At 69.3% G+C, this 113295-nt stretch carries 115 protein-coding genes and 1 tRNA gene (1 of these 116 only partly in view); 58 read left to right on the forward strand and 58 right to left on the reverse strand.

Annotation, left to right across the window (positions count from 1 at the left end; translation table 11 throughout):
* Positions 1 to 158 precede the first annotated feature (158 nt).
* The 7 genes from H9651_RS06935 to H9651_RS15020 all read left to right on the forward strand — a co-directional run bounded on the left by H9651_RS06935 (position 159) and on the right by H9651_RS15020 (position 9519).
* Positions 159 to 662, forward strand: coding sequence for a DUF805 domain-containing protein (locus H9651_RS06935; protein WP_191718577.1), 504 nt, complete (start codon positions 159 to 161; stop codon positions 660 to 662).
* Positions 663 to 794: 132 nt separating this feature from the next.
* A complete protein-coding gene (locus H9651_RS06940) occupies positions 795 to 2096 on the forward strand; it encodes an ISL3 family transposase (RefSeq protein WP_191718578.1) in 1302 nt (433 codons plus the stop codon).
* Between the two features lie 80 nt (positions 2097 to 2176).
* A complete protein-coding gene (locus H9651_RS06945) occupies positions 2177 to 2503 on the forward strand; it encodes a hypothetical protein (protein WP_191718579.1) in 327 nt (108 codons plus the stop codon).
* A 268-nt stretch (positions 2504 to 2771) separates the two neighbouring features.
* On the forward strand, positions 2772 to 4250 hold the full coding sequence (locus H9651_RS06950; protein WP_191718580.1) for a DUF3375 family protein: 1479 nt from the start codon (positions 2772 to 2774) through the stop codon (positions 4248 to 4250).
* Positions 4234 to 4950 (forward strand): DUF4194 domain-containing protein, encoded by a 717-nt coding sequence (locus H9651_RS06955; protein ID WP_191718581.1) that lies wholly within the window; start codon positions 4234 to 4236, stop codon positions 4948 to 4950. The genes H9651_RS06950 and H9651_RS06955 overlap by 17 nt, the downstream gene beginning before the upstream one ends.
* Positions 4943 to 8344 (forward strand): ATP-binding protein, encoded by a 3402-nt coding sequence (locus H9651_RS06960; RefSeq protein WP_191718582.1) that lies wholly within the window; start codon positions 4943 to 4945, stop codon positions 8342 to 8344. Before H9651_RS06955 ends, H9651_RS06960 begins: the two co-directional genes overlap by 8 nt.
* Positions 8341 to 9519, forward strand: a complete 1179-nt coding sequence (locus H9651_RS15020) for a Wadjet anti-phage system protein JetD domain-containing protein (RefSeq protein ID WP_191718583.1) — start codon at positions 8341 to 8343, stop codon at positions 9517 to 9519. Before H9651_RS06960 ends, H9651_RS15020 begins: the two co-directional genes overlap by 4 nt.
* Before the next feature lie 108 nt (positions 9520 to 9627).
* Here the strand turns inward: H9651_RS15020 and H9651_RS06970 are convergent, their stop codons facing one another.
* Complete coding sequence (locus H9651_RS06970) at positions 9628 to 10380, reverse strand: hypothetical protein (protein ID WP_191718584.1); 753 nt, start codon at positions 10378 to 10380, stop codon at positions 9628 to 9630.
* Between the two features lie 186 nt (positions 10381 to 10566).
* On the opposite strand from H9651_RS06970, the gene H9651_RS06975 reads away from it, so the two are divergent.
* The 3 genes from H9651_RS06975 to H9651_RS06985 all read left to right on the forward strand — a co-directional run bounded on the left by H9651_RS06975 (position 10567) and on the right by H9651_RS06985 (position 14075).
* Entirely contained in the window at positions 10567 to 11595 is a 1029-nt protein-coding gene (locus tag H9651_RS06975) for a PIN domain-containing protein (protein WP_191718585.1), read from the forward strand.
* A gap of 145 nt (positions 11596 to 11740) precedes the next feature.
* A complete protein-coding gene (locus H9651_RS06980; protein WP_191718586.1) occupies positions 11741 to 13126 on the forward strand; it encodes a hypothetical protein in 1386 nt (461 codons plus the stop codon).
* Between the two features lie 211 nt (positions 13127 to 13337).
* Entirely contained in the window at positions 13338 to 14075 is a 738-nt protein-coding gene (locus H9651_RS06985) for a tyrosine-protein phosphatase (RefSeq protein WP_191718587.1), read from the forward strand.
* Positions 14076 to 14136: 61 nt separating this feature from the next.
* Here the strand turns inward: H9651_RS06985 and H9651_RS06990 are convergent, their stop codons facing one another.
* On the reverse strand, positions 14137 to 14913 hold the full coding sequence (locus tag H9651_RS06990) for a CPBP family intramembrane glutamic endopeptidase (protein ID WP_191718588.1): 777 nt from the start codon (positions 14911 to 14913) through the stop codon (positions 14137 to 14139).
* Between the two features lie 323 nt (positions 14914 to 15236).
* On the opposite strand from H9651_RS06990, the gene H9651_RS06995 reads away from it, so the two are divergent.
* Entirely contained in the window at positions 15237 to 15746 is a 510-nt protein-coding gene (locus H9651_RS06995) for a DUF1269 domain-containing protein (protein WP_191718589.1), read from the forward strand.
* A 143-nt stretch (positions 15747 to 15889) separates the two neighbouring features.
* On the opposite strand, the gene H9651_RS07000 is transcribed toward H9651_RS06995, so the two are convergent.
* The 6 genes from H9651_RS07000 to H9651_RS07025 form a co-directional block, all read right to left on the reverse strand.
* Complete coding sequence (locus H9651_RS07000) at positions 15890 to 17359, reverse strand: glycoside hydrolase family 1 protein (RefSeq protein WP_191718590.1); 1470 nt, start codon at positions 17357 to 17359, stop codon at positions 15890 to 15892.
* Positions 17356 to 19230: a beta-glucoside-specific PTS transporter subunit IIABC gene (locus tag H9651_RS07005; RefSeq protein ID WP_191718591.1), complete on the reverse strand. Its 1875-nt coding sequence runs from the start codon at positions 19228 to 19230 to the stop codon at positions 17356 to 17358. The genes H9651_RS07000 and H9651_RS07005 overlap by 4 nt, the downstream gene beginning before the upstream one ends.
* Positions 19231 to 19300: 70 nt before the next feature.
* Positions 19301 to 20125: a PRD domain-containing protein gene (locus tag H9651_RS07010; RefSeq protein WP_191718592.1), complete on the reverse strand. Its 825-nt coding sequence runs from the start codon at positions 20123 to 20125 to the stop codon at positions 19301 to 19303.
* Between the two features lie 185 nt (positions 20126 to 20310).
* Positions 20311 to 22146, reverse strand: a complete 1836-nt coding sequence (locus tag H9651_RS07015) for an alpha/beta hydrolase family protein (protein WP_191718593.1) — start codon at positions 22144 to 22146, stop codon at positions 20311 to 20313.
* A gap of 71 nt (positions 22147 to 22217) precedes the next feature.
* Positions 22218 to 23735 carry a glycerol kinase GlpK gene (gene glpK, locus H9651_RS07020; protein WP_191718594.1) on the reverse strand — a complete coding sequence of 506 codons (1518 nt, stop codon included), beginning with the start codon at positions 23733 to 23735 and terminating at the stop codon, positions 22218 to 22220.
* 53 nt (positions 23736 to 23788) lie between these two features.
* Positions 23789 to 25528: a glycerol-3-phosphate dehydrogenase/oxidase gene (locus H9651_RS07025; RefSeq protein ID WP_191718595.1), complete on the reverse strand. Its 1740-nt coding sequence runs from the start codon at positions 25526 to 25528 to the stop codon at positions 23789 to 23791.
* Positions 25529 to 25633: 105 nt separating this feature from the next.
* On the opposite strand from H9651_RS07025, the gene H9651_RS07030 reads away from it, so the two are divergent.
* The 4 genes from H9651_RS07030 to H9651_RS07045 all read left to right on the forward strand — a co-directional run bounded on the left by H9651_RS07030 (position 25634) and on the right by H9651_RS07045 (position 28002).
* The gene (locus H9651_RS07030; protein ID WP_191718596.1) at positions 25634 to 26623 is read left to right on the forward strand and encodes a sugar-binding transcriptional regulator; all 990 of its coding nucleotides are present in this window, start codon (positions 25634 to 25636) and stop codon (positions 26621 to 26623) included.
* 328 nt (positions 26624 to 26951) lie between these two features.
* Positions 26952 to 27272, forward strand: coding sequence for a hypothetical protein (locus tag H9651_RS07035; RefSeq protein WP_191718597.1), 321 nt, complete (start codon positions 26952 to 26954; stop codon positions 27270 to 27272).
* A 37-nt stretch (positions 27273 to 27309) separates the two neighbouring features.
* Positions 27310 to 27582, forward strand: a complete 273-nt coding sequence (locus tag H9651_RS07040) for a DUF1905 domain-containing protein (RefSeq protein WP_191718598.1) — start codon at positions 27310 to 27312, stop codon at positions 27580 to 27582.
* Positions 27583 to 27648: 66 nt separating this feature from the next.
* Positions 27649 to 28002 (forward strand): hypothetical protein, encoded by a 354-nt coding sequence (locus tag H9651_RS07045; RefSeq protein WP_191718599.1) that lies wholly within the window; start codon positions 27649 to 27651, stop codon positions 28000 to 28002.
* Here the strand turns inward: H9651_RS07045 and H9651_RS07050 are convergent.
* Both H9651_RS07050 and H9651_RS07055 read right to left on the reverse strand, forming a co-directional pair.
* Positions 27948 to 28796: an MBL fold metallo-hydrolase gene (locus H9651_RS07050; protein WP_191718600.1), complete on the reverse strand. Its 849-nt coding sequence runs from the start codon at positions 28794 to 28796 to the stop codon at positions 27948 to 27950. The two genes, H9651_RS07045 and H9651_RS07050, sit on opposite strands and share 55 nt — an antisense overlap.
* Positions 28797 to 28859: 63 nt before the next feature.
* Entirely contained in the window at positions 28860 to 29699 is an 840-nt protein-coding gene (locus tag H9651_RS07055; protein WP_191718601.1) for an EamA family transporter, read from the reverse strand.
* Between the two features lie 81 nt (positions 29700 to 29780).
* Here H9651_RS07055 and pdxR point away from each other — a divergent pair, with 81 nt between their 5' ends.
* From pdxR to H9651_RS07070, 3 genes are read left to right on the forward strand one after another with little or no spacing between them, the layout of a single operon-like run.
* On the forward strand, positions 29781 to 31313 hold the full coding sequence (gene pdxR, locus H9651_RS07060) for a MocR-like pyridoxine biosynthesis transcription factor PdxR (RefSeq protein ID WP_191718602.1): 1533 nt from the start codon (positions 29781 to 29783) through the stop codon (positions 31311 to 31313).
* A 37-nt stretch (positions 31314 to 31350) separates the two neighbouring features.
* A complete protein-coding gene (locus H9651_RS07065) occupies positions 31351 to 31974 on the forward strand; it encodes an SOUL family heme-binding protein (RefSeq protein ID WP_191718603.1) in 624 nt (207 codons plus the stop codon).
* 17 nt (positions 31975 to 31991) lie between these two features.
* Positions 31992 to 32864: a class II glutamine amidotransferase gene (locus tag H9651_RS07070; RefSeq protein ID WP_191718604.1), complete on the forward strand. Its 873-nt coding sequence runs from the start codon at positions 31992 to 31994 to the stop codon at positions 32862 to 32864.
* Positions 32865 to 32914: 50 nt separating this feature from the next.
* Here H9651_RS07070 and H9651_RS07075 read toward each other — a convergent pair whose 3' ends face one another.
* A complete protein-coding gene (locus tag H9651_RS07075; RefSeq protein WP_225216506.1) occupies positions 32915 to 33250 on the reverse strand; it encodes a TfoX/Sxy family protein in 336 nt (111 codons plus the stop codon).
* 299 nt (positions 33251 to 33549) lie between these two features.
* The gene (locus tag H9651_RS07080) at positions 33550 to 35268 is read right to left on the reverse strand and encodes a long-chain-fatty-acid--CoA ligase (protein ID WP_191718605.1); all 1719 of its coding nucleotides are present in this window, start codon (positions 35266 to 35268) and stop codon (positions 33550 to 33552) included.
* A 49-nt stretch (positions 35269 to 35317) separates the two neighbouring features.
* Between H9651_RS07080 and H9651_RS07085 the strand changes: the two genes are divergently transcribed.
* Positions 35318 to 36262 (forward strand): capsular polysaccharide synthesis protein, encoded by a 945-nt coding sequence (locus H9651_RS07085; RefSeq protein WP_191718606.1) that lies wholly within the window; start codon positions 35318 to 35320, stop codon positions 36260 to 36262.
* Positions 36263 to 36277: 15 nt separating this feature from the next.
* On the opposite strand, the gene H9651_RS07090 is transcribed toward H9651_RS07085, so the two are convergent.
* Entirely contained in the window at positions 36278 to 36853 is a 576-nt protein-coding gene (locus H9651_RS07090) for a TetR/AcrR family transcriptional regulator (protein WP_191718607.1), read from the reverse strand.
* An 82-nt stretch (positions 36854 to 36935) separates the two neighbouring features.
* On the opposite strand from H9651_RS07090, the gene H9651_RS07095 reads away from it, so the two are divergent.
* Complete coding sequence (locus H9651_RS07095; protein WP_191718608.1) at positions 36936 to 38321, forward strand: MFS transporter; 1386 nt, start codon at positions 36936 to 36938, stop codon at positions 38319 to 38321.
* Between the two features lie 59 nt (positions 38322 to 38380).
* On the opposite strand, the gene H9651_RS07100 is transcribed toward H9651_RS07095, so the two are convergent.
* Entirely contained in the window at positions 38381 to 39163 is a 783-nt protein-coding gene (locus H9651_RS07100; RefSeq protein WP_191718609.1) for an SDR family oxidoreductase, read from the reverse strand.
* Positions 39164 to 39290: 127 nt separating this feature from the next.
* Positions 39291 to 40310 (reverse strand): zinc-dependent alcohol dehydrogenase family protein, encoded by a 1020-nt coding sequence (locus H9651_RS07105; protein WP_191718610.1) that lies wholly within the window; start codon positions 40308 to 40310, stop codon positions 39291 to 39293.
* A gap of 222 nt (positions 40311 to 40532) precedes the next feature.
* On the opposite strand from H9651_RS07105, the gene H9651_RS07110 reads away from it, so the two are divergent.
* The 5 genes from H9651_RS07110 (at position 40533) to H9651_RS07130 (ending at position 44618) form a co-directional block, all read left to right on the forward strand.
* Entirely contained in the window at positions 40533 to 42050 is a 1518-nt protein-coding gene (locus tag H9651_RS07110) for an MATE family efflux transporter (RefSeq protein WP_191718611.1), read from the forward strand.
* 117 nt (positions 42051 to 42167) lie between these two features.
* A complete protein-coding gene (locus H9651_RS07115) occupies positions 42168 to 42620 on the forward strand; it encodes an iron chaperone (RefSeq protein ID WP_191718612.1) in 453 nt (150 codons plus the stop codon).
* Positions 42621 to 42642: 22 nt separating this feature from the next.
* Positions 42643 to 43545 (forward strand): VOC family protein, encoded by a 903-nt coding sequence (locus tag H9651_RS07120; RefSeq protein ID WP_191718613.1) that lies wholly within the window; start codon positions 42643 to 42645, stop codon positions 43543 to 43545.
* A 96-nt stretch (positions 43546 to 43641) separates the two neighbouring features.
* On the forward strand, positions 43642 to 44298 hold the full coding sequence (locus tag H9651_RS07125) for an acyl-CoA synthetase (RefSeq protein WP_191718614.1): 657 nt from the start codon (positions 43642 to 43644) through the stop codon (positions 44296 to 44298).
* A complete protein-coding gene (locus tag H9651_RS07130; RefSeq protein ID WP_191718615.1) occupies positions 44295 to 44618 on the forward strand; it encodes an amino acid transporter in 324 nt (107 codons plus the stop codon). The genes H9651_RS07125 and H9651_RS07130 overlap by 4 nt, the downstream gene beginning before the upstream one ends.
* A 15-nt stretch (positions 44619 to 44633) precedes the next feature.
* Here H9651_RS07130 and H9651_RS07135 read toward each other — a convergent pair whose 3' ends face one another.
* From H9651_RS07135 to H9651_RS07145, 3 genes are all read right to left on the reverse strand, one after another.
* The gene (locus H9651_RS07135) at positions 44634 to 44978 is read right to left on the reverse strand and encodes a DUF6804 family protein (protein ID WP_191718616.1); all 345 of its coding nucleotides are present in this window, start codon (positions 44976 to 44978) and stop codon (positions 44634 to 44636) included.
* 186 nt (positions 44979 to 45164) lie between these two features.
* Positions 45165 to 46580 carry an adenylosuccinate lyase gene (purB, locus tag H9651_RS07140; RefSeq protein WP_191718944.1) on the reverse strand — a complete coding sequence of 472 codons (1416 nt, stop codon included), beginning with the start codon at positions 46578 to 46580 and terminating at the stop codon, positions 45165 to 45167.
* Between the two features lie 5 nt (positions 46581 to 46585).
* Entirely contained in the window at positions 46586 to 47026 is a 441-nt protein-coding gene (locus tag H9651_RS07145; protein WP_225216534.1) for a low molecular weight protein-tyrosine-phosphatase, read from the reverse strand.
* 179 nt (positions 47027 to 47205) lie between these two features.
* Between H9651_RS07145 and H9651_RS07150 the strand changes: the two genes are divergently transcribed.
* Together H9651_RS07150 and H9651_RS07155 are read left to right on the forward strand one after the other, a co-directional pair.
* A complete protein-coding gene (locus H9651_RS07150; protein WP_191718618.1) occupies positions 47206 to 47478 on the forward strand; it encodes a hypothetical protein in 273 nt (90 codons plus the stop codon).
* Positions 47475 to 48806, forward strand: coding sequence for an alpha/beta hydrolase family protein (locus H9651_RS07155; protein ID WP_191718619.1), 1332 nt, complete (start codon positions 47475 to 47477; stop codon positions 48804 to 48806). The genes H9651_RS07150 and H9651_RS07155 overlap by 4 nt, the downstream gene beginning before the upstream one ends.
* Here H9651_RS07155 and H9651_RS07160 read toward each other — a convergent pair.
* On the reverse strand, positions 48778 to 49170 hold the full coding sequence (locus tag H9651_RS07160; protein WP_191718620.1) for a phage holin family protein: 393 nt from the start codon (positions 49168 to 49170) through the stop codon (positions 48778 to 48780). The genes H9651_RS07155 and H9651_RS07160 overlap by 29 nt on opposite strands.
* 86 nt (positions 49171 to 49256) lie before the next feature.
* On the opposite strand from H9651_RS07160, the gene H9651_RS07165 reads away from it, so the two are divergent.
* From H9651_RS07165 to H9651_RS07185, 5 genes are all read left to right on the forward strand, one after another.
* Positions 49257 to 50366, forward strand: coding sequence for a histidinol-phosphate transaminase (locus H9651_RS07165; protein WP_191718621.1), 1110 nt, complete (start codon positions 49257 to 49259; stop codon positions 50364 to 50366).
* 91 nt (positions 50367 to 50457) lie between these two features.
* Entirely contained in the window at positions 50458 to 51585 is a 1128-nt protein-coding gene (locus tag H9651_RS07170) for a thiamine pyrophosphate-dependent dehydrogenase E1 component subunit alpha (RefSeq protein ID WP_191718622.1), read from the forward strand.
* On the forward strand, positions 51582 to 52568 hold the full coding sequence (locus tag H9651_RS07175; protein ID WP_191718623.1) for an alpha-ketoacid dehydrogenase subunit beta: 987 nt from the start codon (positions 51582 to 51584) through the stop codon (positions 52566 to 52568). The genes H9651_RS07170 and H9651_RS07175 overlap by 4 nt, the downstream gene beginning before the upstream one ends.
* A 31-nt stretch (positions 52569 to 52599) precedes the next feature.
* Entirely contained in the window at positions 52600 to 53940 is a 1341-nt protein-coding gene (locus tag H9651_RS07180) for a dihydrolipoamide acetyltransferase family protein (RefSeq protein ID WP_191718624.1), read from the forward strand.
* A 122-nt stretch (positions 53941 to 54062) separates the two neighbouring features.
* The gene (locus tag H9651_RS07185; protein ID WP_191718625.1) at positions 54063 to 54539 is read left to right on the forward strand and encodes a cupin domain-containing protein; all 477 of its coding nucleotides are present in this window, start codon (positions 54063 to 54065) and stop codon (positions 54537 to 54539) included.
* Between the two features lie 55 nt (positions 54540 to 54594).
* On the opposite strand, the gene csrA is transcribed toward H9651_RS07185, so the two are convergent.
* The 27 genes from csrA to H9651_RS07320 form a co-directional block, all read right to left on the reverse strand.
* On the reverse strand, positions 54595 to 54867 hold the full coding sequence (gene csrA / locus H9651_RS07190; protein ID WP_191718626.1) for a carbon storage regulator CsrA: 273 nt from the start codon (positions 54865 to 54867) through the stop codon (positions 54595 to 54597).
* 19 nt (positions 54868 to 54886) lie between these two features.
* Complete coding sequence (locus H9651_RS07195; RefSeq protein WP_263598645.1) at positions 54887 to 56887, reverse strand: flagellar biosynthesis protein FlhA; 2001 nt, start codon at positions 56885 to 56887, stop codon at positions 54887 to 54889.
* A 50-nt stretch (positions 56888 to 56937) separates the two neighbouring features.
* Entirely contained in the window at positions 56938 to 58032 is a 1095-nt protein-coding gene (locus tag H9651_RS07200; protein ID WP_191718628.1) for an EscU/YscU/HrcU family type III secretion system export apparatus switch protein, read from the reverse strand.
* Positions 58029 to 58790 carry a flagellar biosynthetic protein FliR gene (locus H9651_RS07205; RefSeq protein WP_191718629.1) on the reverse strand — a complete coding sequence of 254 codons (762 nt, stop codon included), beginning with the start codon at positions 58788 to 58790 and terminating at the stop codon, positions 58029 to 58031. Before H9651_RS07205 ends, H9651_RS07200 begins: the two co-directional genes overlap by 4 nt.
* Before the next feature lies 1 nt (position 58791).
* Complete coding sequence (fliQ, locus tag H9651_RS07210; protein WP_191718630.1) at positions 58792 to 59067, reverse strand: flagellar biosynthesis protein FliQ; 276 nt, start codon at positions 59065 to 59067, stop codon at positions 58792 to 58794.
* Positions 59064 to 59870 (reverse strand): flagellar type III secretion system pore protein FliP, encoded by an 807-nt coding sequence (gene fliP / locus H9651_RS07215; RefSeq protein WP_404803002.1) that lies wholly within the window; start codon positions 59868 to 59870, stop codon positions 59064 to 59066. The genes fliQ and fliP overlap by 4 nt, the downstream gene beginning before the upstream one ends.
* Positions 59867 to 60274: a FliO/MopB family protein gene (locus H9651_RS07220; RefSeq protein WP_318244797.1), complete on the reverse strand. Its 408-nt coding sequence runs from the start codon at positions 60272 to 60274 to the stop codon at positions 59867 to 59869. The genes fliP and H9651_RS07220 overlap by 4 nt, the downstream gene beginning before the upstream one ends.
* 49 nt (positions 60275 to 60323) lie before the next feature.
* Entirely contained in the window at positions 60324 to 60977 is a 654-nt protein-coding gene (gene fliN / locus H9651_RS07225; RefSeq protein ID WP_191718631.1) for a flagellar motor switch protein FliN, read from the reverse strand.
* Complete coding sequence (locus tag H9651_RS15025) at positions 60974 to 61882, reverse strand: flagellar motor switch protein FliM (protein WP_191718632.1); 909 nt, start codon at positions 61880 to 61882, stop codon at positions 60974 to 60976. The genes fliN and H9651_RS15025 overlap by 4 nt, the downstream gene beginning before the upstream one ends.
* A 43-nt stretch (positions 61883 to 61925) precedes the next feature.
* Positions 61926 to 62756 (reverse strand): OmpA/MotB family protein, encoded by an 831-nt coding sequence (locus H9651_RS07235; RefSeq protein ID WP_191718633.1) that lies wholly within the window; start codon positions 62754 to 62756, stop codon positions 61926 to 61928.
* Positions 62753 to 63556, reverse strand: coding sequence for a motility protein A (locus tag H9651_RS07240; RefSeq protein ID WP_191718634.1), 804 nt, complete (start codon positions 63554 to 63556; stop codon positions 62753 to 62755). The genes H9651_RS07235 and H9651_RS07240 overlap by 4 nt, the downstream gene beginning before the upstream one ends.
* Positions 63556 to 63774, reverse strand: coding sequence for a flagellar FlbD family protein (locus H9651_RS07245; RefSeq protein WP_191718635.1), 219 nt, complete (start codon positions 63772 to 63774; stop codon positions 63556 to 63558). The genes H9651_RS07240 and H9651_RS07245 overlap by 1 nt, the downstream gene beginning before the upstream one ends.
* 130 nt (positions 63775 to 63904) lie before the next feature.
* On the reverse strand, positions 63905 to 65062 hold the full coding sequence (locus tag H9651_RS07250; protein WP_191718636.1) for a flagellar hook protein FlgE: 1158 nt from the start codon (positions 65060 to 65062) through the stop codon (positions 63905 to 63907).
* A 21-nt stretch (positions 65063 to 65083) separates the two neighbouring features.
* On the reverse strand, positions 65084 to 65506 hold the full coding sequence (locus H9651_RS07255) for a flagellar hook assembly protein FlgD (protein ID WP_191718637.1): 423 nt from the start codon (positions 65504 to 65506) through the stop codon (positions 65084 to 65086).
* A 13-nt stretch (positions 65507 to 65519) separates the two neighbouring features.
* The gene (locus H9651_RS07260) at positions 65520 to 67001 is read right to left on the reverse strand and encodes an NlpC/P60 family protein (protein ID WP_191718638.1); all 1482 of its coding nucleotides are present in this window, start codon (positions 66999 to 67001) and stop codon (positions 65520 to 65522) included.
* Positions 66998 to 67420 carry a flagellar export protein FliJ gene (locus H9651_RS07265; RefSeq protein ID WP_191718639.1) on the reverse strand — a complete coding sequence of 141 codons (423 nt, stop codon included), beginning with the start codon at positions 67418 to 67420 and terminating at the stop codon, positions 66998 to 67000. The genes H9651_RS07260 and H9651_RS07265 overlap by 4 nt, the downstream gene beginning before the upstream one ends.
* Positions 67417 to 68715: a FliI/YscN family ATPase gene (locus H9651_RS07270; protein ID WP_191718640.1), complete on the reverse strand. Its 1299-nt coding sequence runs from the start codon at positions 68713 to 68715 to the stop codon at positions 67417 to 67419. Before H9651_RS07270 ends, H9651_RS07265 begins: the two co-directional genes overlap by 4 nt.
* Entirely contained in the window at positions 68715 to 69314 is a 600-nt protein-coding gene (locus H9651_RS07275) for a FliH/SctL family protein (protein ID WP_191718641.1), read from the reverse strand. The genes H9651_RS07270 and H9651_RS07275 overlap by 1 nt, the downstream gene beginning before the upstream one ends.
* Positions 69304 to 70308 (reverse strand): flagellar motor switch protein FliG, encoded by a 1005-nt coding sequence (fliG, locus tag H9651_RS07280; protein WP_191718642.1) that lies wholly within the window; start codon positions 70306 to 70308, stop codon positions 69304 to 69306. The genes H9651_RS07275 and fliG overlap by 11 nt, the downstream gene beginning before the upstream one ends.
* Positions 70305 to 71927, reverse strand: a complete 1623-nt coding sequence (gene fliF / locus H9651_RS07285) for a flagellar basal-body MS-ring/collar protein FliF (protein WP_191718643.1) — start codon at positions 71925 to 71927, stop codon at positions 70305 to 70307. The genes fliG and fliF overlap by 4 nt, the downstream gene beginning before the upstream one ends.
* On the reverse strand, positions 71927 to 72226 hold the full coding sequence (gene fliE, locus H9651_RS07290; RefSeq protein ID WP_191718644.1) for a flagellar hook-basal body complex protein FliE: 300 nt from the start codon (positions 72224 to 72226) through the stop codon (positions 71927 to 71929). Before fliE ends, fliF begins: the two co-directional genes overlap by 1 nt.
* Complete coding sequence (gene flgC / locus H9651_RS07295) at positions 72226 to 72618, reverse strand: flagellar basal body rod protein FlgC (RefSeq protein ID WP_191718645.1); 393 nt, start codon at positions 72616 to 72618, stop codon at positions 72226 to 72228. The genes fliE and flgC overlap by 1 nt, the downstream gene beginning before the upstream one ends.
* Positions 72615 to 72956, reverse strand: coding sequence for a flagellar basal body rod protein FlgB (locus H9651_RS07300; protein WP_191718646.1), 342 nt, complete (start codon positions 72954 to 72956; stop codon positions 72615 to 72617). Before H9651_RS07300 ends, flgC begins: the two co-directional genes overlap by 4 nt.
* A 99-nt stretch (positions 72957 to 73055) precedes the next feature.
* Positions 73056 to 73331 carry a hypothetical protein gene (locus tag H9651_RS07305; RefSeq protein WP_191718647.1) on the reverse strand — a complete coding sequence of 92 codons (276 nt, stop codon included), beginning with the start codon at positions 73329 to 73331 and terminating at the stop codon, positions 73056 to 73058.
* Positions 73328 to 73723: a flagellar export chaperone FliS gene (fliS, locus tag H9651_RS07310; protein WP_191718648.1), complete on the reverse strand. Its 396-nt coding sequence runs from the start codon at positions 73721 to 73723 to the stop codon at positions 73328 to 73330. The genes H9651_RS07305 and fliS overlap by 4 nt, the downstream gene beginning before the upstream one ends.
* Entirely contained in the window at positions 73720 to 75099 is a 1380-nt protein-coding gene (gene fliD / locus H9651_RS07315) for a flagellar filament capping protein FliD (RefSeq protein WP_191718649.1), read from the reverse strand. Before fliD ends, fliS begins: the two co-directional genes overlap by 4 nt.
* An 82-nt stretch (positions 75100 to 75181) precedes the next feature.
* The gene (locus H9651_RS07320; protein WP_225216507.1) at positions 75182 to 75988 is read right to left on the reverse strand and encodes a sigma-70 family RNA polymerase sigma factor; all 807 of its coding nucleotides are present in this window, start codon (positions 75986 to 75988) and stop codon (positions 75182 to 75184) included.
* A 233-nt stretch (positions 75989 to 76221) separates the two neighbouring features.
* On the opposite strand from H9651_RS07320, the gene flgN reads away from it, so the two are divergent.
* The 4 genes from flgN to H9651_RS07340 are packed head-to-tail and all read left to right on the forward strand — an operon-like array spanning position 76222 to position 79384.
* Positions 76222 to 76704: a flagellar export chaperone FlgN gene (flgN, locus tag H9651_RS07325; RefSeq protein WP_191718651.1), complete on the forward strand. Its 483-nt coding sequence runs from the start codon at positions 76222 to 76224 to the stop codon at positions 76702 to 76704.
* Positions 76705 to 76716: 12 nt separating this feature from the next.
* Entirely contained in the window at positions 76717 to 78120 is a 1404-nt protein-coding gene (flgK, locus tag H9651_RS07330; RefSeq protein WP_191718652.1) for a flagellar hook-associated protein FlgK, read from the forward strand.
* Between the two features lie 14 nt (positions 78121 to 78134).
* Positions 78135 to 79016, forward strand: a complete 882-nt coding sequence (locus H9651_RS07335; RefSeq protein ID WP_191718653.1) for a flagellin N-terminal helical domain-containing protein — start codon at positions 78135 to 78137, stop codon at positions 79014 to 79016.
* Positions 79013 to 79384, forward strand: coding sequence for a flagellar assembly protein FliW (locus H9651_RS07340; RefSeq protein WP_191718654.1), 372 nt, complete (start codon positions 79013 to 79015; stop codon positions 79382 to 79384). The genes H9651_RS07335 and H9651_RS07340 overlap by 4 nt, the downstream gene beginning before the upstream one ends.
* A gap of 42 nt (positions 79385 to 79426) precedes the next feature.
* Here the strand turns inward: H9651_RS07340 and H9651_RS07345 are convergent, their stop codons facing one another.
* Positions 79427 to 80491 (reverse strand): sugar-transfer associated ATP-grasp domain-containing protein, encoded by a 1065-nt coding sequence (locus tag H9651_RS07345; RefSeq protein ID WP_191718655.1) that lies wholly within the window; start codon positions 80489 to 80491, stop codon positions 79427 to 79429.
* Between the two features lie 90 nt (positions 80492 to 80581).
* Positions 80582 to 81415: a flagellin N-terminal helical domain-containing protein gene (locus H9651_RS07350; protein ID WP_225216508.1), complete on the reverse strand. Its 834-nt coding sequence runs from the start codon at positions 81413 to 81415 to the stop codon at positions 80582 to 80584.
* Between the two features lie 156 nt (positions 81416 to 81571).
* Here H9651_RS07350 and H9651_RS07355 point away from each other — a divergent pair, with 156 nt between their 5' ends.
* The 14 genes from H9651_RS07355 (at position 81572) to H9651_RS07420 (ending at position 92738) form a co-directional block, all read left to right on the forward strand.
* A complete protein-coding gene (locus H9651_RS07355; RefSeq protein WP_191718656.1) occupies positions 81572 to 82558 on the forward strand; it encodes a metal ABC transporter solute-binding protein, Zn/Mn family in 987 nt (328 codons plus the stop codon).
* Positions 82555 to 83376 carry a metal ABC transporter ATP-binding protein gene (locus H9651_RS07360; RefSeq protein ID WP_191718657.1) on the forward strand — a complete coding sequence of 274 codons (822 nt, stop codon included), beginning with the start codon at positions 82555 to 82557 and terminating at the stop codon, positions 83374 to 83376. Before H9651_RS07355 ends, H9651_RS07360 begins: the two co-directional genes overlap by 4 nt.
* Positions 83373 to 84242 (forward strand): metal ABC transporter permease, encoded by an 870-nt coding sequence (locus H9651_RS07365; RefSeq protein WP_191718658.1) that lies wholly within the window; start codon positions 83373 to 83375, stop codon positions 84240 to 84242. The genes H9651_RS07360 and H9651_RS07365 overlap by 4 nt, the downstream gene beginning before the upstream one ends.
* A 57-nt stretch (positions 84243 to 84299) precedes the next feature.
* Complete coding sequence (locus H9651_RS07370) at positions 84300 to 84731, forward strand: Fur family transcriptional regulator (protein ID WP_191718659.1); 432 nt, start codon at positions 84300 to 84302, stop codon at positions 84729 to 84731.
* On the forward strand, positions 84728 to 85747 hold the full coding sequence (locus H9651_RS07375; protein WP_191718660.1) for a permease: 1020 nt from the start codon (positions 84728 to 84730) through the stop codon (positions 85745 to 85747). The genes H9651_RS07370 and H9651_RS07375 overlap by 4 nt, the downstream gene beginning before the upstream one ends.
* 49 nt (positions 85748 to 85796) lie before the next feature.
* Complete coding sequence (locus H9651_RS07380) at positions 85797 to 86663, forward strand: TIGR03943 family putative permease subunit (RefSeq protein ID WP_191718948.1); 867 nt, start codon at positions 85797 to 85799, stop codon at positions 86661 to 86663.
* Complete coding sequence (locus tag H9651_RS07385) at positions 86653 to 88074, forward strand: hypothetical protein (protein WP_191718661.1); 1422 nt, start codon at positions 86653 to 86655, stop codon at positions 88072 to 88074. The genes H9651_RS07380 and H9651_RS07385 overlap by 11 nt, the downstream gene beginning before the upstream one ends.
* Positions 88071 to 88778, forward strand: a complete 708-nt coding sequence (locus H9651_RS07390) for a DNA-3-methyladenine glycosylase (RefSeq protein WP_191718662.1) — start codon at positions 88071 to 88073, stop codon at positions 88776 to 88778. Before H9651_RS07385 ends, H9651_RS07390 begins: the two co-directional genes overlap by 4 nt.
* A 121-nt stretch (positions 88779 to 88899) precedes the next feature.
* A complete protein-coding gene (rpmB, locus tag H9651_RS07395) occupies positions 88900 to 89136 on the forward strand; it encodes a 50S ribosomal protein L28 (protein ID WP_191718663.1) in 237 nt (78 codons plus the stop codon).
* Positions 89136 to 89306, forward strand: a complete 171-nt coding sequence (gene rpmG, locus H9651_RS07400) for a 50S ribosomal protein L33 (RefSeq protein WP_005051772.1) — start codon at positions 89136 to 89138, stop codon at positions 89304 to 89306. Before rpmB ends, rpmG begins: the two co-directional genes overlap by 1 nt.
* 3 nt (positions 89307 to 89309) lie before the next feature.
* On the forward strand, positions 89310 to 89615 hold the full coding sequence (gene rpsN / locus H9651_RS07405; RefSeq protein ID WP_191718664.1) for a 30S ribosomal protein S14: 306 nt from the start codon (positions 89310 to 89312) through the stop codon (positions 89613 to 89615).
* 150 nt (positions 89616 to 89765) lie between these two features.
* Complete coding sequence (locus H9651_RS07410; protein ID WP_191718665.1) at positions 89766 to 90143, forward strand: VOC family protein; 378 nt, start codon at positions 89766 to 89768, stop codon at positions 90141 to 90143.
* A 228-nt stretch (positions 90144 to 90371) separates the two neighbouring features.
* Entirely contained in the window at positions 90372 to 90659 is a 288-nt protein-coding gene (locus tag H9651_RS07415) for an HU family DNA-binding protein (protein WP_191718666.1), read from the forward strand.
* Positions 90660 to 90755: 96 nt separating this feature from the next.
* Entirely contained in the window at positions 90756 to 92738 is a 1983-nt protein-coding gene (locus H9651_RS07420) for a cytochrome c oxidase assembly protein (protein ID WP_318244799.1), read from the forward strand.
* 32 nt (positions 92739 to 92770) lie between these two features.
* On the opposite strand, the gene H9651_RS07425 is transcribed toward H9651_RS07420, so the two are convergent.
* On the reverse strand, positions 92771 to 93895 hold the full coding sequence (locus H9651_RS07425) for a hypothetical protein (RefSeq protein WP_225216509.1): 1125 nt from the start codon (positions 93893 to 93895) through the stop codon (positions 92771 to 92773).
* Positions 93896 to 94006: 111 nt separating this feature from the next.
* Here H9651_RS07425 and H9651_RS07430 point away from each other — a divergent pair, with 111 nt between their 5' ends.
* Complete coding sequence (locus H9651_RS07430) at positions 94007 to 95362, forward strand: ATP-dependent DNA helicase (RefSeq protein ID WP_191718667.1); 1356 nt, start codon at positions 94007 to 94009, stop codon at positions 95360 to 95362.
* Between the two features lie 12 nt (positions 95363 to 95374).
* On the opposite strand, the gene H9651_RS07435 is transcribed toward H9651_RS07430, so the two are convergent.
* On the reverse strand, positions 95375 to 96031 hold the full coding sequence (locus H9651_RS07435; protein WP_191718668.1) for a biliverdin-producing heme oxygenase: 657 nt from the start codon (positions 96029 to 96031) through the stop codon (positions 95375 to 95377).
* Between the two features lie 72 nt (positions 96032 to 96103).
* Positions 96104 to 96412, reverse strand: a complete 309-nt coding sequence (locus H9651_RS07440; RefSeq protein WP_191718669.1) for a DUF2470 domain-containing protein — start codon at positions 96410 to 96412, stop codon at positions 96104 to 96106.
* Positions 96413 to 96488: 76 nt separating this feature from the next.
* Between H9651_RS07440 and H9651_RS07445 the strand changes: the two genes are divergently transcribed.
* Together H9651_RS07445 and H9651_RS07450 are read left to right on the forward strand one after the other, a co-directional pair.
* Entirely contained in the window at positions 96489 to 97775 is a 1287-nt protein-coding gene (locus H9651_RS07445) for a serine hydrolase domain-containing protein (protein WP_191718951.1), read from the forward strand.
* A gap of 115 nt (positions 97776 to 97890) precedes the next feature.
* Entirely contained in the window at positions 97891 to 98769 is an 879-nt protein-coding gene (locus tag H9651_RS07450; protein WP_191718670.1) for an SDR family oxidoreductase, read from the forward strand.
* A gap of 775 nt (positions 98770 to 99544) precedes the next feature.
* On the opposite strand, the gene H9651_RS07455 is transcribed toward H9651_RS07450, so the two are convergent.
* Positions 99545 to 100276, reverse strand: coding sequence for a ThuA domain-containing protein (locus H9651_RS07455; protein ID WP_318244800.1), 732 nt, complete (start codon positions 100274 to 100276; stop codon positions 99545 to 99547).
* Between H9651_RS07455 and H9651_RS15030 the strand changes: the two genes are divergently transcribed.
* Positions 100269 to 101405: a M24 family metallopeptidase gene (locus H9651_RS15030; protein WP_191718671.1), complete on the forward strand. Its 1137-nt coding sequence runs from the start codon at positions 100269 to 100271 to the stop codon at positions 101403 to 101405. The genes H9651_RS07455 and H9651_RS15030 overlap by 8 nt on opposite strands.
* 149 nt (positions 101406 to 101554) lie before the next feature.
* Here H9651_RS15030 and H9651_RS07465 read toward each other — a convergent pair whose 3' ends face one another.
* Positions 101555 to 102334 (reverse strand): DNA/RNA non-specific endonuclease, encoded by a 780-nt coding sequence (locus H9651_RS07465; RefSeq protein WP_191718672.1) that lies wholly within the window; start codon positions 102332 to 102334, stop codon positions 101555 to 101557.
* Positions 102335 to 102387: 53 nt separating this feature from the next.
* Entirely contained in the window at positions 102388 to 103407 is a 1020-nt protein-coding gene (locus tag H9651_RS07470; RefSeq protein WP_191718673.1) for a TerC family protein, read from the reverse strand.
* A gap of 414 nt (positions 103408 to 103821) precedes the next feature.
* On the opposite strand from H9651_RS07470, the gene H9651_RS07475 reads away from it, so the two are divergent.
* Together H9651_RS07475 and H9651_RS07480 are read left to right on the forward strand one after the other, a co-directional pair.
* Positions 103822 to 104400, forward strand: coding sequence for a helix-turn-helix domain-containing protein (locus tag H9651_RS07475; RefSeq protein WP_191718674.1), 579 nt, complete (start codon positions 103822 to 103824; stop codon positions 104398 to 104400).
* A complete protein-coding gene (locus H9651_RS07480; protein ID WP_191718675.1) occupies positions 104400 to 104978 on the forward strand; it encodes a hypothetical protein in 579 nt (192 codons plus the stop codon). The genes H9651_RS07475 and H9651_RS07480 overlap by 1 nt, the downstream gene beginning before the upstream one ends.
* A 234-nt stretch (positions 104979 to 105212) precedes the next feature.
* Here the strand turns inward: H9651_RS07480 and H9651_RS07485 are convergent, their stop codons facing one another.
* The 4 genes from H9651_RS07485 to H9651_RS07500 all read right to left on the reverse strand — a co-directional run bounded on the left by H9651_RS07485 (position 105213) and on the right by H9651_RS07500 (position 111643).
* A complete protein-coding gene (locus H9651_RS07485; protein WP_191718953.1) occupies positions 105213 to 108536 on the reverse strand; it encodes a type I restriction endonuclease subunit R in 3324 nt (1107 codons plus the stop codon).
* Positions 108536 to 109645, reverse strand: coding sequence for a restriction endonuclease subunit S (locus H9651_RS07490; protein ID WP_191718676.1), 1110 nt, complete (start codon positions 109643 to 109645; stop codon positions 108536 to 108538). Before H9651_RS07490 ends, H9651_RS07485 begins: the two co-directional genes overlap by 1 nt.
* On the reverse strand, positions 109642 to 111168 hold the full coding sequence (locus tag H9651_RS07495; protein ID WP_318244825.1) for a type I restriction-modification system subunit M: 1527 nt from the start codon (positions 111166 to 111168) through the stop codon (positions 109642 to 109644). The genes H9651_RS07490 and H9651_RS07495 overlap by 4 nt, the downstream gene beginning before the upstream one ends.
* 401 nt (positions 111169 to 111569) lie before the next feature.
* Positions 111570 to 111643: transfer RNA gene (locus H9651_RS07500), tRNA-Gly, on the reverse strand.
* Positions 111644 to 111715: 72 nt separating this feature from the next.
* Here H9651_RS07500 and dcd point away from each other — a divergent pair.
* Complete coding sequence (gene dcd / locus H9651_RS07505; RefSeq protein ID WP_191718678.1) at positions 111716 to 112321, forward strand: dCTP deaminase; 606 nt, start codon at positions 111716 to 111718, stop codon at positions 112319 to 112321.
* Between the two features lie 91 nt (positions 112322 to 112412).
* Positions 112413 to 113295: the 5' portion of a BCCT family transporter gene (locus H9651_RS07510; protein WP_404803003.1), read on the forward strand. Its footprint extends 824 nt past the window's final position; 883 of the gene's 1707 nt are visible here — the first part of the coding sequence; it begins with the start codon at positions 112413 to 112415; its stop codon lies off the right edge, out of view.

Genomic DNA, 113295 nt, shown 5'->3' on the forward strand with positions numbered 1-113295 from the left:
TCCATCCTGATGGAGACCTCGACGCCTACCCGGCCACGATCGCGCTCAGCCACCTACACGCTCAACTGCGATGAGCCCCTATGGCTCTTCGCAGTTGAGGGTGTAAGTGTCGTTGTTCGCTACGTGGTCGGTGAGGCTCGTCCCGCTAGGATCGCGACGTGAGCTACGCGGCGGCGACGATTCCCAGCAGTGCGCCGCTTCGCGGCGCGTCGATCTCCGACGCGATGGGGCGCTTCGTGGGCCATGCCTTTCGTCTGCGTGGGCGCGCGAGCCGGAGCGAGTACTGGTGGTGGCAGCTGATCAACGCTGTCGTGCTGCTGATCGCGCAGGTCGGTGTTCCGGTGCTGGTGACCGGTCAGACCCCCGAGCCGACGGTCGCGTTGGGGCCGTTCGGCTCGCTCTTCTATGCGCACTTCGACCTCCCGGCCTGGGCAGTAGGCGATGTGCCGAGCAACCCGATCGCGTCCTTCGCGCTCCTCTTCGCGGGGCTGTGGATGCTCGCGACGGTGATACCCGGGGTGAGCGTCGCCGCGCGTCGGCTGCACGACTCGAACTTGTCCGGCTGGTGGGCATTGCTCGCGATCGTTCCAGTGGGCGCGGTTGTTGTTCTGCTGCTCGCGATTCGCCGTCCGCGCGCCGAGGGCGCTCGCTTCGACGAGTAGCAGGCGCAAGCCCCCGCCACTGACGAGCTGACGAGGCTCGCGCTGCTCCGCTCGTGGGATTTCACGGATATAGGTGTCGAGGTCTTCCAGGATGGAAGTTCCTACACTGCCCATCCGCCGGAAGACCTCGACTTGCACCACCTTACGTTTGCGACACCTGACCTCACCACGTTCTGCCGTCTCGACGAGCTTGGCCTCGAAGCTGTCGGCCAGCTGCTCGAGCCTGATCGGGCGGTGCTGGAGTGCCGCGTCCTCGACGACGACCCGTGGTGTCGGAAGTGCGGCGCGGAGGGCGTGCCGCGCGACACCGTGACCCGGCCGCTGGCGCATGAGCCGTTCGGGCATCGGCCCACGACGCTGCTGGTCCGGGTGCGCCGGTACCGGTGCGCGCACTGCCGGCGCACCTGGCGGCAGGACACGTCGAAGGCGGCAGCGCCGCGCGCGAAGATCTCCCGCGGCGGGGTCGGCTGGGCACTGACCGCGATCGTCGTCGACCACCTCACCGTCTCCCGCGCAGCGGCAGGGCTGGGGGTGTCGTGGCATACCGCGAACACCGCGATCCTCGCCGAGGGCAAGCGTCGACTCATCGACGACCCGGCCCGGTTCGACGGGGTGACCACGATCGGCGTCGACGAGCACGTCTGGCGTCACACCCGGTTCGGTGACAAGTACGTGACCGTGATCATCGACCTCACGCCCGCCCGCAACAAGACAGGTCCCGCACGGCTGCTGGACATGGTCGAGGGTCGGTCGAAGTCGGTGTTCAAGCAGTGGCTCGCCGCCCGGCCCAAGGAGTGGTCGAAGCAGATCGAAGTGGTCGCGATGGATGGGTTCAGTGGGTTCAAGACCGCCGCGTCCGAGGAACTCCCCGACGCGGTCCCGGTGATGGATCCGTTCCATGTCGTCCGGCTCGCCGGTGACGCCCTGGACCGGACCCGGCAGAGGGTTCAGCAGGACACTCTCGGGCACCGCGGTCACGCCGGGGACCCGCTCTACGGGGTCCGCCGCATCCTCCACACCGGCGTGAGCTTCCTCACCGAGAAGCAGACTGCACGGCTGGACGCGGTGTTCGCGGTCGAGGAGCACGTCGAGGTCGAAGCGACCTGGGGCATCTACCAGCGCATCGTCGCCGCCTACCGCGAACCCGACAAGAACAAGGCGAAGGAGATGATGCGGTCGGTGATCGACGCGGTCAGCAGCGGCGTCCCCGCGACGCTGACCGAGGTTCGACGCCTCGGCCGGACGTTGAAGCAGCGCGCCGCAGACGTCCTTGCGTTCTTCGACCGGCCCGGCACGTCGAACGGTCCGACAGAGGCGATCAACGGGCGCCTCGAGCACCTCCGCGGCTCCGCGCTCGGCTTCCGGAACCTCACCCACTACATCGCCCGGTCACTGCTCGAAGCCGGAGGATTCAGACCCGCGCTACACCCCTGATTCCGAATAGCCTGGAAACGTCTGAGGGCCCGATGGTTCGTGGCGCGGTACATTCGGAGCGACGACGGAGAGGACGGCCGATGCTCGGATACGACGCGCACGTGTACGACATCAGCGCTCACGACCTCCGGCAGATCGGCAACCTCCCATACGCGCAGCGAACGAGTTACGTTGGCACGCTGAGGTCGCAGCGGGTCGCGCACGTTCCGTACCGTACCTGGGTTGATCATCTGCTCACCGCTTCAGAGAACGGTCATGTCCAGATGCTGCAGGACGGCGGTTACCCGTACCTCTTCCACGCCCCGGGGTTGGACATCAAGACCAACTTTGCCGCCGCTGGGGTCGAAATGATCTCAGCGTTGGATGATTCGACCTGGTACCTCGTTGAGGCCTGGGATCAGAGCTGAGAGAGTTCTTCCCCCCTTCCACCAGGTCCGCAAGACGTCGTCCTTCAACCTGCCATGGGTGTCCGCTACGCCTTTCGTGCTGAGGTCCGGCTTGCCGAGGCGCGGCGGGGCAATCCTGACCGACCGCGCCTGTCAGTGTGGACTGCCGCACCTAGCTTTTCATTCCCACGCCAGACAAGAATGGTCGGGAGTGCATCGGCGCGGCGATGTCGGAGCCCTCCGACAGCATGGCCGTCGAGACGAATAGGGCGGCCTGGGGGAGGTCCGAGTGAGCAGCATCGTTGGAGAGCATGCCCGCGTCATTGCTGCGTTCGAGGAGCCGACTCTGTCGCTGTTGCGTGGCACGCTTGCTCCGGCGAACGTCGCGATCCTTCGCTCCGCGTTTCCGCAGGATCAGAAGACGCAGCCGGCTGCCAGGCTCCACCAAGTTGTCGATGCGCAGCTGCGGGAGCTTCGCGAACGTGGACTCCCGCACATTCCCGACGGGGACGGCCGGGATGTATGCATGCTGTGGGTGCGTCGTCGCTGGCTGACACGTGACGTCGACGGCACGACGTACACCCTCACTTCCCATGCGATGCAGGCGCTCGGGCTGGTCCGTGACCTCACTCGAGACCGGGCGAATCTGTCCGAACACCGCATCAAGAACATCGTCGATACCGCGAACAGGCTGAGTGTCGCCGCAAACCCGGATGTGGAAGCCCGCAAGCAGCGGATCCGCGACCAGATCATTGCTCACGAGGCCGAACTTGCGAGGCTGGATGCCGGTGGCGCGCTCGAGGCGGTGTCGGCGGACTACATCCTGGAAGGTCTCGTCGAGCTGCAGGACCTCGTCTCAGGCCTCCCGATCGAGTTCGCGCGTGTCGGCGAAGTCGTCGAAGCCCTCCAAGAACAGTTGCGAGCCGACTTCCGTGCCGATGATCGCCCGGCCGGCGAGATCGTCGCCGACTTCCTCTCCCGGGCAGAGGACCTGACCACCGCGACGGCAGAAGGTCGCGCTTTCGAGGGCGCGTTCAACCTCCTCGACGACGATGCCCTCCTCGACCAGCTCCGGTCCGACATCGCGTCGCTGGTTGGTCACCCCGACATCGCCTCCGTCCTTCGCCCCGCTGAGAAGAACGCGATGGTCGGGATCGTTGGGATCGTCCGCGACGGGGCACGCGAGACGATGACGAAGATTGTCGACACAGTCGGAACCCTCAACACGTTTATCCGTTCAAGGAACGTCGCTGAGGATCGGGAGCTCGACCGTGTGCTGAGGCAGCTCGAGGAGGCGCTAGGAACGTGGATGCAGAACGCCGGTCCCCGTATCGACATCCCCGCTGCGCTTGTTCCAGATAGCGCGGAGATCGCATATCTCCGGGAGAAGTTCTACGACCCGGCTTCCGACATCCCTCTCGACCCGCTTGACGACACCGAGCTGGAGCGACCGGACACGATGAGTCTCGAAGATCTCCGCCGATACGGAGGTCCGCACCTGGACGTGCTGCGTGTAGCGCTTGACGTCGCCGCAGGCGGCGGCGACTGGACGGTCGCGACGCACGTGTTCCCCTACCTTCCCGACGACGTTCGCCGACCGGTAGACGCGCTCGGGGTGCTACATCTGGTCGCTGACCGGGAGGACTTGGTGCGGACCGGACGCACCGAGCAGTACGCGACCCGCCGACCCGATGGCACCGAACAGGTACTTGTGATGCCGGAGCTCGCGCCAACGCCCAAGAGAGAAGTCGATGACGACGAACGCTGACTTTGAAGAGGTGACGGAGCTCGACACGATCGCTGACGACCCGACCGACCGTACCCCGTTGGACCTGCTCGGTGAGGAGAGGGAAGTCGACGACGAACGTTCGACGATCGTCCAATTCGATGGCGACTCCGGGACCCTTCACGCTGACGCACGTGCTGCACTGGTCGCGTTGTTGAGCAATCGGTTCATTACTGCCGCGACCCACAAGAAGGAGTGGAAGGGGCTGACCACCCACCGTTACGACATCCGGTCGCGGCTCAACGATTTGTACCTCGATCTCGAGTACGACTCCCGGTACGAGGTCGCCTTCAAGGTGCAGGTCCGCAACACCGATTCCACCCGCACGTTCCCGCACCTACTGCGTTCGATGACATGGAACCGGGAACAGACCATTGTCCTCATCTGTCTATGCATCGCTCATCGCAACCAGACAGTCGCCGGTGCGTCGCGCGCCATCGTCACTGCTGCCGACATCCACGCGTTCACCGTGTCTGTCCGACCGAAGTCGGCCACCGATCATCACATGGACGCCGGCCGCGTCGACCGGGCGATCCTCGCAGTTGCTGCGACTGGGCTCCTCGACTCAACCAAGGAGGAGGGTGTCTACATCATCTCTCCCGTCATCGAACGACTGATGCCCGTGACCAAGCTCCGTGAACTGCTCGCTTTCCTGACCTCCGAGGACCCGACCAATGACTGACGTCACCCTCGCCGCGCACAGCGCACGCCCCCTCATCCCCGACACGCACTGGCGAATCGAGCAGATCCAGGTCATCAACTGGGGCGGTTTCCACCAGAAGACGACGACGTTTGAATTCCACCCGGACGCGACCATCGTCACGGGTGCATCCGGGGTGGGCAAATCCACCGTCCTCGACGCCTATCTCGCCCTCATGATGCCTTCCGACGTCGCCTTCAACGGTGCCTCGAACGCCGCCGCGGGAGGGCGAGTGCGCGGGACTGACCAGAGATCCCTCCGCACGTATTTGAAGGGGAAGACGGATGACACTGTTGAAGCCGGGGTCACCGTCGACAAGAGCCTCCGCGGGCAGGGTAAGCCGACGTGGGGTGCCGTCGGTGCCACGTTCATCGCCGACACCGGTAGCCGATTCACCGTCGTCCGTTCCTATTTCGTGCCGTCCTCCGCTTCCCGCGACGGGGACATCCTGAAGCGCATGATGACGATCCCGGGCACGTTCGACGTTGGGGATCTGTACGAGTTCGCGAGGATCGGATCCGAGTCGTATCCGGCGAAAGCGCTGAAGGCACGGTGGCCTGAACTTCGCATTTATGGGTCGTACGAGGAGTTCTCTCAGGCACTGTTCTCCCGCCTGGGCATCGGCCAGAGCGGCGACGGTGCGAAAGCGCTCGACCTTCTCGCTCGAATTCAATCGGGCACGATGAGCAGGACCGTGGACGAACTGTACAAAAAGCTGGTCATCGAACTCCCGGAGACTTTCAAGGTCGCCGATGAAGCGATCGCGACGTTCGATGAGCTGGATGAGATGTACCGGAAGATGGAGGTCTCACAGCAACAGGCGGACCTGCTCGCTCCGATCGTCGAGTTGCACGAACAGATGGCCGTCGCGCAGATCGACATTGCGCAGGCTCGGGCGCTCGGTGCCGTCGACGCGCACGACACCCCGGCGGGACTGTGGCGGCTACGCACTCACGTGCGAATCCTTGACGCGGAAGCGGACCAGCTCCGTGAGCAGATAGTGACGACCGACGAGCAGTTGCGGGCGGCAAGGGCCGTCACGCTCGCGCAGGAGGAGGCGCTGGATCTTGCGAAGGCCGAGTATGCCGCTGGCGGCGGCGACCGGGACAGGCAGCTGACCGTCGAGATCGCCGCGCATGAGGCCGAAGCTGAAAGCCGCCGGCGGACGCGGGTGCGGTTGGAGGAACCGCTTGCCGTTCTGGACGCGACGATCGACACCGAGCAAGACTTCCTCCGTCTGCAGGCCGACGCGCGCGCCTTCCCCGCCCTCGCTCAGATGCAGGAGAGGGATCTTCGGGACGCCCGCGACCGGATGCTTGGTGAGGAAGTCCCTCTCGGCGACGCGAAGGTGAGAATCCGTGGCGAGCTTCGCTCCCTGGAGGGGCGCACCAGTCGCATCGATAAGTCCATGATCGAACGGCGCCTCCTCGTCTCGGAAGCGTCTGGGATCCCGGTCACTGACCTCCCCTATGTAGCGGAACTCATCGACATCGCGGACGGCGAGGAAGGCTGGCGGCATGCGGTGGAGACGATCCTGTCCGCCAGCGCCCGGCTCATGCTTATCCCTGCAGAGCTCCAAGATCACTTCTCGCAGGCCATCGAACCGCTCCACATCAGCCCCCGGCTGCATTTCGACGGTGTCGTGCGTGGCAACAACCCGCGCACGACACTGCTCGACCCGGAGAAGGTGGCCGGCAAGCTCGTGTACCAGGATTCCCCCTACCAGGGGTGGGTCATCGACCACATCGCCGACCCGTCGCGCAACGCCCTTTGTGTGCAGATGCCAAGTCAGCTGCGCGGTGACGGCCTGCGGGTCACCCCGAGCGGTCAGACCCGCCGAGGAACGCGGGGCGCGCATGGAGTGAACAGCAGCCGACCGATCGTCGGGTTCGACAACGCCGACATCCGCCGGCAGTTCGAACGCGAAGCCCGAGATATCGACGAAGCTCTCGCAGTCTCCCTGGACGCCCGCGTCGGCATCGAGAGACAGATCTCCGATCTCCGATCTCGTGGCAACGCGTACGAGAAGACCCTGTTCTTCGGGTGGACCGACGTAGACGTGCAGACGCCAGTCACCTTGGGAGCCATGCTGCAAAAGCAGCAAGCCGACCTGCTCGCAGCTGACGGTGCACTCGCGACGCTCAAGACGCAGGTGGAGGAGATGGCGGCTGCGGTCGGTATCGCCCAGCGGCACCAACACAAGCTTGAGGAGGTTAGGAAGGACCTCGGAGTTGCGCATGAAAAGAACGTGGATGTCGTCGACGAGGCGAAGACGGCTCTGTGGGCGCTCGAAGATGACACTACAGTCGTTCTCGAGGACGCTCTGAACGCCAAGGTCGACGCCGCGTGGCAGCGGATCCTCGCGGGCGAGGAGGCGACCAGCCAAACGTGGAAGGTTAACCTCAAGCGTCTCAGCGATCATCTCGGGGATGAGGTTGCTCGTGCTGCGTCGGTGGAGCAGTCAGCCGTCCAGCAGCTTGAACGGACGTTTCACAGCTTCCAAAACCAGTGGTACGACCCGACACGCGGCGCCTCCCTCGCTTCATACCGGGAGTACCTGGGGATCCTCGAAGAGATCACGCGGGTCGGCATCCATCAGCAGCGGGAACAGTGGCGGCGGAGTGCGCTGCAGTGGTCGGGAAAGAGCCTCCGGTTACTTGGTAGCGCGATGAGTTCCTCGGTGGACGAGATCGGTGCACGCCTCGACTCGGTAAACGCGATCCTCGAGAAGCTGCCGTTCGGACCATCGGATGGGCGCTTGAGGATCGAGATGAGGCGGCTCGCGCCGCAGACGGTGACGACGTTCCGTCGTGAACTGGAGTCGTTCAGAAAGCTCGCGACGACGAGCACGACCGATGAAGAGCTGGTGGCGAGGTTCGCGCAGATGAGAGAGTTCATCGCCCGTATCCGCAGGCGTGATGACCCGGCTCTGAACCCCACACAGCGTGAGACCGTCGCCCGTGAAGACATCCTCGATGTCCGTCGGCACGTGGAGATCACAGCCCGAGAGCTCGACCGAGATAGTGAACCGACCGCTGAGTACTCATCGCTGGCCGGTAAAAGCGGCGGGGAGATGCAAGAGCTTGTCGCCTTTATCGTCGGCGCCGCCCTCCGTTTCCAGCTCGGCGACGAGCTGGGGCAGTTGCCGAGGTTCGCACCGGTATTCCTCGATGAAGGCTTCATCAAGGCGGACTCGGAGTACGCGGGCCGCGCCGTCGAGGCGTGGAAGGGGCTGGGATTCCAGCTAATCGTCGGTGCCCCGCTTGACAAGTACACGGGCCTGGAACCGCATGTCGCGCGGACCATTGTCATCTCGAAGAACCGAGAGACGGGCCACTCATTCGTCGATCACGTCCACCACATAGGGGCCTTGTGAGGCAGATCGCGGACATCGAGCGACAGATTCACCGTCATGTCGAAGAGCGGTGGGCGGAGGATGTCGCCGCGGAAGTGACAGGCGAGAAGACGTGGTGGCCGCGTCAATACGCGCTTGGCCGCCCTGATGCCGCGACGGTTGCCGACGGATACGACGACCTCATCGACTTGGTTGACCGGTGGCGGACGTGGGCTTCCACGCACGGGGCGGCGGTCGTCGAAAGCAACATACGGATAGAGGGGGTCACCTATCCGATCCTCTCGCACGTCCTCGTCCCGAGCTTGGACGTGGCGGCAAGGGTCGCGGGGGCGCGCTGGGCGCCTCGGTTGAGGCACGCGCGTGAGTACTGCTCGCTTATCGACACGCGGTTCCCGTACCGCCGGAACGTGATCAGCAAAATCGTCAGGGCGGTAGTGGACTGGGCGCCTGTTGATGTCGACTTGCTCGTCCGGGCCGCTTCCTGGTTCGAGGAGAGCCCGATCTCGGGCCTCAGTCCGCGGCAGGTGCCACTTGAGGGATTCCACACGAAGTGGCTTGAGTCGCGACGAGCGGTGGTCGCCCGTCTGGCCGGTCTCGACGATTTGGGGCTCCTACCCCCGCATCCTGCACGCATCCATTTCACGTACCTGGACCCGCAGCACATTGAGGCGGGAGGCCGCAAGCACGACTCAGCGACTGTTGGGGACGCATTCACCCCGGCGTACCCGCCGCACCTCGTCGTCATTTGCGAGAATAAGGACACCGCTATCTACTTTCCGGAGATGCCGGACGCAATCGCTGTCGAAGGGGCGGGATCGGGCGCCGCAGCGTTCGCTGCCTTCAGTTGGCTTCGCGACGCACCCCTCGTCGTGTACTGGGGTGACATGGACGCTGACGGACTTCGCATCCTCGCCCAGTTTCGGACCGCCGGCATTTCCGCCGAGTCGCTCTTCATGGACGTTCCGACCTACGAGCGGTGGGAAGCGTTCGGAACAAACACCGACAAGCGCGGGGATGCGATCTCGGCGGATGGTCGCCCGGCGCCTGCGCATCTGGAACACCATGAGCGCGCGCTTTACGAGTTGCTCAATGACTCCACGTCGGCCAGATGCCGACGGGTGGAGCAGGAGCGGATTCCGCTGGCGGACGCTCACGCCGCAATTCGCCAGATGCAGGCGGCGGCTGCCACGCCGTGACGTGTTCATCGAGGTGCCCGGCCCTCACCCAGGTTTCGCCGCGAGTGTCATGCTTCGCTGGTTGCCGCCTCCCGCAGGAGCGCGGCTGGAGGGCCTAGAAAGGCGGTCTCAGTCTTCGGGCTCACGTGTGATCGGCTCGACCGGGGCGCCGCCATCCCAGACGCTGTTGTAATGAGTGCGGAGAGCGGAAGTAGGGTCCTCCCCGATGCGGGTGACGACGGTGAGCTGGGTACCGCCGAGCGACGTCCCGAGGATGAGTGCCTCGCCGCCGCGAGCGGGGAGGATCAGCCGGTCATGCAGCTCACGCGAGCCGGCTGACGCGAAGCGAAGCTGAGTCTCGGGGTGAGCGCCCAGGGCGATCTTCAGCTTCTGAGCTCGATCGCTCTTGGTCATGCCGTTGATGCGGGTGTCGCGGGTGAGGATTCGCCTCACGTTAGATAGGCGTAGGAGGGCGGCGAGGTCGGAAGGGTGCAGGTACGGGTCGATCACGAGCGCGTCCGCGACGTCGTCGATTCTCGCGAGTAGCTCTGCGTAGACGAAGGGGTCGGTCATTCGACCTACGACTTCGATCGGTTGCGTTCTGCCAGTTGACGACGAGTCGGCCATTGCTGCTCGAAGGATCGCTGTTCCCGCGGACGTGAGCGTGAGTCGACGACCCGAGTACGTCAGCAGGCGCGCATCGATGAGGTAGTCGACGGTTCGCGGGTAGAGGCCGTCCGTGTAGGGGTCGAAGTCGAAGAGATTCGTCCGCGCCTCGATGAAGGCGTTCACGTCCGATTTCGTCGGGTGGGTACCCTGAGCGTTAAGCGTCTCCACAAACAGAAGCGCGCGCAGCGCTTTGGGTCCCAATAGCTGCGTCATGCGCACGATCCTGCCATCTGCCCGCCCGTGGGAGCGGTCGAGCGATCCGGTGGGATGCCGAGAACCACCTCGAAAGGCTCACGAGACGCGGCATAGCCACTGACGAGGACACCCGCGTGTGCGGACTCGCGTCGCGCGACCGCGGGCCTCGGTCCGTCGGAGGGCTGCGCCAGATACGGTCGAGCTGTGTTCTTGCTACTTGACGCCAACATCATCGTCGCCAATCCGCTGCTTCGGGGACGGCAGTGGGATGCGGTGGCAGATGCGGTCGCTTCCGAAGCACTCGATCTGTATGTGCCAGAGCTCGCCATAGATGAAGCCGTGGCACGCTACCGCGATGGCGCGGCTTCGCGCGAACGCGAGGCGAAGAAGGCCCTCAAGAATTGGCCGCCGCGATCGCGTGAACTGATCCAACAAGCCATTGACGCTTCCGACACATTTGCCGCCGAGTACGCGAGTCTTCTTCGGTCTCGACTAGAGCAGATGGGTGCGGAGATTGTCGACTACCCGGAGGTAGAGCATCGTGAGATCGCACGGCGGGCAATCTCACGAGCTGCACCATTTGACAGCGAAGGCAACGGATACCGGGACGCGCTTCACTGGCACGTCTTCGTAGATCTGCTCCTCACGTGCGAACCAGAAGATCCGTACGCATTTCTCTTGTCCGCCGACAAACGCGCGTTTGGGCCATCGCGACACCGCGAGCTCTTAGCGGAGGTCGAAGAACTCGGCGTGGAATGGGACGTTCAGATCCTGGCGAGCATCTCGGAGTTCGTTGTCCCGGGCCAGTTCCTCGATGAGGAGGGCGAACTTGAGTACGAGCAAGAGCTTCAGCTTCGCGACGCTATTCAGGATGCCGTGTTGGCGGGCGGGACGCCCAAGGATTTCACCCAGACGCTGGCGGCGAAGACAGACTTCGACGCGGCGGACATACTCGAGATCTTGATGCTCGACATTCGCGTGGAGCGCGTACAGGTCGAGCGAAAGTCACGCGATCTTTGGATCAATTACACCGCGCAGGCAACGTGTCTAGTCAAACTAGAGAGCATTGAGATCCTGGACGAGGACGCTGGCGATTACGCCACCCATCGAGACACCGCTGTATGGGTCCTTGATCTCAGCGGCAATGCGTATTCATCCGGTAACCGCATTGACGATGTCGCATCCTTGCGCCTCGACGCCGTTGACGGGGAAACGCAGTCGGCTGGCAGATAGACGATTCGTACCTCGCTCGAGTCAGGCGTTCGCATCCAGCCCGTATCCAGTTTCGGCGCCAGGAGCCGGGCCTGACCAGAACGCGGCCATGCCCCTTTCTCGTTGCAGGTTCGTTGACCACGCGAGGCACGCCATCATGTAATTCATGGGCACACGCCGCGTCTTCGAGATCGCCAACGAGCTCGGCGTTGATGTCCGCACCGTGATTGACGCGCTGCTGAGCTTGAGTGAACCGGCACTCCGCCCCGAGGCGGAGCTCAGTGACGCGCTTGCTCGCAAGTTGCGCGTGTATTTGAACGGGGGCCGGGCTCTGGCGGAGGAAGGTCGCCGCGTGGAGCCGAAGCGACGCCAGTCGAAGTTCGCGAAAGGTATTCGCGAACAGCACGACGACGCGATCCGTCGCATTATCCCGACGATGGCAGCGCGGCTAAGGGATTGTGCTCAACTGCCGGATGGCGACACCGTTATCGTCGCATTTCACAGCCGCGACACGGCCACGCGGTACGGGTTCTGCACAGTGTCGGGGGAACCGCTTCCGTCCACCGTCCTCGACGTTGCGGATGCGCGTGCGCTGCTGGCGCCGCTGCGGGACGTCGACCGTGACTACGTCGCCCGTGGGTGGACGCCACCTAACCTGTACATCGCTTTCGACCTTGCTAATCAACATGTCTGGCTGGGGAGGTCCCTCAAAACGATCGGCCACCCCGGCGAACGTCTCGCCGCTGACTCCCTGTTACGTGTGCCGCCCCCTACAGCTGGTGAACCGCCCCGCCTCAACCCGCGGGCGCAGCTCTTCACTGCCGCAAAGGTACCGGCGGTCGTCGCGGCTATCGGTGATGCGTCGGATCATCCCGAGGAGTCATTTCTTCTACACGAGGATTTTTTGCACCTCGCCGTCGACAGCCTTGTAGACGCAGAGGTTCTCGACCCGCTGCCAGTCCACATCAACGCGATCTGGTTTTTCGCGCGGCCGATCGTCATGCAACGAGCAGGCGACAGCGACCGCCATGTGCGCGCGGTCTGGTACCGGCAGGGCAGTTCGATGTGGCGCATACGCACCTACGTCGCTGGCGTCGCAGGGTCCGGCGTCGTCAATGTCAAGCAGGTCGGGCCACAACTGGCAGGCCGCGTGCCGTTCGTCCCCGTCTGGGATGACAGCCGGCCGGAGCAGAAGCTGCTCGCGGCGGTGTGGGCGTTGATCGCCCAAGGTGGCATCACCGAATCGGAGCATGTCACGGGCGGCGTCGTTGCCGGCGGCGAGCCGCAGGGTGAGCTCACGATTGTGCGCGTGCAAGCGGGCAGTCATCACGCATCCGTCTACCGGGGAGGGATCGACGGTGAGCCTCCCGATCGCGCAGCCTGGTCCGTGCGTGGCCACTGGCGGAGACAGCCTTACCCCTCGCTCGGGCTTGGGGACGACGGCCGCGTCCGCACCCGGCTGAGATGGATAGCGTCGTATACAAAGGGTTCTCACGGATCGCCGATGGAACCTAAGGTGATCGCGGTCAACTCGCGGGCCGAATGGACGTGATGATCAATGCGGAAAGTTCGACCGCTCCTAAGCGCCGACAGATCTACCGTTTAACAACGGGCTGGAGGAATCCGCCACTTCGCGTGGAATCCTCGTCCCCTAGTCGTTGTCAAATCCCGTGGAATCGCGGCATCCTTCGCCATTTCAGGCGGGAACCTACACGGCGGAGGCTATGGCATGGCGACGCTCTCACGCGTGAGAGGCTGACCGCATGAGTACGGCTCTCTCGGTGGACGGGCTTGCAAACGCACGCGACCTCGGCGGCATGGAACGGAAGAATGGTTCGCTGACTCCGGCGGGCGTATTCGTGCGGGCCGAGGTGCTGGATCGTCTGGACGAGTCGGGGTGGGCGGCACTTCGTGATCACGGGGTGCGTACCGTCATCGACCTGCGGCGGCCGGAGGAGGCCACAAGCGCAGTGCCCGATGACATGCTCCTGATGTGCGTCGATCTCGACGGCGATGAACGCGAGTTCTGGGCGCCGTTCGAGGCGGACGGGCGGTGGGGGACGCCGCTCTATTACGCTGCTCACCTGCAGCAGCTGCCGCACCAGCTTGCGCAGGTGATCGAGGCGATCTCGTCAGCTCCGAAGGGCGCCGTCCTGTTCCACTGCGGAGCCGGCTGGGACCGCACAGGGCTCGTCGCCGCACTTCTCCTCAAAGCCATCGGCGCCAGCGAGGATGCCGCGGTGGCCGACTACCTCGTCTCGTTCGCGAACGCGGATGCAATGGCGGCGCTTCATGGGCGGTCGTTCGAGGTCGAGGAGCGGCTCGGGGTGCTCGCTGCGTTCGGTCATACGCCGGACTCGGCGTTTCGCGAGATGTATCGACAGCTCGATGTCGACGAGTGGTTCCGTCACGCAGGAATCGACGAAGACACTGCCCGCTCGATCGTCACCTGGCGCGGACATGTCGACTCGAGCCCGGGTGGATCCTGGCAGGACAATTAGCGCTCGCTTCAGCGGAGAACGCAAGCGGTAGGTGGACAACTCTGGCCGCTCCCTACACCGGTTATGGCGTGCGTACCGTCTCGGCGACGGAGCGTTCGGGGTCGGCGCTCGTCGGGACGGCGGGGCCAGCTTTGGCGAGGCGGTTTCGGAGGAACAGGATGTACGGGATCATCACGACGGCGACGATCCCGATCGTGATGCTGTCACCCAGCACGGAATGCGCGGTGAGCGCGCCGCTCAGGTTGAACAGCACGTGGAACACGACGCCGGGCAGGATGCTGCCCGTGAGCACGACGCAGTAGGCGAGCGCGATTCCGATGAGGACGGCACCGACGAGCTGCAGGGCCTGGTCGGGGATCGAGTATCCACGCAGGAGGTTTACGAGGTGGCCGAAGCCGAACGTGACTCCTGAGATGATGATCGCCCGTGTCACGCCGCCTCGGGTGCGCAGCGCCTGGAGCAGGAATCCTCGGAAGAGGAGTTCCTCGATGAATCCGACCGCCACCACGAGCAGCACCACGGACACCACCGTCTGCCAGTCCAGGTCGCTCGCGAAGCCCGTGAAGTACTGCACGAACGCGATCGCGAAGAGGGGAACGTAGAAGAGCGTCCGCGGAAGGGTTCCCGACATCACGCGACGAACCCCGTAGAACGCGAGCCGGCGACCGACTCGCAGATACACCAGAAGTACGACGGAGAGCACCATCAGTACGACACTCGTCATCGCGGGAAAAGCGATCACTTCGCCGACGTAGTCGCCGATGTTGACCGACACGATGTAAATCACGACCCAGATCAGCGCGTGCCAGATGGGCTTGGTGTCCTGAAGCGTGCGCATGAGACTCCTCTGCAAGGTGACGCGCCGATGCGCTCACGTGGCGGCCGCTGAACCGCGCCCGCATCCACCAGCCTCCCGCTCAGCGAGGGCACGCTCAGAGGCGAAGGTCCCGTTCTGTTGGTGGACCCACCCGAACCACGTCCCGACCATCGTCGGACGCCTTCGGCAATGACATGCATCCTTCCGACTCAAGAGGATGCGGCGTCAAAACCGAGACGATTCACGACCACCCGACCACTTCATCGGCGTTACCGCAAGTGGGTTGAGGGGCGTCCGAGGTGGTGGTGTGATCGGTACACAACCCAACCGGATAGGAGTCGATCATGGCCAAGACTGACGGTGTCTTCCTTTTCATCGGCACGTACGCGAACGAAGCCGCAGCGCGATCTGATTACGACGTGGTGAAGGAGTTGCACTCCGATGGCGCTGTCGGCTCGTACGACGCCGCCGTCATCACCAAGGACGACAAGGGCAAAGTGCATGTGAACAAGGACGAGATGGCCACGCGCCACGGCGGGTGGGGTGGCGCCGCGGCCGGTGCGGTGATCGGGCTGCTCTTCCCCCCTGCTCTGGTGGGAACGGCGGTCCTCGGCGGTGCGGTCGGTGCGGTGATCGGGCACTTCTCCCGTGGTCTTTCTCGGGCTGATGTCAAGGAGCTCGGCGAGCTCATCGACACCGGCCAGGCCGCGCTCCTCATCGTTGGGGCAAGCACCCTGGAGGAAGCCATCAACAAGGCAGAGTTGAAGGCCGAGAAGCGCGTCGCGAAGCAGTTGGATGTGAGCACGTCGGATGTCGAGGCGGCGCTCAAGGAAGCTGCCGGCGAGGTCAGCTGACCCCCGTGCTGGGGAGCGAGGCGATGCCTCCCTCCCCAGCCGGTGGCGAACACGTGAGCGTGCCGCCGCCCGCGCCCGTTCCAGGGCGGATGACGACCTTTATCGCCGGCCCATAGGGTGGTCGTCAGTAGGCGTTGAGGCCTTCACCCCGCCTCGCTGAGCGTTGCACCACCTGAGGCGATCACACGGCGGTACCAGTCAAAACTGGCCTTCGGGGTGCGATTGCCCGTCCCGTTGCCCTCATCATCCAGGTCGACGTGGATCAAGCCGTATCGCTTCGTCATCTGAGAGGTCGAAGCGCTCACGATGTCGATCCCGCCCCAGACGGTGTAACCCATCAAATCCACGCCGTCTGCAATGGCCTCTGCGACCTGACCGAGGTGGCGTCGCATGTAGTCGATCCGGTAATCGTCGCGCACCGAGCCGTCTTCCTCCACGCGATCGCTCGCGCCGAGTCCGTTCTCCACGATGAACAGGGGCACCTGATACCGGGTCCAGAGGTCTGTCAGAGCGATCCGGATGCCGATCGGGTCCAGGTGCCATCCCCACTCGGAGGTCTCGAGGTGCGGATTCTTCACGGTGCTGAAGAGGTTGCCCCCGGTGGCCCCGTACTTCGTCGGATCCACCGCCGAGACGAGTGTCATGTAATAGCTGAACGACAGGAAGTCGACGGTGTTCTCGGCGAGGATTCGCTCGTCTCCTTCCGCTATCTGCAGCTCGATCCCATTCTCCCGCCAGTAACGGCGGATGATGCCCGGGTACGCGCCGCGCACCTGGACGTCGGTGTGCACGAGGTTCATGTCGTTGTCGTGCTGCGCCTGCTGCACGTCGGCCGGGTCGGACGATGCCGGGTAGTGCAGCATCCGCGCCAGCATGCATCCAACCTTCGCCTCTGGGTCGATCTCGTGGGCGAGCTTCGTCGCGAGTGCGCTCGCAACGAACTGGTGGTGCAGCGCCTGGTATGCGCGTTGCATCCGATCGCCCGTCCCGTCATCGACCACGCCGCCACCTGTGTACGGCTCGATGACCGTCGTGTTGATCTCGTTGAACGTCAGCCAGTAGCGGACGAGACCGCGGTAGCGGCGCAGGATCGTCTCCGCGTAGCGCTCGAACAACCTGACGACCGCGCGGTTGGCCCATCCGCCGTACTCGGTCACGAGGTGCAGCGGCATCTCGTAGTGCGACATCGTGACGACAGGCTCGATACCGCGTTCACGCAGTCGTGTGAAGAGGCGCTCGTAGAACACGAGGCCCGCTTCGTTAGGTTCGGCGTCGTCTCCGTTCGGGAAGATCCGCGACCAGGCGATCGACATCCGCAGCGCCCGGATGCCCATCCGGGCGAACAGTTCGACGTCCTCTTCCCAGTGCGTGTAGAAGAGGGACCCGTTGCGCTTCGGATACCCAGCCGTGCCGACGGCCGCCGCGGCTTGGGCGATGCGCTCGGGAGTCGGGCTCATGACCTCATGCAGGTCGACGTAGTCCATCGCCTGCGGGAAGGGCACCACATCCGCCTGAGACAAACCCTTGCCGTCGGCGTCGTATGCGCCCTCCGCTTGGTTCGCCGCGAACGCGACCCCCCAGAGGAAGTCGGAGGGGAACGGGGCGGCGGTCATCGTGCGACCTCCGTGGCGTCCGCTGTCATCTCGAACAGCGCGTCACCGGCATCGATCAGACCGAGATGCGGATTCCCGATCCTGCTGCCCGCGCCCTCGGTGACGACGACGATGACTGAGGTGTCGTGCGTCTTGGCGACCTCGGCGAAGTCCACGGTCAGCAGGTGCTGCCCACGCATGACCCGAGCACCCTGCGCGATGTGAGCGGTGAACCCTCGGCCTTCGAGGGCGACGGTGTTGACGCCGACATGGACGAGGACTTCGAGCCCGTCGTCCGTGCGGATGCCGAGGGCGTGGTTCGTCGGGAACAGCGCAACGACCTCGCCGTCCACCGGCGCAATGATCCGGTCGTCCGCTGGCCGGATGGCAACTCCGTCGCCCATGACACCCTCGGCGAAGATCCGGTCAGGGACGGTGGACAGGGGCACCACCTCGCCGGCGGCGGGAGCGGCGACGACGGCGGTCTTCACGCTCGTGTCCGTTGGCGTGTCAGACGCGGTGGGTGCGCCCGCGGCCTCTGCGAAGGCGGACTCGTCAAAGCCGAGCACCAGGGTCATCACAGTCGACACGATGAAGGCCACGGCGATGGCGACCATCGCCCAGCCGAAGGTCGCACCGATGAGGCCCGGGATACCCGGGATCCCACTGTTGCCAGCGAGCACGTACGCATCCACGCCGAATCCCAGACTTACTGCCCCGCCGACGGCGCTACCGATCATGGTCGCGATCAGCGGACGTCGCAAAGGCAGCACGAGACCATACAGCGCTGGCTCGGTGACGCCCATCAGGCCGGTGAAGGTCGTGGAGAACGCGAGGGTCTTCAATGACTTCGACTTCGCGCGGATGGCGACGCCGAGCGCAGCGCCGGTCGTCGCGAAGCTCTGCACGTAGGTGAGCGGTAGGAACTTGTCAGCGCCGGTCTGCGCGAGGTTGGTGAGGATGAAAGGGACCAGCGCGTAGTGCATGCCGGTCATGATGATCAGCGGCAATAGCGCGCCGATGACCGCACCCGCGATCGGACCGCCGTTCGTGAGGCCCCAGGTGATGCCGCCGGAGATGCCATTGCCGACCACCGTGCCGAGCGGGCCGAGCACGATCAGCGTGACCGGAGCGACCACGAGCAGAGTCAGCAGCGGCACGACCATGAGTCGCACGACGCTCGGGATGATGCGGTTCAGGCCGCGCTCCACCCATGACATCAGGTAGATGGCGAGGAGGGTCGGAATCACCGTGTACGAGTAGGTCGTCGCGGTGACCGGCAGCCCGAGGAAGTCCACGGCCTCGCCGGAGCCCAGCGCGGTCACGAGCGTCGGGTAGACGAGTACGCCGGAGATCGCGACGGCGACGTACATGTTCGCGCCGAGCTTGCGGGCGGCGGTCATCGCGACCAGCAGGGGCAGGAAGTAGAACACCGCATCGCCGATGGCGGTCAGGACGACGTACGTGTCGGATGCGGTATCGATCCAGCCGAAGAATGCGAGCAGAGCCAAGATGCCACGAAGCAGACCGGCTCCGGCGATGGCCGGAAGTAGCGGGGCGAAGACCCCGCCGATGAAGTCGAAGAAGCGCTGCAGGGGGTTCTGCTTCTTCCCGGCGGCGGACGGGGCAGAGGGCTCCCCGCCGAGGCGCGGCTCCGCGGCCGTCAGCGCGTGAAATACCTCGCCGACGTGGTCGCCGATGACGACCTGGTACTGGCCGCCGGTGTCGTTCACACCCATGACCGCCGGGACGGCCGTGAGCGCGGCCGCATCCGCCTTGCTGTTGTCGTGCAGCGTGAAACGCAGGCGGGTGATGCAGTGGTACGCGGAGGCGATGTTCTCGGCTCCGCCGACGCCCGCGATGATCGCGGCAGCGTCCTGTTCGTACTTCATGTCGTTCTTCCTCAGGAGAGACGGACGGCTGACGCGGAGGATCCTGACGCGCCGATGGGGTGCAGCGGACTCAGACGAGTCGGCTGACGTGCATCGCGATGTAGACCTTCTCAGTCGAGGTCATCACGTGGGAATGGGTGTCGCGCACGTAAGCGGCGATCCTGTCGACGCCTGTGAACACGTGCGGGAGCTGGCGACGGAGGAGCCCGAGCAGCTCTTCATCGTCGCGATCGATGGCGGTATGCGACAGCACACGCTGTGCGAAGTAACGGATGTGGGCAACGAAGCGCGTGTATGCGGGATCGTCGTCGCCGTACGAGATGCCGAACTGCAGCCGCACAATGTCGAGGACGTCCTGTGTCAATTGGGTCAGCGCTGCGGCCGACCCGTCGCCACCGCCGACCTCGGCGGTGATCAAGTGGAGGGCGATGTTGGCAGCCTCGGGCTGCGGCATCCGCACACCGGTCGCCCGCGCGATGAACTCGAGGGCCTCGGTCGCGACCGCATACTCCTTCGGGTAGAAGCGGCGTACCTCGCTCTCCAGTGCGCTGGCGAGATCAATGCGCTGCTGCACCCGCTGCACGGCGAAGGCCAAGTGGTCAGCGAGCGCGGGGTAGATGGAGTCGCTGAGCTTCTCGGTGAGCCGCTCGCGTGCGAACGAGACGATCTCATCTGTTGCGCTGAGGATCTCGGCCGGTACGTCGGCGGCGACCTGCGCGAACTTCGTCCCCTGGGCGCTGTCATCGAGGCGGAACACCTTCTCGATGGCCGCGGGGTCGATCGTGTCACCAGGCTGGGACTGGAAGCCGATGCCCTTGCCGAGGACGATGACCTCGCGCATGCCGTCGTCGAGAGCATCGACGACACTGTTGTTCAAGACGCGGCGGATGATCATGGCAATACCTCTGTGACAGATTGTGGGTCGTCGACTCCGACTCACGCCCGGTATTGCCCGCGCGGTGATCCGCGGTAACAAGCCAATGCAATCGTACCGCGCCTTCGAGCGCCGCCGATTGCACGTAAAGCCCTCCGGGCTCGAGCGGACCAGCCTGATTCCGCTCGAGCCCCGGAGGGCGCCCGTCAGTAGGTGACGGTGAGGGTGTTCGAGACGGAGATGAGCGTCACGACCGCCGCATTGATGAATCCGCCGATGTACGGGTTCCCCGTCTCGCGATAGATCTTGCGCGAGATCACGGCCGACACCGACAGGATCACGATCACCGGGAACAGCCAGATGCTGAAGATGCCACCGAACCCCGGAATGGTCTCGCCGGAGATGAAGAAGGTGGCGTACTGCGCGATGACCAACACGATGGGGGCGATGGCGTTCGCCAGCGCGAGCACCAGGGTGTTGAGCCATTCACGTCCGCGCAGCGTGAAGCGGTTGAAACAGTTGATCGCCACCGAGTTCGCCATGAAGTACACCAGGAAGAACGGGATGTAGAGCAGCGCGATCCACAGCTTGTCCGCCTCGAACGCCTTGACGGCCACCACCCAGAACCGGAAGTCCGTCTTGAAGAAGTAGTCGAGTACGAAGACGATCCCGAATGCCGCGGCCACGACGACCGCACCGAGTCCGATCCCCTGCAACAGCTTGCGCCAGCCGGGCAGTACTCCCCCCGCACGCAGATCGACCCCGTTCTTCTTCCCGAACGCGAGGTAGAACACGGTCATGATGATCAGTCCGGCAATTCCGTTGATCGCGGCCCACGTGGCGATGAAGAACACTGCGCCCTGGGTGAAAATCGTCGGCACCGCATTGAACGCGATTCCGGCCATGAAGGACTGCTGGCTCAGCCACACGTAGCTCCAGCCCGAGAACAGTGCCGAGACAGCCAGGCCGCCCCAGAACCACAGCAGACCCGTCCGGTTCGTGGCGGCCACCCGCGGCGGCTCGGTGAGCTGCAACCCGGCGAAGGCGCGCGTGCGCAGCAGCGCACGGGGGAAAGCCACGAGGAAGATGCCGAAGCCGATCAGGCCGATCGCCGTGGCGGTCTCCTTGATCTGCCAGACCTGGGCGCCGGCATCCATCGCGTTGGGCGCGGGGAACACCTGCTCCCAGAACTCGATCTGACTGGCCACCGTGGTCTGCGAGATGGTGCCCCACGGGTGGCTCTCCGCCGGGGTGTAGATGATGCGATCCGCACCGCTCTGGGAGTAGAACTCGCCGGCTTCGCGCTGCTCGCCCTCGGCCGGGTCGATGCCGAAGTTGAGGAAGGACTGCGCGTTCGGGGTCGAGATGTACTCGCGGGGCGGCGTGAGCGCCGCGCCCTCGGGGCTGTAGCTGCGGAAGAAGAACTCGTCGTACTGCGCCGCGGACACGCCCACATCTCGCGTGCCGTAGATGTCGGTGTAGCCGCCTTCGTCGTCACGGTAGACCGGGTCGTTGTCGACGAGGAAGACCGCGTCGATGAGCGGTTCATCGGCCTCGTTGTCGAGTGCCACCGAGAAGTTCGCGGCACGCGCGCCGTTGGAGTGACCGGAGACACCTACCTGGTCGGGGTTCACGTACGGCAGATCGGCGACGAGCTTCACGACGTCGTACATGCCGGTGCCGCCGAGCTGCAGCTGGTCGTTGCGCAGCGGCGACGAGTTGCCGTGGCCGTACATGTCGATCGACACGACCACGTAGCCGCGCCGGGCGAGTTCGACGTAGTTGGCGCTCTGCATCTCCCGGTTGTTCCACCAGCCGTGGGACACCACGATCGCGGGTGCCGGTGCGTCAGCCGTGGCGCCATCAGGGGTGAACAGCAGCGCGCTGATCCGCTGGCCCGACGGGGTCTCCCAGCGCATGTCCTTCACCGCCACGGAACCGAGGTTCGTCTGCACCGCAGACGAGACGATCGCGGACACGAGCATCAGCACCAGCGACAGCGCGAGCCAGAAGGGGTTCCTCTTCAGGAAGGTCGTTCTCATGTGATCCCTACTCCTTTGTTGGGGTATCGGTCGGGTAGATCGTGCGCGAGCGCGCAGGGGACGGTCGGGGATCAGGCGTCGACGTCATCGTCGACCCAGGAGAATGTCCTGCTGACGGCCTTCTTCCAGTTGCGGAACAGCTTCTCCCGCTCGGCGACGGGCATCGACGGGGTCCACCGCTGCGCTTCACTCCAGTTCTCGGTGACCGATTCCTGCCCGTCCCAGAAGCCGACGGCGATGCCGGCGGCGTAGGCGGCGCCCAGAGCCGTGGTCTCGATCACCGTCGGTCGCAGCACGTCGACGCCCAGCTGATCGGCCTGGAACTGCATGAGCAGCTCGTTCGCGACCATGCCACCGTCGACGCGCAGCTCGGCGAGCGGAATCCCGGAATCCGCGTTCATCGCCGCCACCACCTCGCGCGTCTGGAAGGCGGTGGCCTCGAGCGCGGCGCGGGCGACGTGTTGCTTCGTGACGAACCGGGTCAGGCCGAGCAGGGCGCCGCGTGCGTCGGGGCGCCAGTAGGGGGCGAACAGACCCGAGAACGCGGGGACGAAGTACGCCCCGCCGTTGTCATCGACCTCGCGGGCGAGGGTCTCGACATCCGGTGCGTCGGCGAACATCCCCATGTTGTCGCGCAGCCACTGCACGAGCGACCCGGTCACGGCGATCGACCCTTCGAGCGCGTACACGGCAGGTGCGTCGCCGATCTGGTAACAGACGGTCGTGATGAGGCCGTTCTGCGAGTGCACCGGCGTCTCCCCCGTGTTGAGCAGAAGGAAGTTGCCGGTGCCGTAGGTGTTCTTCGCCATGCCCTCGCGGAAGCACGCCTGCCCGAACGTCGCCGCCTGCTGGTCGCCGAGCACCCCCGCGATGGGCACGCCCGGCAGCATCCCGTGCTCGCGTCCGAACCCGTAGACCTCGGCGGACGACCGGATCTCGGGGAGCATCGACAGGGGGATCCCCAGGTCGGCGACAATGCTCTCGTCCCACGCCAAGCTCTCCAACCCCATCAGCATGGTGCGGGACGCGTTGGTGACATCGGTGACATGGATGCCGCCGTCGACGCCGCCGGTGAGGTTCCAGAGGATCCAGGTGTCCATGGTGCCGAACAGCAGGTCGCCGTTGTCGGCGGATTCCCGCGCACCGGGGATGTTGTCGAGGATCCACCGCACCTTGGGCCCGGCGAAGTAGGTGGCCAACGGCAGGCCGACGGCCGACTTGTAGCGATCGACCCCGTGCTCTCGCGCCAGCTCCGCCACGATGCGCTGGGTGCGCGTGTCCTGCCAGACGATCGCACGGCAGACGGGGATGCCGGTGTGCCGATTCCACACGACGGTGGTCTCGCGCTGGTTGGTCAGGCCCACCGCGGCGATGTCGGTGTGGGTGAGGTTCGCGCGGGTGAGGGCGAGTCCGACAGCCTGACGCACGTTGTCCCAGATCTCGATCGCGTCGTGCTCGACCCAGCCCGCGCGCGGGAAATGCTGCCGGTGCTCGAGTTGACCGCTGGCGACGATCGATGCGGAGTGATCGAAGACGATGGCGCGCGAGCTGGTCGTTCCTTGATCGATGGACAGGATGAACTGGGTCACAGGTGTTCTCTCCGTTGAGACAGGTGGCGGGGGCGTTGCGGTCGCGGTCGCGGTCAGGGGGTGTCGGACATCGCCGCGATCCCCGGGGCTGCGGCTCTCGCTCGGGCGGCCGCTTCGTCGTCGGTCTCGCGCGCCGCCGAGGCCACGGCCTGGACGGCCGCGGTGTAGGCGCGGGTCTCCCGGTCGACCCGCTCCGGCGACCAGCCCAGCTCGTCGGCGACGACGCGCGCGACCTCGGGGAGGGCGGCGAGAGCTTCGTCGGGGTACTCGTAGGCCATGCGGGTACGACGATGCATGACGTCCTCCAGGTGCAGCGCACCCTCATGCGTGACGGCGTATGCGATCTCGGCACGCAGGTAGGCGGGGGCGTGCGCCAGCGGGCGAGACAGATCTTCATCGGCCTCGCACAGTTCCGCGATGTCGCCGATTCTGGCGCCGTACCTGTGCAGCAGGTGGTCGACCGTCGCCTGGTCCCACCCGAATCGCCGGCCGATGGTCTGCGCACCGCGGTCCCAGCCGTCGCCGCCCCCCACGAGGGCGATCGACGTCGTGGGCGACGGGCGCTCTGCGGCTGCCGCTGCCCCGATGGCGAAGTCCACGGCATCGCGCGCCATGATCCGGTAGGTGGTGAACTTGCCCCCGGCGATCACTGTGAGCCCCGGAGCGGGTGAGGCGACGGTGTGCTCGCGCGAGATCTTCTCCGAGGCGGTGCCGTCCTTTGTGCCGGGCTGCAGAAGGGGGCGAAGGCCCGCCCAGGTGCCGATGATGTCGTCGGGCGTGAGGGCGTTCGCGAGCACCGAGTTCGCCTCGTTCAGCACGTACTCGATGTCCCGGGCGTTCGGGGTGGGGTTCACCAGGTCTTGCGTCCACGGGGTGTCCGTGGTGCCGATCACCCAGTACCGCGACCAGGGGATGACGAACAGCACGCTCGTCTTGGTCTGCAGGATGAGTCCGGCGTCGCCTCTGATCCGCTCGCGCGGCACCACGATGTGGATCCCCTTCGAGGCGAGCACCCGCAGCCCGCCCGTTTCGCCCGCCAGCGCCTGGGACTGCTCGGTCCACACGCCGGTCGAGCTGATGACGTGGCGGGCCTTCACCCGCACGAGGCGTCCGGTTTCGAGGTCGCGCAGCACGGCGCCGTCGACGCGGCCGTCGGCATCCTTGGTCAGTTCCACAGCCTGTGTGCGGGATGCCGCGTGCGCGCCCTTGCCCACGGCGGTGCGGACGAGGGTGGCGACATAGCGGGCGTCGTCGACGTTGGCATCCCAGTACTCGATCGCACCGACGGCGGCCTCGGGGTCGAGGTCGGGGAAGACCTCGCTGAGGTCGGATCGGCTCAAGTGCCGGTGCCACGGCAGGGCGCGCTTTCCTCGACGCAGGGAGGCGAGCACGTCGTAGAGCGCGATGCCCGCGCCGACGAAGGCCCGCTCCCACACGCGGTGGCGTAGCGGGTAGAGGAAGGGCACGGGGCGCACGAGGTGGGGTGCCACCTCGGTGAGCAGCAGGTCGCGTTCGGCGAGGGCTTCGAAGACGAGCTTGAAGTCGAGCATCTGCAGGTAGCGCAGTCCCCCGTGCACCAGCTTGCTCGACCGCGACGACGTCCCGGCGCCCCAGTCCTGCGCTTCGATGACAGCGGTCTCTAGCCCTCGGCCGGCGGAATCCAGCGCGATGCCCGCGCCGGTGATGCCGCCGCCGATCACCAGCACGTCCAGTTCGCGACCGGGCGTTGCGCTTTCGGCGAGACGCTCGAGGGCGCGCTCACGAGATGCGGCCGTGAGCTGAGTGCTGGACATGACGCAATCCGTTCGTTCGGCGTGGTTCGGGATATCCCCACTGTCGGCCTGAAGCGTATTACGCTCTGCGAGCATGGTGGCAAAGCGCGCACGTACTCTGCACGAATGTGCACGATCGTGAGTCGGGAAGAACTGGTCCTGACCGCGGCATCGATGTATTACCTCCAGGACATAAAGATGGAGGCGATCGCGAGCCGTCTGCATATGTCGAGGTCGACGGTGTCGCGCATGCTGAAGGACGCCCGCGCGTCGGGGTTGGTGAGCATCACGCTGCGGCACGCGCCCTCTCGGGCGCCGGAGATCGCCCAGCGCATCAGCGATCACTTCGGCGTCGAGGCATATGTGGTGCCGGTCAGCGACTCCGCCTCGACGCAGGAACGACTCGACCAGGTGGCCACCGCGACGGCGCGCAAAGTGGCGGACTGGTTCGACTCCGACATGCTCCTCGGGATCGCGTGGGGGACGACCCTCAGCGCGGTGGCGCAGCACCTGCCCGTGAAGTCGACGCGGGGAAGCATGATCGTGCAGCTCAACGGCAGCGCGAACAACCGCACCTCGGGCTCGGAGCACGCGGGACACCTGCTTTCGCGGTTCGGCGAGGCGTTCGACGCCCGGGTGCAGGAGTTTCCCGTGCCGGCGTTCTTCGACTACGCCAGCACGCGCCAGGCCATGTGGCGAGAGAGGTCCATCGCCCGTGTTCTCGACATGCAACGACGCGCGGACATCGCGCTCTTCTCCATCGGCGCGGTCGGTGGGCAGGTGCCGAGCCACGTCTACTCCGCGGGGTACCTCGAGCCCGCCGACATCCGCGTGCTCGAGGCGGAGGGCGTCGTGGGTGACGTCTGCACGGTGTTCCTGCGCGCCGACGGAACGTACGAAGACCTCCGTCTCAATGAACGAGCCACCGGCCCCACACCCGCGGAGCTGAGCCACGTGCCCCGGCGCGTGTGCGCCGTCGCCGGGGACAGCAAGGTCATTCCGCTGCACGCCGCGCTGCGCGCGGGTGCGATCACGCACCTGATCCTCGACGAGCAGACGGCCCAGGGGCTGGGGGCGAGGCTGGGCGGCTCGACGAGCACCGGCGTCGATGGGTGACCCGCAGACGCTGGACGCCACGGTGCGGGTCGATGCCGAGGTGGACGACGTGCGCCTCGAGAACGTGGGCGCGATGACGTTCTCGCACTCCTAGCCCTCGGCGAGCCCCGATGCGGCCGAACCTCGTGTGCTGGACGCAGGTGCCACCGGTCGACAAGATGGGCTCGAACTGGAGTGACGCCGCAGGAGGAGCACCCATGACCACTGACCCGGCAGCCGCCGAGCTGTCCGCAGCTCTGAAAGCCGACTATGACCGCATCGTCGCCGAGGACACGGGCTACACCGTCGGCATTGAACGTTGGACACGGGTGAAGACGGGTCTCAGTGGGTGGGAAACATCTCCCTGGCACTCACCGTGGCTGCCATCCTGCTGTTTCTCGCCATCTGGCCCGCGGGCGCCTTCACCCTGCTCATCGTGAAATTGCCGCTCCTCCCCATCGCGTGCTTCATCTCCCTCATCGGGTTCCTCTGCGCCGTATCCGTACTGGAGTCACGACGCGAGAGCATGGCGGCGAAGATGGCCACGGTATACGGCATCACCGTCGACACCAGCGTTACTCCGCACCGCTACAGCACCGCGCTTTCCGCGGACGAGGTTTCGCCCGACCTCACGCAGACCCACGCCTACCTGGCGGCATCCGGCGCCTGACGCCCGAACGCCGACACGTATCGCTACAGTGGCGCCCATGACAGAGACCGAGTTGCGCTTCGAGGCGCCGATCGGCGTCGAGGTCAAAGGCGAGATGTGGGCGTGCGTCGAGATCCCGGGATCGGCGGAGTTCTTCGGCACCGGCAAGACGGTGCGGGTCGATGCCGAGGTGGACGACGTGCGCCTCGAGAACGTGGGCGCGATGGTGACCGGTCGAGGCGGTCACATGATCTCGCTGAACGCCAAGGTGCGAAAGCAGCTCGCGAAGGACGTCGGCGACACCGTTCGGGTCGTCGTCTCGCCCCGCTGAGTGCTCGCGGGTGTGATGCCCGCCCCACGCACCTGGGGCCCTGTGCGGCGCCCGTAGGCTCGGGGCATGGAGAGCGACTGGATCGAACATCGACGTTCGGGTGACGGCGAGCGAGTCGGCTGGATGAAGCCCGTCGCCGACGGATTCGTCGCCATCGACCTGCTGGGGCGTCCGTGCACGACGGTCGTGGACTGGCTGAGCGCAGAGGAGACTCTCGACGAACTCGGTCTGGGCTACCTCGCCGATCCCTATGAGCTGAAGCTCGAGGACGGCGGGTGGCTGCGGGTGAGGATCGCCGAGGTGTCGCCCGCCGCGGTTCGCGTGAAGAAGGACGACTGGGGCGACATGACCGCGCACCAGATCTACTACTCGGTCTCTTTTCCGGTGGACGACGACCAGCTGCGCCCGCTGGTTCGCTGAAGGCTCTCCACCTGCCCGGCGTGCAGTTCGCGGACCCATTCCCAGCCGGGTTCGGGGTCATCGATACGCCGGTCGTGCAACTCTCCGCCCCCGCGCAGGGCCTCGATGTAGGCGCGGTCGCGCGCGACCCGCTCCCGCAGTGCTGCGGCGTCCCCGGGTGAGCCGTGCCCGGGGACGACGACGTCGGCCTCGTCGGCGGTGCCTGCCAGCACATCCAAGCCGACGAGGTAATCCCCCAGCGGGTCGGCTGCGCCCGCGATGTCGGGCATCGGCACGAAGACGTCAGACAGCATGTCACCGGCGATCAGCACGCGGCATCCCACCACGAGAAGCGCCGCGTGACCGATGGCGTGCGCAGGATGCGCGAGCATGCGAACGGCCGGGCCGTCCCAGGGCAGGTGCGTCGTGCCTGCGGGGAGGGCGGTGAGCAGGCCGAACTGCTCGAGCGGCACCTCATCGATGACTTCCGGCGGGAGTCCTTCGACCACGCGGTCGTGCCAGTCGGGTCGGCCCCGCAGGTCGTGCATGAAGGCTGCGGCGTCGGCGGTGGCCCAGCGCGGGGCGTCACCGAACGCGGGATGCCACAGCACATGGTCCCAGTCGGGGTGCGTCGCGAAGCCCGCGACGACCGGCAGGCCGAGCGCCCGCAGATCGTCGGCGAGGCACTGCATCTCGGTGGCGGTGATGCCGGGGTCCACGAGCAGCACGCCGTGCGTGCCGTGCACGACGACGGTGTTGTTGCGCAGCAGTTCGCTCTGGTGAACGAAGACCCGGTCGGCCACGGGAGTCAGCATGCTGGGCGTCGCTTCGCGAGCGGTGCGGCGGTGACGGTCATGGGGTTCTCCTTCGTGTGAGGTTCAGTCCAGCGAGAGCGCGATGATGGCGAGCGTGCAGATGCCGATGCCGGCGCCCTGCGAGGCGCTCAGCCGCTCCCGCAGCACGCCGGCGGCCAGCAGCACGGTGACGGCGGGGTAGAGCGAGGTCAGTACGGCGGCGATGCCGAGGCTCGTCGCGCCGCTGGAGAGCACGAACGTGAGCGTGCCCGCGGCGCCGAGGAGCCCCGACCCGCCACCCCAGGCGAGCACGTCACCAGTGGGGTGCCAGGGCTGGCGCAGGAGGAGCGCGGCGACGAGGGTCAGCGCCGCCCCGGTGAGCTGATTGGCGGCCAGGGGGAGCAGCCCGGCATCCGCCCGGATCTGAGCGAGTGCGATGAACAGCAGGCCGAATCCGGCACCGGCGACCGCGCCGTCGATGAGGGCGCCCCACGAGCGCGGCGGGCGGTCGCGACCCGCTTCGCGGGAGACCAGCCAGATTCCCGGGAGGGCGACGGCGATGCCGGCCCAGACCAGCCAGCTCGACCGCTCCCCCAGGGTGACGCCGACCAGCACGGGCAGTGCCGCCGCCCCGACGGCTGAGACCGGCGCGGCCAGGCTCATCCTTCCGCGGGCGAGCCCGCGGAAGAGGAACAGCCCGCCGACGCCTGAGCCCACGCCCGCGAGCAGGGCCCAGCCGAAGTCGGATGCCACGGGCTCCCCCGGCCGCAGCAGCGCCACCGCGAACAGCGCCAGCGCGCCGGCAGCCTGCCCCACGATCAGGATCTGCCACGGCGAGGACCGCCGGGCAGCGACCCCGCCGACGAAATCGCTGGCGCCGTACGACACGGCCGACGCCAGTGCCAGCAGGATTCCGGGGTTCACGTTTCCAGCCTCGGGCCGAGGCGGTCTGGGCGGAAGGCCCACTCGTAGACGCGTGGAGGGGACCACTTCATACTGAGGCGCATGGCAGTGCACTGGCCGCGCACCGGTCCCGACCTTCTGGTGACCCTCGACCGGGATGCCGGCGCGCTCGGCATCCAGCTGCAGGATCAGGTGCGCGCAGCCATCCGCAGCGGGCGTCTCCTCCCCGGTGAACGGCTGCCGTCGACGCGGCAGTTGGCCACCGTGCTGGAGGTGTCGCGCGGCACCGTCGTGGACGCCTACGACCAGCTGCTGGCCGAGGGGTACCTGCACGCGACCGCCGGCTCGGGAACACGGGTGGCGACCCTCCCTCCGGGTCTCCTCCGGGCATCCGCCCCTGCTGCGCCCGTTGCGGCACCCGCGACGGTCGCCGACTTCGTCTACGGCATCCCCGATCTGCGGTCGGTGCCGCTCGCCGACTGGCGCTGGGCCTTGGGCGAGGCGACGCGCACGCTGCCGACCGCGGAGCTGGGCGACGGTGACCCGGCAGGGTCGATGCGTCTGCGCGAGGTCATCACCGCCTACCACCGGCGGGTGCGGGCGGGGTGCGCGGTCGCCGCGGATGCGATCGTGGTCGCGGGCTTCCGTGAGGGTCTCTTCTTCGTGCTGTCCGCCCTGGCGCGGCACGGCATCGTGCAGATCGGTCTGGAGGACCCCGGCCCATACGAGCACGATGTGATCGCTCGCCGCGCCGGGATGAAGCCGGTTCCGGTGGCCGTGGACGATCAGGGCGTCGACGTCGCCCGCCTGCGCCGCAGCGGAGCGCGCGCGGTGCTGCTGACCCCCGCGCACCAGTGCCCCACGGGCGGCGTGCTCGGCCCCGCCCGACGACGGGAGCTGGTCGCGTGGGCGGAGGAGGTCGACGGGGTCATCCTCGAGGACGACTACGACGCCGAGTTCCGTTACGACCGGCAGCCGGTCGGCTCGTTGCAGGGGCTCGCGCCGAGCCGCGTGATCGCGCTCGGCTCGGTCAGCAAGACGCTGGCCCCCGCCATCCGCCTCGGGTGGGTGTTCGCCCCCGCCCGGTACTCGGCCGGCATCATCGAGGAGAAGCGGCTGCGCAGTCGCGGTGCACCCGCCCTCGACCAGCAGGCCCTCGCCCTGCTGCTGGAGACCGGCCGGTACGACCGCCACCTGCGGCGCATGCGCGAGGTGTACCGCACGCGGCGCGACGTTCTCGTCGCCGCTGTCGACCGCACGTGGGGGCCGGGCCGCGTGCAGGGGACGGCGGCCGGATGCCACGTGCTGCTGCTCCTGCCCGAGGGAGCCTCCGAGGCGGCCGTCGCGGCGCGGGCGGCGACCCGTGGCGTGAAGGTGAATCCGCTCGGCCGCTACCGATTCCGCACCGACCCCGATGAGCCGGCCGGCACCGCTCCGTCACCTCTTTCGGGGCGACCCGCCCTCGTGCTGGGGTTCGGCAACGTCGACGTGGAGCAGATCCGGCAGGGCATCGACATCATCGCCGCTGCGGTGTCGGACGCGGCAGAATGCCACCCACTCGAACACCCGCCCCGCACGGCGGGGCGCCCCCTGCGCAACCGGTCTTCCTCCCGCGCCGACGCGGGGTTACCGTGAACCCGTAGCCGGCGCGACGAAGGGCGAAGGTGCGGACATGACCGAACAACAGCCGTACGAGGTCATGCGCGCCTTCGGCGACTTCGAGCTGCGGCGGTATCCCCAGCACATGGTCGCCGAGGTCGCGGTCGACGGCCGGTTCGAGACCGCGGGCAACCGGGCCTTCCGCTACCTGTTCTCCTACATCAGCGGTCAGAACGAGCCGGCCGAGAGGGTCGCCATGACCGCCCCGGTCGTGCAGCAAGCCCGCGGCGGATCGAAGATCGCCATGACAGCGCCGGTCGTGCAGCAGCAGGCCGGCAGCCGGTCGGATGCCGCCGACGGCGGCTTCCTCGTGGCCTTCGTGCTGCCCGCGACGTTCACCACCGCCACCGCACCGCGGCCCACCGACCCGCGGGTGCGGGTGCGCACGGTGCCGGCGAGTCTGGCCGCGGCGCTGCGTTACCGCGGCCGATGGACTGAAGCCGGCTACGACGAGCACCTCGACCGGCTGCGCAAGGCGATCGCCGCGAACGGGCTGGTGGCCACGGGCGCGCCGCGGTTCGCCCGGTTCGACCCGCCCCTGCGGCCCGCCTTCCTCCGGCACAACGAGGTGCTGCTCGATGTCGCCGAGCCGGACGGCGGCGGGCATGCGCCCGGCGACACCGGCGCCAGATCCTGAGTGAGAGGGAGTGCAGAATGTGCCGATGGATCGCCTATCTGGGAGCGCCGCTACCCGTCGAAGACGTGCTCGTGCGCCCCGACCACTCCCTGATCGAGCAGAGCCTCGTCGCCCGCCGGCTGTACCTGCCCGGCACGGCGATGGCAGCGCAGTTCCGCGATCACGCGTTCCCCACCAACGGTGACGGCTTCGGCCTGGCGTGGTCGGGCCGCGGCGGCATGCTCGGTCAGTTCCGGCAGACCACCCCGGCATGGGACAGCGACAACCTGCGTCACCTCGCCGCCCAGGTCGAGTCGCCCTGCTTTCTCGCCCATGTGCGGGCCGCGCCGGGTGGCACGATCGCCGAGCAGAACGCGCATCCCTTCGTGCACGACGGCTGGATGTTCCAGCACAACGGCGAGATCGGCGGCTTCGCCGCGCTCAAGCGCGAGCTCACCATGGACGTCGCCCCCGAGCTGTACCCCTTCATCCGCGGCACCACCGACAGCGAGGTGTGCTTCTTCCTCGCCCTCACGCTGGGCCTCGCCGACGATCCGGCGGGGGCACTGGTTCGCATGATCCGGCGGGTCGAGGCCGCCCGCGCCGCCCACGGCGTCACCGAGGTGTTCCGCGGCGCGTTCTGCGCCTCCGACGGGTCTCAGTTGGTGGTGGCGCGCTGGGTCAGTGCGGATGCCGGTGAGACCCCGGCCCCGTCGCTCTTCCACAGCGTCGGGCCGGAGACACTGCACGTCGCCGAGGGGCGTACCGAACCGCTGCCCGACGGCGCCCAGCTCGTGGTGTCGGAGCCGCTCGAGCTGCACTGGTCGCGCCGGCACTGGCAGGAGATCGCGGCCGGTACCGTCGGCGTGTTCGCCCGCGACACCGAACCGGTGTTCACGGCGATGGGGTGAGCCCGCGTGCCGTTGCCGGCGCCAGCAGGGTACCGGCGTTCACGGCCCGGTCAGGCGGCCTGGCGGCGCAGCGCTTCGGCGACCCAGAAGTCCAGTGTTCCCTCGTCCTGCAGGGCGTCGGGGTCGACGCGGATCCACCCCGGCCCCATCGAGCGGCCCGAGCCCATCTCGGCACGAGTGGCCTCGGGGCGGGCGAGGAGATGGGCGTCGTCGGCGGTGACGCGCACCAGCAGGCACAGATCCTTGCGGGCGGCGACGAGCATCGACTCGTCGAACATCACCGCGATCGTGCCGAACATCGGCACTTCGCGCACGGTTCCCGCCGGGAGGCGGCGCAGCACCTGATCGAGTAGGTCGCGCCGCGCGGCGCCCACCATCACGGTCATGACATCACCCCGCAGCATCGTGGTCGGATGCCGGTCAGCGTAGGGCTCCGCCGGGCCGCCGTCGAGGGGTCTCGTCGTCGGGCGGTGGATGTCGGCGCCGGGCGGGTGGTGGAGCGCCCGGTGCCGCCGCCGGGGTGCGGGGATCTGCCCGGATGCGGATGGTTTCGCGTCAGGCATCCGCATCTCGGCGGATCTCCGCATCTGGGTCGGGTGGGTGACCCCGGGCGGGCGGATGCCAGCGGGCAGGCGGATGTCGTCGCGCGGTGGATGCCGCCGGCGGGCGGGACGCCCCCTGTGCGTCAGCCCTCGTCGGGGATCGCGCGCACCGCGTTGCGGTCGGCGATGAGCGTGTCGCGCACGCGGCGGCGCAGCACCTTGCCGATGAGTGAGGTGGGAAGCTCCTCCCACACCCGGTAGGCCGTGGGGCGCTTGTACTCCGCGAGATGCTCGCGGGCGGCGGCTCGGGCGGCATCCTCGTCGAAGGCGGCGCCCGGCTCGGGTACGACCACCGCGGTCACGACCTCGGTGCCGCCGCTGCGCGGGATGCCGACGACGGCGACCCCGGCGATGCCCGGCACTGCGCCGATGACCTTCTCGACCTCGCTGGGGGCGACGTTGAAGCCGCCCGTGATGATGAGCTCCTTCTTGCGGTCGACGACCGTGACGAACCCGTCGTCATCCTGCACGACCAGGTCGCCGGTACGCAGCCACCCGCCCTCGAGCAGCGCCTGCGCGGTCTCGTCGGGCTTGTTCCAGTAGCCCTGGAACACCTGCGGACCCTTGATGAGCAGCTCGCCGGTCTCCCCCAGTTCCACCTCGCGGGTCGGCTCGGCGGGATCGACGACACGGATGTCGGTGGAGGGGAACGGGATACCGATGGCCCCGATCTTGCGGGACTCGTTGAACGGGTTGGCCAGGGCAACCGGGCTCGTCTCGGTGAGGCCGTACCCCTCGTTGAGCATGCTGCCGGCCTGATCCTCCCAGCGCTTCACGATCGCGGGGGTGAGGGTCATCGCGCCCGAGATGGCGTAGACGACGCCCGACAGGTCGAGCCTGCCTTCGCGGGCGACGCGGGCGAGCCGGTCGAACATCGGCGGGACCGCCGGGATGAACGTCGGCGGATACTTCTTGGCCGCTTGCGACACCAGCTCGGGGTCGAACGTGGGGAACAGTACGGCGTTGGATCCGGTCTCGACGGCGTAGATCACCGAGAGCAGCACGCCGAACGAATGGAACATCGGCAGCAGACCGTAGATGCGGCCTTCACCTCTTGTGAAGCCCGGCATCCACGCGGCGCCCTGCCGGGCGTTGGACCACAGGTTGCCGTGCGTGATGATGGCGCCCTTGGCGGTGCCGGTGGTGCCCGAGGTGTACTGCAGGCACGCGATGTCGTTCACCGAGGGGCGGGGCGTGGATGCCGGCAGCGGGGCGGATTTCTGCAGCTGCGAGAACGGGATGGTGCCGGGCGCGGCGGCGGTGAGCTTGCTGCGCGATTCGCGGGCCTTGGCCACCGGCAGGCGCAACGCCAGGCGCGTGGTCCACGGCATGGCACGGGTGATGTCGACCGAGACGACGGTGCGGATGCCGAGGTCGGCGGGCAGCGACTGGATGACCGGGGCCACCTTGTCCCAGGCGATCACATGCTGGGCACCGTGGTCGCGGAATTGCGCCTCCAGCTCGGCACGGGTGTACAGCGGGTTGTGCTCCACCACGATGGCGCCCAGGCGCAGCACGGCGTAGAACGCGGCCAGGTGCTGCGGGGCGTTGGGCAGCACCAGCGCGACCCGGTCGCCGGCCTTCACCCCGAGCGCAGCCAGGCCGCCGGCCACGCGGGAGACGTTGTCGGCGAGTTCACGGTAGGTCTGCGAGTTGCCGAAGAACGTCACGGCGGGCCGGTCGGCGTACTGTGCGGCGCGTTCGTCGAGCAGGTCGACGAGAGAACCCGTCGCCACCTCGATGTCCACCGGCGTCCCCTCGGCGTAGAAACGGTTCCAGGCCCGGGTCTCATTGAGTCGCACTCATCAAGATTACGGCCCGGCCTGCCGTTTCGGTTGTCATGATGGGGTGATGACGACACACAGCGACGACGGCGCGGTGTCGACGTTCGTCGCGGGCCTCGGCGCGCAGTTCGCCCGGGTCGAGCGGTTCAAAGACACCGCCGACCCGGCGAGCATCCTCCGGGGCGGGCGGCTGGTGACCGAGTTCCTCCAGCCGCGCCTGCCTGAGTTGCGCGCGGCCGCCGGATTGCCCGGCGGCCGGGGCAGCAGGGCGCGCGGGCGGCGGCTGGCGGACGAGGCCCGCACCCGGGCGATGGAGAACGACCTGCCGGTGTTCTGCTACTGGAACTCCGGGCCCGACCACGCCCCCGAGGTCGCCCGCGCGTGCATGGCGCAGCTGCGCGACCTGCACCCCGAGGCCCATATGCTCGACGCCGTCAGCGTGCGTGAACTCATCGACATCCCCGATCGCATCGCGTCGGTGCTCGAGACCGATCGGCCCGCGCACTTCGCCGACTACGTGCGGGTGGCGCTGCTGGAGAAGTACGGCGGCATCTGGGTCGATGCGACCTGCTGGGTGCCGGGGCCGCTCGACGTGGCGGTACTGCCCTACCTCACCGCCGGCGTGGTCTACCCGCGGTGGACGTCGGGGCAGATCGGCAACTGGTTCATCGCCGCCGCATCCGACTCCCTCGTCATCACACTGCAGCGCATCGCGCTGGACATGTGGTGGAACGAGCGCACGGATCTTCCCGACTATTTCCTCTACCACCGCATCTTCGAGACGCTCCACACCCTCGTCCCGGAGTTCCGGGGACAGTGGGCCGAAGCCGCGACGCTGTCGAGCGCGGCGAGCCACCTGCTGCAGCTGAGCATGATGCAGCCGTGGTTCGCCGGTGTCGGGGACATCATCGACCGGCTCTCGATCGTGCAGAAGCTCAGCTACAAGTACGACCCCGCCGCCGTCCCCGACGGCTCGATCCTGCGGCACGTGCTCGATACGCGTTCGCTCTGACCGCGCTCCCCCGCGTCACAGCGCGGCGCGCCAGAGCCCCTCGGCCGACCGTGCGATGAGGTCTCTCGCCCGCTCGTGATCGATCTTGCCCGACACCACCTGATCGAGGGCGAGCTTCATGAGCGCGTGGAGGGCATCGATCAGCCACTCCGTCGGCAGGTCGTCGCGGAAGACCCCGGCTCGCTGCCCCCGCAGCAGCAGCGCCCGCGCCCGCTCGGCGGGCTTGTCATGGAGCGCGCGGATCTGTGCCGCCGAGAGCGACTCGCGGGCGGCGGCCCAGATGTTGCTGCTGACCGCCGACAGCTCCCACCCCGCGGCCACCAGGCGGTGCAGCGCCTCGACCGGGTCGCCGTCGAGGTCTACCCCCGACATCACCGCGTCGCCGCGGTCGATCGCGCGAGCCAGCGCCGCCGACACCAGCGCCGCGCGGGAGGAGAAATGGGCGTACGCGGTGACGCGCCCGACGCCCGCCTCCGCCGCGATCTGCTGCATCGTGGCATCCGGATTGCGGCTGAGGCAGACCACGGCCGCGTCGAGCACTCGATCGATGTTGCGGCGCGCGTCGGCCCTCAGCGTCTGCGGGTTGCTCATGTCCCCCCTTTTCGTACTGCCGTGTACGGGTTATCGTACCGAGTTAAACCGTACACACGTGTTCGACTATTGGAGGAATGCCATGACATCGCCCGCTCACCGCGCGCCCGGATCGACCGCGCACCCCCGCAGGTGGGGGATCCTCTGGGTGCTCGCCATCGCCCAGCTCATGCTCATCCTCGACATCACCGTCGTCACGATCGCGCTGCCGCAGATGGGTGCAGATCTCGGCCTCGACCGCGAAGCGCTGACCTGGATCATCAGCGCCTACACGCTCACCTTCGGCGGGCTGCTGCTGCTCGGTGGACGCCTGGCCGACGTCATCGGTGCGCGCGCCATCGTGCTCACCGGACTGGCCGCGTTCACGGTGGCGTCGCTCGCGGTGGGACTCGCCCCCGACTCGACGCTCGCCATCGCGGGGCGGGTGGGCCAGGGGGTCGGGGCGGCGCTGCTGTCACCGAGCGCCCTGTCGTGGGTGGTGACGCTGTTCGACGGCAAGGAGCGCGCCCGGGCGCTGGGGGTGTGGTCGGCGCTCGGCGGTGGCGGCGCGGCGCTCGGTGTGCTCGTGGGGGGCCTTGTCACCGCCTTCCTCGGGTGGCGATGGGCGTTCTTCCTCAATGTTCCGATCGGGGTGGTGCTGTTCGTGGCGCTGGCGGTGCTGCTCCCCCAGCGCGTGAACTCCCCCGCCTCGCGCCGCATCGACGCGCTCGGCGCGCTGCTGGTGACGGCGGGCACCGGCGTGCTGATCTGGACGATCATCAGCGCCGCCGAGCCCGCGGCCTGGATCATCGGACTCGTCGTCGCCGTCAGCCTCTATGCCGCATTCGCGTGGCGTCAGCGCACGGCCGCGGTCCCCCTCATGGATCTGCGCCTGCTCACCCGCCGCCCCATCGTGGCGGGTGTCTTCCTCATCTTCATGGCCACGGTGCTCATGATCACGGTGTTCCTGCTCGGCTCGTTCTTCTTCCAGCAGCACCTCGGCTTCGGGCCGCTGCTGACCGGTGTGCTCTTCCTGCCGGTGGCGGTGGCCACGATGGTCGGGGCGAACGTCGCCGGCCGGCTCGCCGCACGTCTGGGGCTCGCTCCCCTGGCCGCCGCGGGGCTCGTGACGGCGACCCTCGGGCTGGGCGTCGCCGTCATCTGGCTCGATCCGGTCGCGGTGACCATCGGTATCGCGCTGGCCGCCGCCGGTACCGGGGTGCTGTTCGTCGCGGCGTCGGCGACGGCGCTGGGCAGCGTCTCGCCCGAAGAGGCGGGGGTGGCATCCGGCGTGCTCAGCACGTTCCACGAGTTCGGTGCCTCGACGGGTGCCGCCGTGATGTCCAGCGTCGCCGCCGCCAGCCTGCTCGGCACCAGTCATGACGGCTACATCACCGCGCTGCTGGTCGCGGCGGCGGCAGCGCTGGTCGCCGCGGCACTGGCGGCGGTCATCATCCCGCGCCCCGCGACGGTGGGCGCGCACGTCTGATCGAACGGCCGTGTGGTCCCGACGTCGCCGGGACCACACGGTTCATGCCGTGCGGCGCATCACCAGGTGGAGTCACCCCGGATGACGGCATCCGACCCGCCGTCGATGAAGATCATCTGCCCGCACAGGTGCGCGTTCTCCTCGCTGGAGAGCCACGCGATGAGGTACGCCACGTCGATCGCGTCGAAGATGCCGTTGAGCGGCATCGGCACCATCGTGAGCAGCGCCGCCTTCGCCTCTTCGGTCGCGGTGAGATCGCTCGTCATGGGGGTGTCGACGACGCCGGGCGCGACGCCGTTCAGTGCGATCCCCGCGCCGGCCCACTCGGGTGTCGCCGCCTGGCGTCGCAGCCACAGGGCGAGGGCGCGCTTGGACGTGCCGTAGATGAGCGCTGCCTCCTGCGCCGTGCCGGCGGCCAGCTCCGCCGCTCGGGCGAGGGCGCCCGGTTCGTCACCGTCGCGGAAGGCAGCCAGCAGCGCCTCGTCGGGCGGGAACAGCGAGGCCATCGAGGCGGTCGCGACGGCGCGCGGCGCGGCGGATGCCGCCAGCAGCGGGCGGAGGCCCTCGAGCGTGGCGACCGCGCCGAAGTAGTTCACGGCGGCGGTGAGGACCGTCGGTGACGACAGGCCGGCGTTGGCGACGACGACGTCGACGACCCCGCCCGACAGCTCGCCGACCTGCTGCACCATCGTTTCGCGCCCGACGGCGGTGGTGAGGTCGACGTTGATGTCGGCGCCGGCGATGTCCACACCGATCACGCGGTAACCGCGCTCGACGAGGAGTTCGGACGTGGCCTTGCCGATTCCACTGGCGGAACCGGTGATGACCGCTGTACGGGCCATGGCTGTCTGCCTTTCGCTGTGAGGGCCACTCCGGCGGAGGTGCTCCTCACCTTCATCCTGGCATGTGGTCTGGCCACAAGGAAGGGGCAGGTCAGCGCGCGATCCGAGACCGCGCGAGGTGTCGCACTCAGGGAGTGAGCAGAACCTTCGTCGCGCGCCTCTCATCCATCGCCCGGTAGCCCTCCGCGGCATCCTCGAGGGGAAGCGTGAGATCGAAGACGCGGCCCGGATCGATGGAGCGGTCCCAGATGCGGGCGATGAGGTCTGGCAGGAACCGGCGTACCGGTGCCGGCCCGCCGTGCAGGTGCACGAGAGCGAAGAACATCTCGCGGCCGGGAAGGGCGACATCGTGCGAGACGCCGACATAACCCACGTGTCCGCCGGGGCGCGTGGCGCGGGTCGCCTGCATCATCGACTCCTGCGTGCCCACCGCCTCGATCACCGAATGCGCCCCCAAGCCGCCCGTCAGTTCCTTGATGCGCGCCACGCCCGCGTCGCCACGCTCCTCGACGATGTCGGTCGCGCCGAACTCACGCGCCAGCGCCTGCCGATCGGCGTGGCGGCTCATCGCGATGATGCGCTCCGCTCCGAGTTCGCGCGCGGCGAGCACCCCCATGAGCCCCACGGCACCGTCGCCGACGACGACGACCGTCTTGCCCGGTCCGGCCTCCGCGGCCACGGCGGCGAACCACCCGGTGCCGAGCACGTCGGACGCGGCCAGCAGGGACGGGATCAGGTCGGGGTCGGGCTGACCGGGCGTTGCCACGAGTGTGCCGTCGGCGAGGGGGATGCGGGCGAATTCGGCCTGCGTGCCGACGCTGCCCATGGGAACGGCATGTACGCACCGCGACTGATAACCGGCGCGGCATATGTCGCAGGTGTTGTCGGAGGCGAAGAAGGAGCCGACGACGAAATCGCCCACCTTGATGGTCTTCACGGCATCGCCGACCTCGGTCACGACGCCGACGTACTCGTGCCCCATGGGGGTGTGATCGACGCGATCCGCGCCGCGGTAGGGCCAGAGGTCCGAGCCGCAGATGCAGCTCGCCGAGAGGCGGATGATGGCGTCGGTCGGTTCGACGATCGTGGGGTTCTCCCGCTCCTCGACTCGAACGTCGCCGGGGGCGTGCATGATGACGGCGCGCATGCTCTCTCCTGTGGTGTGGGTTGGTGCGGACGCGGCGCTGCTGCGCCGGTAACAGTCTCGTCGATGCTCGGCCGCAGGGGCGGGTCTTGTCGCACGACCGGGGGAGTGGTAGCTGCACCGGGGGGGCGATTTCGAATCGATTCGATCCGTTCGATAGGATGGCCCGTCGGCATTCGCGGATGTCGCCGATTCCCCGCCTCCCGAACGTCGAAAGCCGCCCGTATGTCCACCTCGCTGACCACCGGCAGCCCCTGGCGCGTCATCCTCCTCTTCTCCGTCCCGCTGCTGCTGGGCAACGTCGTGCAGCAGCTGTATCAGCTCGCGGACGCGGTCGTGGTCGGGCGCCAGCTGGGTGTGCAGGCTCTGGCGGCGGTGGGTGCGACGGGAAGCATGTTCTTCTTCCTGCTGGGGTTCGTGTGGGGTCTCACCAGCGGTTTCGCCATTCCGACGGCGCAGGCCTACGGGGCGCGCGACGCGAAGGGCGTGCGGCGCTCGGTCGCGGCGGGGACGATCCTGACCACCGGGGCCACGATCATCCTCACGATCGTGGGACCCCTGCTGGCGCAGCCCATGCTCGAGGTGCTGCGCACGCCGCCCGAGCTCATGGCGCAGGCCACCGTCTTCGCCCAGGTCAGCTTCCTCGGCTCCGGCGCCATGCTCTTCTTCAACTACCTCGCGGCCATCATCCGCGCCATCGGAGACTCGCGCACGCCGCTGATCTTCCTCACCGTCTCGTGCGTGCTCAACGTCGGCCTGGTCGTCGTCATGGTGGGCCCGCTGGCGTGGGGAGTCGGCGGCGCGGCGCTGGCCACCGTGATCGCCCAGGGTGTGTCGGTCGTGATGTGCCTCGAGTTCGTGCGGCGCCGGGTTCCCGCACTGCAGATGCGCCGCACCGACTGGCGTGTCACCCGCACCGACATCACGGAGCATCTGCGACTCGGCCTGCCGATGGGCTTCCAGGCCTCGATCATTGCGATCGGCGCGCTGGCGGTGCAGGTGCGGCTCAATGAACTCGGCGCCGACGCGGTCGCCGCGTACACCACGGCATCCCGCGTCGACGGCCTCGCCGTCGCCATGCTCCAGTCGCTGGGCCTTGCCGTGTCGATGTTCGTCGCGCAGAACCTCGGCGGCCGCCGCCCCGACCGCATCCGCCGCGGCGTCGTGCAGGCCACCTGGATGTCGATCGCCGCCTCGCTCGTGCTCGGCGCGCTGCTGGTCGCGTTCGGCAGTCACATGGTGCGCCTGTTCGTGGGGGAGGGGTCGGATGCCGTCGTCGACCTCGCCGCCCTCATGCTCATCATCAACGGCGTCAGCTACAGCCTGCTGGGCGCGCTGTTCGTGCTGCGCGGCGCCCTGCAGGGCCTCGGGCACACGCTCATCCCCACCGTCACCGGGGTCGTCGAACTCGTCATGCGCGTCGGTGCGGCGGTGATCCTGGGCGGGCTCCTCGGATTCGCCGGTGTCGCAGGGAGCAACCCGCTGGCCTGGTTCGGCGCCATCGTGCTGCTGGTACCCGCCTACATCCGCGAGCACCGGCGCCTGGCGACCCTGCCGGTGGAGCCGACGACGGTCACCCCGACCGTCCCGATTCCGGTGGTCGGTCCCGTCGACGGATCGATGGTGGTCGACGCCGTCGTCACGCAGCCGGTGCCGGTGATCGCTCCGCCGTCGCGTTCGCGGCGCCTGCAGCAGCGGCTGCGCGAGCGAGGCACCCGCCGTCGGGAGCGCGCCGGCCGCTGAGGGCGATGCCGCGGGAGCCGTGGCGGGGCGGCAGGCACCGTGCGATCATCGGTGCGTGTCGTTGCGGACGCCGCGTTCGGTGACGTGACGGCATGGACATCACCGGAGGGACTGATCATGGCCGACACCCGCACCTCAGCCGACGGCACGTTCAGCGCCGACGAACGAGCGGCGATGAAGCAGCGCGCCGCGGAGCTCAAGGAGCAGAGCAAGAGCGGCAAGGGCGCCGCGAAGCGGGAGAAGGAGGCGCAGGCGTGCCGTGACGCGATCGCGGCGCTGCCCGAACCCGACAAGACCATCGCCGAGCGCTTCCACGTCGCCGTCACCGAGACGGCGCCGCACCTGGAGCCGAAGACCTGGTACGGCTTCCCGTCGTACGCCCTCGACGGCAAGGTGCTCACCTTCTTCCAGCCGGCGTCGAAGTTCGACACCCGCTACGCGACGATCGGCTTCAACGAGGTCGCCGCCCTCGACGACGGCGAGTTCTGGCCGACGTCCTTCGCGGTGCGGGAGTACACGCCCGCCGTCGACAAGACGGTGCGGGGGCTCGTCGAACGCGCCGTCGGCTGACGCCATCGAAGAGGAGGCATCCGTGCAGAAGATCGTTCCGAACATCTGGTTCAACCGAAACGCCGCCGAGGCCGCGGCGTTCTACACTGCGGCGTTCCCCGGGGCGACCTCGTCGGTCACCGCGCGCTACCCCGACGAGGGCCTGCCGGGCTTTCAGAGCGAGTTCGCCGGGGCCGAACTCGCCATCGACGTCGAGATCGACGGGTACCGGCTGACGCTCATCAACGCCGGTCCCGAGTTCACCCCCAACCCGTCGGTGTCGTTCACCCTTAATTTCGATCCCCTGCTGTTCCACGGTCATGCCGATGCCGCCCGCTCGCGGCTCGACGCGGTGTGGGGGAGCCTCGTCGAGGGCGGCACCGTGATGATGGAACTGCGCGAGTATCCGCACAGCCCGCGATACGGATGGGTGCAGGACCGCTACGGCGTGAGCTGGCAGCTGTCGCTCGGCGACTCCGGAGGCGATCCGCGCCCGTTCCTCATGCCGAGTCTGCTGTTCGGCGGTACCGCGCAGAACCAGGCGCGCGACGCGGTGGAGTTCTACACGTCGCTGTTCGACCGCTCGCGCGTCGGGCTGATGGTCGAGTACACCGAACAGACCGGGCCCGCCACGGCGGGAGTGGTGATGTTCAGTGACTTCCAGCTGGAGGGCCAGTGGTTCACTGCGATGGACTCCGCGGTCGTACAGGACGAGTCGTTCACGTGCGGGGTGTCGCTGGAGGTGCGCTGCCGGGATCAGGGCGAGATCGACCGGCTGTGGCACGCCCTCACCGCGGTGCCGGAGGCCGAGCAGTGCGGCTGGCTCGCCGACCGGTTCGGGCTCAGCTGGCAGATCGTTCCCGAGAACATGGGGGAGCTCATGCGGCATCCGGGTGCCTACGCCCGCATGCTCGAGATGCGCAAGCTCGTCATCGCAGAGCTGTGACCGCCGTGTGGTGTCGTCGTCGGGCGACAGCCCGGTCGTGCGGCGAGGACGACCTAGACTGGGAGGGTCCCGCCTGCCGACCTGACGAGTTCTCCTGTGACTGACACGCCCGCCCGCACGTTCGACGTGCGCCACCTGCAATTGGCGCGCGCGCTGTTCGCCCTCGCCGCGGGAATCATGATCACGTTCTCGGGCGACCACTCCGCCCCGGTCGGGCTCGCCGTGTTCGGCGGCTTCGCCGTCGCGACGGCGCTCGTGCTGCTGCTGGCGGCGTGGCTGGTCTTCCCGGCGGGTCGCCGGTGGCCGTCGGTGCTCCTCGGCATCCTCACGCTCCTTGCCGGCATGCTCGCCGGCGCACCCGGTCTGCGCACGACCACGATGTTCTTCGTGCTCGTGATCATCTGGGCGCTGACCACCGGCATCGCCGAACTCGCCGCGGGCATCGCCGCCCGCCGCCGCGCCCGCGTTCTGGGTGTCGTCGACGTCGACGCGCGCGACGCGATGGTGGTCGGGGTCATCACGGTGATCCTCGGCCTCGCGCTGCTGGCGGTTCCCGCCGGCTACCAGCTGGACTACTTCGTCGACGAAGCCGGTCAGTGGTTCTCGCTCACCGGCATCACGATCGGGGTCGGTCTCTTCGGCGGCTACGCCGCGGTCATCGGCGTGTACCTCGGCATCGCCGGGTTCTCACCGCGACGTGCAGACATCGACACCGCTGACCCGGTCGTCATCGAAACCGGAGGCCAGTCGTGACCGAACCCACCCGTCCCACCCGCCGCGAGCTGCTCAAGCCCGTACAGCTCGTGGGCCTCGCCTTCGCGGCCGCCGCCTTCGGCGGACTCGTCACCCTGTTCTCCATGGGTGCCCTGCAGCAGGGCCCTGCCGACCAGTTGCAGCGCGCGGTCGTGGTGGCCCTCATCGTCGCCGGCATCTCGTTCATCGTGACGCTCGTGGGGCTCGCGCTGCTGATCCTCGTCGTCGACCCGGCGCAGGTCACGAAGCCCATCGACCGCCCGGTCATGCGCACGGACGACGACGACACGGCCGCGCCCGGCGCCGACGACCGGCGCTGACCCGTTCGGAGCGGGCTATGCGTCGGTGCGGGGAGACCGGATCAGCGCGCCCGCGACGAGGAACACCGCGGCGGCGGCCACGTGTGCTCCCACCCACCACGGGCCGGTGAACGCGAACGGGTAGAGCGGATTCCACACGACCGCGATCGCGAGCATGACCGGCATCCACCACCACTGCCTGGCCTGCAGGGCGAACCAGCCGATGATGACGGCGAGGATCGTCACGATGAAGCGGATCGCGAGGTGGTACTCGTGGCTGAGCAGCGCGATCCCGGCGAGGCACGCGATGGCGGCGAGGATCGACGGCGCGAAGGCGTTGCGCTGGTACTCCGACGGCGCGCGGGTCTGCGGTGAGGGCATGGGGCATCCATTCGTGCGGCTGCTACCAGTCTGTCGGTTCCGGCGAGGTGCTCCAGCGGCGCGCCGCCCGATCGGTGAGACGACAACGGGCGGCCGAGACCGTGGGTGATACCCGTTGTTTCGGCCGTCAGAAGTCGTCTCACCGGGGAAGGTGGGGCGGATGCCGTCGGCCCCGGGGGCGGCGGGCTAGGGCAGCGGGTCGACCAGGCTCGCGGCGAGGCCGGTGTATCCGGCGGGGGTGAGGGCCAGCAGACGCTGCTTCGCGGCGTCGCCGATGTCGAGACCGTCGACGAACTCCGCCAGCTGCGCGGCGCCCACCCGGCGGCCGCGCGTGAAGTCCTTCAGCAGCGCGTACGGGTCGGTGATCTGCGAGCGGCCGGCGGCGATCTCGGCGCGCACGACGGTCTGGATCGCCTCGGCCAGCACCTCCCAGTTCGCGTCGAGGTCGGCCAGCAGCACGTCGCGCGACAGCGAGATCTCGCCGAGACCGCGCTCGAGGTTGTCCAGCGCCAGCAGCGAGTGGCCGAACGCGACGCCGATGTTGCGCTGCGTCGTGGAGTCGGTGAGGTCGCGCTGCTGACGCGAGGTGACGAGCGTCTGCGCGAGGGTCTGGAACAGCCCGCCGGCGATCTCGAGGTTCGCCTCGGCGTTTTCGAACCGGATCGGGTTGATCTTGTGCGGCATGGTCGACGAGCCGGTGGCGCCGGCGACCGGGATCTGGGCGAAGAAGCCCATCGAGATGTAGGTCCAGATGTCGGTGGCGAGATTGTGCAGGATGCCGCCGGCGTGCCGGGCCCGGTCGTACAGCTCCACCTGCCAGTCGTGCGACTCGATCTGGGTGGTCAGCGGGTTGAACCCGATGCCGAGCCCTTCGATGAAGGTGCGCGACAGGTCGGGCCAGTCCACGTCGGGCTCGGCCACGACGTGCGCCGACCAGGTGCCGGTGGCGCCGGAGAACTTCGCCAGGTAGTCGCCACCGGCGATCTGTGCGGCGACGCGCTCGAGGCGCCACGCGAACACCGCGAGCTCTTTGCCCATCGTCGAGGGCGTGGCGGGCTGGCCGTGGGTGCGGGAGAGCATCGCGGCATCCTTGTGCTCCACCGCCAGCGCCCGCAGCTTCGCGATGACGCTGTGCAGCTTCGGCAGCCACACCCGCTCGACGGCCCGACGCACCGTGAGCGCGTACGAGGCGGAGTTGATGTCCTCGCTCGTGCAGGCGAAGTGGGCGAGCTCGGCGATGTCGTCCAGACCCAGCGTCGACAGGCGGTCGCGCACGAGGTACTCCACGGCCTTCACATCGTGACGCGTGACCGCTTCCTTCTCGGCCAGCCAGTCGATCTCAGCCTGCCCGAAGTCGAGGTAGAGGGCGCGCAGGGCTGCCTTGTCGGCCTCGGACAGCGCAGCCGTGCCGAACAGCGATCGATCGGTGAGGGCGAGGATCCACTCGACCTCGACCTCCACGCGCGCACGGTTGAGGCCGGCCTCGGAGAGGTAGTCGGCCAGGCCCGCGACGACGGCGCGGTAACGGCCGTCGAGGGGGCTCAGCGGCTGAAGGGGGAGGGACGTGGGCACGGGACTCCGATCGCTGACGCGGGGGGACAGATCGCTCAGCGGGGCTGACGGACTGCGGGTTCGAGTTGCCGGAACAGCGCCCGGCACGCGCTCTCGATCATACCGAGCACCTCATCGAACATCTCGGGCCCCGCGTAGTACGGGTCGGGCACGTCCAGCTGGTCGCCGGCGATGTCGTCGAAGGTGCGCAGCAGCGCGACTTTGTCGGCGTCGCCCGGTGCGCGCGCCCACTCCAGCAGGATGCGTTCATGGCTGCGATCCAACGCGACGACGAGGTCGGCGACGCGGAAGTCCTCCTGTGTGAACTGTCGCGCCCGGTGGCGTTCGCCGTCGTAGCCGTGCCGCGCCAGCGCGCCGAGGGTGCGCGCATCGGCGCGTTCGCCCACGTGCCAGTCACCGGTGGCTGCGCTCCACGACGCGACACGATGGTCCAGGCCCGCCCGTCGTGTGAACGAGCGGAACACGATGTCGGCCATGGGTGAGCGACAGATGTTTCCGGTACAGACGAAGACGACGCGGAACGGCTCCACGGCGACGGTCACCTCCCCATCATGGCGGCAGCGGCGCGCCCTGCACAGGCCCGAACTCCCGTCGATAACCCCCAATCCGCGTCGTGGGGGCGGCAGGCGGGGGCGGGGCGGGGCACAGTCGAGGGGTGACCGGGAGCCTTGAGACCCACGTGGCGTGCATCGACGCCGCCCGGGCGGCACTCGCCTCGGCGCAGGACGACCTCGCCGCGATGCGGCTGCGGGCCGGGGCCCTCGCGCACGCCACGGCGTGGCAGTCGTCGTCCGCGGCGGCGTTCCGCGAGTCGGTCGACGCGTGGCAACAGGGCATCGCGCTGGCCGATTGGCGCATCGACGGGCTGCGCGACGACCTGCGCCACACGCGGGAGCGTCTCGTGGCGCAGGCGGGCCCCGCGTCGTGAGCGACCTCGAGATCCGCGGCGGCGGCGCGGTGAGCGTCGACACCGCGTCGTTGGATGCCGCGGCCGGCGGCTTCGCCCTCGTCGCCGCCGACCTCGACGATGCGGCAGCACACCTCGCTGCGGTCGCCGCCGATCTCACCCCCGTGGCCTCCGGCGACGCCGAGGCGGTGCGGTGGCTGGCGGCCGACACCGCCGGGTTCGCCGACCGCGCGCGTCTGCTCGCCGGTCGGCTGCGGGAGGCGTCGGCGGTGTACGAGATCGTCGAGCTGCGGGTGCAGCTGCTGGCGGCCGAAGCCGGGGGAGACGAGACCGAGATCATGCGGGCGCGGGTGGCGCTCATGCTCGCGCGCACCACCGATCCCGCGGCGGCACGCGCCGCCGACGCCGCGCTGACGCACTGGCGCAGGGCTGCGGGCGCCGAGTTCGGTGCGCAGGCGCTGGCGCTCGCGCAGCAGGCGGGGCCGTGGGCGCTGGGGGCGGCGGCGGTCGGACTGCCGCTGCTGCGACAGGTGGTGCGTGCCCACGGCGGTGGCACGATCGCCCCGGGCGAGCGCCTCACGGCATCCACCGGGTCGGGCTCCGCCGAACCGCTGCGCCGGTACGAACGCGGGTCGGCGCCCGCGACGCTGGCCGCAGCCGCCGCGCGCATGCCCGGCGCGGGGGAGTCGCGGGTGCGGGTGGAGAAGTACACGATGCCCGACGGCACCCGCCAGTTCGCGGTGTACATCGCCGGCACGCAGAGCCTGGCGACCGCAGACGGCGACGACCCGTTCGACATGCAGTCCAACGTCGAGCTCTACGGCGGGCAGTCGGCCGCTTCGTACGAAGCCGTCGTCGCCGCGCTGCAGGCAGCCGGGGCCGGCGCAGGCGATGCCGTGCACGCGTTCGGCCATTCGCAGGGCGGCATGATCGCGGCGCGCCTGGCGACCGAGGGCGGGTTCGACACCCGCACGGTGGTCACCTTCGGCTCCCCGGTCGCCGCGGCCGTGGGCCCCGGCACCCTGAGTGTCGCGGTGCGGCACACCGACGACCCCGTCGTCGCACTCTCCGCCGGCGGGCTCGCCGCGCCCACCGGCGCCCCGGGGAGCTTCATCGCCGAACGTGTCGCCGATGCACCGGCGAACCTCGGTGACCTGACGCTGCCGAGCCACCACATGACGGCCTACGCCGAGACCGCCGCGATGCTCGACGGCACGGCTGACCCCCGCATGGATGCGGTGCGCGGTGTGCTCGGGGAACTGGCCACGGCGGCATCGGTCGAGACCACCGTGTGGAGCGCGGCTCGGCCGGTCGAGCGGGTCAGTCGCGGCGCTGCGGGCGCAGGATGATGCCGAAGATCCAGTTGATCAGCGAGATGACGATCGCGGCCACCACACCCCACCAGAAGCCCTCGACGCGCAGCCCCCACGACCAGAACGAGGTGATCCACGCCGTCAGCCACAGCAGGAACCCGTTGATGACGAAGGAGATGAGGCCGAGCGTCAGGATGTACAGCGGAAGCGCGACGATCCGCACGATCGTGCCGATGACGGTGTTCACCAGCGCGAAGATCGCGGCGACCGCGAGCAGGGTGAGCACCAGTTGCAGCGTCTCGCCCGGTGCGAAGGCGATGACACTCACCCCCAGCACGGGCATGAGCGTGACGATCCAGATGGCGAACGCGTTGACGACCACGCGGATGAGGAAGCGCATCCCAGCAGTGTGGCACGTGCTCTCGGCGGGGGGCCAGGTGCGGCGCCCGTGACGCGCCGCGCGCCCGACGCTTGTAGGCTCCTCTCGTGACCGAGGCCCTCTCTCCCGCGCCTGTTCGCATCCGTCCCGAGATCGCCGCACTCCCGCCGTACCGGCAGGGCAAGCAGGCCGGGGCCGACGCGTTCAAGCTCTCCAGCAACGAGAACCCGTTCGATCCGCTGCCGAGCGTCGTCGAGGCGCTGCAGTCCGCCACGGCGGTCAACCGCTACCCCGACGCGTCCGCCTCGCGACTGCGCGCCCGGCTCGCGGCGCGGTTCGGGGTGAGTGCGGATGCCGTGCACGTCGCCGCCGGCAGCGTGTCGATCCTGCAGCAGCTGGCGCTCGCGGCAGCCGGCCCCGGCGACGAGCTGATGTACGCCTGGCGCTCGTTCGAGGCCTACCCGGGTCTGGCCGCGGTGGCGGGGGCGACGGCGATCGCCGTGCCGCTGGCCGCGGACGGCACGCACGACCTCGACGCGATGGCTGCGGCGGTCACCGACCGCACCCGGCTGATCCTCGTCTGCAGCCCCAACAACCCCACCGGCCCGATCGTGACGCAGGCCGACTTCGACGCGTTCCTGGCGCGTGTGCCGGGCGACTGCCTCGTCGTGCTCGACGAGGCCTACGCCGAGTTCGTCACCGATCCCGCGGCCGTGGACGGCGCGCGGGTGCTGGCCGCCGGGCACCAGAACGTCGTCGTGCTGCGCACCTTCTCGAAGGCCTACGGCCTCGCGGGCCTGCGCATCGGGTACGGCGTGGGGCACCCCCGCATCCTGGACGCGGCGCGCACCACCGGCATCCCGCTGTCGGTCACCGCCGCCGCCGAGCAGGCGGCACTGGCGAGCCTCGATGCCGAAGACGAGCTCATCGCCCGGGTCGCCGTCATCACCGAGCGCCGTGACCGGCTCGCGGCGGGCCTGCACGCCCAGGGCTGGAACGTGCCCGACGCGCAGGGAAACTTCGTGTGGCTCCCGACCGGCGAACTCACCGTCGACGTCGCCCCCCGGTTCGAGGACGCCGGCCTCATCGTGCGGCCGTTCGCCGGCGACGGCGTGCGCATCTCGGTGGGTGAGGAGGAGTCGATCGCGACGGTGCTGGAGGTTGCGGCATCCGCCCTCTCGCTCCTGCCCGAGGGCCACGCCGCACGGACGAACTGACGCCGTCGCTGTGGAGCAGGCACGGCGAATAGCAGGATCCGTTGTGGGATCCCTTGCGGTCGGTGCCGGCCGTGCACGTTAGCGTAGGAGCATGACCCTGCCCGACGATCCCGCCCTCGTGCGTGTCCTTGCGGCCGATGGGTCGTTCGCGCCGTCGCCGGCCGCGGAGCCGTATCTCGAGGTGATCGACGCGCTCGCCGACGCCGACCTCGAGCAGTTCTACCGCGACATGGCCGTCAGTCGCGCGTTCGACCGGCAGGCCACCAACCTGCAGCGACAGGGCCAGCTGGCCCTGTGGCCGCCGTCGTTCGGGCAGGAGGCCGCACAGGTCGGCTCGGCACGCGCGGCGCGCGCGCAGGACCACATCTTCCCGTCGTACCGGGAGCACGTCGTCTGCACGATCCGCGGCGTCGACCCCGTCGACATCATCCGCATGATGCGCGGCCTCACCCACGGCGGCTGGGACCCGGCCGACCCCGCCAACGGCAACACCCGCCCGTACACGCTCGTGCTCGGCTCCCACACGCTGCACGCCACCGGCTTCGGCATGGGGCTCGTCTTCGACGGCCGCACCGGCACCGGCGACGCCGCCGTCGACGAGGCCGTCATGGTCTACTACGGCGATGGGGCCTCGAGCCAGGGCGATGTGCACGAGGCCATGGTGTTCGCCGCGAGCTACCGCGTGCCGCAGGTGTTCTTCCTGCAGAACAACCAGTGGGCGATCTCGGTCCCCGTCGCCACCCAGTCGCGCACCCCGCTGCACCTGCGCGCCGCCGGCTACATGCCGTCGGTGCTCGTGGACGGCAACGACGTGCTCGCCAGCTACGCCGTCACCAAGGTCGCGCTCGACCAGGCCCGCTCCGGCGCCGGCCCTCACGCGATCGAGGCGATGACCTACCGCATGGGCGCGCACACCACGAGTGACGACCCCACCAAGTACCGCACCTCCGACGAGGAGCAGACCTGGACCGCGCGCGACCCGCTGGTGCGCATGCGGGCCTTCCTCACCGCCCGTGGGGCGAGCGAGGCGCTGTTCGCCGACATCGATGCCGAGGCGCAGGCCGTCGCCGACGACGTGCGCACCCGCACCAACGCGCTGGGCACCATCCCGGCCGAGTCGATGTTCGCGCACGTCTACAGCGACCCGCACCCGCTCGTGGCCGAGCAGCGCGAGTGGCTCGCCGCCTACGAGGCATCGTTCGAGGAGGGCGCGTCATGACCGCGTCGACGACCACCATGCCGCTGGGCCGCGCCCTCAACGCGGGGCTCCGCGCCGCGCTCGCCGCCGACGACCACGTGCTGCTGATGGGCGAGGACATCGGGCGTCTCGGCGGGGTGTTCCGCGTCACCGAGGGCCTGCAGGCCGAGTTCGGCGACCGCCGCGTGCTCGACACGCCGCTGGCCGAGTCCGGCATCATCGGCACCGCGATCGGGTTGGCGATGGCCGGCTTCCGTCCCGTCGTCGAGATCCAGTTCGACGGGTTCGTCTTCCCCGGGTTCGACCAGATCACCACGCAGCTGGCCAAGCTCACCAACCGCTATGAGGGTGCGCTCCAGATGCCGGTCGTCATCCGCATCCCCTACGGGGGGCACATCGGCGCGGTCGAACACCACCAGGAGAGCCCCGAGGCCTACTTCGCCCACACGCCGGGCCTGCGCGTCGTCGCGCCGTCGACCGCGAACGACGCGTACTGGATGATCCAGGATGCCATCGCCTCGCCCGACCCCGTGATCTTCCTCGAGCCCAAGGCCAAGTACTGGGCCAAGGGCGAGGTCGATCTGTCGGCGCCCGCCGTGCCGCTGCACGCCTCGCGGGTCGTGCGCCGCGGCACCGATGTGACCCTCGTCGGGCACGGCGCCATGGTCACCACGCTGCTGCAGGCCGCCGCCATCGCCGAAGGCGAGGGCACGTCGTGCGAAGTCATCGACATGCGCTCCCTCTCGCCCGTCGACTACGGGCCCATCCTCGACTCGGTGCGCCGCACCGGCCGCATGGTCTACGCCCAGGAGGCCCCCGGCTTCGTCTCGGTCGGGTCGGAGGTGGCCGCCACCGTCATGGAGCGAGCCTTCTACGCCCTCGAAGCACCCGTGCTGCGGGTGTCGGGGTTCGACGTGCCGTTCCCGCCCGCGAAGCTCGAGGGCGTCTATCTCCCCGATGCCGACCGCATCCTCGAGGCCGTCGATCGCGTTCTCGCTCATTGAGACCGATCGGGCCGCAGCGAAAGGACCACGCATGAGCACGCAGACCTTCGTCCTGCCCGACGTCGGTGAAGGACTCACCGAGGCCGAGATCGTGCAGTGGCGCGTCGCCGCCGGCGATGTCGTCGCCGTCAACGACGTCATCGTCGAGATCGAGACCGCCAAGTCGCTCGTCGAGCTGCCGTCGCCGTTCGCCGGCACCGTGGGCGAACTGCTCGTCGAGGAGGGCACGACGGTCGCCGTCGGCGCCCCGATCATCACGATCCGCTCCGCCGCGGCCGCCGAGGCCCCGGCCCCCGCGGTCGTGGGGCACTCCGAGCACGGCGAGCCCGCGGCATCCGACGAGGGCGGGGGAGCGGTGCTCGTCGGCTACGGCACCGGTGGCGCGGTCGCGTCCCGCCGACGTCCCGCACGCGCGCAGAGCCCGGAGCACCAGGTGCGCGCGTCGGTCGGTGTCGTCGCCAAGCCCCCTATCCGCAAGCTCGCCCGCGACCTGGGCGTCGACCTCGGCGCCGTGACCCCGAGCGGTCCCGCGGGCGAGGTCACCCGCGAGGATGTGCTCGCGCAGGCATCGCAGGCGAGCGTCTTCCGCAACCTGCAGACGCCCGACCGCCCCGAGGTGCGCGAGCAGACGATCCCCGTCGCCCCGCCCGCGCCTCCCGCCGCCGCCGACGGTCGCGAGGAGACCATCCCGGTCAAGGGCGTGCGCAAGGCCACCGCCTCGGCGATGGTGCGCTCCGCCTACACCGCGCCCCACGTGTCGGTGTGGACCGACGTCGACGCCAGCCGCACCATGGAGCTCGTCAAACGACTGAAGGCCTCGCCCGACTTCGCCGACATCAAGGTGTCGCCGCTGCTGATCATGGCCCGCGCCGTCATCTGGGCGGTGCGGCGCACGCCGATGATCAACGCCGCCTGGATCGACACCGACGACGGCGCCGAGATCCGGGTGCGCAACTACGTGAACCTCGGCATCGCGGCGGCCACACCCCGCGGCCTGCTCGTGCCGAACATCAAGGACGCGCAGGACCTCAACATGCGCGATCTCGCCCGGGCGCTCGAGCGGCTCACCCTCACCGCCCGGGAGGGGCGCACCGCCCCCGCCGACCAGCAGGGCGGCACCATCACGATCACCAACATCGGCGTCTTCGGCATGGATGCCGGCACCCCCACGATCAACCCGGGCGAGTCCGGCATCGTCGCGATGGGTGCGATCCGTCAGAAGCCGTGGGTCGTCGAGGGCGAGGTGCGCCCCCGGTGGGTGACCACCGTGTCGGGGTCGTTCGACCACCGCGTGATCGACGGCGACGCGATGAGCCGGTTCATCGCCGACGTGGCATCGGTGCTCGAGGAGCCCGCGCTGCTGCTGGACTGACGGCGGCGATCACCGGGGTGCGCTGCACCGATCGGCTGTCTTCCCATCCTTGCCCCGCCGTGCGATGATCAGCGCGCCCGCGTGGTTCGGGGCGGTTCATCCGGCATCGAGGAGACACGACAATGACTGTGAGCGACAGCGGTGCGCGCCCGAATGCGTTCGACATCGAAGCCGCGACCCGGCAGAACGAGAATTACCGGACGGTCGTGTGGACGGGGAAGTACCTGCAGGTGACCCTGATGTCCATTCCCGTCGGTGAGTCGATCGGTCTCGAAGCTCACCCCGAGACCGATCAGTTCCTCCGTCTCGATGCCGGCACGGGCAGGGTCGTCATGGGCCCGGAGAAGGATCACCTCGATTTCGAGCAGGATGTCGTCGACGGCTGGTCCATTCAGGTTCCCGCCGGCACGTGGCATGACGTGATCAACACGGGCGATTCACCGCTGCGCCTCTACACGGTCTACGCGCCGTCCCACCATGCCGACGGCATCGTGCAGGCGACCCGTGCCGATGCGGAGCGCGACGAGGCGGCCGGAGCGGACGAGCCCCCCTCGTGGACGGTGCAGCCGCCCACGGGCGGCGCCGACGAGCACGCCTAGCCGCAGTGCTGCGCTGCGCGACCCTTCCGGGCGAGCAGGGCAGACGCCCGCGCGGTCACGGCGCGGCGGTGTCGTCCCCTGCGGGCGGGGTCGCCTCGTGACGCCGGGCCAGAGCGCGCAGCAGCGCGGACTCGTCGTCGGCGCCCGCGTGGGCGGCGGAGACGTTCTCGGTCGCCACGGCGGCGACGATCTCGGCCCGCTGGATGCGGGTCTCGCGCGGCGCCTGGATGCCGATGCGCACGCTGTCGCCCTTGACATCGAGCACCGTCACTTCGATGTCGTCGCCGATGAGCAACCGCTCACCGACTCTTCTCGTCAAGACCAGCATTCGTTCACACTACTTCCCGTCAGGCCGCGCTGATCGCGTGGGCGTCGCCGGCGAGGTCGCGGACGACGCCGACGGTATCGATCACGAGACCCCCGGCGGTCGCCTCGTTGTAGGACAGCACCGGCAGGCCATCGGCCTGCGCGGAGACGAGCCGGCGCACCGCACCGCGCAGCGACGGCGCGCACACCAGCACCGGTTCGGGACCGGGGCCGGCCGAGGCCACTGCCGCGCGGGTCGACTCGATGACGGCCTCGAGGCGGTGCGGGTCGAACGCGATCTGCGCGCCCTCGTCGCTCGGGCGGAGCGCCTCGAGCATCGACTGCTCCAGGAGCGGATTGACCATGACGATGCGCAGACGCCCGTCCTCGGCGAAGCGCGCGGCGATCGCGGGGCCGAGCGCCGCACGCGCGGCCTCGATGAGCCCTTCGGGTTCGGCGGAGGTCTTCGCGCGCAGCGCGAGCGCCTCGTAGATGCGGGCGAGGTCGTTGATCGCGACGCGCTCGGCCAGCAGCCCCTGCAGCACCCGCTGGATCTCGGCGAGCGACAGCAGCGCGGGGGTGAGCTCCTCCACCGCTGCCGGACTCACCTGGCGCAGGCCATCGGTGAGCTGGCGCACGTCCTCGCGGCTGAGCAGCCGCGCCGCGTGCGTCTGGATGATGTTGGACAGGTGCGTGATGATGACGCTCGCCCGGTCGATCACGGTTGCGCCGGCCAGCTCGGCGCTGTGGCGCATCTCCATCGGCACCCACTTGCCCTCGATGCCGAACACCGGCTCGGTGAACGACGTGCCGGGCAGCTCGTCGAGCCCCTGACCGAGGGCGAGCAGCGCCCCGCGCGGGGCCACCCCGCGGCCCGCCTCGACCCCGGCGACGCGGATCACATAGGTCGTGGGGGCGAGCTCGATGCTGTCGCGCGTGCGCACCGGCGGCACCACCAGACCCAGGTCCGACGCGGTCTTGCGGCGCAGCGACTTCACGCGCGCGAGCAGGTCGTCGGGGCCGCCGGTGACGAGGTCGACGATGTCGGGGGCCAGGAGGATCTCGAGCGAATGCACCCGCATGCGCTCGATGAGGTCCTCCGTGGCATCCACCGCCGGCCCGGCCGACGTCGGCGCGTCTTGCGTGTCTGCCTCGCGTGCCTGGCTGGCCTTGATGCGCTGGGCGACCAGCGCGAGCACGCCGCCGACCGCAAGGAACGGCAGCATCGGCATGCCGGGGACGAACGACATCGCCGCGGCCGCGCCGGCGGCGATGAGCAGGGCGTTGCGGGACTGGCTCAGCTGGGCGGTGGCCTCGCTGCCCATCTCGGCCTCGGCGTTGGAGCGGGTGACGATCATGCCGGTGGCGACCGCCATGAGCAGCGCCGGGATCTGGGTGACCAGGCCGTCGCCGATCGTGAGGAGGGCGTAGGTGTCGACCGCCTCGCCGATCTCCATGCCGTGGGAGAGCAGGCCGATGGCGATGCCGCCGACGAGGTTGATGACGATGATGACCAGGCCCGCGATCGCGTCACCCTTGACGAACTTCGAGGCGCCGTCCATCGCGCCGTAGAAGTCGGCCTCGGCGGCCACCTCGGCGCGGCGGTTGCGCGCTTCGGTGTCGGTGATGAGGCCGGCGTTGAGGTCGGCGTCGATGGCCATCTGCTTGCCGGGCATGGCATCGAGGGTGAAGCGGGCGCCCACCTCGGCGACGCGCTCGGCGCCCTTGGTGACGACGACGAACTGGATGACCACGAGGATCAGGAACACGACGATGCCGATCACCAGCGAACCACCGACGGCGATCGCCCCGAACGCGTCGATGACCTGCCCCGCGTGCGCCTCGCCGAGCACGAGCTTGGTGGATGCCACGTTCAGCCCCAGTCGGAACAGCGTCGCGACCAGCAGCAGTGAGGGGAAGACCGAGAAATCCAGTGGCTTCTTCACGAACATCGTGGTCAGCAGCACCAGCAGCGCGAACAGGATGTTCACGATGATGAGCAGGTCCAGCATGAAGGCGGGGACGGGCACCACCAGCAGCATGATGATGCCGACGACGCCGATGGGCACCGCGGTCTTGAGCAGGATGTTCTTCACTGGGCTCTCCTGGGTGGGAGGGTGTGGACACCGCGGGCGGCGCCACGGCGTTTGAGGTTGTCGATGAAGACGAGGACGCGGGCGACGGCGGTGTACAGCTCGGCCGGGATCTCCTGGCCGAGCTCGCACGCGCCGTGGAGTGCCCGGGCGAGGGGGATGTCACGGACGAGGGGGACGCCGGCGTCGGCCGCACGGTCGCGGATGCGTTCGGCGATGGCGCCGCTGCCCTTGGCCACGACCCGGGGCGCGGATTTGCCGGGCTCGTAGCGCAGCGCGACCGCGATGTGGGTGGGGTTCACGAGCACGACATCGGAGTCGGCGACGGCGGCGAACATGCGGTTGCGGCTCATCGCCATCTGCCGGGCACGACGCTGACTGCGGATGAGCGGGTCGCCCTCGGTCTTCTTGTGCTCGTCGGTGGCTTCCTTCTTGGTCATGCGCGTGTGCTTGCGGTTGCGCTTGATCACGACCAGCACGTCGACCGCGGCCAGCGCGATCCCCACCGCGACGGCGGTCATCAGCAGCGACGCCGTGCCGTTGGCGGCGACGTCGAGCAGGTGCACGATCGAGTGGCCGCCGCTGGCGGTGAGCACCGGCACGAGACCGGCGATGATGACATACAGCGCCAGCCCGATCGCGGCCGTCTTCAGCAGCGCCTTGATTCCCTCCCACAGCGGCTGCATGCCGAACAGCCGCTTCACGCCGTTGAGCACGTTGAACTGTTCGAAGCGGGTGGGCACCCCCCGCAGATGCACGCCGCCCTGGGCGACCGCGCCGATGAGGGTGACGATCGCCACCACCGCGAGCATGGGCCCGAGCGTCGCCGCGATCGACCCGAAGGCCGATTCGAGGGCGGCGACGGCGTTCTGCGGCTGCGGGTCGAGGATGATCGCCCGGACGGCGACGAACTGCGTGGCGCCGGCGGCGGCCCCGGCGCCGACGGCGTTGGCCATCATCGCGGCTGCCGCGGCGATGCCCAGCCACGCCGTGAAGTCCTGGCTGCGCGTCAGGCGGCCCTTGCGGCGGGCCTCCTTCAACCGTTTGTCGGTGGCCTTCTCGGTGCGCTCCCCGGAGTCGCCGCCGCCACTCATCGCGTCCCTCCCGTGAGCAGGCCGAACGCATCGTCGGCGAGGGCGCTGACGATGGTGGGCAGGGCCAGCACGACCGTGCCCGACAGCAGGAAGGTGAGGAGGATCTTCACGGGGAAGCCCATCGCGAAGGCGTTGAGGGCCGGCGCGACGCGGGTGATGAGGCCGAGGCCGATGTCGGCGAGGAACAGCACGAGCACGAGCGGGCCGGCGATCTGCACGGCGGCCAGCACCATCTGGGAGGTCGTGTCGATCAGCAGTTCGACGGGGCGGCTGAGATCCAGCATCCCGTCGACGGGGACCGCGTCGAAGCTGCGGACGACGCCGGCGAGGATGAGCTGGTAGCCGTTGGAGGCGAACAGCAGCGCCAGCGCGATCATCTGGAACAGGCGGGTGAACTGGGCGCCGTTGACCTGCATCTGCGGGTCGAACGCCTGCGCGAGCTGGAACCCGCCGAACACGTCGATGAGGCTGCCGGCCGACTGCACGGCCGAGAAGCAGATCATCACGAGGGTGCCCAGCAGCGCCCCGGTGATCACCTGGATGATCAGCGCCGCGATGAACGCCCCCGTGTCGAGGCTCTCGTAGCCCGATGAGACCGTGCTGCTCACGGCGAGGGCGAGCGCCACCCCCAGCATCGCCTTGATGCGGGCGGGGAACGCCCGGAACGAGAACGGTGGCGCGATGATGAGGAACGCGGTCGCCCTCACCGCGGCCAGTGCGGTCGCCTCGAGCCAGGCGAAGTCGATGGGGATGTACACGTCATCCGCCGGAGAGCAGCTGCGGGATGCGCGCGAACATCTCGTGGGTGAACGCGATCGCCTCGGCGATCATCCAGTTGCCGCAGACGATGAGTGCGATGGCCACGGCGATCGCCTTCGGCACGAACGACAGGGTCACCTCCTGGATCTGCGTGATCGACTGCAGCAGCGAGATGGAGAAGCCGACCACGAGCGCGGTGATCAGCAGCGGTGCGGCGAGCTTGGCCGCGAGCATGAGGCCCTGCATGCCGATGTCGAGGACGGCTTCGGGGGTCATCCGCCACCCCCGTAGCTCTCCACGAGCGTGCGCAGGATGAGCCCCCACCCGTCGACCAGGATGAACAGCAGGATCTTGAACGGCAGGGAGATCATCACCGGCGGCAGCATCATCATGCCCATCGACATGAGCGCGGCGGCGACGACCAGGTCGATGATGAGGAACGGCACGAAGATGACGAAGCCGATGATGAACGCGGCGCGCAGCTCGGAGATCATGAATGCCGGGATGAGCGTCTGCAGCGGCACGTCCGCCGCCGCCTCGGGGTTGTCGAACCCGGCGAAGCGGGTCATGAGGGCCAGGTCCTCCTCGCGCGTGTACGCGAGCATCCAGGTGCGCAGCGGGTCGGAACCGAGCGCGACGGCATCGGTGAAGGTGATGCCGCCGTCGACATAGGGCTGCACGGCGATCGTGTTGATGTCGGTGAGGACCGGCCACATGATGAACAGCGACAGGAACAGCGCGAGTCCTGACAGCACCTGGTTGGGCGGGATCGTCGGCAGCGACAGGGCGTTGCGGGTCATCGCGAGCACCACGAAGATCTTCGTGAACGACGACATCATCACCAGCAGTGCCGGCGCCACCGACAGCACCGTGATGCCGAGCAGAGTGAGGATCGATGCCGATGGCGTGCCGTCGATGCCGTTGATGTCCACGCTCACCCCGCCGGTGGCCGGGGGAGTCGGTTCCACGACATCGGCGTAGGCCGGCGCCGCGCTGAGCAGCTGGAGGGCGATCACGGCGAGCAACGCCACTGCGAGCAGCGACAGCAGCCGCACCGGGACCCGCCGCGCGCCGGTCACGCTCCCAGCGCCCGACGAAGGACCTCCGCGGCGCCGCGTGCGGGGGTGGTGGGGCGGCCGAACGCCCGGGCGGGCGGGGTGCTCGCCGCGGAGCCGCGATTGAGCGTGCGCCGCAGCGGCAGCGAGACCGGCGGGGAGAGTTCGGTGCCGGTGGGGTCGGTGCCGGCGGCCTCGGCCGGTGCGGGCGCGGACTGGCCGGGGGTGGGCAGCGGCAGCCGGTCGACGACCGACACCCCGGCCTCGGTGACCCCGAGCACGTAGCGGGCGCCTTCGATGTCGACCACGACGATCTGCGCCTTGGCGCCCACGCCCTGCTTCGCGACGACGCGGATCGGCTCCTGCGTGCGCGGACCTGCGCTGCGGCGGGAAAGCTTGCGTTGGATCAGCCAGAGCGCACTGAGCACCGCCGCCAGGGAGACGACGACGCGCAGGGCAAGCAGCAGATCGTCCAGTTCACGCCTCCGCGTTCTCGATGATCCGCGTGATGCGCACCGCGTAGTCCTGGTCGACGACCACGATCTCGCCGTGGGCGATGAGGCGCCCGTTGAGCTTCACGTCGGCGGGGGCGCCCGCCGAGCGGTCGAGCTCGACGATGCGGCCGGGCTCCAGGTCGAGCACGTCGCGCACCGTCATGCGGGTGCGACCGACCTCGACCGTGAGGTCCATCTCGACGCCGGCGATGCGCTGCAGGCGGCGGGGCGAGGCCGACCGCGTCTGCGAGATGCGCACCGCGAGGCGGCCGATGGTGCGCTCGTTCTCGTCGACGAGGTCGAACACCTGCGCGGCCGGGTGCGAGAACAGCGCCGACGCGTCGCCGATGGCGGGCTCGCCGAGCACCGAGGGGCCGAAGGCCGTGGCCGCGGCATCCAGCGAGTCGTGCAGCCGCTCGGTGAGCGGGGCGCCCGACAGGCCGTCGACCAGCGTGCTCTCGTCGAGCATCATGACCGCCAGCGCCGCGCTGGTGTCGCCCACCGACGAGACCATCACGGCATCGCCGGTCTCGCTCGATCCGCTCGACGGCCGCGCCGTGACGGGACCCGCGGTCGGCAGGCGGTCGGCGAACGCGGCGGCGGCGGCGGCGAACTCGTGGGCGGTGGTGCTGGTCATTGCAGCTCCTCGGCGAGGGAAGGGGACAGATCGGATGAGGTGACGACGCACGCGAGACGGGCGCCGTTGGCGCCGACGGCGGCGGACGCGACGACGTTGTCGCCCACGGCGAGGTCGAGCGGGCGGTCCTGGCCGTGCGGCAGGGGGATCACATCTCCCACCGAGAGCGTCAGCACCTCGCTCGGGCGCATGCTGCGCGGGGTGAGACGCAGGGTGAGTTCGACGGGGGTCTGCTCGACGTGCCAGCGCACGACGCCGGGGTCGGTGGCCGCGTGCGGCGCGGATGCCGTGCGCGACAGCCGCTCCAGCAGCGAGGCGGCGGGAAGGGCGATGGTGGCCGTCTCGGTGCGGTCGGCGAACTTCATCGAGAACCGGGCGACGACGACCAGTTCCTGGGCGGCGGCGATCTGGGCGAACGCGGAGTTGTACTGCACGGCGCTCACCGACAGTTCGTGGGGCAGGAGCGCGCCGAGCGATCCTCGCAGGTGCCCGAGCGTCTCATCCATGAGCGCGCGCAGCAGCGCCTGCTCGACGGCGGTGAGGGGGCGGGTGTCGATGCGGCCCGGCACGTCGCCGCCCAGCATCTTCACGATCCAGGACAGGGCGGTGTCGAGGGGGAACTCCACGATGATGCGGTCGTCGGAGCCTTCGGCGGCGCAGATGACGAGGGTCGTCGTCAGCGGCACGGTGGCCACGTACTCGTCGTACGTCTCCAGGTTCACCCGTTCGACGGCGATGTGGGCGCGCAGACGGGTCTTCGAAGTCAGCTGGATCGCCCACTGCCGGGCGAACGCGTCGAACGCTCCCGCGAGGGCGCGGGTGTGCTCACGCGAGAGAGCGGCGGGGCGACCGAAGTCGTAGCGCTCCGGACCCGTGGTCGGGTGCGCGCGGTCGTCGATCTGCACGGATGGGACTATCGGGCGGCGGGCGCCGTGCGTAAGGGGGAGATCAGCGCGCGGCGTCGACTGCCGACATCTGCGGCAGGAGGGCGCGCACCTCCTCGTCGGCGTCGGACAGCACGACGATGTCGACGCGACGGTTGGTGGCGAGCGCCTGCTCGCTGTCACCCTGCGCGATGGGACGCGAGGAGCCGTACCCGACCGAGGTGATGCGCTCCGCCCCGACCGAGCGTGCGTCGACGAGGTACCCGAGCACCCCGGTCGCCCGTGCGGTGGACAGCTGCCAGTTGTCGGCGAACGGGGCGTACGGCGGCCGGTGATCGGCGTGCCCTTCCACCGAGATCTGGTGCTGGTCGGTGGCGAGCACGCCCCCGACGGCGTCGAGCACGGCGCGGGCCTTGTCGGAGAGCTGGTCGCTGTTGGTCGCGAAGAACGTCTCGGCGCTGACCAGGCCGATCGTGAGCCCGCGGTCATCGATGGTGAACGTCGCCGCGTCGCCGAGTCCCTGGGTGTCGAGGGCTCCCTGCAGGCGGGCCCGCAGGTCGTCGAGACCGAAGTACTCCAGCTCCGCCGCCGTCGGCTGCGGGTCGGCCGCCGGCACGGCGATGTCGAGGAAGCCTTCGCCGGCTTCGTCGAGCAGTTCGGGCGGGATGATGACGCCTTCTGAGACATCGATCTCCGCCGAGGCCTCGGCGCCGAACCCCGTCGCGAGCGAGGCGCGCAGGGCTTCGAACTTCTGCTCGTCGACCGAGGACATCGCGAACATGACGATGAACATGCACATGAGCACCGTCACCATGTCGAGGTACGACGCCATCCAGCGTTCGTCGGGGCCCTGGTGGCCGTGGTCGGGGATGCGACGCGCGCGCCGGACGCTCATATGTGCTCGTCCGCGCCCTGCGGGGACTTCTCCTTGCGCTTGCCGCCCTTCGCGACCGCCTCGGGAGCCAGCGCCCGCAGGCGTTCCTCGACGAGGTGGGGCGGGCTGCCCGACTGCACGGCGAGCATGCCCTCGGTGAGCAGCGTCATCCGGTCGATCTCGATCTCGGCGAGGCGCTGCAGGCGCGCGCCGATGGGGAGCCAGATGAAGTTCGCCGACAGCAGGCCCCACAAGGTCGCGACGAACGCCGCCGCGATGAGCGGGCCGAGGGTGTCGGGCTGGTCGAGCTTCTCGAGCACGTGGGTGAGGGAGACGACGGTGCCGACGATGCCGACGGTGGGGGCGTACCCGCCGAGGGTGCTGTAGAAGCGTGCGGCGGTGCGGCGGTGCGATGCGGTCGTCGCGACCTGGTCTTCCATGAGCACGCGGAGGTCGTCGGCATCCGTGCCGTCGGCGATGTTCTGCAGCGCCTGCCGGAGGAAGGGGTCCTTCTCGTCGGCGACGGCGCCTTCCAGGGCGAGGAGCCCCTGCATGCGCGCGATCTCGGCGTAGTGGACGACCTTGTCGATGAGGTCCTTCGTCGACCCGCCGAGCCCGCGGAAGGCGCGGGGGAGGGCGCGCAGCGCACCGGCGGCATCGCTCAGGGTGCCACCGGCGATGCCGATGGCGATCGTGGCGCCGAACACGAGCACCATGGGTGCCGGCAGCAGGAGGGCGCTGATGTGCGCGCCCTCGAGGGTGATCATCGCCAGCAGCCCGCCGAAGGCGAGCAGGATGCCGATGAGCAGTGACGGGTCCATCAGTCCTCGCCTTCTGCAACACGCCGGCCCGCCGCCGTGGCGATGACCCGGGCGCGGTAGTCCACGATCCTGTCGATGACGGCCTCCATCGTCTCGACCACCACGAAGGTGGCGCCGTCGACCATCACGAGGGTGGTGTCGGGGGTGACCTGGATGCGCTCGATGAGGTCGGGATTCACAGCGAAGGGGGCACGGTTCAGGCGCGTGAGGACGATCATGCGCTCTCTTCCTTCTGGATCCGACGGGAGCCCACGCGGACGCGGCACCCGTCGGTCGTGCCTGGCTCTGAGTACGACTGTCGGCCGACGGCGCGCATCGGTAAGGGGCGCGCCGTCGGCCGGACCGGCGTCAGCGCTTGAGGTTCGTCAGCTCCTGCAGCACCTCGTCGCTCGTGGTGATGATGCGGGCGTTGGCCTGGAAGCCGCGCTGGGCGACGATGAGGTTGGTGAACTCCTGCGAGAGGTCGACGTTCGACATCTCCAGTGCTCCGCTGACGAGCGAGCCCATGCCGTCGGCGCCGGCGGCGCCCACGGCGGCCTCACCGGAGTTCGCGCCGGCGCGGTACTGCGACGCGCCGGCCTTCTCGAGCCCTTCGGGGTTGTCGAACGATGCCAGCGCCACCTGGGCGAGCACCTGCGAGGCGCCGTTGCTGAACGCGCCGATGAGGCTGCCATCGCCCGAGATCGTGTACGACACGAGGCTCCCCGGGGCGCGACCGTTCTGCTCGCCGATCGCGATGGTGCGCAGGTCCGCGAAGCCGGTGACAGCCGAGAGGTCGACGGTGATGCCGCCCGAGACGAGGGATGCCGCACCGGGCAGCTTGCCGTCGGTGAACGCCAGCGCCGTCGTGGTGGTGCCGTCGGTGACGTCCCATCCGGCGGTGGTGCGGGTGAAGGTGAGGGCCAGCTGGCTGGCCGTGCCGACCGCGTCGTACACGGTGATGTCGCGCACGAGGGACTCGCCCACGGCGGCATCCGACGGCAGGTTGCCCTTGACGCTCGCGGCGCTGGTGGCCTGCGCGGGAGCGGTGGCGGCGATGGGCAGGGAGATGTCGGAGGTGGGACCGCCGGCGGCGATCTGACCGTCGACCGCCGTCCACCCCTGCACGAGGGAGCCGTCGCTGGTGACCATGCGCCCGGCCGCGTCGAACGAGAACGCGCCGTTGCGGGTGTAGAGGTTCTCGGCGCCGTTGCGCACGACGAAGAACCCGTCACCGGCGATCATGAGGTCGGTGGGCACGCCGGTGGCCTGCGGGGAGCCGGCGGTGAAGTTGGTGCGGATGCCGGCGACCTGCACGCCCAGACCCACCTGGGCCGGGTTCGTGCCACCGGCACCGTCCTGGGCGGCGCGGGAGTTCTGCACGATCTGCGACAGGGTGTCCTGGAACTGCACGGAGCCGGCCTTGAAGCCGATCGTGTTGACGTTGGCGATGTTGTTGCCCGTCACGTCGAGCATGGTCTGGTGGGAGCGGAGGCCGGAGATGCCGGCATAGAGCGAACGGAGCATGAGAAGCCCTTCTGGTGCGGGTCAGGAAGCGGGGGGAGAGGTGACGCCGGAGATGGCGTCGAGGGCGACGGTCTTGTCGCCGATGGTGACGGTGGGCACGCCCTGTTCGAACGACACCTTCGAGACGAGTCCCGACTGGGTGGTGCCGTCGACGTCGACGTAGGAGGCGTGCTGGCCGACGAGCGCGGCGGCGGCCTGGCGCATGCTGAGCGCGAAGTTCTCGCTGAACGTGTCGGTGAGTGCGGTGAGCTGCTCCATCATCGCGAGCTGCGTGGTCTGCGCCATCATGTCGTTGGTGTCCATGGGCGAGCTCGGGTCCTGGTTCTTCATCTGGGCGACCAGGAGGCTCAGGAACACCTCGGCATCCATCGTCTGCTTCGGTGGGGACGCGGCGAGGGCCTGCGGCGCGGAGCCGGCGGCCGAGACGGAATCGACGGGGGGCATGGTGCTCCTTCGGTCAGGCGAACAGGTCGATGCCCGAGCCGACGGCGGCGGGGGCGGGTGCGGGGACGGGGGAGGGGGTGTCGGGCGCGGCGTCGCGGTCGCCGCGGGAGGTGGCGCCGGAGCTCCCCGCACCGGACTGGCCGGACGAGGTGGAGCCGGCGGCCGACCCGAAGCCGCCCGCCCACGCTGCGCCCGACGGGTTCTGGTTCTGGTGCTGCCCGTTGCCGGTGGCCGACGTGTCGCCGGCGGCGAGCACCACCGACGAGCTCGCGGCGAGTCCGGCGAGGTCGCGGCGCAGATCCACCAGCAGCGAGCGCAGGGCTTCGCGACCGGTCTCGGTGGGGGCGGCGAGCTCGATGACGATGGATGACCCGGTGATCTGCGCCTTCACCGTGACCGGGCCGAGGTTGTCCGGCGACACCGTGAGGGTGAGGGTGTGCTCCCCCTCGCCGGCGCCGGCCAGCGACAGCACGGGCGGCGTCACCTGCTGCGCGAACGGGGTGCGGTTGGCCGGGGCGGCCGCGGCCGGCGGCGGGGCGGCAGCGACCGGCTCGGCGGCCGCGGGCGCCGCCGATGCCACGCTTGCCGCAGCCACGGCCGCGGCGGCGTCTGCGGCGCTGCGCTCGGTGCCGGGCGCGGGCATCGCCCGCGCGGCGGAGGACATCAGCGTGGCGCCTGAGGTCGCGGCTGCGGCTGCGGCGACCAGCGGGGTGGCGACCGGGGTGGCGGACGTGGCGACGGCCGGGTCGGCGGCCGGCGGCGGGCCGGCGGCCGCGGCCAGGCCGGCGGCCGCGGCAGGGGAGCCCGCGGGGGTCACGGCGGCGAACATCGACGCGACGCGCGCTCCGGCGGACGCGGCGGCGGAGGCGGGCGAGAGGGACGCCATCAGGGGCGCGGCGGCCGCGGCGAACACGGACGCCGCGTTGACGGCGGGGGTCGCCGCGGCGGCGATCTCGGCACGGGACGGCACGACGCGCCGGATCGTCTGGATGTCGGCGTCGGTGAGGTAGTTGTTGCGCAGCTCGACGTTCTTGCCCGGGCTGGGGGCGTGGATGATCTTGCCGTCGCCGGCATAGATCACGATGTGCTTCTCGCCGTTGGTGACCAGCAGATCGCCCGGGCGCGCCTCGGCGAGGGAGCCCACCTCGACGCCGATGTCGGCCTGATCCTGCACGACGCGGGGCGCGTCGATGCCGAGGTCGGCGAGCACGCGCTGCACGAGGCCCGAGCAGTCCATGCCGCTGGCATCCTCGCCGCCGAAGACGTAGGGGACGCCCAGGTAGTTCTTCGCCCGCGCGACGACGTCCTCGCCGCTGACCGTGCCGCCCGCCGGCACCGCGGCGCCGATGACGTCCTGCACAGCGGTGGCGAACGCACCGGCGCTCGTGCTCGTGGTCGCGCCGGCGGCGGCGTTCGCCGTGACCGGCTCGGGCGCGAGCGTGCGGATGCGGCTCTGGATCTCATCCACGCGCGCGAGGACGTTGACGATGCTCACGATGCCTCCTCGGTGCGGGATCTGACCCCGATCTCGTCCAGTTCGATCTGTTCCACGTGGAGCTCGCGTGCGAGTTCCCGGCGGGCGTGGGCCTCGGCGAGCAGGGCGAGTCCCCGCTCGTCGATGCGGGTGGCGGTGTGCTGCTCGCGCGCCTCCGCCACGGCCGCCTCCTGCATCTCCGCGAGGGTGCGCAGGTCCGCCAGCATGCTGCGCGAGGCCACGCGGCTGGCCGCGAGGGCCGCGAGCGCGCGCACGTCCACGGCCTCGTCGACCGAGGTCGACAGTGCCGCCCGCAGCTGCCGCTCGCGGGCCTCGGTGCGCACGTGCTCCATCGAAGCGCGGGACAGATGCTCGGCGGCGGCACGCTCTTGGATGCTGCGCACGCGCAGCAGCCCGGCCAGGCGGAAGGGGCGGCTCATGAGAGGTCTCCGAAGTCCATGACGAGGGCGCGCAGCCGCTGCCACGAACTCTCCGCGGGGGCGTGTTCGTCCAACGACTGTGTGAGGAACTGCTCGATCGTGCGCTCGTGGGTGAGTGCGGCATCCACGCGCAGGTCGGCGCCGGCCCGATACGCACCGATGCCGATGAGGTCGTGCGCCCCCTGCCGTGCCGACAGCACCGTGCGCAGCGCCGTGGCGAGCTGCTGCTGCTCGCCGGTGGCGACCTTGCCGGCCAGGCGTGACACCGAGGCGAGCACGTCGATGGCCGGGTGGTGCCCGGTGAGGGCGAGGGAGCGGTCCAGCACGATGTGGCCGTCGAGGATGGAGCGCACGGTGTCGGCGACGGGCTCGTTGTGGTCGTCGCCGTCGACGAGCACGGTGTACACCCCGGTGATGGAACCCTGCCGGTCGTTGCCGGCGCGCTCCAGCAGGTTCGCCAGCACGGGGAACGTCGACGGCGGATACCCGCGTGTGGCCGGCGGCTCGCCCGCCGCCAGCCCGATCTCGCGCTGGGCCATCGCGACGCGGGTCAGGGAGTCCATCATCAGCATCACGTGCCCGCCGCCGTCGCGGAACGCCTCGGCGATGCGGGTGGCGGTGAAGGCGGCCCGCAGTCGCGCCATCGCCGGTTCGTCCGAGGTGGAGACCACGACGACCGAGCGCGCGAGACCCTCGGGACCGAGGTCGTCCTCGATGAACTCCCGCACCTCCCTGCCGCGCTCGCCGACGAGGGCGATGACGTTGAGGTCGGCGGCGGAGCCGCGGGCGATCATCGACAGCAGCGATGACTTGCCGACCCCGGATCCGGCGAACAGACCCATGCGCTGACCGCGGCCGATGGGCGTGAGGGTGTCGATCGCACGCACCCCCGACGAGAGCGGGACGTCGATGCGGGCGCGTTCCATCACCGGCGGTGTGTCGTGGCCGAGCGACACCCGGGTCGCCTCGATGGGGCCGCGGTCGTCGATCGGGCGGCCGAGGCCGTCGATGACGCGACCGAGCACCCCCGGGCCCACCGGCACGCTCAGCCCGCCCGAGAGCGGGGTGACACGGTCGCCGACACGCAGCCCGGTCGTCGCCGACAGGGGCATGCAGCGCAGCGCGCCGCGCTCGGCGGCGACGACTTCGGCATCCACCCGTCCGCCGATCGTGATGAGGTCGCCCACGGCCGCGCCGATGCCGCGCACCTCGACACCCAGCCCGAAGATGCGCGACACGCTGCCGGAGCGCTCCGGACGGGCGGCGTCGAGCACGGCGGCGGGCCAGGCGATCATCAGCCCACCTCCGCCAGCGCCGCCCGCGCACGGCGGAGCGCGGCGTCGACCCGCAGGTCGACTTCGCCGTCGGGCACCCGCACCACGGCGTCACCGGGGGTCAGCTCGCTCGACGACTCGAACGGGATGGCTCCGGGGCGCTCGCCGAGGCCGTCGAGGGTGGCGAGATCGGGTTCGCTGAGCACGATGACGGCGTCGGTGCTGTCGACGGCGCGCTCCGCCCGCGCGTGCGCGGTGAGCGCCGCACGCACCGGGTCGGCCAGGTCGCGCTCGAGGATCGTCTCGGCGAGCTCGACGGCGAGGGCGAGCACCCGCTCCTCGGCGATCTGCGCCAGCGCCCCGGTGCGTTCGGCCAGCGCCGTCACCGCACGGTCGAGCACATCCAGCGCAGCCGTCGTCGCGGCGACCGCGTCGGCTGCGGCGATGCGGCGCTGCTGCGCCACCCGCTCGGCCTCGCGCTCGGCCTCTTCGCGGGCGAGCCGCATGCCCTCGGCGTACCCCATGGCGTGACCGCGACGCGAGGCGCGCTCGCGCTCGGCATCGTCGGCGGGGCCGGACAGGCGCGGGATCTCGATGCGGGTGAAGACGTCAAGAGACATACTCCTCCTCGTCTCCCCGCTGCACGCGGATGTCGCCGACGGCTTCGAGCGCGCGGATGATGCGGACGATCTCGGCCCTGGCTTCCTCCACCTGGGAGATGCGCACCGCGCCGATGGCCTGCGACTCCTCGTCGAGGGTGTCGCGGTTGCGCTCGGACATGTTGCGGCGGATGACCGACGCCACGGCGGGCGGCGCGCCCTTGAGAGCGAGTGCCAGGATGCGGATCTCGATGCCGCGCAGCACCCGCTGCGCATCCCGGTCCTCCAGCACCACGAGGTCGGCGAACGTGAACATGCGCGAGCGGATGTCTTCGGCCAGCACACTGTCACGCGCCTCGAGGTTCGCCAGCAGCGCCTTCTCGACCGTGGCATCCGAGCGGTTGATGATGTCCACCAGCGGCTGCACGCCGCCGAGCGTCTCGGGGGCGTCGCGGGTCGCGAACGCGCCGGAGCGGGCACGCAGGGTCTCGGCGACGATCGCCACGGCATCCTGCGAGGCCGTCCCCATCGTGGCGATCGCGTGGGCGACGTCGGTGCGCACCGGGTCGGACAGCTCCGCCAGCACCGCCGCGGCGCGTTCGACGGGCAGGTGCGCCACGACGAGCGCGATGGTCTGCGGCAGCTCGCCGTCGACGACGCTGGCGATCTGGGCGGGCTCGACGGAGAGGAGGAAGTCGAATGACGATCCGGTCATCGCCGACGAGACCTTGGTGAGCACGCCCGCGGCCCGCTCGGTGCCGAACGACGCTTCGAGCAGCCCGGCCGCGATGTCACGCCCGCCGCGCGCCGGGGGCAGGTGGCCCTGCAGGATGCGGTGGAAGTCCGACAGCGCGCGGGTCGTGGTCTCGGCGTCGAGGTGCCGCAGCCGGATGATCTCGGCCGCGATCCCTTCGGCGTCCTCTTCACTGAGGTGCTTCATCACCTCGACCGCGAGGGTGCGATCGAGGTTCATCATGACCACCGCGGCGGTCTGCGTGCCGGTGAGGGTGCTCATGCGTCCTGGCTCTCCCGGATGAGACCGCGCAGCAGATCAGCGGTGCGGCTGGGATCGCGGCGGGCGAACTCGGCGAGCTCGGCGCGGCGACGGTCGAGCGTGACCTGGGCCGGTTCCGGCTCGGGGTCGGGCTCGAAGTTCTCCAGCGGCAGCGCGATGGTCGGTGCCTGCCCGAGCTGCGCCGCGGCGCCGCCCTGCACGAGCGCCGCGAACGGGTCGGCTGCGGCATCCACCTGCACGAGATCCACCGCGGGCGCGGCCGCTGCGGCCGCCGCGCGACGGCGCATGACGACGATGCCGGCGACGGTCGCGAGGATCAGCACGAGCGCGACGCCACCGGCCATGAGCGCCGTGCGGAACAGCTCGGCCTGGCGGTCGGCGGCATCGGCCTCGCGCGCGGCATCCAAGGCGGCCTGGGCCGCGGTGGCACCGGCATCGCTGAAGGTGACCAGCTCGACGGTCACGGCGTCGCCGCGCTGACGGTCGATGCCTGCGGCCGAGGCGACGAGCGCTTCGAGCTGGTCGACGTCGAGGGCCTCGGCCGCCGTGCGGTCGACGGCGACGGCGATCGCCTGCCGGGACAGGGCGCCGGCGGGGGTGGAGGTGCTCTCGACGGTCTTGTTGATGACGTTGTTGCGGGTGGTGTCGGTGGACTCGTAGGTGCCGTTGCCGCCGGCCACGCCCGCGTCGATCTCGGCGCCGAGCACCCCGGTGCCGGCGCCCGGCCCGGTGTAGGTCTCGGTGCTGGACTGCTCGCTCGTGGTCGACTCGCCCTCGATGGGCGTGTAGGTCTCGTCGATGCGCTCGCTGGTGGCCTGCTGCATCTCGGCGGCGACGGTGACCGTCGACATGCCCGCACCCACGACGGTGTCGAGCATCTGCTGCACACTGGCGGCGATGCGCGCCTCGTAGGCACCGGCCTGCTGGTCGACGCCGCCGGTCGATCCGGTGCCGACGGCGGAGAGGGTCTGTCCGGCCTGGTCGACGACCGCGACGTTCTCGGGCTTCATGCCACTGACGGCGGCCGAGGTCAGGTGGACGATGGCCTCGACCTGCGCGCTGGAGAGGGTGGAGCGGTTGTCGGTCTCGATGAACACCGACGCGGTGGGCTCCAGCTTCTCGGAGACGAACACGCTCTCCTCGGGGATCGCCAGCTGCACCGATGCCGTCGTGACGCCTTCCAGTGCGCCGATGGTGCGGGCGAGTTTGCCCTCGATGGCGCGCTTGTAGGTGACCGACTGCTGGAACTCCGAGCTGGTGACTCCCATGGTGTCCAGCAGCGTGTACCCGTCGGAGCCGGAGCCGGGGAGCCCCGCGACGGCGGCCGCGAGGCGCTGCTCGTAGACGTCGCCTTCGGGTACGAGCACCGTCGAACCGCCGTCGGTGAGTTCGTACCCCACCGACGAGGCCTTCAGCTGCTCGACGATGGCGCTGGCGTCCTGCGCGCTCAGCCCGCTGAACAGGGGGGTGAGGGTGGGGCGGGCGAGCCAGGTCACGATGGCGAACAGGCCCATCACGAGCACGGCGATGCCGATGATCGCGATCGTCCGCTGCGCGAGCGTGAACGACGCCACCGCCCGCTGCAGGCGGGCGAAGACGGAGGAGACGGCAGCGGGCATCAGGCCTGCATCCGCATGATCTCATTGAACGCGTCCACGCCCTTGTTGCGCACGGCGGCGACGAGTTCGAGCGTCACCGATGCGCGCGTGGACGCGATCATCGCGGAGTGGATGTCGTCGAGGTCGCCCGTGACGGCGGCGACGGCCAGCTCGTTCGAGGTCGACTGCAGGGAGCGCAGCTCGTCGACGGCGCCCGTGATGCTCTGCGCGAACGTGGCGTCGTCGCCTGCGGCGCGGGTGGGCGCCGTGGGCATGGTGACCGAGGGCGAGATCGCGTCGATCGCGGAGATCGGGGGCATCAGTTACGTCCGATCTGGAGGGCCGCCTCGTAGGCGGTCTTGGCGCGGTCGACCACGGCGGCGTTGGCCTGGTAGCCGCGCTGGGCCATGATCAGATGCCCCATCTGCTCCCCGAGATCGATGTCGGGGTAGCGGACGTAGCCTTCGGCGTCGGCCAGGGGGTGGGTGGGCTCATAGACGAGTCGCCCCTCGGGGTCGCCGAACTGCGCGCCGGCCACCCGCACGCCCCCGGCGGCGTCGTCGGACTGCACGGCGACGTAGCGCTGCTGGAACGCGGCGTCGTCGGTGGAGGTCGCGGTGTTGATGTTGGCGATGTTGTCGCTGAGCGCGTCGAGCCAGGTGCGGTGCGCGGTCAGGCCGGATCCGGCGATGCCGATGGCGTCGAAGGTCATGATGTCCTCAGTGCCGTCTGAACGGACTTGAACGACCCGCCGACCGCCTGGGAGGCGAACTGGAAGCGCAGGACCGTGTCGATGTTCGACAGCGTCTCGGTGTCGAGGTTGACGTTGTTGCCGTTGAGGCGGGTGGGTGCGAGGGACTCGGTGACGGTGGCGGCGACGGCGCCGTCACCGCGCTCGACGGAGGCGGCCAGGGCGTCTTCGAACGCGACGACCTTCGCGTGGTAGCCGGACGTGTTGACGTTGGCGATGTTGTCCGCGATGGCGCGCTGACGCTGGGAGAGTCCGTTGAGCGCGCTGGTGAGCGCAACGGTGGTCACTGATTCGAGCACGAAAGCCGTTCCCGTCGACGGTTGCCGTGGCCGATCCGTGGCCGAAGGAGATGAGCGATCCGTGCTCAGGGAGATCTATCGGCCGCGGCGCGCGGCGCGTTAGCCGTCGAGGTCGAGATACGCGGCGGTGTCCGTGCGCCGCGCGGGCACGAGCCCCACAGCGTCGAGGTGTGCGCGGGTGGCGATCAACTCCACCTGCAGGCGCGCCATGCGCTGCTGCTGGCGCGCCACGATGAGGCGCGCACGATCGACCAGGTGCTCCGGCAGGGGGGTGTCGATGATGACCGGCTCCCACGGCTCCGAGGCCTCCGAGGTGCTCTCGAGGTCGCGCTCGAAGCGTTCGAGCAGGTCGAGCCAGGTGGCCAGGTCGCTCATGCGCGCCGCGCCGCGGGTGTCGATGCTGCCGATGCCGCTTCGTGCCAGGCGTCGCGCAGCGGCGCGATCAGCTCACGGCATTCCCGCGTGCGCCCGGCATCGCGCCCGATGTTGGCCCCGACGAGCGTGCGGGTGAGGTAGGAGTACACCGACTGCAGTTCGCCGCTGCCCGACCAGTCGGGCGACAGCGACCCCGCCAGTGCGGCGATGATGCTCTGGGCGTGCTGCAGCTCGCTGTTCGCCGTCTCCCAGTCGCCGGCCCGCTGGGCGTTCTCGCCGCGATCGACATCGAGCAGCAGCCGGTCGTAGAGCATGGTGACCAGGCGCTCGGGGCTCGCCGAGAGCACCGCTTCGTCGCGGTAGCGCTGCTGCGCCCGCATCGCGGCGTTCACTTCGAACTCGACGGGTTGAGGGCGTTGAGCTGCGAGGTCAGGTAGTCGGATTGCGACTGCAGGCGCGAGAGCATGGTCTCGAGTGACGCATAGGTGCGCTCGAGGGTGGAGCGCCGCATCTCCAGGCGCACGTCCCAGCGTTCCAGCTGGTCGGCGATGCGGTTCACCTCGCCCTCCTGGCCGGTGATGCGGGCGGTGACGAGGCCGTCGTACTTGTCGGAGTACTGGTCGGTGGTCTGCTGCACGCGCGCCGCGACCCCGGCGAAGACCGCCTCCACCGATGCCTCGTCGGCCTCGAGCGCGGCGGTGAACTTCTTCTCGTCGAAGCTCAGCACTCCGTAGCGGTCGATCGAGATGCCGATCGTCGAGGGCGAGACCGCGTCGACGGGGTGCTGCACCGCATTGGTCAGCGCCAGCTGCAGTGCGCGCACGGTGCTGTCGCCGGTGAAGACGCCGAGCGTCGTGCTTCCGCCGGCGGTGGTGGGCGCGGTGGCTTTCGATCCGTTCGCGATGCCGGTGAGCACGGCCTTGATCTGCGAGACGAACTCTCCCGCGGCCTTGGCGCGCGCCGCCGGGTCGGCCGACACCGAGACGGTGATCGGTGCGGTGGAGGCCTTCGACACCGTGATGTCCACGCCCGGGAAGAGGTCGGTGAACGTGTTGTCGTCGGAGGTCACGGTCATCTCCGCCGGGGTGCCGGCCCACAGCCGCACCTGCGCGTCTTGGCCCTGCGTGATGACGGCGGCGCCCGGCTCGGCGGCGAGATCGGTCGCCGTGCCGGCGGTGACGGACGCGGCATCGCCGCTGTAGAGGCGGAAGCTGCCCTGGGCGCCGGTCTGCGTCGCGGTGATCTGCAGGCGGAAGAGAGGCTGGCCGTCCGCATCGGTACCGGCCGACACGGCAGAGGCGACGATGCCGGCGCCCGCGTCGGTGAGGGCACGGGCGACATCTGCCGGTGCCGACGATGACGGGGTCACCTCGACGAGTTCGCCTGCCGCGTTCTGGATCGTGAGGACGAGGGGGTCGCCGGTGAAGGCGCCGGTGGTCCGCGTGACGACGGTGTGCGCCGTGGCGGTGCGGTCGACGACGATGTCGCTCGAGACCGCGGCGGATCCCGCGGCCGCGGTGACGGCGAGGGAGGGGTCGGAGCTGCTCGTGCGCACCTGCGCGACGGCGCCGACGCCGGTGGCATCCTTGGCCGAGGTGAACAGGCCCTGCAGCGCCGTGTTGAGCGAGCGCAGCTGCGTGATGATCACCTGCCGGTCGTCGGACTTCGCCTTGAGCAACGTGCGCGGGATCGCCTCGACGTTCATCAGCGCATCGATGATCGCCTTGGTGTCGAGGCCGGAGGCGAGTCCGTCGATTTGGAGACCCATCTGCGCCCTTCCTGTCGTCGTGCGGCTCGGCGGGAGATCCCGAGGTGTCCGGAATCTTCTATCGGCCGATCGGCGCCGGGCGTTAGCTTGCGGCGGCGGTCGCGACGAGCGGGACGCCCTGGCGGGGCGGGGTTGCCGCGGCGATGCGGGAGAAGTACGCCTCCCGCGTCGAGTCGGACACTCGCGAAACGGTGGCGGTGCCGCTGTCGAGGTAGAAGCGCTCGAGTGCGTCGCGCAGCAGGCGCACCGCCTCGGCGCGCTGCTGCGAGACGGCGGAGTGCGAGACGCCGAGCTCTTCGGCGAGATCCTTCACGGGGCGCTCGTCGATGTAGACCGCCTGAACGATCGCGCGCATCCGCTCGGGGAGGGCGGCCACGGCGCGGGCGAGCACCCCGCGTCGTTCCTGCAGGGCGGCCGATTCCGCCGGAAGGGCGATGGCGGCCGGCACATCGAGCACGGCGGTGTCATCGAGGCTCGTCACCGTGCGGGCGGCGTCGTTGAGCGATTCCACGACGGCGTCGCGGGAGAGCCCCAGGGTCGTGGCGATCTCGTCGGCGGTGGCGGTGCGCCCGAGCGCCGCGGTGAGGGTCTCCCGCACCGCGGTGATCTCCTTGATGCGCTTGCGGATGCCACGGCTCGCCCAGTCCATCGAGCGCATCTCGTCGGCGAACGCGCCGAGGATGCGCCGGCGGGCGTACGCTCCGAACGGGACGCCGAGTGTCGGATCGAACGCCTCCGCCGCCGTCACGAGGGCGAGGGCACCGGCCGAGGCGAGTTCCTCGCGCGGAACGTGCGTCGCTCTGGCGTGGACGTCGCGGGCGAGGTAGCCCACGAGCGGCAGGTTCTCCTCGATGAGGCGATTGCGCTCCGCGCGGCCCGGAGTGTGCAAGGTAGGTCTTCTCTCTCGATCTGTGCGGCCGTTCGGTGTTCGCAACGGGCGAGGTGCCGCCGAGGCGGGGAATCTCTGAACCACACGGTATGAATATGAGAAACCTCTCATGGAATCGGTCATAACGCTATGTGCAATTCGGCCGATAGAAGAGAGCAGCGGCTGCGGGACGGGTCGCTACTGGGGAAAATCGCCGAAACGGCGCGACATCATCGATCTGGGGAGACAAGAAAATGGGAGCCAACGAGTTATCCATGCAACTGTGGCGAGAGCGCGAACTTCTGGAGTTCCTGCTCTTCAAGCTCGAGGAGCAGCGTCTGCTCCTCGGCGCCGGCAGCATGCGATGGATCCACTACGCAACGCGCGAGGTCGAGCAGGTGCTCGAGCAGCTGCGCACGTCGGGACTGGGGCGCGACGTCGAGGTGGCCGCCGTGGCGGCGGACTGGGGCGTGCCCGAGGCGACGACGCTGTCGCAGCTCATCGCCGCCGCACCGACCGATGCCTGGCGCGAGGTCTTCGCCGAGCACCGCACCGCGTTGACCACCCGCATGTCGGAGGTGGCGCAGCTGAAGGATTCCAGCGAGGCGTACCTGCGCGCTGCGGTGCGCACGGTGGAGGAGACCCTCGCCGGCCTCGCCGCCAGCACGGGCGAGTACACCACGCAGGGTGAGCGGGCACGGGAAGACACCGCCCGTCTCATCGATACGGAGATGTGAGAAAAGGACACGATGTCGACATTCAGCGGATTGGGCGCAGCCTCCAGCGCGCTCGCGGCCGCCCGCCGCGGCATGGATCTCGTGGGGCAGAACATCGCCAACCAGACGACCCAGGGCTACACGCGTCAGCGGCTCGAGACCTCCGCCGTCGGTGCGGTCGCTGCGATGGGTCGATTCAGCGTGGGCGCACAGCCCGGCCAGGGCGTGTCGGTCGACGGGATCTCGCGCCTGGGCGATGCCGTGCTCGACGCGCGCGTGCGCGACACGCTGGCCTCGAGCGGGTACTGGTCGACCAAGGCGAGTGCCGCCGTGGCCGCGGAGGCGGCCCTGGCGGAGCCGACCAAGAACGGCCTCGCCGACCGGCTCTCGGGCTTCTGGTCCGCCTGGCAGGACGTGTCGAACACCCCTGACTCCACCGCGGCGGCGGCGGTGGTGCTCACCGGCGCCGCCACGCTGGTCGCCCAGATCGCCGACGGGTACCGCTCGGTCGCGTCGCAGTGGTCCAGCGCCCGATCCTCGGCCGACAGCATGGTGACGCAGCTCAACTCCGCCGCCGATCAGATCGCCGAGCTCAACGGCGCGATCCGCGTCGCGACGGCATCGGGCGGGGTTCCCAACGACCTGATCGACCGGCGCAACCTGCTCGCGCAGACCGTCTCGCGGCTCTCGGGCGCTGCAGGCACCCTCGAGGCGGACGGCACGATGACGCTGCGCATCGACGGCAACGCCCTCGTCTCGGGTGCGACAGCCCGACACGTCACCATCGCCGGTCCCGCGTCGATCGAAGCCGGCGCGGCGACCACGCTCGCGTGGCAGGGCGGGCCGGCCGTGGCGATGGCCAGCGGCGAGCTCGGCGGTGTGCTGTCGGTGCTCGCACCCGCCGGCGAAGGGGGCGTGCTCGCCGGTCTCGCCGAGTCGCACAACGCCCTGGCATCGGCCCTGGCCGCAGCGGTCAACGCCCAGCACCGTGCCGGTGTCACCGCCTCGGGCGCCGCCGGCGGCGACTTCTTCGCGATCGCGGCCGGCGGTCCCGCCGCGCTGTCGCTCAGTGTCGTCCCGACCGGCCGCGACGGCCTCGCGCTGGCCGCACCCGCCGCCGGTGCCCTCGACAGCAGCAACGCCGACGCCCTCGCCGGCATCGGCGACCGCGCCGACGGTCCCGACGCCCTGTGGGCCGACGTCGTCTCCCGGTTCGCCGTCGCGACGGCGGCCGACATCGGCCGGGCCACCCGGGCCGAGTCCGGCGCGGTGTCGGCCGTGGCCGCGCAGCAGTCGGTCGCCGGCGTCGACAACGATGAGGAGACGCTCAACCTCCTCACCTACCAGACGGCCTACCAGGCGGCCGCTCGTGTGATCACCGCCGTCGACGAAGCGCTCGACATCCTCATCAACCGCACCGGCGTCGTCGGTCGCTGACACTCAGGAGCAGCATGATCTCTCGTGTGACGTCGCAGTCGTTGACGCAGACGGCTCTGCACAACCTGCAGACCGGCCTCACCGACCTCGCGCGCCTGCAGGCGCAGGCCACTTCGCAACGTGCGTTCGCCGCTCCCTCCGACGACCCGGCCGCGGCGTCCGCCGCCGCCGATCTGCACGCCGCGCAGGCGCGCACGACGCAGTACGGACGCAACATCACCGACGGCCTGGCATGGGTGACGACGGTCGACAGCGCGATCTCGGCCTCGACGTCGCTCCTCGGTCGGGTGCGCGACCTGACCCTGCAGGGCGCGAACTCGGGGGCGATGGATGCCACATCGCGCGAAGCCATCGCCGTCGAGCTCGAAGGGCTCGCCAAGGAGCTGCTCGCGCAGGCCAACACGACTCTGCTCGGTCGCTCCGTCTTCGCCGGCACCTCCGACACCGCCGCGTTCGCGGCGGACTACTCGTTCAGCGGCTCGCCCGGCGCCGAGGTGCACCGTCGGCTCTCCGAGGGGCAGACCGTGCGGGTCGATGCCGACGGCGCCGCCGTCTTCGGCGTCGGCGCCGGCTCGGTGTTCGCCGCCGTCGACTCGATCGTGGCCGACCTACGCGCCGGTGTGAACGTCGGTGCGCGCGTCGGTGAGATCGACACCCACCTGAACAACATGCTCGGCGTGCAGGGCTCGGTGGGCGCCCGCCAGGCCACGATCGAGCGGGCGAGGGAGGCCACGCTCGATGCGACGGTCTCGCTCGAAGCCCGCCGCGCCGCCGTCGAGGACGTCGACTCGGTGGAAGTGCTCGTCAAGCTCCGCGCCCAAGAGCTGGTGTACCAGTCCGCACTCGCGGTGACCGGCCGTGTGCTGCAGCCGACCCTGATGGAGTTCCTCTCATGAGTGCTGCCCTGCAGTTCGTCTCGCCGCCCCCCGGGCTCGACCCGCACACGTCGTTCACGCTCGAGCCGGTCTCGGGCTCGGACGGTCTGTTCTCGCTCCGCGCCGTCGAGGACGCCGAGGTGCGACTGTTCCTCGTCGATCCGGGTGGGCTCGTGCCCGATTACGAGCCGGTGCTCTCCGACGTGCAGGCCGCCGAGCTGGGGCTGGAGTCGCCCGACGAGGCGCAGCTGTTCGTCGTCGCGCGGGTGACGGACCACGGCGTCGGGGTCAATCTGCTGGCCCCTGTCGTGATGAATCGGCGCACCGGCGGCGCCGCCCAGGTGATCCTCGAGGGCCAGGACCTGCCGGTGCGGGCGATCCTCGGCTGAGGCCACACGCTCGCAGTCGATGCGCCCCGCACCGGGGTCTGGCTACGCGGCGATCAGCTCGGGCCGGCGCTCCTCCGCGATCGGGCTCACCGATCCCATCGCGGAGACGTAGCGCGACAGGTGGCCGGTGCGGATGCCGGTGGCGGTGGGCTTGTTCTCGTAGACCCCGGCCGCCCAGTTGCCTTCGACGAGCACGGGCCCGTCCGGGCCCACGGCGATGTCCCACCCGACGTACCGCACCTGCGGGACGACGCGGGCGAGACGGTCGACGAAGGCGATGACCTCGTCGAACAGGGGCAGCTGGAAGTCGGCGATGCGGATGCCGCTCTCGGGGTGCGTCTCGTACACCACGCCGCGCGAGTCGTAGCCCGATCCGGTGGCGCGCCCGGCGTCGTCGAGCATCACGTAGAACCCGCCGAACGCGTTCTGGTCGCTCACCGCGCCGCGGCCGAACTTCTGCGCCATCGTGAGGATGTGAGTGGTCTCGCCGTCGAAGAACGCCGTCACGCGGGTCGTGTGCACGGTGCCGGCGCAGAGGGCCGCCAGGTCGTCGTGCTGGCGGATGACCTCTTCGACGAGGATCTCGCCGCGTTCGAGTAGACCGCGGTGGAACGCCGCCCAGTCGCCGATGTCGGCGGCGTGGTAGCGGTGCACGCCCCGGCCCTGGTGGCTGAGCGGCTCTTTGGTGACGATGGTGCCGTGGCTCTGCGTGAAGATGCGCAGGCTCTCGGCGTTGTCGGCGTCGACCACCATCCAGCTGCGGTGCAGGTGCTCGGCGAACGTGTGGTTGAACGCCACCTTGTCGTGGAAGACGTGACGGAAGGCCGGGTCGTCGAAGATGAGCGAGAACTGCGTCGCCACCGGGTTGGTGATGTAGGTGGCGCGTTCGGCCCGGGTGAGGATCGCGAAGTCGTAGTCGATGTAGTCCTGGAAGCCCACGCCGCGAAAGCCCGCCTGCCACAGCATGTCGGCGACGACCGCGGGCGCCCAGCGACCGTGCCGGGCGGCGGCGGCACGCGCGCGCCGCAGCAGCGAGAAGACGTCGACGCGCCGCACCCGCCCCGCGACGTAGCGCAGGCGAGGGGTGAGGTGGGTGAGGGACGACATGTGTGCTCCTGGTGGTGATGTATCGGCGTCCCCCCGGACGAGGAGAAGCCCCGAGCCACTCGGCACGGGGCTCCTCCCTGTCGAGTGGGATCAGCGCAGCAGCTGCAGCACGCCCTGCGTCGACTGGTTCGCCTGCGCGAGCATGGCGGTACCGGCCTGCGACAGGATGTTCGCGGCGGTGTACTTGACCATCTCCGACGCCATGTCGGTGTCGGTGATGCGGCTCTTCGCGGCCGACAGGTTCTCGGCCGAGACGGCGAGGCTGTTGATCGTCGACTCGAAGCGGTTCTGCGCCGCACCGTAGCCGGCACGGGCCGTCGAAACTGCCTTGATCTCGGTGTCGACGGCCGTGATGGTCGCCGCGGCGTTGGTGGCGTTGTCGACAGTCAGCGCGCCGATGGTCGCACCCAGGCCCGAGAAGTCGGTCAGGGTGACCGAGATCTGGTCCTCGGTGGCTGACGCGCCGGCGCCGACCTGGAACGTCAGGGCGGTGGGGTTGCCCGCGCCGCCCATCAGCTTGATGCCGTTGAAGTTCGTGCTGGCCGCGACACGCGTCAGCTCGCTGGCGAGGTCATTGATCTCGGTCTTGATGGCCGCGCGCGAGTCCGCGTTGTTCGAGTCGTTACCGGCCTGCACCGCGAGGTCACGCACACGCTGGAGCAGGGAGTGCACCTCGGTCAGGGCGCCTTCTGCGGTCTGGATGACCGAGATGCCGTCCTGGGCGTTGCGCTGGGCGACGTTGAGGCCGTTGACCTGGGACTTCAGTCCCTCCGAGATCGCGAGGCCTGCGGCGTCGTCCGCCGCACGGTTGATGCGCATGCCGCTCGAGAGCTTCTCCAGCGACTTGGACAGGTCGTTCTGCGTGGCCGACAGGTTGCGGTACGCGTTCAGTGCCGACACGTTGGTGGCGATCTGCATTCCCATGATGTTCCTCCGTGAGTTGGGATGAAGCTGGAGCCCGTCCTGGGCTCCGAAGTCCGTCCGTGGACTTCTGAATGCTGCTATCGGCCGGCCCCGCGGGGGCGTTAGGCGGATGCCACCAAGATGAGAACGGTTATCATTAGCTGGTACAGTGGAGTCATGACCCGCACCACGCTCTCCGCCGCCGCGCTCGCCGCGGCATCCGTGTTCGTCCTGGCCGGCTGCTCCGCCACGACGCCCGAAAACGCCGCAGCCGCCGACGGCGCCGTGCAGGTGGTCGCCTCGACGAGCGTCTACGGGCAGATCGCCGAGGAGATCGGCGGCGATGCCGTGTCGGTCACCTCGATCGTCTCGTCGCTCTCGCAGGACCCGCACTCCTACGAGGCGAGCGCCCGCGACCAGCTGACGGTGCAGCGCGCCGACCTCATCATCGAGAACGGCGGCGGGTACGACGCCTTCCTCGACGGGCTGATCGAGGCGAGCGGGTCGGCGGCGCCGGTGATCACGGCCGCCTCGTTCTCGCACGACTGGCCCGACAACGCCGGGCACGACCACGCCGACGAGACCGAAGAGACCGCAGCGGCGGACGACCACGACCACGCCGACCACGAGCACGTCGAGGGGTTCAACGAGCACGTCTGGTACGACCCCCACACCATGGTCCACCTCGCCGAGGCCATCGCAGCCGACCTGACCGAGCTGCGACCCGACGACGCTGCGCAGTTCGAGGCGAACCTCGCCGACTTCGCCGCCGGCATCGCCGGGCTCGAGTCCGAGCTGACCGCCGTCTCCGACGCGCACGCCGGCGAGGGTGCCTTCGCGACCGAGCCGGTGCCGGTGTACCTCATCGCCGCTGCGGGCCTGGTCGATCGCACGCCGGCCGCCTTCAGCGAAGCCGTGGAAGAGGGGCAGGACGTGGCCCCCGCGACCCTGCTGGAGGCGCTGTCGATCATCGACTCCGGCGAGGTCGCGGTGCTCATCACCAACGCCCAGACCGGCGGGGCCGAGACGACCCAGGCCATCGATGCCGCCGAAGCCGCCGGCGTGCCGGTGGTGGAGTTCACCGAGACGCTGCCCGACGACACGACGTACATTGAGTGGATGCAAGAGAACATCCAGGCGCTCGCCGCGGCGCTGGACTCGTGAGCACCCCCGCAGTCGGCGCCCCACCGCTGCGCATCACCGGTGCGGCCCTGCGCCGTGACGACCGGGAGTTGTGGGCGGGGCTCGACCTCGAGGTGCAGCCCGGCGAGCTGCTGGCCGTGCTCGGCCCCAGCGGGTCGGGCAAGACCACGCTGCTGCGCGCGATCCTCGGCCTCGAGTCGCTGAGCGCCGGCCGCATCGAGGCGCTCGGCCGGCCCGTGCACGGCCGCGGCAACCGCGCGATCGGCTACATCCCGCAGCAGCGCCCGCTGCCGCGCGAGACGGCGCTGCGCGGTCGCGACCTCGTCGCCCTCGGCATCGACGGGCACCGGTTCGGCTTCCCGATCCCGCGCCGCGGCGACCGCGCCCGCACGGAAGCCCTCGTCGACGCGGTCGGCGCCCGTGGATTCGCCGACCGCCCGGTGGGCCTGCTCTCCGGCGGCGAGCAGCAGCGCCTGCGCATCGGCCAGGCACTCGCCGACGACCCGCGGCTGCTGCTGTGCGACGAACCGCTCACGAGCCTCGACCTCGCCAACCAGCAAGACGTCGTCGCCCTCATCGACGGGCACCGCAGGCGCACCGATGCCGCGGTGCTGCTGGTCACCCACGACATCAACCCGGTGCTCGGAGCCGTCGACCGCATCCTCTACATCGCGGGGGGCCGCTTCACCCTCGGCACCCCCGAGGAGGTGCTGACCTCCGCCGTGCTCTCGGGCCTCTACGGCGCCCCCGTCTCGGTGCTGCGGGCGGGCGGGCGACTGGTCGTGGTCGGCGCCCCCGACGCCGAAGAATCCCACCACCACCACGAGGCATCCGCATGAACTGGTCCGACATCGGCGACGCGCTGTTCGGCGGGGTCGCCGACTACGGGGCGATCCTCGCCCTGGTGCAGAACTCCGTCTGGGCGGGCGCGGTGCTCGGCCTCGTCGGCGGCCTGATCGGCGTGTTCGTCATGCAGCGTGACATGGCCTTCGCCGTGCACGGCATCAGCGAGCTGTCGTTCGCCGGGGCCGCCGCGGCGCTGCTGATCGGCGTCGACGTGGTCACCGGCTCCATCGTCGGTTCGCTCGTCGCCGCGGCGATCATCGGCGGGCTCGGCGCCCGCGCCCGCGACCGCAACTCGATCATCGGCGTGCTCATGCCGTTCGGGCTGGGCCTCGGCATCTTGTTCCTCTCCCTCTACGACGGGCGCAGCGCCAACCGCTTCAGCCTGCTCACCGGCCAGATCGTCTCGGTGCAGTCCGGCCAGCTGGGGTGGCTCATCGCCATCGGCGCGTTCGTGATGCTGGGGCTGCTGTTCATCTGGCGCCCGCTGCGGTTCGATTCGCTCGACCCGCAGTCCGCCGCCGCGCGCGGCGTGCCCACGACGGCCGTCTCGCTCGCGTTCATGCTGCTGCTGGGTCTCATCGTCGCCGTCGCGGTGCACATCATCGGTGCGCTGCTGGTGATGGCGCTGCTGGTGACCCCGGCCGCCGCGGCCATGAAGGTCGCGTCGGGCCCGGTGTCGGTTCCGCTGCTGGCCGCGGTGTTCGGGTTGACCTCCGCCGTCGGCGGCATTCTGCTGGCGGTGATGGGCACCCTGCCGGTGAGCCCTTACATCACGACGATCTCGTTCGTCATCTACGTCGTCTGCCGCGTCGTCGGCAGCCGTCGCGGCCGGGTGGTGCGCGCGGCGACAGCCCGATGAGCGTGCGAATCCCTGCTCCCAGCAGGCTCTGCACGGCGCCCACCTAGAATCGGAGCCATGGTCCAGCGAAACACGTGGCAGCGCGAGCGGGTGCGCGACGCTCTCGCCGACGCCTCCGGCTTCGTGAGCGCGCAGACCCTCCACGCCACGCTCCGCGACGAGAACACGGGCATCGGCCTGGCCACCGTGTACCGCGCGCTCGCGGGCCTGGCCGCCGCCGGCGACGCCGACCAGCTGCAGAGCCCCGAGGGCGAGGCGCTGTACCGCGCGTGCACGAGCGGCGGGCACCATCACCACCTCATCTGCCGCAACTGCGGACGCACGGTGGAGATCGCCGCGACCGACGTGGAGCAGTGGGCGCACCGCACCGCGGCGCAGCACGGCTTCACGCAGGCCGAGCACATCGTCGACATCTTCGGTGTGTGCGCGGCCTGCACCGCGCTGCAGGCCGAGACGCCGGGTGCCGTCGCGAAGGAACCGCTCGCGTGACGAGTGCCCAGCCGCGCACCGCGCGCCCGGCGCCGGCACGCAGCACACGCCTGCTGATCGCCCTCGGCCTCGGCACCCTCGTGGTCGCGGCCCTCCTCGTCGTCGCAGCCCTCAACCCCGCCGGGGCCCCGCTCCCGGCGCGCGCGCAGGACGGGCTGACCCTCGCCATCAGCGTGCTGATCGAATCGCTGCCGTTCGTGGTGCTGGGTGTGGTGCTGTCGATCGTCATCCAGGTGTGGCTGCCCCCCGGCGTCATCGAACGGTGGATGCCGCGACGCGCGTGGGCCCGGCGGGCGGTGCTGTCGCTGCTCGGCATGCTCGTGCCGGTCTGCGAGTGCGGCAACGTGCCGTTCGCCCGCGGGCTGATGATGCGCGGGTTCACCGTGCCCGAGACGCTCACGTTCCTCATCGCAGCCCCCATCGTCAACCCGATCGTCATCATCACGACGCACCAGGCGTTCGGGTTCGACGACGGCATCCTCATCGCCCGCCTCGTCGGCGGCTATGTCGTGGCCAACCTCATCGGCTGGCTGTACAGCCTGCACCCCGACCCCGACGGCCTCGTCACCGACCGGTTCCGCGACACGTGCGAACTGGTGGCGCTGGACACCCACGGCCGCGGTCGCCGCAGCCTCGCGCAGTTCGTCGTCGAGCTGCGCGCCGTCATGCCCGCCCTCGTCATCGGCTCGGCGCTGGCCGGCGCCGTGCACGTGCTCGTGCCCCGCGAGGCGCTCGTGGCGATCGGCTCGAACCCGGCGCTGTCGATCGCCGTCATGATCGCCCTCGCCATGATCGTGTCGATCTGTTCCAACGTCGACGCATTCTTCGCACTGTCGTTCGCCTCGACCTTCACTCCCGGCTCGATCGTGGCGTTCCTCGTGGTCGGCCCCATCGTCGACGTCAAGATGCTGGCCCTGCTGCGCACCACCTTCCGCACCCCGGTGCTGGTGGGTATGACGGTCGTGGTGGTGCTGTTCGCCTTCGCCCTCGGAACGGCGGTGAACCTCTTTGTCTGACGCCACCCTCACCCGGGAGCACCTCCCGCCCGCGTCCCACACCGACCACCTGACCCGCGGTCAGGCGCTCGCGACCCGCTGGCTGGGCGTGGGACTGACCTCAGCCGTCGCGGCGGTGACCCTCGTGCTGTGCCTCACCGGCCGCATCGGGCTCTACATCAACCCCGACACGGCCTGGTTCGCCGCGTCGTTCGCGGTGGTCGCGCTCGTCGGGGCGATCGCCAGCTTCGCGCTGCCGCTGGGTGCCGAAGCCGATCACGGCCACGACCACGGCGACGCGCACGCGGCCGCCTCGATGACGGTGACGGATGCCGCCGGCACCCGCCACCGCACCCGCGGCGACCGCCGCCGCCAAGACGTGCGTGCCGAGCACGACGCCACCGTCGACCACGACGCGGTCGTCGCCGCCGGATTCAGCCGCTCCACCGCCACCGCGGCGACCGTCATCGGCGGGGTGCTGGCGACCGGCGTCGTGGGCGCGATGCTGGTGCTGCCGCCCGCCTCGCTCTCGGCGGAGCTGGCGATGTCGCGCGACTCGGGCACGCCGCCGCTGTTCCAGGGGGCCGATGCCGTCGCGCTTGCCACCACCGGCGAGACCGAGAGCTTCGGCGTGGGGGAGTGGGCGGCGGTGTTCGCCACCGCCACCAACCCCGACGCGTTCGAGGGCGACCCCGTCACCCTCACCGGCTTCGTGACCCCGGGCGATGAGGGCTTCGACCTCACCCGGCTGGTCATCACCCACTGCGTCATCGACGCCCAGCCGGCCGGCGTGCCGGTGCAGGTGGGCGACGTCCCCGAGACGGGCCAGTGGGTCACCGTCAGCGGCGCGGTGCGCATGGCCGACGACGGATCGCTCGTGGTCGCCGCCACCGAAGTGACCCCCATCGACGAGCCCCAAGACCCGTATGAGTACTGACGTCACACGCCGCGGCACGCGTCGGGGCGGCGGTCGCCGCGGTGCCCGACGGCGTCGCGTGTTCGCCACGACGTTCGCCGTCGTCGTCGGCATGCTGCTGGTCGTCGGCCTCGGCGGTGCCGGCATCGCGAGCCTGCAGGGACCCCGCGTCACCGAGGTGCAGTTCGACCCCGAGGCGGCGATCTCGGCATCGGGATCGCGGCTGATCCTCACCACGACCCGTGCGCTGCAGGAGGTCGAGCCCGAGCAGGTCACCGTCACCCCGGCGACGCCGTTCACGGTGGACACATCGGGTCGCAGCGTGGGGGTGCGATTCACGCTGCCGCTGTACGACGACACCGAGTACACGGTGCGCGTCGAGGGGCTGCAGGCTGTGGGCGGAGGGCCCGAGGCCGACGTCGTCGAGACCCTGCAGACGCCGCCGCTGGAGCTGTTCATCCTGCGCCGCTCCGACACCGGTGACACCATCTTCCGCACCGACCTGACCGGTGAGAGCGCCGTGCCCGTGTACGAGCATCCGCACATCGAGGACTTCCGCGCCACCTCGAGCCGCCTCGTCGTGTCGGTGCTCGATGAAGACGACGAGACCGCCCTCATCGTGACCGACCTCGACGGCGCCGGTGCCACCGAGCTCACGCTCCCCGGCGACGGGCGCGTGACCAATCTGCAGAGCGCCGACCGGGGCGACCTGATCGGGTACGTCTACACGGCCGACGACGTCGGCATCGGCGGTGGTGCCGAAAGCGTGCTGTACACCGCGTCGCTGCGCGATCCCGATGCCGAGCCCGTCGCCGTGGCGATCGCCGGCGATGAGCAGCGCGTCGCCGACTGGCGCTTCGTCCCCGACACCGACGCGCTGCTGGTGCTCACCTTCGACAGTCGTCTGCTGCTGTCGGCGTCGACCGGGGCCGATGCCGTCGAACTCGGCACCGCGATCGCGATCGACGGCATCGCGCGGGGGACACCGGTCGCCGCGGTCGAACGCGTCGACGGGCTGGTGCTGGTGAACCTCGTCGACGGCACCGAGGCCGCGCTGCCGCTCGCGACGGCCGACATGCGGCCGAGCCTCGTGCTGCCGTTGCCGGACGACGCCGGCACGCTGCAGACCGTCGCCCGGTTCGACGGGCTCACCCCCGTGAGCACGTCGGTGGAGGTCGTGTCCGCCGACGGCACGAGCCGGTCGGTGTTCGAGACCGGCGGCGCCGACGCCGTGCTGCAGACGTGCGTCTCGCCCAGCGGCCGGTACGCGGCCGTGCTCGTGGCGCCGGACGTCGTGTCGAACCCCTACGACATGTACGGCGTCCCGCTGCCGCAGACCCTCGAAACCCACATCGTCGCCCTCGCCGACGGTGAGCTGGTGGTGCCCCTCACCGGCTTCGACGTGTCGTGGTGCCAGGTTCCCCCGCAATGAGCGCGCTGCGCCCTGCGACCCGCGACGACCTCGCCGCGTTACCGCTCGACGTCGCGCCGCGCCTGCTCGGCGGCGTGCTGCGGGTGACGGCTGCGGGCGAGACGGTCGCGGTGCGGGTGACCGAGGTCGAGGCCTACCACGGACGAGGCACGGGCGATGTGCCCGACCCCGGCTCGCACGCGCGGATGGGCCGCACCTCCCGCAACGCCACGATGTGGGGCGAACCCGGCCACCTGTACGTGTACCTGAGTCACGGCATCCACTCGTGCATCAACGTCGTCTGCGGACCCGACGGGGTGGCCGGTGGTGTGCTGCTGCGCGCCGGCGAGGTGATCGAAGGGCTCGATGCCGCGCGCCGCCGCCGACCCGCAGCGCGCGTGGACCGCGACCTCGCCCGGGGCCCCGGGCGCCTGGGCGACGCGATCGGGCTGCGGCATCCGCTGCATGACGGCATCGACGCCATCACCGGGGCGCCGTGGCACGGTGCCGTAGCTCACCTGCTGCTGCCGGTCGACCCGTTGCCGGAGCCGGCGACCGGCCCGCGAGTCGGCGTGGCGGGCGAAGCGGGGACGGCTGCGTTCCCGTGGCGGTTCTTCATCTCCGGCGACCCGACCGTCTCGGCGTTCCGCTGGGGGCGGGGCGCGGGACCCGGGGCCGAGGAGGCACCCGCCGGCAAGGAGACACGCCTTCCCGTGCTAGACTGACTCTTCGTCTGCGCGCACTCCAGCACGCAGTTCGCGCCCTGCCGCCGATTCTGGTGAACGGGGTGCAGACAAGGGATCTTGGGTGGCACCGTCCGGTGCCACGGTACTAAGGAGACATCACATGGCAGCAGTGTGCCAGGTGACTGGAGCTGTTCCCGGCTTCGGTCACAACATCTCGCACTCGCACCGCCGGACGAAGCGCCGCTTCGACCCGAACGTGCAGAAGAAGACCTACTTCGTGCCCTCGCTCGGCCGCAAGATCACCCTGAACGTGTCCGCTAAGGGCATGAAGGTGATCGACGCTCGTGGCATCGAGTCGGTTGTGAAGGACATGATCGCGAAGGGTGTGAAGCTCTGATGGCCAAGAAGGCTCAGGACGTCCGTCCGATCATCAAGCTGCGTTCGACGGCCGGCACGGGGTACACCTACGTGACGCGCAAGAACCGCCGCAACAACCCCGACCGCATCGTGCTGAAGAAGTACGACCCGGTGATCCGCAAGCACGTCGAATTCCGAGAGGAGCGTTGATCCATGGCTAAGAAGAGCAAGATCGCGCGCAACGAGCAGCGCAAGGTGGTCGTCGACCGCTACGCCGCGAAGCGCGCCGAGCTGAAGAAGGCCCTGGTCGACCCGACCTCGACCGACGAGCAGCGCGAAGCCGCCCGTGTCGGCCTGCAGAAGCTCCCCCGCAACGCGTCGCCCGTGCGTCTGCGTTCGCGCGACGTCATCGATGGCCGCCCCCGCGGTGTCCTCACGAAGTTCGGCATCTCGCGTGTGCGCTTCCGTGACATGGCGCACCGGGGCGAGCTGCCCGGCGTGACCAAGTCGTCCTGGTGACACTCGGTCGCTGATCGTTCTCGAAGGGCCCGGTACTGATCGCAGTGCCGGGCCCTTCGGCGTGCTCTGAGACGGCCATTGCGCCGGCGGAACGCCGAGGGTATGGTCTCCTCTTCCGTGCGCACGGCACGGCGGGATGAAAGGACCGGCATGGCCATCACCGCCTCCGCGATCTCTCTCAACGTGGAAGACGTCGACGCCTCGGCGCGCTTCTTGCAGGACAACCTCGGCTTCGCCGTCGAGATGTCCCAGGACGGATTCGTCTCGCTGACGCGAGAAGACGTCGGGTTCAACGTCATCTTCCTTCGCACGGGTCTGGCGACCTTCAAACCCGCCTCCCACGCGGGCGCGGCAGGGCAGGGTCTGCTGCTGGTGCTCGTGGTCGACGACATCGACGATCAGTGGCACCGGCTGTCGGCGGCAGATGTGCCGGTCGCGACGCCCATCGAAACGGAGCCTTGGGGGGAGCGCTACTTCCAGGTACTCGACCCCAACGGCATCGTGATCCAGCTCGTGCAGTGGGTGTGATGACCGGTCGGCGTGGACGCAGCAGGGTACCGGCAGGCGCCTCAGCAGTCACATCCGTCACCAATAGCCTGCGACACGCCGGTGAATGTGGCCCCGGACGGGCTCAAATCCGCGTGATTCCGCGGATCGTGGGTATATTCGGGCTCGGTCGAACTGACCAGCCCGGGGGCAGCCGCCTCCGGTCCGAAGTACAAGAAGGCGGCACTCACCGCCTTGGAGGACAACCCCATGGCTGACAAGTCCATCACCAAGACCGAGCTCGTCGCGAGCATCGCCAGCGCCACCGGTCAGAGCCAGGCCGCCGTCTCCGGCGTGCTCGACGCCCTCTTCTCGACCGTCGCCGACGCCGTCGCCAAGGGCAGCAAGGTCTCGATCCCGGGCTGGATCGCCTTCGAGCAGGTCGCGACCTCCGCTCGCACCGGCCGCAACCCCCAGACCGGCGAAGAGATCAAGATCGCCGCGGGCAAGCGCGTCAAGGTCACCGCCGGCTCGAAGCTCAAGGCAGCCGTCAAGTAACCACTGCGTGACGAAGGGGGATGCCACTGCCGGCATCCCCCTTTCGCATGCCCGGGCGCGGCGTCTGCGTGCAGCGCGCCGCCGTAGGCTTGTGTGGTGAACTCCCGAGCTCTGCGCCTTGCCGGTCCGGCGATCCTCGTGGTCGCCGCGGTCGTGGCGTTGCTGTGGGCTCTGGCCGCCGCCGGCGGGGCGGCGCCGCTGCGCCTGGGCGACCCCGGGCCTGTGGTGCGCTGGGGGCTGCCGGTGGCCAAGCTCACCGTCAACCTCGCCGCAGCCGTGATGGTCGGCTCGCTCGTGCTGGCCCTGTACGCCCTGCGCGCCGGCTCTCGCGCCTTCGACGTGGCGCTCGACGCCGCCTCGGTCGGCGCGGCCGTGTTCACCGTGTCGGCGGGTGTCACCGGGTTCTTCACGGTGCTCAACGCCCTCGGCTCCACTCCCAGTGCCGACGCTCAGTTCGGCCAGCAGCTGGGACGCTTCCTCATCCAGCAGGAACTGGGCCGGGCGTGGCTGATCACGACCATCGCCGGCGCGGTGCTGACGGTGCTGATCTTCGCCGTGCGCTCGTGGACCCCGACCCTGATGGTCGCGATCCTCGCCATCGCCGCGCTCGTGCCGATGGCCACGCAGGGCCACTCCGGCGACGATGCCAACCACAGTGCCGCCGTCATGGCGCTCGTGCTCCACGTCGTCGCCGCCGCGGTGTGGCTCGGCGGCCTCGTGCTGCTCGTGCTCGTGCGTCCCGTGCTCACCCGCACCGAGATGACCGGTGTGCTGCGCCGCTACTCGTCGCTCGCGCTCGTCTCCTTCGTCGTCGTCGCGATCTCGGGCACCGCCCGGGCGCTCGCCGGGGGCATCACGCTCGAACTGCTCACCTCGCCCTACGGCATCGTGCTGCTGATCAAGATCGCCGCCCTCCTCGCGCTCGGCATGCTCGGCGCCTGGTACCGGGTGCGGCTCATCGAGCGCATCGCCGACGATGCGGCATCCCGCCGCTTCTGGGGGCTCATCTCCATCGAGCTCGCCTTCATGGGCATCGCCAGCGGCGCGGCGGCGGCCCTCGCCCGCACGCCCCCGCCGGTGGACACCTCACTGTCGGGGCTGACGCCCGCGCAGATCCTCACCGGGGCGCCGCTGCCGCCGGAGTTCACCCTCGTGCGCTGGTTCACCGCCTGGGAGATCGACCTGCTGTGGGCCTTCGCGGTCGGCTTCGGTGCGTTCTTCTACCTCGCCGGTGTCATCCGCCTGCACCGTCGCGGTGACACCTGGCCCATCTACCGCACGGTGTTGTGGCTCGTGGGCCTCGCGCTGCTGCTGTGGGTCACCGGGGGGCCCATCAACGTGTACCAGGACTATCTGTTCAGCGTGCACATGGTCGGGCACATGCTGCTGGCGATGGCCATACCGCTGTGCCTGGTCGCCGGTGCGCCGGTGACGCTCGCCGCGCGCGCGATCCGCAAGCGCGACGACGGTACCCGGGGCGGCCGCGAGTGGATCCTGTGGGCGGTGCACACCCCGTTCTCGAAGGTGGTGACGCATCCGCTGTTCGCGGCGGCGATGTTCATCGGGTCGCTGTGGGTGTTCTACTACACCGACCTGTTCCGCTGGTCGCTGTACGACCACATCGGGCACGAGTGGATGGTCGCCCACTTCCTCATCTCGGGGTACCTCTTCGCGCTGTCGCTCGTGGGCATCGACCCGGTGCCCTACCGCTTCCCGTATCCGTTCCGGCTCGTGACGCTCATCGCGGTCATGGCGATGCACGCGTTCTTCGGCATCGCGATCATGATGCAATCCGGCCTCATGGTGGCGGAGTGGTTCGGCGCCATGGGGCGCACGTGGGGCCCGACACCGCTGGAGGACCAGTACGTCGGCGGTGGCGTCGCCTGGTCGGTGGGCGAGATCCCCACCCTCATCCTCGCGCTCGTCGTCGCCATCCAGTGGAGTCGCAGCGACGAGCGCACGCAACGTCGCCGCGACCGGCAGGCAGACCGCACCGGCGACGCCGAGCTCAACGAGTACAACGAGCGGCTCGCGCAGCTGGCTGAGCGCGACGCGCGGCGCGAGCGCGCCGGGCGCTGACGCCGCGGCATCCCCTCATCCGCCGGCGGCGGTCACTGCTCGCCCGAGACCACGATCGATGCGGTGCCGTCGGGCAGCACCGTGATGCTGCCGGTGAACCGGAACGGCACGTCCTCGGACACGGGGTACACCGTGCCGTCGAAGAGCGACTTGATGTCGACGTCGATATGGGCGACCGCCTCGGTCACGGGGATCCTCCAGCCGGCGCCGTCGGGCTCCACCGTGACGACCGGGCTCTGCGCGATCGACCACACCGGCAGCTGATCGAGGCGGTTGCGCACCGTGTAGCCGAAGGGGCAGCCGGCGGGCTGGAGCACCTGCTGGGTGGCGCACTCGGCCAGGAACTGATCGACACGCTCCTGTACGACCCCGACGAACTCTTCGGTGGGCTGCGCCTGCAATTCGATCGGGATGCCGGCCTGCGGCGAGTCCGACAGCACTGCGACCCCGGGGGTCGCAGACATCGCCGTGTCGACCGAGACCGAATACACGCCGGGGGAGAACACCAGCATCGGCACGGCGGCTGCAGGGTCGGCCTCGGCTCCGGCGGCGGACACCTGCCGCTTGTCCAGCTCGAACCCGTTGACCGTGAACTGCATGGAGCCGTGCACCGTGAGGTCGATCACGGCCAGCGGCGACTGCGCGAAGCGCCAGGCCGGCGCCACACCGATCCAGCCGTTGCGCTCCACGCGGAACGTCGTGGTGCCGGGGTACGCGCCCGCCCGGTACGACACCGTGACCTTCGCCACGCCGTCCTGCATCTCTTCGGAGACGACGGCGACCTCGGTGAGTCCGGCCAGCGCGGCGGGGCGCAGCAGCGCGTCGGATGCCGTCGCGGGCAGCCCCGCATCCTCGAGGTCGACCGAACTCACCATGACGCCCGGGACGTCGAGGGCGTCGGCCGCGCGCCCCTCGCCGAGCATCGCGAGATACCGGCCGACGAACGCACTCGGACTGTAGAACTGCGCGTACAGCGCGCCCGCGGTCGCCGCGAGGGCGCCCATCAGCAGCACGCCGACGATGGTGAGCAGAGTGATGTCCAGGGCGAGGCGCTGACGGGTGCGGCGGCGCCGCTCGGCGCGCGCGGGCGGGCGGGTGCCGGCGGGCGCGTCGGCGCGCGTGCGCTCGCCGACCGTGCCGGCCACCCCCTGCTCCATGCCCTCAGTCTAGGAACTCCCGGGCGCGTCGGCTCGGGGCGTCTTCCCAGGTGACGGCCCACATCCCGCCGCGCGCGGCGCGGGCGCCCGCGGGTGTGCGAGCATGAATCGGTGAGCACGCCGCCCCTCTCCGACGAACAGGAAGAGGTGTTCCGTCTCATCGAGGACACGAACGAACACGTGTTCGTCACCGGCAGGGCCGGCACCGGCAAGTCCACGCTGCTTCGCCACCTCGCCTGGAACACCGACAAGCAGATCGCCGTGTGCGCACCCACGGGGGTGGCGGCGCTCAACGTCGAAGGACAGACGATCCACTCGCTGTTCCGCCTGCCGATCGGGCTCATCGCCGGCAGCGACCTCGACCAGCCCGACCAGACCCGTCGCATCCTCAACGCCCTCGACACCCTCGTCATCGATGAGGTGTCGATGGTCAACGCCGACCTCATGGATGCCATGGACCGCTCGCTGCGGCAGGCACGCGGTCGTCGCAGCGAACCCTTCGGCGGTGCGCAGGTCGTCATGTTCGGCGACCCGTACCAGCTGGCCCCGGTGCCGCCGCGCGGCGACGAGATGCGCTACGTCCGCGACCACTACCGGTCGTTCTGGTTCTTCGACGCGCACGTGTGGGCGGGGGAGTCGGATGAGAGCGCCGACGGCGGCCTCATCGACCTCGGGCGCCACGGCGCGAAGCTCAACATCCGAGAGCTCCGCGACATCCACCGGCAGTCCGACCCGACGTTCAAGATCCTGCTCAACGCCGTGCGCCACGGTGTCGTGACCGCCGACATGGCCGAGGTGCTCAACACCGCCGGTGCCCGGCGCCCGCCGGAGCCCAGCGGCGACGAGCCTCCCATCATCACGCTGGCCACCCGCAACGACATCGTCAATCGCATCAACCAGCGGCACCTCGACGCGCTGCCGGGCTCCGTGCAGAAGGCGCGCGCCGAGGTGAGCGGCGACTTCGGCCGGGGCGACGCCGCGCTCCCCGCCGAGCGCGAACTGCAGCTCAAGGTGGGCGCGCAGGTGATGTTCCTGCGCAACGACGTGGGAGGGTTCGGCGAGCCGCCGCGCTGGGTCAACGGCACCATCGGCACCGTCACCCGCATCGCCGGGTCGACGGTGCGGGTCGACGTGGACGGCGAGGAGCACGACGTCGAGCCCACCGTGTGGGAGAGGTTCCGGTACGCCTACGACGCGGCATCCAAGTCGCTCTCGCGCGACATCGTGGCGGAGTTCACGCAGTTCCCGCTGCGGCTCGCGTGGGCGGTGACCATCCACAAGTCCCAGGGCAAGACGTACGAGCGCGCGATCGTCGACCTCGGCTCGGGCGCGTTCGCGCCGGGACAGACCTATGTCGCGCTGTCGCGGCTGACGAGCCTCGACGGGCTCTACCTCACACGGCCGCTGCGCCCCAGCGACATCCGCGTCGACCCGGACGTGCGCCGCTTCATGCGGCCGCGCGCGTGACGGGGTCGCGGCTCAGGCGACGCGCACGTCGGACTTCGCGCGGGCGAGGTCTTCGAACAGCTCGGTGTTGAACCGGTACGCCAGCAGCACCTCGTCGATGACCCGCTCCTTCTCGGCGTCGTCCCAGGGGGCGGCGTCGAGCTGCTCGCGGTAGACGTCCTTGAACGCCTTCGGATCGGCGATGTCACCGAACAGGTAGAAGCCGATGCCGTTGGTCTCGAACCCGAAGCGGCGGGACATGAGCCGGCCGATGAACAGGCCACCTGACAGGTCGCCGAGGTAGCGGGTGTAGTGGTGGGCGACGAAGCCGCCGGCCCACGTCGCGCCGACGGCGTTGATGCGGTCGACGTAGCGGCGGGTGGTGGGGAGCGGGGTGACGGTGTCGCGCCAGTCGGGGCCGATCAAGAACTCGAGGTCCGATTCGAGGGCCGGCAGGCGCGTGAGCCGGTCGGTGATGAACACCGATGCCACCGGGTCGCTCTTCATGCGCTCGGCGGCCTGCTCCAGCGCCTTGTAGATGAACCAGTGCTGCACGACGAGGGCGATGTAGTCGTCGCGCGTGCCGTCGCCCTTGATGAGGTCGGCCATGAAACCGGCGCTCTCGCTGCCGGAGTGGGCGCTCGTGGAGCGCTGGCGCAGGGCGGCGGAGAAGGGGATGAGATCGGGCATGCCGTCATGCTAGCGCAATGAGGCTCAGCTAACCTGAAGCTTTTCGCGGCCGTGGCTCCGGTCCCGAGCGGGTCAGTCGTGCGGGCGGGCGTCGACGCCGAGCGCGACGCAGGCGGCGTCGTAGAGGGCCACGATCTCGCGCCGTACGTCCCGCCGCTCGGTGATGGATCCGCCCGGCCACGGCACCCGCACCGTCTCGCGCGACCCGTCGCCGCGCACTGCGATCCACTCGCCGCCGTCGCCGTCGAACCCCGTCATCACGGCATCCGTGGCATCGGCCGCGCCGAACGCGCGCGCGATCAGCAGGTTGTCGGCGGTGTGGTCGTCGTTCATGTGACCCAGCACGCCGGACACGGCGTCGTCATCGAAGGTGTGCGGCATGAGCCCAGGTTAGGTGAGGCGTGCGGGGCAGGCCTCCCGGGTGTGTTTGAATCGATGGAGGATTTCGGGGGTGGAGATGCCGCAGGACAACCGCGCACGGCGCACCGCATCGGTGATCGCCGGCGCTGTCGGCATCGCGCTTGCGCTCGCCGCGTGCTCGACAGGCGAGGTGACGGCCGTTCCCGACGTGCCCGAGCAGGTCGACTCCGCGCTCCCCGGTGAGACCCAGCAGCAGCTGCAGGCCGCTGTCGAGCGCGCGATGGCGGCCACCGGCGCCACCGGAGCGATCGTGGGCGTCTGGGCGCCGTGGAGCGGCACCTGGGTGGCCGGGCTCGGCACGACCGCGGTCGGCGGCGAGGCTGTGAGCACCGACATGCGCTTCCGCATCGGCAACGTGACGCGGGCGATGACCTGCGACGTGCTCGACGGCGCCGCGGAGCGCGGCCTCGTCTCGCACGACGACTCGCTGACCGAGTGGACCACGGGCATGCCCGGATACGAAGACGTCACGCTCGGCCAGCTCTGCGACTCGACGAGCGGGATCGCCTCGTTCGGCGGTGTCGTGAGCTCGCGACTGCGGGTGACGCCCGAGCGGGTGTGGAGCCCCAAGGAGCTCGCCTCCTACGGCATGGGCGCCGGACGCACCGGTGCGCCGGGCACCGCATACTCCGACTCCGACACCGGTTACGTGCTGCTCGGTCTGGCGCTGGAGCGCGCGACGGGCATGGATGCCGCGGAGATGTACGAGACCTACGTCACCGAGCCGCTGGGCCTGGACCACACCCTGCTTCCTGCGCCGACCACCGACCTCGCCGAGGCAGCCGCGCCCATGCTCCCCGGCTACTACTCGGCGCCGACGCCGGAGGGTCCGCTCAACTGCGCCGAGCCCACCGACATCACCTCGCTCTCGTCGAGCGCCGGCTTCACGGCATCGGGTGTCGTGTCCGACATCGACGACCTGGGTGTGTACCTGCAGGCCCTCGCGACCGGCGCCCTCCCCGGCACGAGCGACGAACGCTTCGCGGCCCCGCTGCCGGTCGCCGCCGATCAGCCCGCGTGGTTCACCGCCGACGGCGGCGCGTACCAGGCCGGGTCGCTCATCGGCCAGTTCGGCTCGGTCCCCGGCTACCTCACCGCCGGCTTCGCCGACCCCGAGACCGGCATGACGGTCGCGGTCGTGCTGAACAACTCCAGCGCGACCGCGAACATGGCGTCGTACCTCGCGTGGGAGCTCGCCGCCATCACTTCCAAGGCGCCCGCCGCATCAGGCCAGACCGCGCCGAGCGCGGGACTGCCGTGGACCGCCGAGCAGTACGCCGAGGCGGTCACCGCAAACGCCGTCTGCCCGCTGCCCGAGGGCTGATCCCGCCCGACGGTTCACCGGGCGGCTGTTTTCGCCATCCGGCGAGGGGTGTCAACCCCTTTTCGCCTTTTGCGCGCCTCCCGCAGGGTGGAAGGACGCCCACGGAAGGAGAACCATGACCACGCAGGATCCCCGAGACAAGCACCACGACGGCGAGTTCCCCGCGCAGCACCAGCAACAGCCGGGGCTCACGACCGAGACGCTGCCCACCCCCGACCACGGGGAGCAGTCGTACCGCGGCAGCGGCCGGCTCGAGGGGCGCCGCGCGCTCATCACCGGCGGTGACTCCGGCATCGGCCGCGCCGTCGCGATCGCCTTCGCCCGCGAGGGCGCCGACGTCGCCATCGCCCACCTGCCCGAGGAGCAGGCGGACGCCGAGGCCACGGTCGCGCTGATCGAGGACGCCGGACGCCGCGCGGTGGCGCTGCCCGGCGACATCCGCGACGAAGAGTTCGCCACCGGCATCGTCGCCGACACCGTGTCGCAGCTGGGCGGCCTCGACCTCGTCGTGCTCAACGCGGCCTATCAGAAGGACCGCGACGGCATCGAGAACCTCCCCACCGACGGGTTCGACCGCGTCTTCCGCACCAACCTGTACGGCATGCTCTGGACCGCCCGCGCCGCCGTGCCGCACCTGCAGCCGGGGGCGTCGATCATCGTCACCTCGTCGGTGCAGGCCTTCAACCCGTCGCCCGGCCTCATCGACTACGCCATGACGAAGGCCGCACAGGTGGCGTTCGTGCGGGCGTTGGCCGAAGAACTCGGGCCCCGCGGCATCCGCGTCAACGCCGTCGCCCCCGGGCCCGTCTGGACCCCGCTCATCCCCGCGACCGGCTGGGATTCCGACCATCTCGCCGAGTTCGGCCAGGACACCCCGCTCGGCCGTGCCGGTCAGCCCGCCGAGCTGGCGGGTGCGTACGTCTACCTCGCCTCCGAGGCAGGGTCGTACACGTCGGGTGCGGTGCTGCCGGTCACCGGCGGCAAGCACCTGTAGGTCGCGGGGACGCGTGGTCGCCGTGTCGCGGGGTCGGGTGGTCGCGGGGCCGCGGGGCCGGGTGGTACCGGGGTCGCGGGGCCGGGTGGTCGCGGGGTCGCCGGGCTCCGTGGCTCCCGCGGCGCCGCGGCATCCGCCCCGGCCCGTCGCCACGTCTTCGGTGATCGACGGTGCTTCGGATGCCACCGGCGTTTCGGCTCCGCAGAACGGTAGATCTCCGGAGTTGTGGCGACGGCGCGGCGCGGCGGGGCTCCACGGCCGGACCGGGGCGCGCGAGCCGGCTCAGCCCAGCCCAGCCTGGCTCCCGCCCCCGGCCCGTCGCCACTTCTACGGTGATCGACGGTATTTCGGATGCCACCCGCGTTTCGGCTCCGAAGAACGGTAGATCTCCGGAGTTATGGCACCGGCCATGCGCGGCATCCGCCCCGGCCCCGTCGCCACTTCCTCGGTGATCGACGGTGCTTCGGATGCCACCGGCGTTTCGGCTCCGTAGAACGGTAGATCTCCGGGGCTGTGGCGAGGGCGGGGCGCGGCGGCGCTCCACGGCCGGGGCCGGGGCGCGCGAGCCGGCTCAGCCCAGCCGAGCCCACCCCAGCCCGGCCCAGCCCAGCCCAGCCCAGCCCAGCCCAGCCCAGCTCGCCCCGGCCTGGCTCCGCCCCGGCCCCGTCGCCACTTCCTCGGTGATCGACGGTGCTTCGGATGCCACCGGCGTTTCGGCTCCGCAGAACGGTAGATCTCCGGAGCTGTGGCGACGGCGCGGCGGGCGCGAGCCGGCTCAGGCCGGGTCGGCCGCAGCCCAGCGGGCGAGGGCCGCGATGAGGTCACGATGTCCTGCCGACTCATACGACCGCTCGTCGTGGCCGAGGGTGTCCACCGCCACGCGGGCCCGCCCGTGGGTGCGCACCCAGGCCGCCGGCATCCGCTCGCCGTCGGTCTCGTGGGTCGCCACGACCGTGCGCTGCCCGAACTGCTGCAGCCGGCAGTACCGTTCGTCGAACACGGTGAACCCGGGGGCATGCGTGCCGTCGGGGAGCGGTGCGGTGGCGATGTCCACGTCGCCGATCTCGGGATGCCACGACGCCTGCGGCACCCACATGCCGCCGATCGCCGGGGCCCACGACGGGTAGTCCCGCAGCGACGCGACGGCGCAGTGCACCGCGAGCAGCCCCATCCCGCGCTCGAGTGCGTGGTCGAACCCCGCGACGGATGCCGCGGGAGCCGTGGCCGTACGATCGTCGCCCCACGGGTCGCCGGCATTGACCACGAGCAGGTCGACGCCGTCGAGCCGGGTCATCGCGGCATCCACGTCACCGTCGATCGCCGTGTCGAATCCGGCCCGCACCAGCACCTGGGCCAGCAGCGGGCTCGTGCGGTCGAACGGATGCCACGGGTCGGCGTAACGGCCGGACCCGCTGAGGACGAGGGCGGTGGGGGAGCTGGGCATGATGCTCACCACGGTAGCGCTGCCGGTCGGCACCCCGCGGTCGTAGGGTGTCGTCGTGAGCACCACGCCGACGATTTCGCGGTTCCCCTCCGATGTCTATGCCGATCGTCTCGCGCGCGCCGCCCGCGCCACGCAGGCCGCCGGACTGGATGGCCTCGTGATCACTCCGGGCCCCGACCTGCAGTACCTCTTGGGTGCGACGGCGTCGTCGCTCGAGCGGCTGACCGCGCTCGTGGTGCCGGCCGACGGGTCGGATGCGGTCGTCATCGTGCCGCGGCTCGAGCTCGCCTCGCTCGGACCCTCCGCCGTCGCCGAGCTCGGGATGCCCGTGCGCGACTGGACCGACGGCGACGATCCGTACCGCCTCGTCGCGGCGGCGGTCGGCGTCGGCTCCGGCCGCATCGCCGTGGCCGACGCCATGCCGGCGCTCCACGTCATCCCGCTCGCCGACAGGTTCGGGCGGATGCCGATTCTTGCGACCGCGGTGCTGCGGGAGCTGCGCATGGTCAAGGACCCCGCCGAGGTCGCGGCGCTGCGCCGGGCGGGCGACGCCATCGACCGCGTGCACGCGCGCATGGCGGAGTTGCTGCAGGTCGGCCGCACCGAGCGGGACGTCGCCGCGCTCATCGCCGCGGCGATCGTCGCGGAGGGTCACGAGGCGGCCGACTTCGTCATCGTCGGATCGGGGCCGAACGGCGCCGACCCCCACCACGAGGTATCCGACCGCGTCGTCGAGGCCGGCGACATCGTGGTGATCGACATCGGCGGCGCGGTGACCCCCGGCTACTACTCCGACTCCACCCGCACCTACGCGATGGGCGATCCCGCTCCCGACATCGCGGACACGATCGCAGTGCTCGAGCGCGCCCAGCAGGCGGCCCGCGACGCGGTGCGCCCCGGCGTCACCGCCGCGGCCGTCGACGCGGCGGCGCGCGACGTGCTCGTGGCCGCGGGGCTCGGCGACGCGTTCGTGCACCGCACCGGCCACGGCATCGGGCTGTCGGTGCACGAGGAGCCCTACGTCGTCGCAGGAAACGACACGCCACTCGTGCCGGGCATGGCATTCAGCATCGAGCCGGGCGTCTACTTCCCCGGCCGGTGGGGTGCGCGCATCGAAGACATCGTCGTGGTGACCGATGACGGCGCCGACGCGCTCAACCGCCGTCCGCGCGGTCTCACCGTGCTCGGCTGACGGCCGCGATCGCCGCTCCGTTTGCCGCACCTCGCGCCACGATCGCGGGGATCGGCCGGACTTCGGATGCCACCGGCATCCTGGCTCCGAATCACTGACGTTCTCCGAGGTGGCGGCGATGGCCGGCGCGGGAGTTGCCGGTGTCTGCGTCAGAGGACGATGTCCTGCGGGTCCTCGAGCGGACGGGCAGCCGTGACTCCCTGGGAGCCGAGCACATCCGCGTCGGTGAGGGTTCCGACGTCGAGTCCTGTCACCTCGGCGATGCGCTGGACCGGCACCTGGAATGTGCGGAACCCACCGAGCGGCGGGGGCGTCACGGCGCCGGTGCGGGTGTCGATGAGGTCGCTCTGGTCGAGGATGAAGCCGGCGGCGGCGAGGCCCGCGGGCGAGAGCCACGCCGCGATCTTCCAGAACCGCAGCGGGATGCGGATGCCGCGGTAGGGCGGGTCGTCGTCGGCCAGCACCGGTGCGGTGAACACCGACAGGCGCTGGTCGGTGGCGTCTGCGTACTCCAGCACGTGGTCTTCGAGGCCGAGCCAGAGCTCCTTCGATTGGTTGAATCCGGATGCCTGCGGCGCGGCGTTCGGGTAGCGGAACGTGGCCTCGGTGGCGATGCGCGCGGTGACGGGGTCGCCCCAGCCGGGGTCGCGGCGGCGGACGAGGTGCCCGCGGTCGAGGTCGTTACGGGCGTAGATCTCGGGGCCGGCTTGCTGCGCGGTGGGTACCCGCGCGTCGAACTCCCAGTCGCCCGTGCGCGGGAGATCACGCAGCGTCGCGCCGTCGATGTTCACGGCGGTGACCGCGGCCAGCCGGCGGTCGGGATCGAGCGCGACGGTGAAGCGTGGGTAGGCCAGGCGCACCGTGCCGGCGGCCCCGGCCGGCAGTGGCGCCGCAGCGCCGAGGAAGAGGGGGTCGTAGCCGGCATCCATGACGACATCCTTTCGGGCTGACGCGTGCCGTGTGAAGACGAGGTCGTCGTCGATCAGCGAGGATCGTGCCCCTTTGTGATCTCCTCGGAGACCGCGTCGGTCTGGCGTAGCCGGTCGCCGCGGGTCTTGAGCAGGCTCGCCACGGTGGCCACGACGACGGTTGCGGCGATGAAGAGCAGTGACAGCCAGATCGGGATCTCGGGGATCACGGTGAACGGCTCTCCGCCGTTGATGAACGGCAGTTCGTTCTTGTGCAGCGCGTGGATGAGCAGCTTCACGCCGATGAAGGCGAGGATGACGGCGAGCCCCTGCGCGAGGTAGACCAACCGTTGCAGCAGGCCGCCGATCAGGAAGTAGAGCTGGCGCAGGCCCATCAGCGCGAACGCGTTGGCGGTGAAGACGATGTACGCCTCGTCTGTGAGGCCGTAGATCGCCGGAATCGAGTCGACCGCGAAGATCAGATCGACGAAGCCGATCGCGACGATCACGAGCAGCATCGGGGTGACGAACCGTCGTCCGTCCATCACCACGGTGAGCTTGTCCCCGTTGTACTCGTCGCTCACCGGCAAGTGGCGGCGTACGAAGCGCATGAACTTGCCGTCCGCGGGGTTCGAGTCGCCGTGCGCGAACGCCTGACGGTAGGCGAGGTAGAGCAGCAGGGCGCCGAACGCGTAGAACACCCACGCGAAATTCTCGATCAGTGCCGCACCGACCGCGATGAAGATGCCGCGCATGATGAGCGCGATCACGATCCCGATCATCAGCACCTTCTGCTGATAGATCCTCGGCACGGCGAAGCTCGTCATCACGATCAGGAAGACGAAGAGGTTGTCGATCGACAGCGCCTTCTCGGTCAGGTAGCCGGCGAAATACTCACCTCCGTATGTCCACCCCGACACGATGCCGATGCCGACGCCGAACAGCAGCGCGAGACCTATGTAGAACGCCGACCAGCGCGCCGACTCTCCGATGCTGGGCTCATGCGGCTTGCGCACGTGCGCGTAGAACTCGTAGACGAAGAACGCGATGGTGACCGCGATCGTGATGATCCAGACGAGCGGAGTGATGTTCATGAGGGAGTCCAGTCTTGGCGTGAGCAGATCAGCGTCAAGGTCTTCCCCATCCCTCTGATGAGGAACCGGTGGCCCGGGATGCGGTGCATCCGTAATGACGAGCCGACCGTGTCGGAGTACTCCCCTTGGAGGGAAACATACTAGGGGCACACGTCGCGTTCTTCCTGAACGGTCACCGCGCATCTCTGGCCCGATTTGTGTGCTGAGCCAGGGCAACGCGTTCGAGCCCCGTTACTCACCCGATCAGCTGACCGGTGGAGACCGCCGGGTTGGTCCGATACGTGAACCAGCATCAAGGGCAGATGACGCCGCCTTCCCAAGGCTGCCCAGTGTCGCAGTCGTGAAGGCTTGACTGGCCTCCGTGCGGGACGCGACCACTGGTGTTATCGTAATAGAGAACAGAAGGGGTGTGTCGTGCCGTTCGCAGAAACGATCCGACAAACGCGCCTGCGCCGCGGCAAGAGCCTGCGCGCAGTTGCCGCGGCGGCTGGTGTTGGCGCCAGCAACCTCTCTGCCATCGAGAACGGCCGCCGGGAGCCTACGACCGCCACCGTGGAGAAGCTCGCCAAAGCGCTTGGTGTGCGCTTCGTCGCTGTGCCCGCAGGTCGTTCCACGGCGGCGGAGACTGCCGGTTTTATTTGCCGCGCGGAGGCCGACGGGCGTCCCGACGAGGCCTACCGGGCGTTCATCCAGCTGGCCGACGATCTTGCCGCCTCCCGCCCTTTCGACCGTGTAAAGCTCGTCGCTGATGACCCGGCACCAGGGTGCAGTCGCTGGCTTGACGCGCTGGCCGGCCTGGTCGAGCTGCGGTTGAAGGAAGCAAACCTGCCGGCCCCGGATTGGGCGTGCGAATACCGCGGTGACCCCAGCAAGCCGTGGGAGCCACAGCGCTCCCGTCGCCCGCTGCCCGTACACGCGGACGTCGACCTCGCCCCCGAGCCGCTGCGCCGTCGAGGCGTGGCGATTGAGGCTGGCGAGCTCGAGAGCGTCTGATGGCGTTGATGACGAGGGATGACATCATCGGCGGGCTACGCGATGTCATCGAGCACCTCCGTGCCGCTGGCAAGCCGGCGACCATTCAGATCGTCGGCGGAGCAGCCATTGCACTTACCATCGACGCAACACGTTCGGCGACCAGCGACGTCGATGGGCCGTTGACCCCCGAGAACGAACTCGCAGAAGTGGCCGCGAAGGTTGCCTCTGCCCGGGGATGGCCGGCGGACTGGCTGAATAGCAAAGCAGCATTCTTCCTGCCGTCAGGCTTCGGCCCTCGCGGAGCCGAATGGGAAACCATCTATGACCAGGACAGTGTGCTCGTCCAGGTTGGCAGCCCGCGAATGCTGCTGGCCATGAAGCTGAGAGCCGCCGAACGCAGGCTGCAACGGGACGCCCCCGACATCGCTGCCCTGCTCGCTGCCACAGCGACGCGCTCTGTCGAGGCGGCGGAGGTGCTGCTGAGCGACTACTTTCCCGGAGACGAGATGTCAGAACGGGTCTACAAGCTGGTGGAGGCGCTGTGCGCTTTGGGGGAGGAGCCTCCCTCTCCCCCTGAGCCGCCCGTGCTGGCTTAGCCGGGCTGCCCAGTGCTGTCGGGCACTGGGCGGTATACGGCGTCCGGGGTACGTCGCTGACCCTGCTTGGGCGCGATAGCGGCGGAATCTCCAGTCCGGTTACCTGCCCCACGGTTGACCGCGGCTGAGTCAACGCGAACTCGTGGGATTGTCGGAACTGGCTCTCGAGGCGGGCAGGAAGTGACGGTTGCCGGGGCTGACGGGAATCGGCCACTGCGACTCCACACGCCACCGTCAGCCAGCCCGATGCGCGTTCGATTGCAGTTGCTGGGCCACCTGCGAGGCGAAGCCGGGATCTGCGAGGATACGTCGCACTACGTCGTCGGCGATGCGGCGAACGTCTACCTCGTTGCCGTATTCGACCACGGTGTTTGGCCTGTGGGCATCGACGCGCATTGTGTACGCGCTGTCGCCACTGTCGCCATAGGCCGAGAGTACGTGGTCGTAAACGAGTTGAACCTTGGTCTGGAAGACGTCGACGGTGTACGTATCCGGGAGTCCGGCGTCGAGCACGGACCGGATGGTGCTGTTCACATCGCTCATCACGTCAACTTTGTGGCGCCAGTCCTGGACGAGTTTGTCATGAAGGTGCTCAAGCAGCATCTTCGCGCTGGCCTTGACCCGCTGCCGCTCCTCGTCGGTGAGGACGGGATCGGGCTGAGTGAGTAGGTCGAAGATCGCCAGTTCCTCGTCGGTCATGCCTTCCCGAACGGCGCGTTCTTCTTCGTGGGTGAGAGTCTTAGACATCTCTACGAGGCGTCTGAGGTACTCGTCGGTGTTGACGCTGCTTGCGTTGTAGTCGGCGATGAGTTGCTCGATCCGTTCGACTAGCTCGTACCGGGTGGCGTTGCGCGTTGCCGCGCCGACCGCGCGCGCGAGGAGGAGCTGCGCTAGACGGTCTGTTTCGGCACGCTTGCGTCCCGCAAGTTTGCGGGCAAGCCCTTCGAAGTCGATCTGTGACAGGTCGAGGAGAGGGTCAGGCTGCACGCCCTCGGCTACGGCGCGGATGACATACTCCTCGGCCCCGACCGAGCGGTCCAAGAGAGCCTCGACAGCGTCGACTACGCCGCTGATTTCGGGCTCTGGCGGCTTGATGACAGAGGTGATTCGCTCTGCGAGTACCCGGATCGTAGCGACGGTACGCTGCTGGGCTGTGGCCTTCGGATTGGGCAGAAGCGCCTTGAAAAGTCTCCGAATAAGCCGCGCCCGCATGAGGAAGTCGTTCCAGGTAGCTTCGTCGATCAAAAGCGCCTCGACGGCGGCGTCGCGCTTGGCGATGTGGTCGAAGCCCGTGGCGTCTCGCGTCCCGATGAGGTCGACGCCGATGTCGGTGCAAAAGGTGATCAGTTCGGCCACCGCCGCGTCGAGTTCACTTGCCAGTGAGTCGATGATCTCAATAGGCGACTCGCCGGCGTTGGCGGCCCCGTAGATCGCCAGGGCCTTCTCCAAGTTCCTGAAGACACCGACGTAGTCGACGATGAGGCCATTCTCCTTCTCCGGGAAGACGCGGTTGGCGCGGGCAATGGTCTGCATCAGGGTGTGGTTACGCATCGGGCGGTCCAGGTAGACGGTCGAGACACTGGGGGCGTCGAATCCGGTCATCCACATGGCGCAGACGAACACCAACCGCAGCGGGTCGTCCGGGTCCTTGAACTTCTCGGCGAGATCCTCCCGGTTCATCCGCTCGCGGTGCGGGCGGATGTCCAGACCGAGGTCGTCGAGCATCTTCAGTTCGTTCTGACTCTGCGAGACCACCACCGCCATGTCGGTGGTCTCCATCAGCTCGATCCGCGACGCCAGCCAGGGCCGCTCCAGTTCCGGCAGTGCATCGTGCTCGGCCCTCAACTCGGCCAAGTGTTCGGCCCACGCATCCCGGACAAGGTTGTACATCCGCACAGCTGCTGCCTTATCGAGCCCGACGTACATCGCCTTGCCGCTGAATCCGCGGCCGACGAAGTGAGCGACGAGGTCCTTGGCGATGGCCTTCAGACGCTCAGGACGGTTCAGCAACGTGTACTGCGTGCCGAAGGCACGTGCTAGCTGGCCCTCGGCGTCTTCGTCGAGCTCGGCCTCCTCGAGGAGGGCGTTGAGCTCGTCGGAGAAGTTCTCGTTGACCAGCTGTAGCTCAGGGATCCGGTTCTCGTAGTAGAGAGGGACCGTTGCCCCGTCCTCTATGGCGTCTCGGAAGTTGTAGACGCTGACGTAGTCGCCAAACTGCTCGCGGGTCGCCTGCTCCTCACCGGCGATCAGCGGCGTTCCGGTGAAGCCCATCATCGAGGCGTTCGGCAGGGCCGCGCGCATGTTGAGCGCGAGCGTGTCGTACTGGCTTCGGTGTGCCTCATCGGTGATGACGATGATGTCAGAGCGGTCCGACAGCACCGGTATCTGCCGCTCGCCCAACGCCTTGGAGGGCTGGAACTTCTGAATCAGGGTGAACACGTACCGGTGATCGGCGGCCAGCAGCTCGCGCAGATGTGCGACGGACTGCGCATGCACCCGGGCCTCGGGAGAGATCGCACCAGCGTCGGCGAACTCCCCGTGGAGCTGAGTGTCGAGTTCGGTGCGGTCGGTGACCATGACGAAGGTCCAGTTGCCAGGCACCTGCCGCAACACTTTCTGCGTGAACCACAGCATTGATAACGACTTACCCGAGCCCTGCGTGTGCCAGAAGACGCCGAGGCGCTTGTTCTGGGCACCCCGTGCCCGGTGCAGGTTGTCGATTGCTGCGTTGACGCCGAGGTACTGGTGCGACCGCGCCAGTACCTTGATGAGGCCTCCAGGGCGCTCCATGTATGCGACGAAGTTCTCCAGCAGGTCCAGCAGCACGGCAGGGTCGCAGGTGCCGCGCAGGGCCGTTTCCAGCGCGACCGCACCCCGGGTGCCGTGGGCATCGATGACCAACCAGTCGTTGAAGAACTCCCACGGCGAGTACGTGGACCCGACCTTGGCCTGGCTGCCGTTCGAAAGCAAAACGAAGCAGTTCGGAATGAAGAGCTGCGGAATGGTGTCGCGATAGTCGGTCAGGTTGTTGTCGTACGCCGACTTCACCGACTCATTCGGCTCCTTGAACTCCATCACCACCAACGGAACGCCATTGACGAACAGCGCGACATCGAGACGCCGGCTGTGCAGATTGCCCTTCACCCACATCTGCTGCACAGCTAACAGGTCGTTGTTTGCGGGGGCGCCTAAGTCCAGGAACCTGAGGGTCTCGATCTGCTTCTCGCCGTTGTCGTCGGTCCATTCGGCCTGATAGCCGTTACGGAGGAGTTCGTGCACCTCTCGGTTGGCACGCACCCGATCCATGACCGTGCGGTCCTTCGTCAGTGCCTCGATGGCCTCGTTGATCGCCGCGTCGGGGACGTGCTCGGAGTTGAGCTTGCGCATCGCGGACCGCAGCCGATGAGTGAGTACGACGTCGTGCTGGGAATCACGACCGAGCGTTCCCTCCGGCCCGAGCACCTCGTGGAACCCGTCAACAGGCGTCCAACCGAGATGCTCCAGCAACTCCATGCTCGGTTTCTCCACGTACAGGTACTCCGCCCCCGTCGGCACCATCACGTCACCGCACCCTCAACCAGCGCCCCGAGGTCGAGCGCCGACACGTCGATCTGCCCAGTCACCAGTCTTGGAAGCAGCAGATCACGCAGCGCGGCCAGGCTGCCAGTCTGCCGCCCCAGAGCTGTCGCCTGTGCGCCGAGTGGGTCAACCGCCGTTTGGAATGCCTCCAGCACATCTAGGGGCGGGACGAGGAACGGTCTCGCGTAGGCCGCCTCGCGGCTGAGTCCTGGAACAGCGGCGTGCGTGTTCGTGAACCTGGTACGTCGCAACTGCTCGGCGACGAACCTTAGGGGCAGTCCCGTGTCAACGTAGTAGGCCGTGTCAATCGGCCAACATGGGCCGTCGACCCAGTGGATGCTGCCGACGTTGCCCTTGCGCCCGACAACAATCGTCGGGCCAGAGACGAACGACTCATCGTGCCACCCCACAATGCCTGCGGAGCTGACAACAGCAACGGCCCCGCCCCGCCGGGCGGATGCTTTCAGTGCCTTGCCGTACTTGAGTTCGAGCACTTCACCGATCGTGCCCGCCCGCCAGCCTTGAGGGATCGGGCCGAGAGCGGAGTCGACCAGGGGCACGTCGCCGTGGCCGGGGTAGCGGAACTTCACGAACCACTCGCGGTAGATGGACCGTGCCATCTTCTCGAGCAGCTCGAGCCGCCGGCGGTTGTTCTCGATCAAGTCATCGAGAGCCTGAGCCACCTGCGCGATGGATGCTTGGACCGAAAGCTCCGGCACCCGGACCGAAAGGGTGTGCAGATGATTCCGGTTGAGACCCGGTACGGCAGCTGCTCCGTCGTACTTCGCCAAGTCCATGGACCGAAGCAAGACTGCCACGAAGCGAGGGTCGTTCCCCTTGAAATCGCGCACGTAGAGCGAGGTATTCAGTGGCCAGAAGTCTTCAGTCACATAGAAAACTTGGCCGAGCGTACCGTATCGGCCAGTGACGACGCCTGGAGCCTTTACCTTTGCCTCGTCATGCCAGCCGGTTGGCCCTGACGAAGAGATAACCGGAACTGAGCCGACTGCTCGCGAGCCGCGCGGAAGGTCGTATCCACGCTTGAGCTCACACACCTCCCCTAGAGTGACGTCGCGCCATTCCGTCATGCGTCGAGAACCCCTCGAACGGCAGTATCGACCTTGGCACGTAGCGCCTCGGCTTGGTCGCTCAGCATCGTGAACTCCTCGTAGAGCTTTTCGAGGTCACCCATGAAGTCGACGTCGCTCTCATCGACCGTTGCCGTGCCGGTGTAGCGGCCGGGGTTGAGGCTCCAGCCCTGCGCCTCGATCTCTGCACGTGTCGCGACCTTGCAGAGGCCGCCGACGTCGACGTATTTACCGTCGGGGAAGCTCTCCTTCAGCAAGACTTCGCTGCCATCGGTCGTCTCGATGTCCTCGCCGCGGTAAAGCCGCACGATGTTGGCCAGGAACTCGATCTGGTCGGCCGTGAAGTCGCGGTGGGCACGGTCGATCTGACGGAAGATGTGGCGAGCGTCGAGGAACAGGACGGTGTCCTCCCGCGGCGTACCGACCTTGGCCTTGTCGAGGAACCACAGCGTCACCGGCAGGGTGACGGTGTAGAAGAAATTCGAGCTGATCGCGACCATCACGTCGACTGTGCCGGACTCGATCAGCTGCTTGCGGATCTCTCTCTCGGAGTGGCCCGCGTCTCCAGCGGAGTTGGCCATGACGAAGCCGGCGCGACCCTTCGGGGCGAGCGCTGCGTAGAACTGTTGGATCCACAGGTAGTTGCCGTTGTCGGCCTTTGGCAGGCCGAACGGGAACCGCTTGTCGCCCGCCAGTTGGTCCTTCTTGATCTTGTCGACGTTGAAGGGCGGATTCGCCATCACAAAGTCGAAGGCACCGACCGCACTGTGCGGATCTTCGTAATAGCTGTTGGCCTGACGAATCTCACCGGAAAGCCCGTGCATGGCGAGGTTCATCTTTGCCAGAGGCACGGTGTCATCCGTCTTCTCCGCGCCATAGATCGACAGCTTGCGGCTAGCGGACGCGTGGTGGCGCTCGATGAACTTCGCGCACTGAACGAACATGCCGCCTGACCCGCATGCGGGGTCGAGCACGCGGCCGTGGAACGGTTCGAGGATCTCGACGATGAGGCGGACGATCGAGTACGGGGTGAAGTACTCCCCTCCGCCCTTGCCTTCCTGGGCTGCGAAGTTAGAGAGGAAGTCCTCGTAGATGAACCCGAATGCGTCACCCGATAGCTGGGTAGGCAGCGGGGCGAATAGCCGCAGCAATTCGATGAGAGTCGTGCGCTCCAGTTTTTGGTAGCCGCGAGGCAGGATGTCCTTTAGCTCGGGGTTCGCCGCCTCGATCGCCTTGATCGCTTCATCGACTGCCTTCCCGATGTCCTCACCCTCGGGCAGTTCCACGATGCGGGTGAGCCGCGACTCTTCGGGGACGTAGAGAACGGACTTCGCCTTGTAATCGGCGGGCTGGGCGGGGTTCCGTGTGCTGCGGTTCGCTTCCACCTCGCCGCGCACCTCTTCGAAGCGGTTCTCCGCATAGGCGAGGAACACTAGCCCCAGCACGGGGTCGCGGTACTGCCCTGGTGTCAGCTTCGAGTTCGCGCGCAGTTCGTCGGCCGCCGTCCAGAGGGTAGCGCGCACCTTCGTCAAGTCAGTCGTTCTCACCCTCGCAGGCTACCCCGGCACCCTGACGACGAACGCTCGACGTAGTCGATGAGACAGTGTGCTTGTGAGCCCACTACTGAGTGTCGTGACTGGAGCGTGACCCGCTTTCCCGGACACCCTGGTCATGACCACCCGAGTTGAGGCGACGATCGTCTCAGAGAGGAGTCCGTGAGATGCCTGCTTCCCACCCGCCGGAGTTCCGGCGCCGAGCCCCGGATCTCGTCGCCCGGGGAAACCGGGTCGGCCAGAGCGCCCGTGATCCTGGGATCAGTGAGTCATGCATTCGGAACTGGATGAACCGCGACGCGGTCGATAGTGGAGGAATCTCCGGTCCGGACTACCTCTGGAATATCCGAGATAGCTCTGGAAGTGACAAGTGGAGGGGCTGACGGGAATCGAACCCGCGCTATCTGCTTGGGAAGCAGAAGTTCTGCCATTGAACTACAGCCCCGTGCGTCACCGAGGCGACGCGGGCCCCAGCTTAGCAAAGGCCGTCGCGGCCGCGCGCCGCTAGGCTGACGTCGTGCTGCTCAGCGACCGTGATATCCGACTCGAAATCGACGGCGGCCGCATCGGCCTCGACCCGTGGCAGCCCGAGATGGTGCAGCCGTCGAGCGTCGATGTGCGCCTCGACCGCTACTTCCGGCTGTTCGACAACCACAAGTACCCCTTCATCGATCCGGCCGTGGATCAGCCGGATCTGACGCGCCTCATCGAAGTCGACCCCGACGAGCCGTTCATCCTGCATCCGGGGGAGTTCGCCCTCGGCGCGACATTCGAGCAGGTGACGCTGCCCGACGACGTCGCTGCGCGTCTGGAGGGCAAGTCGTCGCTCGGCCGCCTCGGTCTGCTCACCCACTCGACGGCCGGCTTCATCGACCCCGGGTTCACCGGCCACGTCACCCTCGAGCTCTCCAACGTCGCGACACTGCCGATCAAGCTGTGGCCGGGGATGAAGATCGGCCAGCTCTGCTTCTTCCGGCTCTCGTCGGCCGCCGAGAACCCGTACGGGTCCGGCCCGTACGGCAACCGGTACCAGGGTCAGCGGGGCCCGACGGCATCCCGTTCGTCGCACAACTTCCACCGCACCGACGTCGGCACGAGCGACCTGGGTTCGCGCGGCGCCTGAGCTTCGGCCCCGGCCAGGGTCCTGCGCCAGCACACCAGGATGCCGCGCGCAACCGAGCGCGCGCCCGCGCCTGCGGGGTTAACGTGGGTGCGTGAGCAACTCGAACCTGCCGGGCGAGCCTGCCTCCCCGCCGAGAGCGCGAACCACGGGCGACGCCCGTCGCTTCCGCCCCAGCCCTTGGGTCATCGTGCCCGCAGCGGTCGTGACGCTGGTGTTCAGCGCCTTCGCGATCATCTTCCCCACGCAGGCGGAGACGTTCTTCGGCACGATCCAAGGCGCCATCGTCAACGGCTTCAGCTGGTACTACGTCGCGATCACCGCCTTCTTCGTCGCGTTCTGCCTCTTTCTCGGCTTCAGCCGGTTCGGCGACATCCGCCTCGGCCGTGACGACGACCGGCCCGAGTTCTCCGCCGGCGCCTGGTTCTCGCTGCTGTTCGCCGCCGGCATGGGCATCGGCCTCGTCTTCTACGGTGTGAGCGAGCCGCTCAGCCACTTCGTGACTCCCAAGCCCGGCGTCGAGGGCACGCCCGCGCAGCTCGCGCAGTCCGCCCTGACCCAGACTTACCTGCACTGGGGCGTGCAGGCGTGGGCGATCTACGTCGTCGTGGGCCTCGCCCTGGCCTACGCCGTGCACCGCCGCCGCCGCCCGTTGACGATCCGTTGGGCTCTCGAACCGGTCATGGGCCGCCGGGTGCGTGGCGGCTGGGGCAACGCCATCGACTCCATCGCCCTCGTCGGCACCCTGTTCGGTGTCGCAACCAGTCTGGGGCTCGGCGTGCTGCAGATCAGCTCAGGGCTGTCGGCCGCCGGCCTCATCGAAAAAACCGGCATCGTCGACCAGATCATCATCATCACCGTGATCACCGCCGCCGTGCTGTTCTCGGTGCTCTCGGGTGTGAGTCGCGGCATGAAGTGGCTCTCGACGACGAACCTGGTCCTGGCGGCCGCCCTGCTGCTGTTCGTGCTGTTCGCCG

The organism is Microbacterium pullorum (genome assembly GCF_014836535.1).
Classification (GTDB): Bacteria; Actinomycetota; Actinomycetes; order Actinomycetales; family Microbacteriaceae; genus Microbacterium; species Microbacterium pullorum.

Coding starts and splice junctions, on each gene's coding strand:
- H9651_RS06945 (WP_191718579.1), top strand. CDS start 2,177: ATGCTCGGATACGACGCGCACGTGTACGACATCAGCGCTCACGACCTC.
- H9651_RS06955 (WP_191718581.1), top strand. CDS start 4,234: ATGACGACGAACGCTGACTTTGAAGAGGTGACGGAGCTCGACACGATC.
- H9651_RS06960 (WP_191718582.1), top strand. CDS start 4,943: ATGACTGACGTCACCCTCGCCGCGCACAGCGCACGCCCCCTCATCCCC.
- H9651_RS06970 (WP_191718584.1), bottom strand. CDS start 10,380: ATGACGCAGCTATTGGGACCCAAAGCGCTGCGCGCGCTTCTGTTTGTG.
- H9651_RS06980 (WP_191718586.1), top strand. CDS start 11,741: ATGGGCACACGCCGCGTCTTCGAGATCGCCAACGAGCTCGGCGTTGAT.
- H9651_RS06985 (WP_191718587.1), top strand. CDS start 13,338: ATGAGTACGGCTCTCTCGGTGGACGGGCTTGCAAACGCACGCGACCTC.
- H9651_RS06990 (WP_191718588.1), bottom strand. CDS start 14,913: ATGCGCACGCTTCAGGACACCAAGCCCATCTGGCACGCGCTGATCTGG.
- H9651_RS06995 (WP_191718589.1), top strand. CDS start 15,237: ATGGCCAAGACTGACGGTGTCTTCCTTTTCATCGGCACGTACGCGAAC.
- H9651_RS07000 (WP_191718590.1), bottom strand. CDS start 17,359: ATGACCGCCGCCCCGTTCCCCTCCGACTTCCTCTGGGGGGTCGCGTTC.
- H9651_RS07005 (WP_191718591.1), bottom strand. CDS start 19,230: ATGAAGTACGAACAGGACGCTGCCGCGATCATCGCGGGCGTCGGCGGA.
- H9651_RS07010 (WP_191718592.1), bottom strand. CDS start 20,125: ATGATCATCCGCCGCGTCTTGAACAACAGTGTCGTCGATGCTCTCGAC.
- H9651_RS07015 (WP_191718593.1), bottom strand. CDS start 22,146: ATGAGAACGACCTTCCTGAAGAGGAACCCCTTCTGGCTCGCGCTGTCG.
- H9651_RS07025 (WP_191718595.1), bottom strand. CDS start 25,528: ATGTCCAGCACTCAGCTCACGGCCGCATCTCGTGAGCGCGCCCTCGAG.
- H9651_RS07030 (WP_191718596.1), top strand. CDS start 25,634: ATGTGCACGATCGTGAGTCGGGAAGAACTGGTCCTGACCGCGGCATCG.
- H9651_RS07040 (WP_191718598.1), top strand. CDS start 27,310: ATGACAGAGACCGAGTTGCGCTTCGAGGCGCCGATCGGCGTCGAGGTC.
- H9651_RS07045 (WP_191718599.1), top strand. CDS start 27,649: ATGGAGAGCGACTGGATCGAACATCGACGTTCGGGTGACGGCGAGCGA.
- H9651_RS07050 (WP_191718600.1), bottom strand. CDS start 28,796: ATGCTGACTCCCGTGGCCGACCGGGTCTTCGTTCACCAGAGCGAACTG.
- pdxR (WP_191718602.1), top strand. CDS start 29,781: ATGGCAGTGCACTGGCCGCGCACCGGTCCCGACCTTCTGGTGACCCTC.
- H9651_RS07065 (WP_191718603.1), top strand. CDS start 31,351: ATGACCGAACAACAGCCGTACGAGGTCATGCGCGCCTTCGGCGACTTC.
- H9651_RS07070 (WP_191718604.1), top strand. CDS start 31,992: ATGTGCCGATGGATCGCCTATCTGGGAGCGCCGCTACCCGTCGAAGAC.
- H9651_RS07075 (WP_225216506.1), bottom strand. CDS start 33,250: ATGACCGTGATGGTGGGCGCCGCGCGGCGCGACCTACTCGATCAGGTG.
- H9651_RS07085 (WP_191718606.1), top strand. CDS start 35,318: ATGACGACACACAGCGACGACGGCGCGGTGTCGACGTTCGTCGCGGGC.
- H9651_RS07090 (WP_191718607.1), bottom strand. CDS start 36,853: ATGAGCAACCCGCAGACGCTGAGGGCCGACGCGCGCCGCAACATCGAT.
- H9651_RS07095 (WP_191718608.1), top strand. CDS start 36,936: ATGACATCGCCCGCTCACCGCGCGCCCGGATCGACCGCGCACCCCCGC.
- H9651_RS07100 (WP_191718609.1), bottom strand. CDS start 39,163: ATGGCCCGTACAGCGGTCATCACCGGTTCCGCCAGTGGAATCGGCAAG.
- H9651_RS07105 (WP_191718610.1), bottom strand. CDS start 40,310: ATGCGCGCCGTCATCATGCACGCCCCCGGCGACGTTCGAGTCGAGGAG.
- H9651_RS07110 (WP_191718611.1), top strand. CDS start 40,533: ATGTCCACCTCGCTGACCACCGGCAGCCCCTGGCGCGTCATCCTCCTC.
- H9651_RS07115 (WP_191718612.1), top strand. CDS start 42,168: ATGGCCGACACCCGCACCTCAGCCGACGGCACGTTCAGCGCCGACGAA.
- H9651_RS07135 (WP_191718616.1), bottom strand. CDS start 44,978: ATGCCCTCACCGCAGACCCGCGCGCCGTCGGAGTACCAGCGCAACGCC.
- H9651_RS07145 (WP_225216534.1), bottom strand. CDS start 47,026: ATGGCCGACATCGTGTTCCGCTCGTTCACACGACGGGCGGGCCTGGAC.
- H9651_RS07160 (WP_191718620.1), bottom strand. CDS start 49,170: ATGCGCTTCCTCATCCGCGTGGTCGTCAACGCGTTCGCCATCTGGATC.
- H9651_RS07170 (WP_191718622.1), top strand. CDS start 50,458: ATGACCCTGCCCGACGATCCCGCCCTCGTGCGTGTCCTTGCGGCCGAT.
- H9651_RS07175 (WP_191718623.1), top strand. CDS start 51,582: ATGACCGCGTCGACGACCACCATGCCGCTGGGCCGCGCCCTCAACGCG.
- H9651_RS07180 (WP_191718624.1), top strand. CDS start 52,600: ATGAGCACGCAGACCTTCGTCCTGCCCGACGTCGGTGAAGGACTCACC.
- H9651_RS07185 (WP_191718625.1), top strand. CDS start 54,063: ATGACTGTGAGCGACAGCGGTGCGCGCCCGAATGCGTTCGACATCGAA.
- csrA (WP_191718626.1), bottom strand. CDS start 54,867: ATGCTGGTCTTGACGAGAAGAGTCGGTGAGCGGTTGCTCATCGGCGAC.
- H9651_RS07195 (WP_263598645.1), bottom strand. CDS start 56,887: ATGCTGCTGGTGGTGCCCGTCCCCGCCTTCATGCTGGACCTGCTCATC.
- H9651_RS07200 (WP_191718628.1), bottom strand. CDS start 58,032: ATGAGTGGCGGCGGCGACTCCGGGGAGCGCACCGAGAAGGCCACCGAC.
- fliQ (WP_191718630.1), bottom strand. CDS start 59,067: ATGACCCCCGAAGCCGTCCTCGACATCGGCATGCAGGGCCTCATGCTC.
- fliN (WP_191718631.1), bottom strand. CDS start 60,977: ATGACCAGCACCACCGCCCACGAGTTCGCCGCCGCCGCCGCCGCGTTC.
- H9651_RS07235 (WP_191718633.1), bottom strand. CDS start 62,756: ATGAGCGTCCGGCGCGCGCGTCGCATCCCCGACCACGGCCACCAGGGC.
- H9651_RS07240 (WP_191718634.1), bottom strand. CDS start 63,556: ATGGACCCGTCACTGCTCATCGGCATCCTGCTCGCCTTCGGCGGGCTG.
- H9651_RS07245 (WP_191718635.1), bottom strand. CDS start 63,774: ATGATCGTCCTCACGCGCCTGAACCGTGCCCCCTTCGCTGTGAATCCC.
- H9651_RS07250 (WP_191718636.1), bottom strand. CDS start 65,062: ATGCTCCGTTCGCTCTATGCCGGCATCTCCGGCCTCCGCTCCCACCAG.
- H9651_RS07255 (WP_191718637.1), bottom strand. CDS start 65,506: ATGCCCCCCGTCGATTCCGTCTCGGCCGCCGGCTCCGCGCCGCAGGCC.
- H9651_RS07265 (WP_191718639.1), bottom strand. CDS start 67,420: ATGAGCCGCCCCTTCCGCCTGGCCGGGCTGCTGCGCGTGCGCAGCATC.
- H9651_RS07270 (WP_191718640.1), bottom strand. CDS start 68,715: ATGATCGCCTGGCCCGCCGCCGTGCTCGACGCCGCCCGTCCGGAGCGC.
- H9651_RS07275 (WP_191718641.1), bottom strand. CDS start 69,314: ATGTCTCTTGACGTCTTCACCCGCATCGAGATCCCGCGCCTGTCCGGC.
- fliG (WP_191718642.1), bottom strand. CDS start 70,308: ATGAGCACCCTCACCGGCACGCAGACCGCCGCGGTGGTCATGATGAAC.
- fliF (WP_191718643.1), bottom strand. CDS start 71,927: ATGCCCGCTGCCGTCTCCTCCGTCTTCGCCCGCCTGCAGCGGGCGGTG.
- fliE (WP_191718644.1), bottom strand. CDS start 72,226: ATGCCCCCGATCTCCGCGATCGACGCGATCTCGCCCTCGGTCACCATG.
- flgC (WP_191718645.1), bottom strand. CDS start 72,618: ATGACCTTCGACGCCATCGGCATCGCCGGATCCGGCCTGACCGCGCAC.
- H9651_RS07305 (WP_191718647.1), bottom strand. CDS start 73,331: ATGAGCGACCTGGCCACCTGGCTCGACCTGCTCGAACGCTTCGAGCGC.
- fliD (WP_191718649.1), bottom strand. CDS start 75,099: ATGGGTCTCCAAATCGACGGACTCGCCTCCGGCCTCGACACCAAGGCG.
- flgN (WP_191718651.1), top strand. CDS start 76,222: ATGGGAGCCAACGAGTTATCCATGCAACTGTGGCGAGAGCGCGAACTT.
- flgK (WP_191718652.1), top strand. CDS start 76,717: ATGTCGACATTCAGCGGATTGGGCGCAGCCTCCAGCGCGCTCGCGGCC.
- H9651_RS07335 (WP_191718653.1), top strand. CDS start 78,135: ATGATCTCTCGTGTGACGTCGCAGTCGTTGACGCAGACGGCTCTGCAC.
- H9651_RS07340 (WP_191718654.1), top strand. CDS start 79,013: ATGAGTGCTGCCCTGCAGTTCGTCTCGCCGCCCCCCGGGCTCGACCCG.
- H9651_RS07345 (WP_191718655.1), bottom strand. CDS start 80,491: ATGTCGTCCCTCACCCACCTCACCCCTCGCCTGCGCTACGTCGCGGGG.
- H9651_RS07350 (WP_225216508.1), bottom strand. CDS start 81,415: ATGGGAATGCAGATCGCCACCAACGTGTCGGCACTGAACGCGTACCGC.
- H9651_RS07355 (WP_191718656.1), top strand. CDS start 81,572: ATGACCCGCACCACGCTCTCCGCCGCCGCGCTCGCCGCGGCATCCGTG.
- H9651_RS07365 (WP_191718658.1), top strand. CDS start 83,373: ATGAACTGGTCCGACATCGGCGACGCGCTGTTCGGCGGGGTCGCCGAC.
- H9651_RS07370 (WP_191718659.1), top strand. CDS start 84,300: ATGGTCCAGCGAAACACGTGGCAGCGCGAGCGGGTGCGCGACGCTCTC.
- H9651_RS07385 (WP_191718661.1), top strand. CDS start 86,653: ATGAGTACTGACGTCACACGCCGCGGCACGCGTCGGGGCGGCGGTCGC.
- H9651_RS07390 (WP_191718662.1), top strand. CDS start 88,071: ATGAGCGCGCTGCGCCCTGCGACCCGCGACGACCTCGCCGCGTTACCG.
- rpmB (WP_191718663.1), top strand. CDS start 88,900: ATGGCAGCAGTGTGCCAGGTGACTGGAGCTGTTCCCGGCTTCGGTCAC.
- rpmG (WP_005051772.1), top strand. CDS start 89,136: ATGGCCAAGAAGGCTCAGGACGTCCGTCCGATCATCAAGCTGCGTTCG.
- rpsN (WP_191718664.1), top strand. CDS start 89,310: ATGGCTAAGAAGAGCAAGATCGCGCGCAACGAGCAGCGCAAGGTGGTC.
- H9651_RS07410 (WP_191718665.1), top strand. CDS start 89,766: ATGGCCATCACCGCCTCCGCGATCTCTCTCAACGTGGAAGACGTCGAC.
- H9651_RS07415 (WP_191718666.1), top strand. CDS start 90,372: ATGGCTGACAAGTCCATCACCAAGACCGAGCTCGTCGCGAGCATCGCC.
- H9651_RS07425 (WP_225216509.1), bottom strand. CDS start 93,895: ATGGAGCAGGGGGTGGCCGGCACGGTCGGCGAGCGCACGCGCGCCGAC.
- H9651_RS07435 (WP_191718668.1), bottom strand. CDS start 96,031: ATGCCCGATCTCATCCCCTTCTCCGCCGCCCTGCGCCAGCGCTCCACG.
- H9651_RS07440 (WP_191718669.1), bottom strand. CDS start 96,412: ATGCCGCACACCTTCGATGACGACGCCGTGTCCGGCGTGCTGGGTCAC.
- H9651_RS07445 (WP_191718951.1), top strand. CDS start 96,489: ATGCCGCAGGACAACCGCGCACGGCGCACCGCATCGGTGATCGCCGGC.
- H9651_RS07450 (WP_191718670.1), top strand. CDS start 97,891: ATGACCACGCAGGATCCCCGAGACAAGCACCACGACGGCGAGTTCCCC.
- H9651_RS07465 (WP_191718672.1), bottom strand. CDS start 102,334: ATGGATGCCGGCTACGACCCCCTCTTCCTCGGCGCTGCGGCGCCACTG.
- H9651_RS07470 (WP_191718673.1), bottom strand. CDS start 103,407: ATGAACATCACTCCGCTCGTCTGGATCATCACGATCGCGGTCACCATC.
- H9651_RS07480 (WP_191718675.1), top strand. CDS start 104,400: ATGGCGTTGATGACGAGGGATGACATCATCGGCGGGCTACGCGATGTC.
- H9651_RS07485 (WP_191718953.1), bottom strand. CDS start 108,536: ATGGTGCCGACGGGGGCGGAGTACCTGTACGTGGAGAAACCGAGCATG.
- H9651_RS07490 (WP_191718676.1), bottom strand. CDS start 109,645: ATGACGGAATGGCGCGACGTCACTCTAGGGGAGGTGTGTGAGCTCAAG.